The sequence below is a fragment of the Halomonas alkalisoli genome (assembly GCF_021412585.1).
GTDB lineage: Bacteria > Pseudomonadota > Gammaproteobacteria > Pseudomonadales > Halomonadaceae > Halomonas > Halomonas alkalisoli.
Genome location: NZ_JAKCMI010000012.1, coordinates 228,502 through 343,372, shown reverse-complemented (window position 1 = coordinate 343,372; position 114,871 = coordinate 228,502). Strand labels below are relative to the sequence as shown.

103 protein-coding genes, 1 tRNA gene and 1 pseudogene (2 of these 105 running past the window's edge) are annotated in these 114,871 nt (G+C 63.3%); 73 read left to right on the top strand and 32 right to left on the bottom strand.

The features are described from left to right. The 9 genes from LY622_RS03630 to LY622_RS03590 form a co-directional block, all read right to left on the bottom strand. A protein-coding gene (locus LY622_RS03630; RefSeq protein ID WP_234289629.1) for a type II toxin-antitoxin system HipA family toxin crosses the window boundary here: on the bottom strand, positions 1-1,004 show its 5' portion. Its footprint begins 343 nt before the window's first position; the window shows 1,004 of its 1,347 coding nt (coding positions 1-1,004); the start codon lies at positions 1,002-1,004; its stop codon lies beyond the left edge, outside the window. A gap of 429 nt (positions 1,005-1,433) precedes the next feature. Continuing rightward, positions 1,434-2,096: a HipA domain-containing protein gene (locus LY622_RS03625; protein ID WP_255761993.1), complete on the bottom strand. Its 663-nt coding sequence runs from the start codon at positions 2,094-2,096 to the stop codon at positions 1,434-1,436. A 724-nt stretch (positions 2,097-2,820) separates the two neighbouring features. Next, positions 2,821-3,321, bottom strand: a complete 501-nt coding sequence (locus LY622_RS03620) for a CAP domain-containing protein (protein WP_234289628.1) — start codon at positions 3,319-3,321, stop codon at positions 2,821-2,823. 71 nt (positions 3,322-3,392) lie between these two features. Beyond that, positions 3,393-3,962 carry a YqhA family protein gene (locus LY622_RS03615; RefSeq protein ID WP_234289627.1) on the bottom strand — a complete coding sequence of 190 codons (570 nt, stop codon included), beginning with the start codon at positions 3,960-3,962 and terminating at the stop codon, positions 3,393-3,395. Between the two features lie 338 nt (positions 3,963-4,300). Then, positions 4,301-4,444, bottom strand: coding sequence for a hypothetical protein (locus tag LY622_RS03610; RefSeq protein ID WP_234279744.1), 144 nt, complete (start codon positions 4,442-4,444; stop codon positions 4,301-4,303). 360 nt (positions 4,445-4,804) lie between these two features. Then, the gene (locus LY622_RS03605; protein WP_234289626.1) at positions 4,805-5,101 is read right to left on the bottom strand and encodes a hypothetical protein; all 297 of its coding nucleotides are present in this window, start codon (positions 5,099-5,101) and stop codon (positions 4,805-4,807) included. A 126-nt stretch (positions 5,102-5,227) separates the two neighbouring features. Next, on the bottom strand, positions 5,228-5,869 hold the full coding sequence (locus tag LY622_RS03600; RefSeq protein ID WP_234289625.1) for a TIGR04282 family arsenosugar biosynthesis glycosyltransferase: 642 nt from the start codon (positions 5,867-5,869) through the stop codon (positions 5,228-5,230). After that, entirely contained in the window at positions 5,859-6,545 is a 687-nt protein-coding gene (locus LY622_RS03595) for a TIGR04283 family arsenosugar biosynthesis glycosyltransferase (protein WP_234289624.1), read from the bottom strand. The genes LY622_RS03600 and LY622_RS03595 overlap by 11 nt, the downstream gene beginning before the upstream one ends. 7 nt (positions 6,546-6,552) lie before the next feature. Further along, entirely contained in the window at positions 6,553-7,647 is a 1,095-nt protein-coding gene (locus LY622_RS03590; protein ID WP_234289623.1) for an aminoglycoside phosphotransferase family protein, read from the bottom strand. 330 nt (positions 7,648-7,977) lie between these two features. Between LY622_RS03590 and LY622_RS03585 the strand changes: the two genes are divergently transcribed. The 3 genes from LY622_RS03585 (at position 7,978) to LY622_RS03575 (ending at position 9,378) form a co-directional block, all read left to right on the top strand. Continuing rightward, positions 7,978-8,220 carry a hypothetical protein gene (locus tag LY622_RS03585; protein ID WP_234289622.1) on the top strand — a complete coding sequence of 81 codons (243 nt, stop codon included), beginning with the start codon at positions 7,978-7,980 and terminating at the stop codon, positions 8,218-8,220. Beyond that, positions 8,172-8,420: a hypothetical protein gene (locus LY622_RS03580; protein ID WP_234289621.1), complete on the top strand. Its 249-nt coding sequence runs from the start codon at positions 8,172-8,174 to the stop codon at positions 8,418-8,420. The genes LY622_RS03585 and LY622_RS03580 overlap by 49 nt, the downstream gene beginning before the upstream one ends. A 136-nt stretch (positions 8,421-8,556) precedes the next feature. Continuing rightward, positions 8,557-9,378, top strand: a complete 822-nt coding sequence (locus tag LY622_RS03575) for an FkbM family methyltransferase (protein ID WP_234289620.1) — start codon at positions 8,557-8,559, stop codon at positions 9,376-9,378. A gap of 454 nt (positions 9,379-9,832) precedes the next feature. Here LY622_RS03575 and LY622_RS03570 read toward each other — a convergent pair. Further along, a tRNA-Pro gene (locus tag LY622_RS03570) sits at positions 9,833-9,909 on the bottom strand. A gap of 246 nt (positions 9,910-10,155) precedes the next feature. On the opposite strand from LY622_RS03570, the gene LY622_RS03565 reads away from it, so the two are divergent. Beyond that, on the top strand, positions 10,156-11,784 hold the full coding sequence (locus tag LY622_RS03565) for a BCCT family transporter (RefSeq protein ID WP_234289619.1): 1,629 nt from the start codon (positions 10,156-10,158) through the stop codon (positions 11,782-11,784). Positions 11,785-11,830: 46 nt separating this feature from the next. Here LY622_RS03565 and LY622_RS03560 read toward each other — a convergent pair whose 3' ends face one another. Continuing rightward, a complete protein-coding gene (locus tag LY622_RS03560) occupies positions 11,831-12,187 on the bottom strand; it encodes a hypothetical protein (RefSeq protein WP_234289618.1) in 357 nt (118 codons plus the stop codon). Positions 12,188-12,381: 194 nt separating this feature from the next. On the opposite strand from LY622_RS03560, the gene LY622_RS03555 reads away from it, so the two are divergent. The 5 genes from LY622_RS03555 to LY622_RS03535 all read left to right on the top strand — a co-directional run bounded on the left by LY622_RS03555 (position 12,382) and on the right by LY622_RS03535 (position 17,063). Further along, positions 12,382-12,555: a DUF2970 domain-containing protein gene (locus LY622_RS03555; RefSeq protein ID WP_234289617.1), complete on the top strand. Its 174-nt coding sequence runs from the start codon at positions 12,382-12,384 to the stop codon at positions 12,553-12,555. 195 nt (positions 12,556-12,750) lie between these two features. After that, on the top strand, positions 12,751-13,869 hold the full coding sequence (coxB, locus tag LY622_RS03550; protein WP_234289616.1) for a cytochrome c oxidase subunit II: 1,119 nt from the start codon (positions 12,751-12,753) through the stop codon (positions 13,867-13,869). A 73-nt stretch (positions 13,870-13,942) separates the two neighbouring features. Further along, positions 13,943-15,580 carry a cytochrome c oxidase subunit I gene (gene ctaD, locus LY622_RS03545; RefSeq protein ID WP_234289615.1) on the top strand — a complete coding sequence of 546 codons (1,638 nt, stop codon included), beginning with the start codon at positions 13,943-13,945 and terminating at the stop codon, positions 15,578-15,580. Between the two features lie 35 nt (positions 15,581-15,615). Next, the gene (locus LY622_RS03540) at positions 15,616-16,209 is read left to right on the top strand and encodes a cytochrome c oxidase assembly protein (protein ID WP_234289614.1); all 594 of its coding nucleotides are present in this window, start codon (positions 15,616-15,618) and stop codon (positions 16,207-16,209) included. Further along, positions 16,206-17,063, top strand: a complete 858-nt coding sequence (locus LY622_RS03535) for a cytochrome c oxidase subunit 3 (RefSeq protein ID WP_234279755.1) — start codon at positions 16,206-16,208, stop codon at positions 17,061-17,063. The genes LY622_RS03540 and LY622_RS03535 overlap by 4 nt, the downstream gene beginning before the upstream one ends. Positions 17,064-17,161: 98 nt before the next feature. On the opposite strand, the gene LY622_RS03530 is transcribed toward LY622_RS03535, so the two are convergent. After that, positions 17,162-17,359, bottom strand: a complete 198-nt coding sequence (locus LY622_RS03530) for a DUF2909 family protein (RefSeq protein WP_234289613.1) — start codon at positions 17,357-17,359, stop codon at positions 17,162-17,164. Here LY622_RS03530 and LY622_RS03525 point away from each other — a divergent pair. From LY622_RS03525 to ihfA, 14 genes are all read left to right on the top strand, one after another. Beyond that, positions 17,358-18,101, top strand: coding sequence for an SURF1 family protein (locus tag LY622_RS03525; RefSeq protein WP_234289612.1), 744 nt, complete (start codon positions 17,358-17,360; stop codon positions 18,099-18,101). The two genes, LY622_RS03530 and LY622_RS03525, sit on opposite strands and share 2 nt — an antisense overlap. Before the next feature lie 101 nt (positions 18,102-18,202). Continuing rightward, positions 18,203-18,784: a redox-active disulfide-containing membrane protein gene (locus LY622_RS03520; protein WP_234289611.1), complete on the top strand. Its 582-nt coding sequence runs from the start codon at positions 18,203-18,205 to the stop codon at positions 18,782-18,784. 88 nt (positions 18,785-18,872) lie between these two features. After that, positions 18,873-19,937, top strand: a complete 1,065-nt coding sequence (locus LY622_RS03515; protein ID WP_234289610.1) for a COX15/CtaA family protein — start codon at positions 18,873-18,875, stop codon at positions 19,935-19,937. A 22-nt stretch (positions 19,938-19,959) separates the two neighbouring features. After that, positions 19,960-20,880: a heme o synthase gene (cyoE, locus tag LY622_RS03510; protein ID WP_234289676.1), complete on the top strand. Its 921-nt coding sequence runs from the start codon at positions 19,960-19,962 to the stop codon at positions 20,878-20,880. 99 nt (positions 20,881-20,979) lie between these two features. Further along, positions 20,980-21,780, top strand: coding sequence for a 3'(2'),5'-bisphosphate nucleotidase CysQ (gene cysQ / locus LY622_RS03505; protein WP_234289609.1), 801 nt, complete (start codon positions 20,980-20,982; stop codon positions 21,778-21,780). Positions 21,781-21,846: 66 nt separating this feature from the next. Then, on the top strand, positions 21,847-22,314 hold the full coding sequence (locus LY622_RS03500; protein ID WP_234289608.1) for a DUF2489 domain-containing protein: 468 nt from the start codon (positions 21,847-21,849) through the stop codon (positions 22,312-22,314). Between the two features lie 268 nt (positions 22,315-22,582). Then, positions 22,583-23,248 carry an OmpA family protein gene (locus tag LY622_RS03495; RefSeq protein WP_234289607.1) on the top strand — a complete coding sequence of 222 codons (666 nt, stop codon included), beginning with the start codon at positions 22,583-22,585 and terminating at the stop codon, positions 23,246-23,248. Between the two features lie 254 nt (positions 23,249-23,502). After that, complete coding sequence (thrS, locus tag LY622_RS03490; RefSeq protein ID WP_234289606.1) at positions 23,503-25,404, top strand: threonine--tRNA ligase; 1,902 nt, start codon at positions 23,503-23,505, stop codon at positions 25,402-25,404. After that, positions 25,367-25,978 (top strand): translation initiation factor IF-3, encoded by a 612-nt coding sequence (gene infC / locus LY622_RS03485; RefSeq protein WP_255761936.1) that lies wholly within the window; start codon positions 25,367-25,369, stop codon positions 25,976-25,978. Before thrS ends, infC begins: the two co-directional genes overlap by 38 nt. Before the next feature lie 85 nt (positions 25,979-26,063). Beyond that, positions 26,064-26,258 carry a 50S ribosomal protein L35 gene (gene rpmI, locus LY622_RS03480; protein WP_043517630.1) on the top strand — a complete coding sequence of 65 codons (195 nt, stop codon included), beginning with the start codon at positions 26,064-26,066 and terminating at the stop codon, positions 26,256-26,258. Positions 26,259-26,295: 37 nt separating this feature from the next. Further along, positions 26,296-26,649 (top strand): 50S ribosomal protein L20, encoded by a 354-nt coding sequence (gene rplT, locus LY622_RS03475; protein WP_043517631.1) that lies wholly within the window; start codon positions 26,296-26,298, stop codon positions 26,647-26,649. A gap of 152 nt (positions 26,650-26,801) precedes the next feature. Then, positions 26,802-27,821 carry a phenylalanine--tRNA ligase subunit alpha gene (pheS, locus tag LY622_RS03470; RefSeq protein ID WP_234280448.1) on the top strand — a complete coding sequence of 340 codons (1,020 nt, stop codon included), beginning with the start codon at positions 26,802-26,804 and terminating at the stop codon, positions 27,819-27,821. 42 nt (positions 27,822-27,863) lie between these two features. Then, positions 27,864-30,245 carry a phenylalanine--tRNA ligase subunit beta gene (pheT, locus tag LY622_RS03465; protein ID WP_234289605.1) on the top strand — a complete coding sequence of 794 codons (2,382 nt, stop codon included), beginning with the start codon at positions 27,864-27,866 and terminating at the stop codon, positions 30,243-30,245. A gap of 94 nt (positions 30,246-30,339) precedes the next feature. Further along, positions 30,340-30,645 carry an integration host factor subunit alpha gene (gene ihfA, locus LY622_RS03460; protein ID WP_234280446.1) on the top strand — a complete coding sequence of 102 codons (306 nt, stop codon included), beginning with the start codon at positions 30,340-30,342 and terminating at the stop codon, positions 30,643-30,645. Between the two features lie 54 nt (positions 30,646-30,699). On the opposite strand, the gene LY622_RS03455 is transcribed toward ihfA, so the two are convergent. Beyond that, complete coding sequence (locus LY622_RS03455; protein ID WP_234280445.1) at positions 30,700-30,909, bottom strand: DUF2788 domain-containing protein; 210 nt, start codon at positions 30,907-30,909, stop codon at positions 30,700-30,702. A gap of 109 nt (positions 30,910-31,018) precedes the next feature. Here LY622_RS03455 and LY622_RS03450 point away from each other — a divergent pair, with 109 nt between their 5' ends. After that, on the top strand, positions 31,019-31,483 hold the full coding sequence (locus LY622_RS03450; RefSeq protein ID WP_234280444.1) for a flavodoxin domain-containing protein: 465 nt from the start codon (positions 31,019-31,021) through the stop codon (positions 31,481-31,483). Then, positions 31,483-31,854 carry a hypothetical protein gene (locus tag LY622_RS03445; protein ID WP_234289604.1) on the top strand — a complete coding sequence of 124 codons (372 nt, stop codon included), beginning with the start codon at positions 31,483-31,485 and terminating at the stop codon, positions 31,852-31,854. The genes LY622_RS03450 and LY622_RS03445 overlap by 1 nt, the downstream gene beginning before the upstream one ends. Before the next feature lie 348 nt (positions 31,855-32,202). On the opposite strand, the gene ppnN is transcribed toward LY622_RS03445, so the two are convergent. Then, a complete protein-coding gene (gene ppnN, locus LY622_RS03440; protein WP_255761929.1) occupies positions 32,203-33,567 on the bottom strand; it encodes a nucleotide 5'-monophosphate nucleosidase PpnN in 1,365 nt (454 codons plus the stop codon). A 211-nt stretch (positions 33,568-33,778) separates the two neighbouring features. Here ppnN and LY622_RS03435 point away from each other — a divergent pair, with 211 nt between their 5' ends. Beyond that, complete coding sequence (locus LY622_RS03435; RefSeq protein ID WP_234289603.1) at positions 33,779-34,693, top strand: LysR family transcriptional regulator; 915 nt, start codon at positions 33,779-33,781, stop codon at positions 34,691-34,693. Between the two features lie 104 nt (positions 34,694-34,797). Here the strand turns inward: LY622_RS03435 and gcvP are convergent, their stop codons facing one another. Continuing rightward, positions 34,798-37,692 (bottom strand): aminomethyl-transferring glycine dehydrogenase, encoded by a 2,895-nt coding sequence (gene gcvP / locus LY622_RS03430; protein WP_234289602.1) that lies wholly within the window; start codon positions 37,690-37,692, stop codon positions 34,798-34,800. Between the two features lie 65 nt (positions 37,693-37,757). Further along, positions 37,758-38,147, bottom strand: a complete 390-nt coding sequence (gene gcvH, locus LY622_RS03425) for a glycine cleavage system protein GcvH (protein WP_234289601.1) — start codon at positions 38,145-38,147, stop codon at positions 37,758-37,760. A 580-nt stretch (positions 38,148-38,727) separates the two neighbouring features. Here gcvH and LY622_RS03420 point away from each other — a divergent pair. Both LY622_RS03420 and gcvT read left to right on the top strand, forming a co-directional pair. After that, positions 38,728-40,125, top strand: a complete 1,398-nt coding sequence (locus LY622_RS03420) for an alanine/glycine:cation symporter family protein (RefSeq protein ID WP_255761990.1) — start codon at positions 38,728-38,730, stop codon at positions 40,123-40,125. Positions 40,126-40,169: 44 nt separating this feature from the next. Next, positions 40,170-41,282, top strand: a complete 1,113-nt coding sequence (gene gcvT / locus LY622_RS03415) for a glycine cleavage system aminomethyltransferase GcvT (RefSeq protein WP_234289599.1) — start codon at positions 40,170-40,172, stop codon at positions 41,280-41,282. Positions 41,283-41,350: 68 nt separating this feature from the next. Here the strand turns inward: gcvT and LY622_RS03410 are convergent, their stop codons facing one another. From LY622_RS03410 to LY622_RS03395, 4 genes are all read right to left on the bottom strand, one after another. Beyond that, positions 41,351-43,471: a YjbH domain-containing protein gene (locus tag LY622_RS03410; protein ID WP_234289598.1), complete on the bottom strand. Its 2,121-nt coding sequence runs from the start codon at positions 43,469-43,471 to the stop codon at positions 41,351-41,353. Next, entirely contained in the window at positions 43,468-44,265 is a 798-nt protein-coding gene (locus LY622_RS03405) for a hypothetical protein (protein WP_234289597.1), read from the bottom strand. Before LY622_RS03405 ends, LY622_RS03410 begins: the two co-directional genes overlap by 4 nt. Positions 44,266-44,282: 17 nt before the next feature. After that, positions 44,283-44,861, bottom strand: coding sequence for a YjbF family lipoprotein (locus LY622_RS03400; protein ID WP_234289596.1), 579 nt, complete (start codon positions 44,859-44,861; stop codon positions 44,283-44,285). Positions 44,862-45,001: 140 nt separating this feature from the next. After that, positions 45,002-45,397: a hypothetical protein gene (locus tag LY622_RS03395; protein ID WP_234289595.1), complete on the bottom strand. Its 396-nt coding sequence runs from the start codon at positions 45,395-45,397 to the stop codon at positions 45,002-45,004. Between the two features lie 764 nt (positions 45,398-46,161). Here LY622_RS03395 and LY622_RS03390 point away from each other — a divergent pair. The 21 genes and pseudogenes from LY622_RS03390 to LY622_RS03290 all read left to right on the top strand — a co-directional run bounded on the left by LY622_RS03390 (position 46,162) and on the right by LY622_RS03290 (position 72,019). Further along, the gene (locus LY622_RS03390) at positions 46,162-47,298 is read left to right on the top strand and encodes a polysaccharide export protein (RefSeq protein ID WP_255761926.1); all 1,137 of its coding nucleotides are present in this window, start codon (positions 46,162-46,164) and stop codon (positions 47,296-47,298) included. Between the two features lie 11 nt (positions 47,299-47,309). Further along, positions 47,310-47,765, top strand: a complete 456-nt coding sequence (locus tag LY622_RS03385; RefSeq protein ID WP_234289593.1) for a low molecular weight protein-tyrosine-phosphatase — start codon at positions 47,310-47,312, stop codon at positions 47,763-47,765. 38 nt (positions 47,766-47,803) lie between these two features. Then, positions 47,804-50,002 carry a polysaccharide biosynthesis tyrosine autokinase gene (locus LY622_RS03380; protein ID WP_234289592.1) on the top strand — a complete coding sequence of 733 codons (2,199 nt, stop codon included), beginning with the start codon at positions 47,804-47,806 and terminating at the stop codon, positions 50,000-50,002. Between the two features lie 122 nt (positions 50,003-50,124). Next, positions 50,125-51,441: a nucleotide sugar dehydrogenase gene (locus LY622_RS03375; protein WP_234289591.1), complete on the top strand. Its 1,317-nt coding sequence runs from the start codon at positions 50,125-50,127 to the stop codon at positions 51,439-51,441. A gap of 63 nt (positions 51,442-51,504) precedes the next feature. Beyond that, entirely contained in the window at positions 51,505-52,455 is a 951-nt protein-coding gene (locus LY622_RS03370) for a Gfo/Idh/MocA family protein (protein WP_234289590.1), read from the top strand. 8 nt (positions 52,456-52,463) lie between these two features. Then, a pseudogene (locus LY622_RS03365) lies at positions 52,464-53,060 on the top strand (acyltransferase); the annotation flags it as partial. Next, the gene (locus tag LY622_RS03360) at positions 53,040-54,197 is read left to right on the top strand and encodes a DegT/DnrJ/EryC1/StrS family aminotransferase (RefSeq protein ID WP_305038559.1); all 1,158 of its coding nucleotides are present in this window, start codon (positions 53,040-53,042) and stop codon (positions 54,195-54,197) included. The pseudogene LY622_RS03365 and the gene LY622_RS03360, both read left to right, overlap by 21 nt. 28 nt (positions 54,198-54,225) lie before the next feature. Next, positions 54,226-55,668 (top strand): lipopolysaccharide biosynthesis protein, encoded by a 1,443-nt coding sequence (locus LY622_RS03355; protein WP_234289589.1) that lies wholly within the window; start codon positions 54,226-54,228, stop codon positions 55,666-55,668. Beyond that, a complete protein-coding gene (locus LY622_RS03350) occupies positions 55,668-57,293 on the top strand; it encodes an asparagine synthase-related protein (protein ID WP_234289588.1) in 1,626 nt (541 codons plus the stop codon). Before LY622_RS03355 ends, LY622_RS03350 begins: the two co-directional genes overlap by 1 nt. 3 nt (positions 57,294-57,296) lie before the next feature. After that, positions 57,297-57,941 (top strand): GNAT family N-acetyltransferase, encoded by a 645-nt coding sequence (locus LY622_RS03345; RefSeq protein WP_234289587.1) that lies wholly within the window; start codon positions 57,297-57,299, stop codon positions 57,939-57,941. Next, positions 57,941-58,882 (top strand): GNAT family N-acetyltransferase, encoded by a 942-nt coding sequence (locus LY622_RS03340; protein WP_234289586.1) that lies wholly within the window; start codon positions 57,941-57,943, stop codon positions 58,880-58,882. The genes LY622_RS03345 and LY622_RS03340 overlap by 1 nt, the downstream gene beginning before the upstream one ends. Positions 58,883-58,887: 5 nt before the next feature. Continuing rightward, positions 58,888-60,333, top strand: a complete 1,446-nt coding sequence (locus tag LY622_RS03335; protein ID WP_234289673.1) for a polysaccharide deacetylase family protein — start codon at positions 58,888-58,890, stop codon at positions 60,331-60,333. A 30-nt stretch (positions 60,334-60,363) separates the two neighbouring features. Continuing rightward, positions 60,364-61,695 (top strand): O-antigen ligase family protein, encoded by a 1,332-nt coding sequence (locus LY622_RS03330; RefSeq protein ID WP_234289585.1) that lies wholly within the window; start codon positions 60,364-60,366, stop codon positions 61,693-61,695. After that, a complete protein-coding gene (locus LY622_RS03325) occupies positions 61,655-62,788 on the top strand; it encodes a glycosyltransferase family 4 protein (protein ID WP_234289584.1) in 1,134 nt (377 codons plus the stop codon). The genes LY622_RS03330 and LY622_RS03325 overlap by 41 nt, the downstream gene beginning before the upstream one ends. Beyond that, on the top strand, positions 62,785-64,035 hold the full coding sequence (locus tag LY622_RS03320) for a glycosyltransferase family 4 protein (RefSeq protein ID WP_234289583.1): 1,251 nt from the start codon (positions 62,785-62,787) through the stop codon (positions 64,033-64,035). Before LY622_RS03325 ends, LY622_RS03320 begins: the two co-directional genes overlap by 4 nt. After that, the gene (locus LY622_RS03315; RefSeq protein ID WP_234289582.1) at positions 64,032-64,634 is read left to right on the top strand and encodes a sugar transferase; all 603 of its coding nucleotides are present in this window, start codon (positions 64,032-64,034) and stop codon (positions 64,632-64,634) included. Before LY622_RS03320 ends, LY622_RS03315 begins: the two co-directional genes overlap by 4 nt. Continuing rightward, complete coding sequence (locus LY622_RS03310) at positions 64,621-65,340, top strand: acetyltransferase (RefSeq protein WP_234289581.1); 720 nt, start codon at positions 64,621-64,623, stop codon at positions 65,338-65,340. Before LY622_RS03315 ends, LY622_RS03310 begins: the two co-directional genes overlap by 14 nt. Further along, on the top strand, positions 65,340-66,530 hold the full coding sequence (locus LY622_RS03305; protein ID WP_234289580.1) for a DegT/DnrJ/EryC1/StrS family aminotransferase: 1,191 nt from the start codon (positions 65,340-65,342) through the stop codon (positions 66,528-66,530). The genes LY622_RS03310 and LY622_RS03305 overlap by 1 nt, the downstream gene beginning before the upstream one ends. 52 nt (positions 66,531-66,582) lie before the next feature. Further along, entirely contained in the window at positions 66,583-68,547 is a 1,965-nt protein-coding gene (locus LY622_RS03300) for a polysaccharide biosynthesis protein (protein ID WP_234289579.1), read from the top strand. A 132-nt stretch (positions 68,548-68,679) separates the two neighbouring features. Continuing rightward, on the top strand, positions 68,680-70,533 hold the full coding sequence (glmS, locus tag LY622_RS03295) for a glutamine--fructose-6-phosphate transaminase (isomerizing) (protein WP_234289578.1): 1,854 nt from the start codon (positions 68,680-68,682) through the stop codon (positions 70,531-70,533). Positions 70,534-70,720: 187 nt separating this feature from the next. Next, positions 70,721-72,019 carry an O-antigen ligase family protein gene (locus LY622_RS03290; protein ID WP_234289577.1) on the top strand — a complete coding sequence of 433 codons (1,299 nt, stop codon included), beginning with the start codon at positions 70,721-70,723 and terminating at the stop codon, positions 72,017-72,019. Here LY622_RS03290 and LY622_RS03285 read toward each other — a convergent pair. The 4 genes from LY622_RS03285 to LY622_RS03270 form a co-directional block, all read right to left on the bottom strand. After that, positions 71,961-72,608: an alpha-ketoglutarate-dependent dioxygenase AlkB family protein gene (locus tag LY622_RS03285; protein WP_234289576.1), complete on the bottom strand. Its 648-nt coding sequence runs from the start codon at positions 72,606-72,608 to the stop codon at positions 71,961-71,963. The two genes, LY622_RS03290 and LY622_RS03285, sit on opposite strands and share 59 nt — an antisense overlap. Before the next feature lie 4 nt (positions 72,609-72,612). Then, positions 72,613-73,518, bottom strand: coding sequence for a LysM peptidoglycan-binding domain-containing protein (locus LY622_RS03280; RefSeq protein ID WP_234289575.1), 906 nt, complete (start codon positions 73,516-73,518; stop codon positions 72,613-72,615). A gap of 2 nt (positions 73,519-73,520) precedes the next feature. After that, positions 73,521-74,390 (bottom strand): 1-acylglycerol-3-phosphate O-acyltransferase, YihG family, encoded by an 870-nt coding sequence (gene yihG / locus LY622_RS03275; protein WP_234289574.1) that lies wholly within the window; start codon positions 74,388-74,390, stop codon positions 73,521-73,523. A gap of 78 nt (positions 74,391-74,468) precedes the next feature. Beyond that, the gene (locus LY622_RS03270) at positions 74,469-75,362 is read right to left on the bottom strand and encodes a LysR family transcriptional regulator (protein WP_234289672.1); all 894 of its coding nucleotides are present in this window, start codon (positions 75,360-75,362) and stop codon (positions 74,469-74,471) included. Between the two features lie 127 nt (positions 75,363-75,489). Here LY622_RS03270 and LY622_RS03265 point away from each other — a divergent pair, with 127 nt between their 5' ends. After that, a complete protein-coding gene (locus LY622_RS03265; protein WP_234289573.1) occupies positions 75,490-76,188 on the top strand; it encodes a CoA transferase subunit A in 699 nt (232 codons plus the stop codon). A 75-nt stretch (positions 76,189-76,263) separates the two neighbouring features. Continuing rightward, positions 76,264-76,926 (top strand): CoA transferase subunit B, encoded by a 663-nt coding sequence (locus LY622_RS03260; protein WP_234289572.1) that lies wholly within the window; start codon positions 76,264-76,266, stop codon positions 76,924-76,926. Positions 76,927-77,125: 199 nt separating this feature from the next. Here LY622_RS03260 and LY622_RS03255 read toward each other — a convergent pair whose 3' ends face one another. The 3 genes from LY622_RS03255 to LY622_RS03245 form a co-directional block, all read right to left on the bottom strand. Beyond that, on the bottom strand, positions 77,126-77,893 hold the full coding sequence (locus LY622_RS03255) for a VOC family protein (RefSeq protein ID WP_234289571.1): 768 nt from the start codon (positions 77,891-77,893) through the stop codon (positions 77,126-77,128). 146 nt (positions 77,894-78,039) lie between these two features. Further along, positions 78,040-78,315, bottom strand: coding sequence for a GrxA family glutaredoxin (locus LY622_RS03250; protein WP_234289570.1), 276 nt, complete (start codon positions 78,313-78,315; stop codon positions 78,040-78,042). Between the two features lie 166 nt (positions 78,316-78,481). Then, the gene (locus LY622_RS03245) at positions 78,482-79,303 is read right to left on the bottom strand and encodes an inositol monophosphatase family protein (protein ID WP_234289569.1); all 822 of its coding nucleotides are present in this window, start codon (positions 79,301-79,303) and stop codon (positions 78,482-78,484) included. A gap of 97 nt (positions 79,304-79,400) precedes the next feature. Between LY622_RS03245 and hybE the strand changes: the two genes are divergently transcribed. Both hybE and LY622_RS03235 read left to right on the top strand, forming a co-directional pair. After that, positions 79,401-79,844 (top strand): [NiFe]-hydrogenase assembly chaperone HybE, encoded by a 444-nt coding sequence (gene hybE, locus LY622_RS03240; RefSeq protein WP_234289568.1) that lies wholly within the window; start codon positions 79,401-79,403, stop codon positions 79,842-79,844. A 120-nt stretch (positions 79,845-79,964) separates the two neighbouring features. Continuing rightward, positions 79,965-80,738, top strand: coding sequence for a 3-hydroxybutyrate dehydrogenase (locus LY622_RS03235; protein ID WP_234289567.1), 774 nt, complete (start codon positions 79,965-79,967; stop codon positions 80,736-80,738). A 179-nt stretch (positions 80,739-80,917) separates the two neighbouring features. Here the strand turns inward: LY622_RS03235 and LY622_RS03230 are convergent, their stop codons facing one another. Together LY622_RS03230 and LY622_RS03225 are read right to left on the bottom strand one after the other, a co-directional pair. Then, a complete protein-coding gene (locus LY622_RS03230; protein WP_234279115.1) occupies positions 80,918-81,457 on the bottom strand; it encodes a response regulator transcription factor in 540 nt (179 codons plus the stop codon). A gap of 40 nt (positions 81,458-81,497) precedes the next feature. Then, positions 81,498-82,763: an ATP-binding protein gene (locus LY622_RS03225; protein ID WP_234289566.1), complete on the bottom strand. Its 1,266-nt coding sequence runs from the start codon at positions 82,761-82,763 to the stop codon at positions 81,498-81,500. Positions 82,764-83,052: 289 nt separating this feature from the next. On the opposite strand from LY622_RS03225, the gene gbdR reads away from it, so the two are divergent. The 11 genes from gbdR (at position 83,053) to LY622_RS03170 (ending at position 98,970) form a co-directional block, all read left to right on the top strand. Continuing rightward, a complete protein-coding gene (gbdR, locus tag LY622_RS03220) occupies positions 83,053-84,216 on the top strand; it encodes a choline metabolism transcriptional regulator GbdR (protein WP_234289565.1) in 1,164 nt (387 codons plus the stop codon). A gap of 127 nt (positions 84,217-84,343) precedes the next feature. After that, positions 84,344-85,321, top strand: coding sequence for a dipeptidase (locus LY622_RS03215; RefSeq protein WP_234289564.1), 978 nt, complete (start codon positions 84,344-84,346; stop codon positions 85,319-85,321). Between the two features lie 197 nt (positions 85,322-85,518). Beyond that, a complete protein-coding gene (locus LY622_RS03210; RefSeq protein WP_234289563.1) occupies positions 85,519-86,064 on the top strand; it encodes a DUF5943 domain-containing protein in 546 nt (181 codons plus the stop codon). Positions 86,065-86,088: 24 nt separating this feature from the next. Next, positions 86,089-88,161: a dimethylglycine demethylation protein DgcA gene (gene dgcA / locus LY622_RS03205; RefSeq protein ID WP_234289562.1), complete on the top strand. Its 2,073-nt coding sequence runs from the start codon at positions 86,089-86,091 to the stop codon at positions 88,159-88,161. A gap of 171 nt (positions 88,162-88,332) precedes the next feature. Further along, complete coding sequence (locus LY622_RS03200) at positions 88,333-90,297, top strand: (Fe-S)-binding protein (RefSeq protein WP_234289561.1); 1,965 nt, start codon at positions 88,333-88,335, stop codon at positions 90,295-90,297. Next, positions 90,297-91,568, top strand: coding sequence for an electron transfer flavoprotein subunit alpha (etfA, locus tag LY622_RS03195; RefSeq protein ID WP_234289560.1), 1,272 nt, complete (start codon positions 90,297-90,299; stop codon positions 91,566-91,568). Before LY622_RS03200 ends, etfA begins: the two co-directional genes overlap by 1 nt. Further along, positions 91,558-92,382: an electron transfer flavoprotein subunit beta gene (etfB, locus tag LY622_RS03190; protein WP_234289559.1), complete on the top strand. Its 825-nt coding sequence runs from the start codon at positions 91,558-91,560 to the stop codon at positions 92,380-92,382. The genes etfA and etfB overlap by 11 nt, the downstream gene beginning before the upstream one ends. Before the next feature lie 153 nt (positions 92,383-92,535). Next, on the top strand, positions 92,536-93,729 hold the full coding sequence (gene fdhA, locus LY622_RS03185; protein ID WP_234289558.1) for a formaldehyde dehydrogenase, glutathione-independent: 1,194 nt from the start codon (positions 92,536-92,538) through the stop codon (positions 93,727-93,729). Positions 93,730-94,090: 361 nt separating this feature from the next. Then, the gene (locus LY622_RS03180) at positions 94,091-95,809 is read left to right on the top strand and encodes an NAD(P)H-dependent oxidoreductase subunit E (protein WP_234289557.1); all 1,719 of its coding nucleotides are present in this window, start codon (positions 94,091-94,093) and stop codon (positions 95,807-95,809) included. Between the two features lie 4 nt (positions 95,810-95,813). Beyond that, positions 95,814-98,654 carry a formate dehydrogenase subunit alpha gene (gene fdhF, locus LY622_RS03175; protein WP_234289556.1) on the top strand — a complete coding sequence of 947 codons (2,841 nt, stop codon included), beginning with the start codon at positions 95,814-95,816 and terminating at the stop codon, positions 98,652-98,654. A gap of 76 nt (positions 98,655-98,730) precedes the next feature. Beyond that, entirely contained in the window at positions 98,731-98,970 is a 240-nt protein-coding gene (locus LY622_RS03170) for a hypothetical protein (RefSeq protein ID WP_234289555.1), read from the top strand. 243 nt (positions 98,971-99,213) lie between these two features. Here the strand turns inward: LY622_RS03170 and gbca are convergent, their stop codons facing one another. Then, positions 99,214-100,500 carry a glycine betaine monooxygenase oxygenase subunit gene (gene gbca, locus LY622_RS03165; protein ID WP_234289554.1) on the bottom strand — a complete coding sequence of 429 codons (1,287 nt, stop codon included), beginning with the start codon at positions 100,498-100,500 and terminating at the stop codon, positions 99,214-99,216. 304 nt (positions 100,501-100,804) lie between these two features. Here gbca and gbcB point away from each other — a divergent pair, with 304 nt between their 5' ends. Continuing rightward, the gene (gene gbcB, locus LY622_RS03160; protein WP_234289553.1) at positions 100,805-101,911 is read left to right on the top strand and encodes a glycine betaine monooxygenase reductase subunit; all 1,107 of its coding nucleotides are present in this window, start codon (positions 100,805-100,807) and stop codon (positions 101,909-101,911) included. Positions 101,912-102,262: 351 nt separating this feature from the next. On the opposite strand, the gene LY622_RS03155 is transcribed toward gbcB, so the two are convergent. Further along, positions 102,263-103,960, bottom strand: a complete 1,698-nt coding sequence (locus tag LY622_RS03155) for a BCCT family transporter (protein WP_234289552.1) — start codon at positions 103,958-103,960, stop codon at positions 102,263-102,265. 414 nt (positions 103,961-104,374) lie between these two features. Between LY622_RS03155 and LY622_RS03150 the strand changes: the two genes are divergently transcribed. After that, positions 104,375-105,964, top strand: a complete 1,590-nt coding sequence (locus tag LY622_RS03150; RefSeq protein WP_234289551.1) for a peptide chain release factor 3 — start codon at positions 104,375-104,377, stop codon at positions 105,962-105,964. A 36-nt stretch (positions 105,965-106,000) separates the two neighbouring features. Continuing rightward, entirely contained in the window at positions 106,001-106,762 is a 762-nt protein-coding gene (locus LY622_RS03145; protein ID WP_234289550.1) for a TatD family hydrolase, read from the top strand. Here the strand turns inward: LY622_RS03145 and ygfZ are convergent. Beyond that, positions 106,759-107,796 carry a CAF17-like 4Fe-4S cluster assembly/insertion protein YgfZ gene (gene ygfZ, locus LY622_RS03140; protein WP_234289549.1) on the bottom strand — a complete coding sequence of 346 codons (1,038 nt, stop codon included), beginning with the start codon at positions 107,794-107,796 and terminating at the stop codon, positions 106,759-106,761. The two genes, LY622_RS03145 and ygfZ, sit on opposite strands and share 4 nt — an antisense overlap. A 162-nt stretch (positions 107,797-107,958) precedes the next feature. On the opposite strand from ygfZ, the gene LY622_RS03135 reads away from it, so the two are divergent. The 6 genes from LY622_RS03135 to cls all read left to right on the top strand — a co-directional run. Then, positions 107,959-108,156: a hypothetical protein gene (locus LY622_RS03135; protein ID WP_234279132.1), complete on the top strand. Its 198-nt coding sequence runs from the start codon at positions 107,959-107,961 to the stop codon at positions 108,154-108,156. 18 nt (positions 108,157-108,174) lie between these two features. Next, positions 108,175-108,597 carry an OsmC family protein gene (locus LY622_RS03130; RefSeq protein ID WP_234289548.1) on the top strand — a complete coding sequence of 141 codons (423 nt, stop codon included), beginning with the start codon at positions 108,175-108,177 and terminating at the stop codon, positions 108,595-108,597. Positions 108,598-108,664: 67 nt separating this feature from the next. After that, complete coding sequence (uvrB, locus tag LY622_RS03125; RefSeq protein ID WP_234289547.1) at positions 108,665-110,686, top strand: excinuclease ABC subunit UvrB; 2,022 nt, start codon at positions 108,665-108,667, stop codon at positions 110,684-110,686. A 178-nt stretch (positions 110,687-110,864) separates the two neighbouring features. Next, positions 110,865-111,692, top strand: coding sequence for an endonuclease VIII (gene nei, locus LY622_RS03120; RefSeq protein WP_234289546.1), 828 nt, complete (start codon positions 110,865-110,867; stop codon positions 111,690-111,692). Between the two features lie 176 nt (positions 111,693-111,868). Continuing rightward, positions 111,869-113,374 (top strand): fumarate hydratase, encoded by a 1,506-nt coding sequence (locus tag LY622_RS03115; protein WP_234289545.1) that lies wholly within the window; start codon positions 111,869-111,871, stop codon positions 113,372-113,374. Positions 113,375-113,467: 93 nt separating this feature from the next. Continuing rightward, on the top strand, positions 113,468-114,871 hold the 5' portion of the coding sequence (gene cls / locus LY622_RS03110; protein WP_234289544.1) for a cardiolipin synthase. The gene runs 15 nt beyond the window's last position; only the first 1,404 of its 1,419 coding nucleotides appear in the window; the start codon lies at positions 113,468-113,470; its stop codon lies off the right edge, out of view.

The window sequence follows — 114,871 nt, the reverse complement described above, 5'->3', positions numbered from 1 at the left end:
TGATTGTCGGAGTTGCCGAACGCCACATTGAGCAGGTCCCGCCTGAGCCACTCTATGACGAAGCTCGTCCGGTCGAAGGGCTCATTGAGTTCCAGAACTCGGTACTGGTTTTCCAGCAGTGCCACCAGATGGCGAATGACGTTGAAGTGATTGAGGTGGCTGCCGAGAGGCGCGTCGAAAAGGGAGTAGATGGATTCCAGCCCGAAGCGGGTCAGGCCGTCGGCTTCTTGTGTGACGTCGAAGCGGGGTAGCCACAGCGATGGGTAGCGCTCGCCTTCGATCAGCTGCATGGCGTCCGTGTCGATCGCCTCGATACCCAGGTTGGCCAGCTCATGGTAATAGGCGAATTCCGCGCGAAGAATATCGCAATCATCCTGGCTGCGCTTTCCGCGGGGGAACTTGACGAGATCGTGTCTATCGAGATTGTGAGGGTCGTCCTGCCAGGTATCTATCCATATCTCGTTATCCTGGCTGCACCGGAGCAGGAGCTTGGGTGCTTCACCACCAGCGCCTGTGGCACCTCCGCTGGAAGCGCCCATCTGTTGCGCGTATTCCAGGAAATCCCCATGCCGGTCGATGACGTCATCTCGTGTGAAGCGCCTGACATGAAGTTGTGAGCCGCTCGCTCGTTCGGGCACGGCTTCCTTGATTCTCAGGTTGCCAACCGGTGCGATGGTGGCGTGCCTCAACAGCTCGCTGTCCTGCTGGCCCGTCGGCAGCCCTTGTAGCCCAAGGGCTGAAACCCAGTAACGACGGCTGGCGCCGGCCGGCATGATATCTTCCAGGAAGCCGAACCAACGCTTGCCGTGGTGCTTCATCATTAGCTCAACGGGAAGTGTCAAGCTACAGGCATGCTCATCGTCCCGTAGCATCCACTCCAGGGCATACTCTTGTAGATAGCCCAGCCGGGCAGGGCCATGGGTACCCTTGTCGGGATGAGGTACCTCAAGCTGGGCGGCATCATGCCAGTGGTGATCGAGATAGATTTGAAGCGTAAGGCGCATGAAGTTTCCTGGTGAGCATTATTATGCTCAATAGTAGCTCTTTCTCAAAAATATGAGAAATATAGTGCTCCTTAGCTGGAGAGATACACAAAAATGGGCAATATATTGCTCGTAAGCATCCGGCCGTAGTACCCCAGCGTCGGGGTTAATCAGTGACGTTGGTAGTGGTCGCCAGCATCGGCAACACCGCCGGGAGGCTTGCAGCCTCCAGTCGTGATCTGAAGATGCTCCCACAGCGGCGTGGTTTGCCTTGATGGAAAGAACAGCTGTTGGAGCGCTGGTTTCCATCGCGACTGGCGCCGTCAGGCGCCCTGGCAAAGGCCGCCGACGTTGGCGGCCTTTGCCACATCGGCAACACCGCCGGGAGTCCTTCGGCCTCCAGTCGCGATCTGAAGATGCTCCAACAGCGAAGTTTTCTAACGCCGGCAGCTACCAACGCTGGGCCTTGTGGCATTGGGTATGGATGTGCTGGCGCTGCTGCTGAAGCCTGACCCAGCCATGTTCGCCCAGCCCGGCATTGTTCACTGCTTCGCGCAGTTCATCGGCATTCAGCAGCTCCTCAAGCCTGGCGGCGAGAGTGCGTATCTCGCGGCGCACGAAGGGATAGCTTAAGCGGCTTTCCTTGGCGAACGCTTGCCAGTCGCGGGGCAGCAGCTGCTGAGAGTTGAACTGGTCGCCAACCGAGAAGGCCAGGTCGCGGTGGTAGCCCAGCACCAGGGTGCCTACCAGATCGTAGGCGGGCGCGACCTGCCATTGGCCGCGCTCGTCCTGCAGCAGCGATAGGTTCTTGGCGTGCCCATCGGTGTTGCCAACCAGCACGTTGAAGATCTGCCAGCGCAGCAGGTGCTGTACTGAAGCGGCATTGGGTCGGCAGGCGTTGCGGGCCGTTGCAATGCACTGCGCGAAACGCGGCCCACTCGGCTCTTGATACTTTTCGATGCGCGAGAGCCCCATGGCCTGGCAGAAGTCCTCCTGATGTATGCGGTGCAGCTCAGGATTGCCGATACCGGCTCTATCGTAGCGTTCCACCAGCAAGTAGGCATGCCCTTCGGCCCGGCCCAGCGTGGTGGTGGGGCAGGCCAGTCCTGCCAGGCGTGCCAGCGTATTCCGGTTGCGTCAATTGAATTGTCCCGATTGGGATAATTTGACGCAGTGGAAGGCTTGCAAGCGGAAGTTTTCCCTTCTGGGATAATTTGAAGGTCATGGCTCTGCCGATTGAGCGGCATGGCAACGCATAGAGAAGTTGCCTCGGCAACACCGCCGGGAGGCCTGCGGCCTCCAGACGCCGATGCGTCGGGCCAGATCCAACGAACGTTTGATCGAATCTAGCTCTGCTTGGCACTCCGATGGGTAAATTCATGCACCGTTTTGTAACATTGTTCCGCTGTGGTGCCAGAATGGGTAAGGCTGCGCCATCTTGGGGCAAAGTGTCGTAATCGTGATGAAATATCGACATTGATGGGGCATGATGTTTTTCATCACCCAACAGGAGATGCGTCATGCCAACTAAACAACACATCGTCGACCTGAGCAGTGAGGTGCTGGAGCACTGGGAATCCTATGCCTTGGCCCAGCAGGCAGCCCAGGACGCTCTGGTGGCTTATATTCGTTGATCGCAACCGGACCAGGGAGGGTCCTGAATGACTTTCCGCTCCCGCACTGCCTGACGTTTTTCGTTTCGATTGTTCTCACTCTTCCGTTTCCTTGCCTGTTCATCCCCGCACTTTGCTTATCGCGTGCTTACGTGATGCCTGGCGTGAGTCGGTTTTCATTCATGTGGGCACCGCCGGAAGGCGCCTTGGCGGGGCCGCAGCATTCAGCGTGGCCGGGCGAAGACCTGGGTCCAGTACGGTGAGTAGTCCGATCCCTCCGCTTCGACCACAGCCGCGCCGAACTCGGTGAATTCATCGCTCATGATATTGGCGCAGTGCCCCGGGCTGGCGAGCCAACCCTCGATGACCGTGGCAACATCGGCTTGGCCCGCGGCGATATTCTCGCCGACCGCCATCCAGTCATAGCCGGTATCGCTCACTCGATCGTTCGCGCCCACATCGTCGGCATCGGTATGGCTGAAGAACTCGTTCTCCGCCATGTCTCGCGAATGCGCCTCGGCGGCCTCTTCCAGGCGACAGCTCCATACCAGGGGCTCCGCCGCCTCAAATTTTTCGTCGCCGCATTGCCGTGGTTCGCTTCGTGCCTCGTTCACCCTATCCAGCATCGCCTGCTGCCTGTCATCTGGTTCGCAGTCTCCAGCGTGAAGAGGGGCAATGGTGGCAAAGCCGAGCAGCAGGGCGATCGCTAGCTTGGGGTTATGCATGGTGCCTTCCTCGATCAGGTGGGAGTCCAAGCCACGCTGTGCAAAGGGCCTTCGGCACTCCTCGTCCCAGTTTACTCCTTGCGATGTGCCAGGCTCATCAAGTACAGCGCGGCGGCAAGGGCGAGTACCGAGAGTGCCAGGTAGATGGCGTCCAGCGGGGTCTGGAAACGGATATCCACCACGGCGCGGAAGAATTCGATGATGACTGCCAGGATTACCACCCGCGCGATCTTGTCCTTGAGCTGATCGAACGACTGCACATTGAAGGGGTGGTGGGGTGCGTGGTCCTCTGCCTGCTCGATCGGGGAGACGAACAGCCGGTACACCCCGAGCCCGAAGATCAACAACACGATGGCGATCAGATAGATATCGATGGCCATGATGATATTGGGCACCACGCTGTCGTGAATGTTCTCCACACTGCCGAGGAAATAGTAGGCCACGGTATCGACAAGCACCTTGGCGATGTCGATGGTGCCGATGATAAAGAGCACCACCGCGCCGATCAGGCTGGGCACGACGGCCATCATCACCAGGAACCGTGAATTCCACAGATAACGCTCCAGCCGCTGCTCGCTGCGTCGCTGGGCAGGCTTGGAAGACGGCTCGGAGTCGTCTGGCGGTGGTGTCTCGCTATGCATGCTTGCGGTGCCTCACGGAGATGTATGCGGCCAGTGTCGCCGTCGCGTGAGCGCCCCGCAACTGCCTCTTTCACTGAGAGCCTCGGCAACCCCGCCGGGAGGCCTTCGGCCTCCAGTCGCGATCTGAAGATGCTCCAACAGGGAGGTCGTTGCGGACCTTGTTGGAGCGCTCGGTTCGGCGCTCCGACTCCGCGTCGCGACTGGCGCCGCAGGCGCCTTGGCGGAGGGTGAAACACCGGTGATGGCCGTGAACGTTGGCAACCCCGCCGGGAGGCCTTTGGCCTCCAGTCGCGAGATGAAGATGCTCCAACAGCGTTGGAAGCGTCCGGTATCACCGCTCAGTGGCGTCGATTGTCGCCCGGCGGATGGTTACGGCCTGCTCGATAGCAGCACCAGGCGTGCTGTTCCTGAGGCTTCTGGGGGTCGTGGCTCTCCATGACACGTAATAGCCAGGCTGCGGCATGCTCGAGAATTCGTTTCATGCTGACCTCCGTGTATTCGGCTAGTGTGCTTCCCACCTTACCTTTTACGTATCGACCTTCTTAACCGACTTCCTTTTCGGCTTTCTCTTCTCTCTTGCTGTAGGGAAAGTAGTGGCATCGGGCATCAAGCGCATGATGCAGGGGCGTCGTTCTCGACGGCTGCCTATCGGTAAGGGTAGCCAAGTTTCCGCCGGAGGGGCGGTGCCATCAAAAAAGATACGGGACAAGGGGGAGCACGACAGCGTGAGGTTGTCGAAAGGAGGCATGCCGATGGGGCCCGACAGTTATGGTCGGGCTCATTTGTCAACCAGGCAGTTGGCGGTTAGGTAGTAGCCTGCGCGTTGGTCTTGCAGACCGTCATCAGCGCATTGCATAGCCTGTATGGGTGCTTGTCGAGGTTGTGGCGGCGAGGCCAGCCGTGCTCTGCCAATCCTGCATGACAAGCCGGTTCGCCCATTCCTTCGCCGCATTCCAGGCCTCCGCTTCCGACGCCGTGGCTCTGAGCGGAGGCATGGTGTGTAGCGAGGCGATGGCGCCGGGGCTTGCCTCCCATCGTGCTACGGCAAGCCAATCACAGTTGAACGGATCCCTTGTGAGAACCAGTTCAACCTCGATGCCCTGCTGGTGGTAGCTTATCCGTTTCATGGTGATCGCCATTCGTGGAAAACAGCTCAAGGTAAACAACTTCCGTTCAGGCTAGCGGGGTTTGAGGATATCGGCTGTGAGCCAGGGAGGGATTTGTTGTAGGAGATTACCGCCAACGGGGCGCAGGGGAGGCCGCGATCACCGGCCGTGTGTCGTGGGGTCGTCCAGGTCGACGAGCAGTTCAGGGCTATGGGTCGCCAGCCGTGCCAGGTCTTCTGGCCGATCGACATCCCAGACCGTGTCCAGGCAGCGCAGCCGTAAACCCAGTTTAGCGGCGGCATGGGCGGTCTGGGACATCACTCGCTCCGTGCTCCAGTCGATGCCCGAGAATAGCCGGGCTTCGGTGCGGTGCATGGCGATCAGACCATAGCCGCCATCTTCCGCCGGCAGGCAGACCACGTCGGCGTCGTTCAGCGCTGCGTGGCAGCGGCGCAGTAGCGTTGGCGTCAGGACGGGGCAGTCGGTGCCGATCACCAGCCCGGGGCCGGGCATGGCGGCCAGGGCGTGCAGCATGCGTTGACCCAGGTCGCCATGCGGCTGGGGGCGCAGCTCGATCCGATATGTGTCGGCCAGCTCCAGAAACAGCGGATGATGGTGCGCGAGTGCGGTCCACAGGGTGACTCGCGGCATGGTTGCACGGGCGATCTCCAGGGTGCGGCGCAGCAGCCGCTCATGCAGTCGTGCGGCGCCCTCGGCACCCAATGTCGGTATCAAGCGGGTTTTCGCCTGGCCGGGCAGTGGTGCCTTGGCCAGCACCGCGAGCATGACGTCAGCGCACATCGCGATAGGCCCTGGCCAACTGCTCGGGCGACTCTCCGCGCCAATAGCGATAGCGAAGCCGCCACATCAGCAGGATGGTCGGCCAGGCGCCGTTGTGCTCCCAGCGCCGCCCCGAGCTGCTTACGCGCTGGCGCAGGCAGGCGGGGGGCGAAAGACGCCTGAGACGCTTTGAAAGCGCGATGTCCTCCATCAAGGGCTGGTCGGGAAAGCCGCCGACCTCGTCGAAGGCGCTGCGGGTCATGAATAGCGCCTGGTCGCCGGTGGCGATGCCGGTGAAGCGCGAGCGCCAGTTCATGGCGGTGGCGATCACCGGCAGCATGGGGTGGCGCCCCTCGAGCCGGATATCGAAGCGCCCCCAGCGGCGCCCGGCCAGGGCCTCGTCGATCAGGCGGTCGGCCCGCCGCGGCAGCTGGGTGTCGGCATGCAGGAACAGCAGCTGGCCGGCAGTGGCGGCGTGGGCTCCCGCATTCATCTGTACGGCGCGCCCCGGCGGGCTTTCGATGACACGATCGGCCACGCGGCTGGCCTTGGCCACTGTCTCGTCCTGGCTGCCCCCATCCACAATGATGATTTCGACACCACAGGCCCATAGCGCGAGCAGGTGCTCGAGCCGTGCCTCAAGGGTCTCGGCTTCGTTGAGGGTCGGTATGATCACGCTCAGGCCGGGCTGGCGCATGGCGTCTCTACTCCAGGTCGTCGGTGCGCTGGATCGCCGTGTCGAGGCCATCGGCAAAGGCTGTGGCAAGTGACTGGAATTCCTCGCCCATGCGCCTGATCACCGGGGGTGAGAGGTAGTGTGCCACACGCTCCTGAACATGAGCGTTGAGTGCTTCGCTGTTGTGCTGGCGCGACCAGTCCTGCCCGCGAGCATTTCTTGACGGTGGCGCCCCGGAGGTCACCTGCCACTTGGCACACCAGGTGACCGACCACAGCCACATGGCGCGGCGCAGGGGCAGGTGCCAGGGGCGCTGGGCGCGGCCCGTTTCACCCATCTTCCGCTCCCAGGTGGCGTAGGCGGCAAGTATGGCATCGCTATCGAGCACGGCGTGGCTGTTGATGTCCCAGGTGGTCGAGGTATAGAGAGTGGCATGCGCCAGGTCGAAGCCGGGATAGCTGTAGCGGGCTTTCTCCAGGTCGACCATCCAGGCCTGGCCATCGACATCGATCAGGAAATTGCCGGGGTGGGCATCGAAGGTGATCAGCCGCCGTTCGGGGCGCTGAGGCGTGTTGAGGGAGGCGGAAAACTGTGCCAGTTCGCGGCGAATTCCCTGTTCGGCCTCGGGGGCCAGGCCGGCGTCGGCCAGGTAACGGGCCTGGTCCAGAACCTCGTGATACATCGCCGCCAGTGGGTCGCGGGGTGCCAGCAGTGGGGCGCGCTCGGCTGTGGCGGGTAGCGGCAGGCGATGGATGGCCGCCAGGCTGCACATCAGTGCCGGCAGGTCGTCGGGGAGCGTTGCGCTGCGCCCGTCGATGGCCCTGACCACCAGTGCGCCACGGGGCAGGGCGGAGCTTGGTGGCAGGTTCTCGGCCAGTGCGGGTGTCACTCCGCTGGGCGCGGCGCGGGCAAAGCAGGCGGACTCATAGGTCAGGTGATCCGTGGGCTCTAGGCCCATCTGGCTCTGCTTGGGAATGCGCAGCAGCCAGCCGCTTTCGCCCAGGCGAAGATGAACGTGGGCAAGGCCGCTGTCCTCCATGGGCACCAACGGCTCGTCGGCCCAGGACGTGGCGGCGAGGCTCGCCTGGATGGCGGTGAGGGCGTCGGGCTGGGTCAGGGGCATGCGGAGTCCTTGTCGTAACGTTCGCCGAGGCTCTGTCGTGCCAGAAGGCTGGGCCTTACATTGTCTGACAGCGCCGGCTCGATACGTTTCGGTCTCGACGCTGCCCCAACGGCCCGGTACTGCGCCCAAGAGGGAAAAACGAAAAACCGCCACTCGGTATGATCCGTAGTGGCGGCTTTTCTTGAATCTAATGGTCGGAGCGACAGGATTCGAACCTGCACCTCTGCAACCCCATATAAGCTTTGACTCCACAAACAGCCCGGATGCACGAACTGGTGACCGCACCGACGTAAAACACCAGCAGCTCACCTATTACATGAGGATCGCGTGATGCCCTACGCAGCCAACGGACAAATCAGCCAGTCGCCCATTGAGGGTGGAATTCCGATCAATGACGAGCAGTATCAGCAGGCGCTTGAGGGCATCATGCGTGGCGAGGTTGTGAGCATTGATGATGGATTTAGTGTTGCCCCAAAGCCTGAACCGGAGCCCGAGCCGCTGACGCCAGAAGAAGAGCTGGATCGGTGGCGCCAGTCAGCGTCCGTCACCAGCCCCAGGGCGAACACCAGCTAATTCTCACAGGACTAGATGAGCAGGTCGAAGCCGCCATCGACAGCATCGAGGATGTGGTAGAGCGCAAGCTGACGCGGGCGTGGTATCAGCGGGCGACAGTATGGGAGCGCATGAATGAGCAGCTTGTCGGCCTGGGCTATGCCCTAGGGTTGAGTGGCGAGCAGATCGATGACCTTTTCATCCAAGCGGTTAAACTCTGACATTTCGCAAGCTCCGGGCGACTAAGAACCATCTTCCTTCATGCTAACCCCAAGGATTGACGGGCCTACCCAGGATTGCCCTGATGAGGTACAGTGCCCGAAGCCCCTCTAGCAGCGAGACCCTCGGCGGAAGAATATGATTAAGCGTATATTGAAGAAGCTAAATGCACCTGGCCGAGCAAGAGCGGCGCAGAATGTTGCGAGCAAGCCAACAACAACCAATAGCCCTCCTAAGGTCGTAGAAAAACTTTCCAGGGGAAAAGTAGAGATAGGCCCCGTAACATTAAACCGGACCTCCCTCCACACAAGCGCAACCTGGGATGTAAGTGGATGGAAATTTGACGAAATGTCAGGGAGTAGTCAGCCTCGAACGATAATCGATGTTGGTGTTGCAACAGGGACACCTTCGCTATATGCCGCCTTTCCTGATGCATATCTTATGCTTATCGAGCCAGTAGAGGGTTTTGGTGATAGCATCAAGAAAATTTTAAGCGAAAGACCAGGGCAATGGGAAAGAGCTGTCGCGACAGACTTTACAGGCGATTGTGTTTTTTATGAGAGGGGTGATCAAAAGGCTATCTCATCGAGAGCCTCACATAGCGAGTTCCCCAATCATGACAAGAACAAAAAGGAAAGCACTTGTCGGTCAGTCCGAATCGATGAGCTGGTAGAAGAAAGCAAGCTTTCTCCTCCATTCATTCTTAAGACAGATACCGAAGGATTCGATTTTGATGTGATAAAGGGGGCGGAGGCAGTGCTAAGCAAGATTGACTATATAGTGGCTGAATGTCGCATTGAGGGGAAAGCTTCAGGTGATGCCACGGCTATAGTTGAGTGGCTGTCGTCAAGAGGATTCCGAATTTATACAATTAATGGGATTAAATGGGAAAATGACGGAAGACTACGCTTTGCAGACATCGTATTCCAAAACAGGAACATTCAAACTTCTAACTCATAGCCCTCATTAGCCAATCCGAACAATGCCCCCTTGCGCGATTAGGTATGGCCAGCCCCAGGGGGCAACCTCTAAACACTCCCTTGACCACCCGGCCCTGCACCGGCGCCTCCGGCGGAGGCTGATCCAGCCCTTCCGTTCGAGGCGCTTGCGCCATTGGGTGATCCGGAGTCGTGTCTGTTCGTCCATGGTCAGAGCATGGCTTAGCGCCATGGATCGCTCAACGGCGGCCACGAAAATCGTTAGACAATCGCTAATTTGTTAGACAGGGAGTCATGCAGGGTATTGATAGAGAAGGGAAAACGGCGATGGTGCAGCTCTACCATTGAGTAGCGCCCGCGCCGCTCCAGGCGCCTGGTAATGGGTCCAAGAGGGGAGGAGTTTTACCAGTTTTTTACCACCAACGAAAAACCGCCAGTCGGGGTGACCCGTAAGTGGCGGCTTTTCTTGAATCTAATGGTCGGAGCGACAGGATTCGAACCTGCGACCTCTGCAACCCCATTGCAGCGCGCTACCAAGCTGCGCCACGCTCCGACTGTCGTTCTACAAACGTGGGTTCCCCCAGGTTTTCCGGTTGGTTGGCCGTAACCAGCTCCCCGAGAACGAGGCGTATACTAGCGCGTTCCGTTCTAAATGAAAAGCCTCTTTTGTACTTTCCTTTCAGAAGCTTGCCTTTACAAGGGGTTGATCGGGGTAGGGGCGGGGGCAGCCGTGAAGGAGGGCGTGCGTTGCTTTATGATGAGCATCGGCAATTGCTCGTCATCGGGAAAGGACATCGCCATGTACCAACAGGCTCGGTGCGGTCCCCTCAAGGGCATGAACCCGAGGGTCACCCTGGTTACGTTCCTGGTCGTAGCGGTATCCCTGATCTATGGCGCCTTCTATACCGAGCGCCTGGGGTATGGGTTGGCGCTGATGCGCACCGTGCTCGATCCCTTTCTCGAATGGTATTACGTGCTGCTGGTGGCGTTTCTACTCCTGTTCATGGTGTGGCTCGGCACGGGGCGCTACAAGAACGTTCGCCTGGGCAGCGACTTCGAGCAGCCGGAATTCACCTTCTTTTCCTGGGTGGCGATGCTGTTCGCGGCAGGCACCGGGGTCGGCATCCTGTTCTGGTCGGTCGCCCAGCCGATACTGCAGTTCCAGGCGAACCCCTTCATTGTTGATGGCATGAGCCCCGACGCCGCGCGGGTCGCCATGCGCTTGACCTATTTCCACTGGGGGTTGAACGGCTGGGCGATCTTCTCCTTCGTGGCGCTGGTGCTGGCCTATTTCTCCTATCGCTGGAAGATGCCGCTCACCATTCGTTCCGGGCTCAAGCCGCTGTTCGGCAAGCGTACCGATGGCCTGTTGGGCGATGCCGTCGATGTGCTGGCGGTGTTTGGTACGGTATTCGGTATCGCCACCACCCTGGGCCTGGGCGTACAGCAGATGAACGCGGGGCTCGACGCGGTTTTCGGCCTGCCGTCTTCGCTGGCCCTTCAACTGATCGTTACCGCCGTGATCATGAGCGTGGCGACCGTCTCCGTGGTCTCCGGTGTGAAGCGTGGCGTGCGCCTGCTGTCGGAAGCCAATTTCTGGCTGAGTATCGCGGTGGTGGTGTTCATGCTGCTGTTCGGGCCGACCCAGTATCTGATCGCGATTACCATCGAGTCGACGGGCGATTACATCCAGAACCTGATGGGCATGACGTTCCACACCAATGCGACCCGGGACGATGGCTGGCAGGCGGAGTGGACGGTGTTCTTCTGGGGCTGGTGGCTGGCCTGGTCGCCGTTCGTGGGCATGTTCATCGCCCGGGTCTCCCGGGGGCGAACCTTCCGTGAATTCGTCATGGGCGTGCTGCTGGTACCCACGGTCATCACCATCGTCTGGATTGGGCTGTTCGGTGGCACCGCCCTCTACCATGAGCTGTTCGGGGCGGGTGGCATCGTGGCCGCCGTGGAGGCCGACGTGGCCACGGCGCTGTTTGCCACCATCGACGCCATGGGGCTCGGGCTGCTGGGGCAGGGCGTGTCTGCCGTGCTGGTGCTGCTGATCGCCACTTACCTGATCACTTCGGCCAATGCCGGCACCCTGGTGATCAATACCATCCTGGCCGGCGGCGACCCGGAGCCACCCACGGCTCACCGCATACTATGGGGAGGCCTGCTGGGGCTGCTGACGGCGGTGCTGCTGATGGCTGGAGGGCTCGAGACGCTGCAGGCGGCGGTGATCATGGCGGCACTGCCGTTCTCGGTGGTGATCATGCTGATGGTCGTCGGCTTGCTCAAGGCGCTGCATCGCGAGCGCTATGCGGCACGTACCGGCGAGCGTGCCGAGGCGCCACGGGAGCCATGGGCCGATCTCGACGATGCGGGCTCCCGCCCGGTGCCGGTTTCCGATGACGAGGCACACAAGCCACACTGAGCCGAAGGCGGGCTTCGTCGGCCTTCGGCTCCAGGCGTGTAGCCTTCTAGAGCTCTTCCCAGATCCGGGTGCGGAAGTCGTGCGACAGGCTGGCGACGTTCTTCATTCGCTCCATGTGCTGTTCCGCCACTTCCTTGGCCAGCTCCTGGTAGCACTCGTTCATCTTCGCCGGGTCGCCCTGATGGGTGTCATAGCACTTGGCGATGCGCTGGCTCGACTCGGCGAGGGCCGAAAGAAAGCGGGCTTCCTGCTGCATGATTTCCGACAGGTTTTCCATCCAGGCCAGTTGCATGCGGGTCATGGGCGTTGCACCCTGCATCCACTGCTGGGTCCACCATTCCATGATGGGCCGGGTAGCATCGAGCGGGTTGTTGGCGCTGGGTTCTGTCTTCTTGCTGGGCATGGCGAACTCCTGAAGGTGGAAGGATAACCAAGGGCTGTCTCCTGCCTCGAAGTGTAGTCCAGTGAGGGGCCGGCAGCGCCAATGTTGCTGCGTCGCAGTATAATACTTTGTGATGTGATCAGATGAAGTGGTTTTCCGAAGCCGTGCCAGCTGTGGCATGCTATGAGCGTCCAATCTGGCCGTGGGGATACGCCATGTGGGGAGTGATCAAGTCAGTGCTGGCGGCTTTTTTGGGAGTGCAGAAGGAACAGCAGCGGCGTGAGGACTTCGAGAAGGGAAACCCGATGGCCTTTATCCTCGTCGGGATCATCATGGCGCTGCTGTTTGTGGGCTTGATTGCCCTGGTGGCGACCTGGGCGGCTGGTTGAGCCGAACGTGGTCGTGGCGCGCTGCGTTGACTGGCGCGTTAGACAGAGCAGGGGATCAGGAGCAGTGACTTTCCGGTCCCGTCTCCATATAATCCTCGCAGAAGCGGCTAATGTTCTTGCGCTTGCGTGAGGACCCCCGTCCCTGACATTCGGGGTTGCCATTGCTACGACAACTACAAACATCGGGAGGCGTCGATGCGCACTCTGCTCGTATGGTTGGCAGGGGGCCTGTCCCTTGTCGGCTCGAGCCAGGCAGCTCTGGCCAGTGGCTGGAACATGCCGGTGGGGGTAACAGACCTCAGTAGAGAAATCTACAATCTGCACATGGTCATATTCTGGATCTGCGTCGTCATCGGCGTGGCCGTGTTCGGGGTTATGTTCTACTCCCTGATACGCCATCGCCACTCCAAGGGCGCCAAGGCGGCCAACTTCCACGAGAACACCACCGTGGAGGTGATCTGGACGGCGGTGCCGCTGCTGATCCTGGTTGGCATGGCGATTCCCGCCACGGCGACGCTGCAGAAGATCTACGACCCCTCTGATGCCGAACTGGATGTCATGGTCACCGGTCAGCAATGGCGTTGGCGCTATGAATATCTCGGTGAAGATGTCGCCTTCAACTCGAACATGTCGACACCGCGCGCTCAGATACGCGGTGACGAGGAGCGTGGCGAGAACTACCTGCTGGAGGTCGACGAGCCTCTGGTCCTGCCGATCAATCGCAAGGTTCGCTTCCTTTTTACCTCCGATGATGTCATCCACGCCTGGTGGGTGCCCGACTTCGCCGTGAAGCAGGACACCATTCCCGGCTTCATCAGCGAGAACTGGGTCAGGATCAACGAGCCGGGCATCTATCGCGGCCAGTGTGCCGAGCTGTGTGGCGTGGATCACGCCTACATGCCCATCGTGGTTCACGCCATGGAAGAGGACGACTTCGAGACATGGTTGGTCGAGCGCCAGGAAATGGCCGCCGAGGAAGCGCTTGGGGTCGATCGCGAGTGGGAGATGGACGAGCTCATGGAGCGTGGCGAGGGCGTCTACGGCAGCATCTGCGCCTCCTGTCACCAGGTGGAAGGTCAGGGTTCTCCGCCGGCGTTCCCGGCTCTGGCCGGCAATGAGCAGATGCTCGCCGATATCGACTGGCACAAGGACACCATCATCAATGGCGTCTCCGGTACTGCCATGCCGTCGTTCCGTACCACGCTCAACCCTGTCGAACTCGCCGCGGTGATCACCTATACCCGCAACGCCTGGGGCAACGACACCGGCGATGCGGTGCAGCCTGCAGAAATTGCCGAGCGGCTGGAACGCTGATCACGGCCACGGCGCTTTTGCCGTGGCCCCCCTATGCGCCGACATAACAAGACAATGAATCTGGAGATTTCCGATGGCCCCTAAGGTACCTCCTCAGCCTACCCTCGAGCAGAGCAGCACCGCCGCGGAAGCTGGGCATGGACACGCCCATGAAGCGCCCCCCAAGGGCCTCATGCGCTGGCTGCTGACCACCAACCACAAGGAGATCGGTTCTCTCTACCTGATCTTCTCGCTGGTCATGTTCTTCATCGGGGGTATCTTTGCCCTGGTGGTGCGCCTGGAGCTCTTCCAGCCCGGCATGCAGTTCGTCAATCCGGAGTTCTTCAACCAGATGACGACCATGCATGGGCTGATCATGGTCTTCGCTGCCGTCATGCCGGCCTTTACCGGCCTGGCCAACTGGATGATTCCCCTGCAGATCGGGGCGCCCGACATGGCGTTGCCGCGCCTCAACAATTTCAGCTTCTGGCTGCTGCCGGTGGCGTTCGGGCTGCTGCTGTCGACGCTGTTCATGCCGGGTGGCGGGCCCAATTTCGGCTGGACCTTCTACGCGCCGCTCTCCACCACCTATGCGCCGCCGTCGACCACGTTCTTCATCCTGGCGCTGCACATTGCCGGTATCAGTTCTATCCTGGGTGCCATCAACATCGTTGCCACCATCCTCAACATGCGCGCGCCGGGCATGCGCATGATGGACATGCCGCTGTTCGTCTGGACCTGGCTGATCACCGGCTTCCTGCTGATCGCGGTCATGCCGGTACTCGCCGGCGTGATCACCATGATGCTGATGGACATCAACTTCGGCACCAGCTTCTTCAATGCCGCGGGCGGGGGCGACCCGGTTCTGTTCCAGCACCTGTTCTGGTTCTTCGGCCATCCCGAGGTGTACATCATGATCCTGCCGGCCTTCGGGATCGTGTCGGCGATCATTCCCGCCTTTGCCCGCAAGCGCCTCTTCGGCTATGCCTCGATGGTCTACGCCACTGCTGCCATCGCCTTGCTGTCGTTCATGGTCTGGGGCCACCACATGTTCGTGGTGGGGATGCCGCTGGTGGGGCAGCTGTTCTTCATGTACGCCACCATGCTGATCGCGGTGCCCACCGGGGTGAAGGTGTTCAACTGGATCGCCACGCTGTTCCAGGGGTCGATCAGCTTCGAGCCGCCGATGCTGTTTGCCCTGGCCTTCGTGGTGTTGTTCACCATCGGTGGTTTCTCGGGGTTGATGCTTGCCATCGCGCCGGCCGATTTCCAGTATCACGATACCTACTTCGTCGTGGCGCATTTCCACTATGTGCTGGTGCCGGGGGCAATCTTCGCCATCATGGCGGGGGTCTACTTCTGGTTGCCCAAGTGGACGGGCCACTACCCCCACGAGCGCCTGTCCCAGTGGCACTTCTGGCTGTCGGTGATCGGCGTCAACCTGACCTTCTTCCCGATGCATTTCTCGGGTCTTGCCGGCATGCCGCGCCGGATCCCCGACTATGCGCTCCAGTTCGCCGATTTCAACATGGTGTCGAGCATCGGTGCCTTCCTGTTCGGTTTCTCCCAGCTACTGTTCGTGGCCGTGGTGATCATGTGCGTGCGGGGCGGCAAGAAGGCGCCGGCCGCGGCCTGGGGCGACTACGCCGACGACCTCGAGTGGAGCGTGCCTAGCCCGGCTCCGCTGCATACCTTCGAGACACCGCCGAACTACCAGCGCCCGGCTCACTGAGCCGGCGTGCCGGCATGTGACAGGAGGAGCGAAGCATGAGTCGGAACGAAACGGATACTCAGGAAGTGAGGGTGAGGCGCACGGTATGGCGCAGCGTGGCAGCGCTGGTGGGTATGTTCGCCTTCGCCTTTGCCCTGGTGCCCCTGTACGACGTGTTCTGCCGCGTCACCGGTATCAACGGCAAGGTGGACACCAACGCCCAGGCATTGGTCCATGACAATGTTGACGATTCGCGCATGGTGACCGTGCAGTTCATCACCCGCAATGGCTCCGGGTTGCCCTGGCGCATGGAGGTCGAAACCCGGCAGGTGCGACTCCATCCGGGCCAGACATCCGAGGTGAATTTCACCTTCAACAATCAAAGCAGTGGCGAGAGCTGGGGGCGTGCGGTGCCCAGCGTCTCGCCCTCGACCGCCACGCGCCACGTGCGCAAGGCCAGCTGCTTCTGTTTCGAGGAGCAGCGACTGGAGGCTGGCGAGAAGCTCGAGCTGCCGCTGGTCTTCCAGCTGGATCGCGATCTACCCCCCGAGATCAATACCGTCACCCTGGTCTATACGCTCTATCCCGTTGAAGGCAAACAAGCGCCGCTTCAGGCCGCTGCAAAGACCATTGAAGGAGATGAGGCATGAGTGGCAGCTATTACGTACCTGCAACCAGCAAGTGGCCGGCGCTTGGGTCCCTGGCGCTGGGCATGATGATGATCGGTACCGGCATGGTGCTGGTCCATGGGCGCGGCACCATTATCATGCTGCTGGGGCTGGCGGGGGTGGTGGCCGTGATGGCGCTCTGGTTCCGCGATGTCGTGGTGGAATCCCGCAGCGGACTCTATGATGCCCAGATGGATCGCTCCTTCCGCTGGGGAATGGGCTGGTTCATCTTCTCCGAAGTGATGTTCTTCGCGGCCTTCTTCGGCGCACTGTTCTACGTGCGCATGTTTGCCATCCCATGGCTGGGAGGCGAGGGCACGAAGGGCCCCACGGCGCTGTTGTGGCCGGAATTCACGGCCCATTGGCCATTGCTTAGCCCGCCAGATCCCTCCATTGCCGGGCCGGCACAGGTCTTCAGCCCCTGGCACCTGCCGTTGGTCAACACGCTGATACTTATCTCTTCCAGCATTACCCTGACCGTGGCGCACGAGGCGCTCAAGGAAGGGCATCGCAAGATCTGCCGCAACTGGCTGGCAGGTACGGTGCTGCTGGGCCTGTGCTTCATCGTGATCCAGGGCGTCGAATATTACGAAGCCTACGCGCATTATGGCATTACCCTGGAGGCGGGCATCTATGGCGCAACCTTCTTCATCCTGACCGGCTTCCATGGGGTGCACGTCATCGTCGGCACCTTGATCCTCATCGTCATGCTGGCGAGGATAATTCGGCGTCACTTTACGCCCGAGGAGCACTTCGGCTTCGAGGCGTCCTGCTGGTACTGGCACTTCGTGGATGTGGTCTGGGTGGGGTTGTTCCTGTTTGTCTACGTCTTCTAAGTCTCAAGCGGATCGCAGCGGCGACGGTCTCGATGGTTCGATATCTCCCGCTCAGCCCTGGGTGGCTGGGCGGGAGTTCAAATTGACGGGCCTGGTGATCAGGCGGCGGCCAGGTTGCCGAAATAGAAGCCGTAGAACAGCAGCGCGATCAACAGCGCCGCCAGGGCGACACGGATCTTCAGTGAAATCAGCAGGCGGCGTGAGCGGCTGTCGTCGCGAAGCAGAAAGCCGACGCCGGCTGCCAGGCTGGTCACCATGGCCAGGAATACGACGGCAATCAGGGTCTTCAGCAGCATGAGTTACTCCATCAAGGGTCAGGGGGCAGAGGGGGGAGGGGTGCCGACGGCGCGTCTTCCTGGCTGGCGACTGGGCTTATGGTGTGTGCTCTGGTCGCTGCTGGTGGCACTCGGTCTGGCCCTTGGACTATGGCAGTGGGAACGGGCCGACGACAAGCGCGACTATCTCGCCCGGCTCGACGCGGCGCCAACGCTTGAGGCGCCCATGAGGGCTCCCCCCGGGGGAACGCATCTGACACTTCGCGGCGAGTATCTGGCGGAAGACACCCTGTTTCTCGACAATCGTACACTCAACGGGCAACTGGGTGTGGCGGCCTTGACACCCCTGCGCACCGAGGATGGTCGGCTATGGCTGGTCCAGCGTGGTTTCTTGGCCACCGGCCCGGTTCGCGAGACACCGGAAGTGGAAACGCCCCGCGGTGAAGTGACGCTAAAAGGCCGCTGGCAACAGGCCGGTGATTCGGGGCCGCTCTATGGCCCCAACCGCGAAGAGCAGCGGCTGCAGCAGATCGACCTCGCCGCCTGGAGCCTGTCGCCTGGGTTTGCCCATGATGGCTGGCTGCATCTGGAGGAGGGGGACGGTCTTCTCGAGCCATGGTGGGAGCCCAGCGTGATGCCGCCCGAGCGTCATATGGGGTACGCGGTACAGTGGTGGGGGCTGGCCCTTGCGGCCCTGGTGATGATGATCGTCGGCGGGCGGCGGCTGGCCAGGGACCGCCGTACATCAAGGCCTCCCCGTTAGCGCCACGAGCAGGGCCGTGAAGAAGGCTAGCCCAAGTCCCTTGGGTTCGAGCAAGTCGGTACACTTGGGTTCGTAGACAGCTGTCAGCAAAAGGTAGAGACGTGCAAGAGAAGCCGGCCGATCAACACAGTAGTGAACAGGACTCCGTGAGGGCGCGTCGCCAGCGCTTCAAGCTGCTGGCGCTGATCGCTATCTTTGCCATACCGGTGATTACCGCCTGGGTCATGGTGGAGTGGCGTATTGGTATTCCCGATCAGCGTACCGCGCATGGCGAATTGGCGCCTGATGTTCCGGCCCTTGCCCATTGGCCGCTTGTGGAGCCCCGCGAGGCGCTGGAGCCGGGGGACTGGGTGCTGGCTTTCGATTGCTCCAGCGATTGTGACGAGCTGGCCGATCAGTGGTGGCGCCTGCATCGTGCCCTGGGTCGCGAAGCCCCACGGGTAAGTCGCCTACGTATCGGCGGCGATGAGCCGGCTCTGCCGGGCGAGTCCCTGGCTCAGTGGAGCGAGGCGCCCGAATGGCAGACGCCGGGTCGCGTCTGGCTGCTCGATCCACGTGGCGAAACCGTGCTGACCTACACCCGCGAAGTGGAACTGCGCGATGTGCTGGATGATATCAACCATCTGCTACGCATGAATCCTGACAAGCGAGCGGCACCGGAGCTAGAGGTCGGCAATCGCTGAGCTGGCAATTGTTGAGTTGACAGTGGCCGGCTCTCACTCTCGCCGTCGCATGATCCAGTGGCAAGCAAGATCGATGAGGTAAGAATCAATGCAGGGCATATCGATGCGGGGCCAGGTGTTGTCGTCCCGGCTGGGTCTCCTCCTCACGCTGAGCCTGGTAGGCATTGTCTTCACCAGCGTCGTGATTCTGGTGGGTGTCTGGACCCGTTTGGTGGATGCTGGACTGGGCTGCCCGGACTGGCCTGGCTGCTACGGTCGCCTGGTAGTGCCCGATGCGGAGCGGGCCATGGCCCACTCGCCGGATGCGCCGCTTGAAAGTTTCAAGGCCTGGGTCGAGATGATTCATCGCTATATTGCCTCGGCGCTGGGTTTGCTGGTGATAGCATTGCTGGTAGCGGGAGCCGGCTTGCGTAAGCGCCGGGGATATCCGTGGGGAGTCAGCCTGACGCTGCTGGTGGTGATTCTGCTGCAGGGGGCTTTTGGTGCCTTTACCGTCACGCTCAAGCTCTGGCCCCAGGTCGTGACGATGCATCTCCTCGGAGGGCTGGCTGTACTGCTGCTGTTTCTCTGGCTCCACCTGCGCTTGCGGCGATTTGCGGCCGGGGATACGGGAGAGCAACCACGGCGTCGACTCACGCCGCTCTGGGGGTTGGCTATGTTGCTGTTACTGCTGCAGCTCGCGCTGGGCGGTTGGGTTTCCAGCAACTACGCCGGTATTGCGTGCCAGGGATTCCCGACATGCAACGGTCAATGGTGGCCGGAGATGGACTGGAGCGAGGGCTTTCATCTGACGCAAACGGTGGGGCCGAACTACCTTCATGGTCAGCTGCACGCCGATGCGAGAGTCGCCATTCATCAGGGGCATCGCATCGGTGCGCTGCTGCTCGGCCTCGCCCTGGTGGCTCTGGCGATACGCCATTGGCACGAGGCACGCCTGCGCCCCTGGCTAGGTGGCCTGGTCGGCATTTACGGCATTCAGCTGGGGCTGGGGATTGCCAATGTACTGATGTGGCTGCCGTTGTGGCTGGCACTGCTGCATACTGCCGGTGCCGTGGCGTTGGTGCTGTGCCTGGCGCTGGCGGTATGGCACTGGCGAGAGCCTGCGCTGGAAAACAATACAATACGACGGGACAAGGAGTGGGCGCATGTCTAATGCGGTAATGAAGCGAGCGGGAATGAAGCGCGCTTTGACGGCGCCCTTCAATGCCGAGGGCGCGACGGGCGACTGGACCTGGCAGGACCTGCTCACACTATGCAAGCCGCGTGTGGTCGTTGTCATGCTGGCCTGCGCCCTGGTGGGCATGGCGCTGGCGACGCCGGTATTGCCCCCGCTGGCTACGGTGGTTTTCGGGCTGAGCGGAATCGGGCTGGCGGCGGGTGGGGCTGCCGCATTCAACCATGTGGTCGATCGGCGGCTGGATGCCATGATGCTGCGGACGTCGCGTCGCCCGCTGGCCAGCCAGCGTATGCCCACGGCTCTGGCGCTGGGCTGGGCCTCGTTGCTCTCCGTGGCAGGCATCCTGTTGCTGCTGTGGCAGGTCAATGCATTGACGGCTTGGTTGACCCTCGGCTCGCTGATCGGTTACGCGCTGATCTATACCGCCTTTCTCAAGCGGGCCACGCCGCAGAACATCGTCATCGGTGGCGTTGCCGGAGCGGCGCCGCCACTGCTGGGCTGGACTGCGGTCACCGGGCAGCTGGGACCGGAGCCGCTGCTGCTGATGCTTATCGTTTTTGCCTGGACGCCGCCCCATTTCTGGGCACTGGCGATTCACAAGCGCGATGAGTATGCGCGGGCCGGGGTTCCCATGTTGCCGGTTACCCATGGGGAGGCATTCACCCGGCTGCAGGTATGGCTTTACGGCTGGCTGACCGTGGCCGTGACGATGATGCCGTTCGTCATCGGCATGAGTGGGGCGGTCTATCTGCTCGCTGTCACGGCGCTCAATATGCGCTTCATGTACTGGAACTGGAAAGTGTGGCGGGGCCACGATCCTCAGGCACCACTGGCCGCTTTCTGGTTCTCGATTCGCTATATCCTCGGTGTCTTCGGGGCGCTGCTGCTTGATCACTACGCCGCCCTCTGGGTAATGTAGCTCTCGCCAAGCCCTATCATACGTTGGTCGATATCTGGCCGCGGCATGGGTGAGGCTGCTCGAGCCTAGTGTTCTCCGTGTGTGAGTGGGGGGGTGCCCATGTCTATCGACAAGACACCGGTGCCATTGCCGAGCCTGGAAGCGCTGCGCGGACTTTGCGAAGCGGCGGGGCGCGATATTCTTGCGGTACGCAAGGTGGGGTGTGATCCGCAGTACAAGGTCGATGGGAGCCCTGTCACCGAGGCGGATCACGCCGCTCACCGGCGCCTTGAGGTAGGCCTGCCTCAACTGATCGACCTGCCCATGCTTTCCGAGGAGCAGGCGGCAGCCCCCTGGTCGCATCGGAGGCAGTGGCAGTGCTACTGGCTGGTCGATCCTCTCGACGGGACACGTGAATATATCGATGGCTATGATGATTTCACCGTCAACGTGGCGCTTGTCCGGGATGGCGAGGTGTTACTGGGCATGGTGCACATGCCTGCCACCGGCCAGACCTGGGCGGGGGGAGCGGGCCTCGGAGCCTGGCGTTGGCGGGAGGATTTTCGCGAACCCGTGAGTGTGCGAGCCGGGAAGCCGCTGCGGATCGTGGCGAGCCGCGCTCATCTCGACGATGAAACCCAACGCCTGGTGGCTACCTTTCCCGATGCCCGTTTGCAGCGATGCGGCAGTTCGGTGAAGTTCTGCCGGATTGCCGAAGGTAATGCCGATATCTACCCGCGGGTCGGGCCGACCTGTGAATGGGATACCGCTGCGGGGCAAGGGGTTCTGGAGGGGGCCGGCGGGGTGGTATTGAGTCTCCAGAGCGGGCTGCCACTGCGCTATAACCGCGGTGAAAGCCTGATCAACGGTTCTTTCGTGGCCTGTAGCGATGTCTCCCTGGTCGCCCATCTTCTGCGCTGAGTGTATTGCCGGGTCCTGCCTGCGGTACAATCCGACCCCATTCTCAACCACAGGCTGGACGAATCCATGACGACAACGACTGCCCTGGTCCTGCTCGCGCTGGGCGTGGCCATCATTGCCGGTATGGGAGCATATGCCTTCACTCTCTGGCGTGAGGTCAAGCGTCGGCAGGCGATGCAGAGGGATGAGCTTCAGCGCGCCCATAACAACTGTCTCGAAAACCTCGAGATCGTTGCCTCGTCGCTGCTGCAGGAGCAGGTGGATGTCACCGAAGGTGCCTGGCGCTGCAAGGTGCTGCTGGAGATACTCGACCCCCAGTTGATGGAGCGTCCGGCCTTTCGTCCCTTTGGCGAGGTCTATGCTCGGACCCAGCATCTGCATACCCACTCGGCACGCAAGGCCCTTGCCCCGCGTGACAGGATGCGGGAGGACCGCGAGCGCTTGCAGGTGGAAGCGGAGTTGCGCGAGCCGGTGCTGAAGGCGGCGGCCGAGGTGCTGGAGTTCCGCCGGACCTGGCCCGGAAGCCTGCAGTGACGTTGGACACTGCATGCGTCAGGGTTAAACTATACATGGGTGTTACAAAAAAATTCTACTGCACCGCTTTGCTTGTTTCTGTAGGTTGTATAGGCTTTTTGCGCGTTATGACGCCAAGGCAACCTAATTCTTGGACAGTTGAATTAGGTTATGCTTTGAGAGAGGCTGAATAAAGCCTACACTATGAACAACCGGGTCCCAGAATTCCCGGATATTTCGGGTGCTCAACAATGGATTGCCCGAAGATGAATCAAGAAGGAGTCTTGTAATGAAAAAATCTACGACTGGCTTGCTGTTAGGTTCTGCTCTCGTCGTCGGCCTTTCAGGCTGTGCCACGCCCAACACCAACCCCTCTTCAGACCGTGCCTGGTACCAGCAGCCTGTGGTCTGCGGTATCGCCGGCGGCCTGATTGGCGGCAGCATCGGCTATGCCACCAGCGGCAGTTCCGATGAAGAGGAAGGTGCCGCCACTGGTACTGCCGCCGGTGCCGCCATCGGTGCGCTGCTGTGTGCGGACCGTACGCCGGCGCCCGCGCCGGTTGTTGAGCGCGAGCCGATGCCGGAGCCCGCGCCGGCGCCTGCGCCCGTGTTCGAACCGGTAGTGCTGGATAGCGAAGTCACCTTCGCCTTCGACTCTGCCGAAATTCGTCCGGCCGCGCACCGCGAACTTGACCAGGTGGCCAACACCCTGCGTGAGAATCCCGAGATGCGTGTCCGTATCGAAGGCCACACCGACCACATCGGTTCTGCCGCGTACAACGAGGGTCTGTCCCAGCGTCGCGCCGATTCCGTCAGGGACTTCCTCGTCTCTCGCGGTATCGCTGCTAACCGCATGACCACCGTTGGCTATGGCGAATCGCGTCCGGTCGCCACCAACGAGACTGACGAAGGTCGCGCGCGGAACCGTCGCGTGGAAATCGTCAACTGGGACTGATCTCTCGATCGGACCCGGGGCCTGAATCAAGGCCGCGCGCAGCGCACAGGGGCACCTTCGGGTGCCCCTGTTTCGTTCTGTGCCCCCGTCCCGCTATGGCCGGGATTCAGGGCGTGGCGTGAGAAGGGGGGCATCTGGTAGTCTTGTCGGCTGTCGTGACCCGTCATGGACTGTTTTGAACTGTTTTGAACTACGCCACTAACTGCGGCACGTGATCCCTGGTATGGATCACCACTGCGCACAAGGACGCTTCAATGCCCATCGTGACCCTGCCGGATGGCAGCCAGAGAACCTTCGACGAACCCCTTTCCGTAATGCAGTTGGCCGAATCGATCGGGCCGGGCCTGGCCAAGGCCTGCGTCGCCGGCAAGATCGACGGCGCGCTGGTGGATGCTGCCGATGTCATCGATCATGACGCCGAAGTGGCTATTATCACCGCCCGCGACCCGGAAGGTCTCGAGGTCATTCGCCACTCTTGCGCCCACCTGATCGGCCATGCGGTCAAGCAGCTCTATCCCGAGGCGAAGATGGCCATCGGTCCGGTGATTGACGATGGCTTCTACTACGATATCGACTTCGGTGTTTCCATCACCCCGGACGATCTGGCCGCGATCGAGACGCGCATGAAGGCGCTGATCGACGAGGAGTATGACGTGGTTCGCGAGTATGTGGACCGCGACCAGGCGATGCTGACCTTCCTGCATCGCGAAGAGCCCTACAAGCAGGAGATCGTCCGCGAGATTCCCGAAGGTGAGACGATTCGGCTCTACCAGCACAAGGAATATGTCGACATGTGCCGCGGGCCCCATGTGCCCAATACCCGGCACCTGAAGGCGTTCAAGCTGACCAAGCTGGCCGGCGCCTACTGGCGTGGCGATGCCAGCAATCCGATGCTGACCCGGGTATACGGTACGGCCTGGGGCGACAAGAAACAGCTCAAGGCGTATCTCAAGCGCCTCGAGGAGGCCGAGAAGCGTGATCACCGCAAGCTGGCCAAGCGCATGAACCTCTTCCATCTCCAGGAGGAGGCGCCGGGAATGGTGTTCTGGCATCCCAATGGCTGGACCCTGTACCAGGCCCTGGAGCAGTACATGCGGCGGGTGCAGGTCGAGAACGGCTATCAGGAGATCAAGACCCCCCAGATCGTCGACCTGTCGCTGTGGAAGAAGTCTGGCCACTGGGGCCACTACAGCGACATGATGTTCACCACCGAGTCGGAGAAGCGTGACTACGCGGTCAAGCCGATGAACTGTCCCTGCCATGTGCAGGTGTTCAACCAGGGGCTCAAGAGCTACCGCGACCTGCCGCTGCGCCTGGCCGAGTTCGGTAGCTGTCATCGCAACGAGCCGTCGGGTGCCCTGCATGGCCTGATGCGGGTGCGGGGCTTTACCCAGGACGACGCCCATATCTTCTGCACCGAGGGGCAGATCCAGGCCGAGGCCGAGGCCTTCATCGCCCTGACCATGAAGGTCTACCGGGAGCTCGGCTTCGAGGACGTGGAGCTCAAGCTCTCCACCCGGCCCGACGGGGAGCTCATGGGGGAGCCGGCGATGTGGGATCGCGCCGAGGCGGGGCTCGAGGCGGCATTGAACGCCACCGGGCTCGACTGGGAGCTGCAGCCGGGTGAGGGCGCCTTCTATGGGCCCAAGATCGAGTTCGCACTGCGTGATTGCCTGAATCGTGTCTGGCAATGCGGTACACTGCAGCTGGATTTCAATCTGCCCGGTCGACTGAACGCCCAATTCGTCGACGAAGACGGCGAGCGCAAGACGCCGGTCATGCTGCATCGGGCCATTCTCGGCTCCTTCGAGCGCTTCATTGGCATCCTGATCGAGCACTACGCCGGGGCCATGCCGCTCTGGTTGGCGCCGGAACAGGTGGTCGTGATGACAATTACCGATGCGCAGCGCGACTATGCGGTACAATTGGAGCGTCGCTTGCAGAAAATCGGTCTTCGCGTCAAGGCGGACTTGAGGAACGAGAAGATCGGCTTTAAAATCCGCGAGCATACGTTGCAGAAAGTTCCCTATCTCCTTGTGGTAGGGGATAAGGAAGTCGAAGCCGACTCGGTTGCCGTGCGCACCCGCACCGGCGAAAACCTCGGTGTCCAGACCGTCGATGAATTCATCGAGCGCGTTCGGGCCGAAGGTTGGTAACGACACTGTCAATTACCGGAACGGAGACGGAACGATCAAGCGAAGCAGCCAGCGCGGACGTCCTCAGGACAAGCGCCCCCCAATGAACGACCGTATTACCGAGGATCAGGTACGCCTGATCGACAGCGACGGCGAGCAGCTGGGCGTAGTGCCCACCAGTGAAGCACTGGAGCGAGCCGAAGCGGCCGGTTTGGACCTCGTCCAGATTTCCAATGCCGACCCCATCGTCTGCAAGATCATGGATTACGGCAAATTCGTCTTTGAGCAGAAGAAGCAGAAGGCGGCTCAGAAGAAGAAGACGAAACAGATTCAGGTCAAGGAAGTCAAATTCCGGCCTGGCACCGACGAGGGTGACTATCAGGTCAAGCTGAAAAACCTGATTCGTTTCCTCGAAGGTGGCGACAAGGGCAAGGTCACGCTGCGTTTTCGCGGCCGTGAAATGGCGCACCAGGATATCGGCCGCAAGCTGATGGAGCGGATCGCCGCGGATCTCGACGAGATCGGGACCGTGGAGGCCTTCCCCAAGATGGAAGGGCGCCAGATGATCATGATCATTGCCCCCAAGAAGAAGTGATCCGACGGCCAGTCAAACGGATGGCCGGCGTCAGTGCCGGCCATAGGCCCCGGATTTTCTAAAAACTCGAGCGGAGAATTGACTCATGCCGAAGATCAAGACCAACAGTGGCGCTGCCAAGCGCTTCAAGAAGACTGCCAATGGCTTCAAGCACAAGCAGTCTTACCGTAGCCACATCCTGACCAAGAAGTCGACCAAGCGTAAGCGTCATCTGCGTGGTACGAAGCTTATCCACGACGCCGACAAGGCCCTCGTTCAGCGCATGCTGCCGAACCTGTAAGCCTCTGCTTGTTCTTTTTTAACGTCAGGAGAAAGCTATGACTCGTGTCAAGCGTGGTGTCGTCGCTCGTCGTCGTCACAAGAAAGTACTGAAGCTGGCCAAGGGCTACTATGGCGCCCGTTCGCGGGTTTTCCGCGTGGCCAAGCAGGCCGTCATCAAGGCAGGCCAGTATGCCTATCGTGACCGTCGCAACCGCAAGCGTCAGTTCCGTGCCCTGTGGATCCAGCGTATCAACGCGGGTGCTCGTCAGCACGGCATGTCCTATAGCCGTTTCGTCGGTGGTCTGAAGAAGGCCGGTATCGAGATCGACCGCAAGGTGCTGGCCGATCTGGCTGTTCACGAGAAGGCCGCCTTTGCTGCCATCGTCGAGAAGGCCAAGGCTGCCCAGTAAGCGATTCCGACCGATGGCGTCGGGCCGGCGTTGGCCGGTCTCCTTCAACGCCAGATCGTCGCAGGGGAAGAGCAGCCGCTCTTCCCCTGTTTTTTTGTCGATCGAAACTCGACGTTTTTTCAGCCAAGATCAACGATTTCGGAGCTCAACGGATGGACCACCTACCCACACTGGTCACCGAGGCCCGTCAAGCCATCCAGGCCGCCGAGAGCATCGCGGCGCTCGATGAGCTGCGGGTGCGCTATCTCGGCAAGAAGGGCGAGATTACCGCCCAGCTGAAGGGATTGGGCAAGCTGCCGGCCGATGAGCGCCCCGCGGCCGGCGAGCGTATCAACCAGGCCAAGCAGACACTGGCCCAGGAGCTCGACGAGCGGCGGAAAGCCTTGTCCAAGGCCGCGCTGGAGGCACAGTTGGCCGCAGAGCGCATCGACGTGACGCTGCCCGGCCGTGGCCAGCCCAGCGGTGGCCTGCATCCCGTGACGCTCACCCTGGAGCGCATCGAAGGGCTCTTCACCCGGATCGGCTATGACGTTGCCGTCGGGCCGGAAATCGAGGATGACTACCACAACTTCGAAGCGCTCAACATACCCGCCCACCACCCCGCGCGGGGCATGGCCGACACCTTCTATTTCGATGCCACCCGACTGCTGCGTACGCATACGTCGCCGGTCCAGGTGCGCACCATGAAGGAGCAGTCGCCACCCATTCGCATCGTCTGCCCGGGGCGGGTCTACCGCAGCGATTCCGACCTGACGCATACGCCGATGTTCCATCAGGTGGAGGGGCTGCTGGTCGACGAGGATGTCAGCTTTGCCGATCTCAAGGGCACCATCGAGGACTTCCTGCACGCCTTCTTCGAGCGGGAGGATCTCTCGGTGCGCTTCCGTCCTTCCTATTTTCCCTTCACCGAGCCTTCGGCCGAAGTCGATATCCAGTGCGTGATGTGCAGCGGCGAAGGCTGCCGCGTCTGTTCCCACAGCGGCTGGCTGGAGGTGATGGGTTGCGGCATGGTGCATCCGGAAGTGTTCCGCCATTCCGGCATCGATTCTGAGCGATACAAGGGCTTCGCCTTCGGCATGGGGGCCGAGCGCCTGGCCATGCTGCGCTATGGCGTCAATGACCTGCGGTTGTTTTTCGAGAACGATCTGCGCTTCCTGCGCCAGTTCGCTTGACCGGCGGCGTTACATGAATTTCGGCAGAACACAGGATTAGTCATGAAATTTTCCGAACAGTGGCTGCGTGAGTGGGTCTCGCCGCAGATGGGCGTCCAGGCGCTGGCCGACCAGATCACCATGGCCGGGCTTGAGGTGGATGCCATCGAGCCGGTGGCGGCGCTCTTCAGTGGCGTGGTCATCGCCGAGGTGGTGGGCAAGGCGCCGCATCCGGATGCCGACAAGCTCAATGTCTGCCAGGTCGTCGAGGGCAGTGGGGAGCCGGTTCAGGTGGTCTGCGGGGCAGCGAACGTGGCAGTTGGCCAGAAGGTGCCCTTTGCCCGCGTCGGCGCCGTGCTGCCCGGCGACTTCAAGATCCGGAAGGCCAAGCTTCGCGGCGTCGAGTCCCGCGGCATGATCTGCTCCGCCTCGGAGCTGGGCCTGGAGGAGGAAACCTCGCACGGGATTCTCGAGCTGCCGCTGGAGGCGCCGGCGGGGGAGGATTTCCGCGCCTGGATGGGGCTCAACGACAATACCATCGAGGTGGACCTGACGCCCAATCGCGGTGACTGCCTGAGCCTCAAGGGGCTGGCCCGGGAAGTGGGCGTACTCAACCGGCTGCCGGTGGTTTCACCAGACGTCACGCCCGTTCCGGCGACGCATGACGAGACGTTCCCGGTTCGTGTGGAAGACGTGGAGCGTTGCCCGCGCTACATCGGGCGCCTGGTCAAGGGGGTCGACGTGACGGCCGCCACGCCCCTTTGGATGGTCGAGCGGCTGCGCCGCAGTGGCGTGCGTTCCATCGATCCGGTGGTCGATATCACCAACTACGTGATGCTCGAGCTGGGCCAGCCCCTGCATGCCTTCGACCGTGCCAACCTGCATGACGGCGTGGTCGTGCGCCTGGCCCGTGAGGGTGAGCGGCTGGTGCTGCTCGATGGGCAGGAGATCGCCCTGAGTGCGTCGACGCTGGTGATCGCCGATGAGCGTGGCCCGCTGGCCATTGCCGGGGTGATGGGGGGCGAGGACTCGGGCGTCAGTGCCACGACCCAGGATATCTTTCTCGAAGCGGCCTACTTCTCGCCGCTGGCCGTGGCCGGGCAGGCGCGCGCCTATGGCCTGCACACCGATGCGTCGCATCGCTTCGAGCGGGGCGTCGACCCGCAATTGACGGTGGACGCCATCGAGCGGGCCACGGCCCTGCTGCTGCAGATCACCGGGGGAGAGCCGGGACCGCTGGTCGACGCGACAAGCCAGGCGCAGCTGCCCGGCGAGCGTGAAGTGACGCTGCGTTCTGCACGCCTCGAGCAGGCGCTGGTCAAGCAGTTGCCGAGGGAGGAGGTGACCGACATTCTCGTGCGGCTGGGGATGACGGTCGAAACCACCGAGTCTGGCTGGCAGGCCAGGGTGCCGAGCTGGCGTTTCGATATTTCCATCGAAGAGGACCTGATCGAGGAAATCGCGCGGATTCACGGCTACAACCAGCTTCCGGTACGTCGTCCTTCCGCGCGGCTGGCGCTGCGCCCGGACCATGAGGCGCAAACGCCGCTGGGTCGCCTGCGTCGGCAGATGGTGGCGCGGGGCTATCAGGAGGCGGTGACCTACAGCTTTGTCGCACCTGACCTTCAGCGAGCGATGTTGCCCGACGCGGTATCGCCCCGGTTGGCCAATCCGATCTCCAGCGATCTCTCGGTGATGCGGGCGAGCCTCTTCCCCGGGCTGGTCCGGGCACTGGAGCATAACCTGAATCGCCAGCAGAACCGGGTTCGGCTGTTCGAGGCAGGGCTGGTCTTCCGTGGGGACCTGGACGACCTGCAGCAGACACCGATGCTTGGGGCGCTGGCCTGTGGCTCCCGCGAGCCGGAAGGCTGGGCCGGTGGTCGGGAAGGCGTGGATTTCTTCGACCTCAAGGGCGACCTGGAAAGCCTGATCGCCATGGGCGGGGAGGCGGATGCCTGGCGCTTCGAGCCCGGTGAGCACCCGTCGCTGCATCCCGGGCAGAGCGCTCGTATTCTCTATCGCGGCGAGCCAGTCGGCTGGATCGGTGCGTTGCATCCGGGGGTCAAGGCCGAATTGGGCATCAAGACCGATGCGCTGCTCTTCGAGGTCAGGCAGGATGCCCTGACGCATGGCGTACTGCCGGCCTTCGTGCCGCTTTCCCGCTATCCGGAAGTGCGGCGTGACCTGGCTTTCCTGGTCGAGGCGGACCAGCCGGTCCAGGCGCTGCTCGACTGCGTGCGGAAAAAGGCCGGTCAGTGGCTCGAGGAACTGCGCCTTTTCGATGTCTACCAGGGCAAGGGTGTAACAGAAGGGTACAAGAGCGTCGCCTTGGGCTTGACCTGGCAGCATCCTTCGCGCACGCTGAATGATGAGGAAATCAATCAGTTGGTCGATGCCATTGTCGCCGAATCGCATCAGCACCTGGGAGCCGAGCTACGCGGCTGAGCTTTCCGGTCGTTATCGGAAAGGAAAATGCCAAGGGTTTCGGGACGCAGGTGATGCTGGCGGCGGGCTGGACCGCCACTCTGAAGGAGTAGACATGGGAGCGTTGACCAAGGCGGAACTGGCCGAACACCTTCATGCCGAGTTGGGGCTGACCAAGCGGGAAGCCAAGTCGATGGTGGAGGCCTTCTTCGAGGAAATCCGGGCCTGTCTGCGGGAGAACGAACAGGTCAAGCTGTCCGGTTTCGGCAACTTCGACCTGCGTGACAAGCGCGAACGGCCGGGGCGAAACCCCAAGACCGGCGAGGAGATTCCTATCTCGGCTCGACGTGTGGTGACCTTTCGCCCGGGCCAGAAATTGAAGAGCCAGGTTGAGCGTTTCGAGGGGCCGCTGTCCAGTTGATCCGCCATGACACGATGCCGCCAGCGGGTGGCATCGTGTCTTCGCATTCGTCTTTCAGACGCCGCCGCCGCGCTCGATCAGCCAGGTGATGACCACCTTCAATAGATAGCCGAGAATGCCGGCACCCAGCACCAGGAAAAGCATGACAGTGCCGAATCGTCCGGCCTGGGATTGCTTGGCCAGATCCCAGATGATGAAGCCCATGAACAGGACCAGACCAGCGATCATGATTGGTGTGATCCAGGCTTCGAAGGTCTGCAGCATGTCGCCTCCTTGATATAAAATCCGAGCATTATACTCGGACATTCCCCGGGCTGCATGTCGTCCATCGCCATGTTAATATCCGACCAAAATACTCAGGTATAACCTTGACATGCCAATGTTGAAGATCCTTGTTGGAACCATGTATGGTGGCGCGCTCGATGTCGCCGAACAGGTCAAGCCGCTCTTCGAGTCGGCCGGCTACGAGGTGGACATCCTCGAACAGCCGACTGTCTCGGACTTGACCGATTCCCCCACCGATCTTGCGCTTTTCTGCGTCTCCACCACCGGGAGCGGTGACTTCCCCGGCAACTTCGTGCCCTTCGCCCGTGGCCTCGATGAGCAGAGCCCCGCGCTTTCTGATCTGCGTTACGGCGTGATTGCGCTGGGCGACAGCTCCTACGGCGACACCTTCTGCGGCGCCGGCCGCCAACTGGACGAAATGCTGCAGGGGCTGGGAGCCACTCGCCTGGGGGACCGGCTGGAGGTTGATGCCATGGAAACCTTCATGGCCGATGATGCGGCGATCCCCTGGGTGGAAGAGTGGATCGATGCCCAGCAGCTGAAGGTGGCCTGATGAACGCCACGCCGACAGCGGAGCGGCTGAGCGTCATGCTGGGCCTGCTGGTCCTGATGCTCTCCACGGTACCGCGCTACCTCGCGGGCGGGCACGACAATCGCCTGACCATGATCATGCTCGCACTGGTCGCCGTGGCGGCCGTCACGGTGGTGCACTGGCGCATGCTGGAGGCGGGCGAGCGCCATCGCCTGCCGATGTTGCTCAAGCGCTTTGGTGCCTCGCTGCTCGCAGGCCTGGGGCTGATGGGCGCCTGGCACGCCCTGATGACCGACTGGATCAGCTGGCAGCTGTTCATCGCCCATGCCACCACCGCCGGGCTGCTGCTGCATGTCCTGTGGCTCTGGTGGCGCCCGGCGGAGTCCAGGTAGGCGTCGTTGACAGCAATGACTCCGCCGGGGCGCCTGCCGGCGCCAGTCGCATCCAACAAGGTCGGCGACTACCGCACTGTAGGAGCATCTTTAGATCGCGACTGGAGGCCGAAGGACTCCCGGCGGTGTTGCCAACGCTGGCAATTACCGCCCACGTCGGCAGCCTCCGCCGAGGCGCCTGACGGCGCCAGTCGCGATGGGAACCAGCGCTCCAACAGCTGTTTTTTCCTGCCGTGGTGTTGACCGCTGGGGCGCCTATCGGCGCCAGTCGCGATGCGGAGCAGCGCTCCAACAGCTGTTTTTTCCTGCCGTGGTGTTGACCGCCGGGGCACCTCCCGGCGTCATTCGCTACACCAGCCGATAGCAGGGTACGTACTCCTGCCCCGGTAGCTTCATGCGGCCCTGGGCAACAAAGGAGCCCAGCAGCTCGTCAAGCCGCCGCATCAGTTCCGGTTCTGCGTGCAGGGAGAAGGGGCCTTTTGCCTCGATGGCGCGAATGCCGTTCTCCTTGACGTTGCCGGCGACGATCCCCGAAAAGGCGCGCCGAAGGTTGGCGGCGAGTTCGTGGACCGGCTGGTTCCTGTGCAGTGCCAGGTTGCTCATGGCTTCGTGCGAGGGTTCGAAGGTCTCCTGGAAGTCCCGGGCAATGGTCAGGCGCCAGTTGTAGTGGAAGGCGTCCTGGTGTTCGCGGCGGAAACCGGTGACCGCGTCGATGCCCTGGCGCATGGCGCGGGCCACTTCGATGGGGTCGTCGACGATGATGCGGTACTTGTCACGCACCTGTTCCCCCAGGGTGTAGACCAGGAATTCATCGATGCGCTTGAAATAATCCTCGGCGCTGGCCGGCCCGGTGAAGATGACCGGCATCTTCATGTCGGCATTGTCGGGATGGAGCAGGATGCCAAGCAGATAGAGGATCTCCTCGGCGGTGCCCACGCCACCGGGGAAGACGATGATGCCGTGGCCAAGGCGAATGAAGGCTTCCAGGCGCTTCTCGATGTCGGGCATCACCACCAGTTCGTTGACCAGCGGATTGGGCGCCTCGGCGGCGATGATGCCGGGCTCGGAGATGCCGAGATACCGGCCGTCGTGGATACGCTGCTTGGCGTGGGCCAGGTTGGCACCCTTCATCGGCCCCTTCATGGCGCCGGGGCCGCAGCCGGTGCAGATATCGAGTTCCCGCAGCCCCAGGTGGTAGCCCACGTCCTTGGTGTACTCGTACTCCTCACGGGCGATGGAGTGCCCGCCCCAGCATACAACGATGCCCGGATCCCGCCCCGGCTTCATGGTGCCGGCCTTGCGCAGGATATGGAACACGGCGTTGGTGGTGCCCTCGCCCGTGGTGAGGTCGAAGCGAGAGTGGTGCTGGATTTCGTTGTAGACGTAAACGATATCGCGCAGGACCGAGGAGAGGTGCTCGCGGATGCCGCGGATCATCTTGCCGTCGACGAAGGCCTGGGCCGGTGCATTGGTGACCTTGAGGCGGATGCCACGGTCCTGCTGGATCACTTCGATATCGAAGTCGTGGTAGGTCTCCATCAGCACCAGGCTGTCGTCCGTCATGCTGCCGGAACTGAGCACCGCCAGGGCGCAGCGGCGCAGCAGGTCATGCAGGCCGGCCTTGGAGGTGTCGCGCAGCCGGTTGACTTCATGCTGGGAGAGCACTTCCAGGCTGCCAAGGGGGGAAACGATGCTGGAAATGGTGTCGGGCATGGAACGGTCCTTGTCAGGTCGGGTTGGCTCACTGCCCCGGGGAGCAGGGTGCAGGGGGCTGGTCTGGTCAGGGCGAATGCGTGTCTTGGTGGCTCGCCGGATCATGACAGGAATGCTACCACGGGCTTGCCCGGGGCGCAGCGCTGCGCGGGTTCGTCGGTACTGTTAGAATGGCAACATCAGGTTACGGCCGAACAGCAAGCGATATGCCATGTTCAATGCTCAGTACTTTCGCACCTTCATCACGCTGGTCGAGACCGGTAGTTTCACTCGCACCGCCCAGCGCCTGGAGATGACCCAGCCCGGCGTCAGCCAGCACGTGCGCAAGCTGGAGCGCTACCTCGACAAGCCGTTGCTGGAGCGTCACGGTCGTCGCTTCGCACTGACCGAGGCCGGTCGGCGCGCCTATGACTATGGCCTTCGCCTGTTCACCGAGCATGAGCAGTTCCGCCATTCCCTGGACGATGAGGCCCTGGACACGGGCGAGTGCCGGATAGGCTCGCCGGGCAGCGTGGGGCTGATGCTGTATCCCTATATCCTGGGCCAGCAGCAGATGTATCCGGGCCTGACGGTCAGCTACAGCTTCGCCTTCAGTCACGAGATCGTTGCCGATGTGCTGGCCGGTCGGCACGACCTGGGCATCATCACCGAGCCGGTTCGTCATCCGGACCTGGACTGTTCGCTGTGGCATCAGGAGCCGCTATGCCTGGCGGTGCCCGCCGACTTCGCCGGGACCACGCTCACCGAGCTGATGGGCATCGGCTTCATCAACTATTCCGATGGGGTGAATCATGCCGGCGCGCTGTTGCGCAGCAACTTTCCCGACGAGTTCCGCTCCATGAGCCAGTTCCGGCGGCAGGGCTTCACCAATGAGGTGGCCATGGTGCTGGATGCGGTGGCGCGCGGGCTCGGCTTCACGGTGGTCTCGCGCCTGGTGCTCGAGACGTCTCCCTGGCAGCGGCAGGTCAAGGAACTCGACCTGCCGGTGGTGGAGTACGAATCGCTACACCTGGTCACTCGCACCAGTAGCCGGGTGCCGCGTCGCTATGAGCGTCTGCTGGAGGGGTTTCGTGAGCAGCGACTGCGCGAGCGTTTTGGGTTCAGTGATGCTCCGCCGGCCATTTGACAACGCTTTGTCCGCAAGCCAGCCGACGAGCCTGTAACACCTGCTCTTGAATGCAAACGACCCGCCATTGGCGGGTCGTTTGCGTGTGGTTGCGACCAAGCCGTTCAGTCGCGGTACTCGTCGATGCTCGGGCAGGAGCAGATCAGCTGCCGGTCGCCGAAGACATTGTCGACGCGGTTGACCGCCGGCCATACCTTGGCGGCCTTGACCGCGTCGGAGGGGAAGGCGCCGAGCTCCCTGGCATAGGGGCGGTCCCAGGCGTCGTCCATCAGGTCGGCCATGGTATGGGGCGCATGGACCAATGGGTTGTCATCCGCCGGCCAGTCACCGGCTTCCACCGCCGCGATCTCCTTGCGAATACTGATCATGGCATCGCAGAAGCGATCGATCTCGTAGCGCGACTCCGACTCGGTGGGTTCGACCATCAGGGTGCCGGGTACCGGAAAGGACATGGTCGGGGCGTGGAAGCCGTAGTCCATGAGGCGCTTGGCGATATCCTCTTCGCTGATGCCGGAGGAGGCCTTGATCGTGCGGATATCGATGATGCACTCATGGGCCACGGTGCCGTTGGCACCACGGTAAAGCACCGGATAGTGTGCCGCGAGCCGCCGGGCCACATAGTTGGCGTTGAGAATGGCGAGTTCGGTGGCCTCGCGCAGGCCGCGGGCGCCCATCATCTTGATATAGGCCCATGAGATCGGCAGGATCGATGCGCTGCCGAATGCCGCCGCCGAGACGGCGCCGCAGTCGGCATTGACGCCAGCGATCGGGGTGACCACATGGTTGGAGACGTAGGGCGCCAGGTGCGCCTTGACCCCGATGGGGCCCATGCCAGGCCCGCCGCCGCCGTGGGGAATGCAGAAGGTCTTGTGCAGGTTCAGGTGCGAGACGTCGCCACCGAAGTCGCCGGGCCGGCACAGGCCGACCTGGGCGTTCATGTTGGCGCCGTCGATATACACCTGGCCGCCGTGGCGGTGGACGATGGAGCAGGCTTCCCGCACGCCTTCCTCGAACACGCCATGCGTGGAGGGGTAGGTGAGCATGATGGCCGAGAGTTGATCGCTATATTGTTCTGCCTTGGCGCGCAGGTCTTCGAGATCGATGTTGCCGTCGATGTCGCACTCGACTACCACCACTTTCATGTGGGCCATGGCCGCGGAGGCGGGGTTGGTGCCGTGGGCGGAGCTGGGTATCAGGCAGATGTCGCGATGCCCCTGGCCCTCGGCCTGCTGGTAGCGACGAATGGCCACCAGGCCGGCGTATTCGCCCTGGGCGCCGGAGTTGGGCTGCATCGAGATATGTTCGTAGCCGGTTATCTCGACGAGGAAGGCGGCCAGCTCATCGATCATCTGCTGGTAGCCGGCCACCTGGTTGCGCGGGGCGAACGGGTGGATCTGTCCGAATTCCGGCCAGGTGATGGGGATCATCTCGCTGGTGGCATTCAGTTTCATGGTGCAGGAGCCCAGCGGGATCATCGCATGGGTGAGCGACAGGTCCTTGTTCTCCAGTCGCTTGAGGTAGCGAAGCATCTCGGTTTCGCTGCGGTAGCGCTGGAAGGTCGGGTGATCGAGAAAACCCGACGCGCGGCGACAGGCGGCCGGAATGCCGCTCCTGCCTGCGTTGACCACGCCTTCATCCAGCGCGGTAACCGAGAGCCCGTGCTCCTCATCGAGGAGCACGTCGAAGAGGGTGTCGAGATCGTGTGCGGTCGTGGTCTCGTCGAGACTGACGCCGATGTCGCCATTGTCGAAATAGCGCAGGTTGATCTCGTGGGTCATGGCTCGGCCGTGAATCTTGCCGGCATCGACGCCGGTCAGGCGCAGGGTGTCGAACCAGCTGTCATGGGCAAGCTTCACGCCCTTGCTGGCCACGCCCTCGGCGAGAATGGTGGTCAGGCGATGAATGCGTGTGGCGATGGTGGTGAGCCCCTCGGCGCCATGGTAGACGGCGTAGAAGCCTGCCATGTTGGCCAGCAGGGCCTGGGCGGTACAGATGTTGGAGGTGGCCTTCTCGCGACGGATGTGCTGCTCGCGGGTCTGCATCGCCATGCGCAGGGCGGTGTTGCCACGGGAGTCCCTGGAGACGCCGATGATGCGCCCCGGGATCGAGCGCTTGAGCTTGTCCGTGGTGGCAAAGAAGGCGGCATGGGGGCCGCCGAAGCCCATGGGTACGCCGAAGCGCTGGCTGCTGCCCACCACGATATCGGCGCCCAGGGCGCCCGGCTCCTTGAGCAGCACCAGGCTCATGATGTCGGCGGCCACGCAGGTCATCACGCCTTTCTCCCGCGCCGTGGCGAGCAGTGGCGCCAGGTCGCGGACCTCGCCGCTCTGCCCCGGGTACTGGAGCAGGGCGCCGAAGACGTCGTGTTCGGCAAGACTGTCGGCGGCGTCGACGATCAGCTCGAAGCCGAAGTAGTGGGCGCGGGTGCGTACCACGTCCAGGGTCTGCGGCAGCACGTCGTCGGCGACGAAGAAGGCGTTGCTCTTCGACTTCTTGTTGGCGCGCTGGCACAGCGCCATGGCTTCGGCCGCCGCAGTGGCTTCATCCAGCAGGGAGGCATTGGCCAGCTCCATGCCGGTGAGGTCCATCACCATCTGCTGGAAATTCAGCAACCCTTCGAGCCGGCCCTGGGCAATCTCCGGCTGATAGGGGGTGTAGGCGGTGTACCAGCCTGGATTTTCCAGCACGTTACGCTGGATCACGGCGGGTACATGGGTGTTGTAGTAGCCTTGGCCGATGTAAGTCTTGAAGACCTTGTTCTGGCGCGCGAGTCGCTTCAGGTAGTCCAGCGCCTCGGCTTCGCTGCGTGGCGGGTCGAGATCCAGCTCCCGGCCCAGGCGAATGTCCGCTGGTACCGTGCGTTCGATCAGGGCGTCGAGGCTTTCCATTTCCAGCGACGCCAGCATGGCGGCGACGTCATCGGTACCGGGCCCGTTGTGGCGTCGGATGAAGGCGTCATGATCGGCCAGTTCGGCCAGGCGGCGATTGTCGAAAGCCATGGAGCACCCTGTCGATAGAAGAGAATGAGCCCGACCGCCGGGGGCCGGGTGAGAACGGACGGAGATCAATCCTCGGCGGTAACGGCCTGGTAGGCGTCGGCGTCGAGCAGGTCTTCGAGGCTGGCAGTGTCCTCGACGCGCACCTTCATGATCCAGCCGCCGTCGTAGGGCGCCTCGTTGACCGTTTCAGGAGCATCTTCGAGCGCCTCGTTGACTTCGATGACCTCGCCGGCCACCGGGGCATAGAGGTCGGAGGCTGCCTTCACTGACTCGATCACCCCGAACTCATCGCCCTTCGCCAGGGTGCGTCCGACGTCGGGGAGTTCCACGAAGACCACGTCGCCCAGGGCTTCCTGGGCATGATCGGTGATGCCGATGGTGACGGTGCCGTCGCCATTGTCCAGCACCCACTCATGGCTATCGTTGTAGCGCAGATTGGCGGGAATCGTGCTCATGATGGTTTTCCTATACGAAAAAGGTTTCTGAACAAGTGAATGCTAACGCCATTGACGCCGTTTGGCGAGTCCCTGTGGATGACCGAATGGTCGCAAACCCATGGGTGTCCATGCAGGTTGGCCAAGCCTGTGGCCGGCGTCAAAGTGGCCTGCGCGCTCCCTTGCGCTTCATTGACGATCGATCCACGGCCTGCCGCAGGTCGTGACATTCGACAGCCCCGCCAGCGCTCACTAGTCTGTAGCCAGGCCTGTATGGCTTGCGTCCATGACAGGTCTCCACCGTGCTGGCCACGCTACTCTCTGCCACCCGCCGGGGCGGTAGAGGGAGCAGGTCTGTTGTTTCCGATACGAAACACACGTTACCCTTGCTCGCTAATGACATCCGCGGACCGGTTCTTTCAGAGAACCTTTCGAGTGGGTGGCGCAATTGTGGTGGATTCCGCTATGGTTCACCCGTTTGTGCTGGCGATCGTTCAAGTGGCTCGTGCATGGCGAGATTAACGTTGGTGCCGCGTCCCGGCTAGCGTATCGGCAGCCCGACAACAAATCCATATAACAGAGGGATAGGTGCGTGGAAACCATGACAGCGATATTCACGGCCATCAACAGTGTGGTCTGGGGCCCGTTGATGCTCATTCTCCTGCTGGGCGTCGGCCTCTATCTGCAGCTCGGCCTGAAGTTCATGCCGATTCGCAAGTTGGGCACCGGTTTCAAGCTGATGTGGCAGGGGCGTGACGCCAGGCCGGCGCCCGGCGAGAAGAAGCGAGTGGAAGAGGAGGGTGAGATTTCGCCCTTCAACGCCTTGATGACGGCACTCTCCGCCACGATCGGCACGGGTAACATTGCCGGGGTGGCCACCGCCATCGCCCTGGGTGGGCCGGGGGCGATATTCTGGATGTGGATTACCGCCCTGGTGGGCATGGCGACCAAGTTCGCTGAAGCGGTGCTGGCCGTGCGCTTTCGCGAGACTGACAGTACCGGCTACCACGTCGGCGGCCCGATGTTCTATATCAAGAACGGCCTGGGCAAGAAGTGGCTGTGGCTGGGTGGCGCCTTCGCCTTCTTCGGCGCCGTTGCGGCCTTCGGGATCGGCAATACCGTTCAGTCCAATTCCGTTGCCGACGCGCTGAGTTCCACCTTCAATATCCCGCACTGGCTGACAGGCGTGGTGATCATGGTGCTGGCCGGGGCGGTCATCCTGGGCGGTATCAAGCGCATCGCCAAGGTGGCGGGGAAGCTGGTGCCGATCATGGGCATCCTCTATATCATCGCGGGATTGCTGGTCCTGATCGTCAATGCCGGTCAGATCGGCGAGGCCTTCAGCCTGATCTTCTATTACGCCTTCAACCCCCATGCCGCGGCGGGCGGCTTCGCCGGTGCCGCCGTGATGGCGGCCATCCGCTTCGGCGTGGCGCGTGGCATCTTTTCCAACGAGGCGGGCCTGGGCAGTGCCCCCATCGCCCATGCCGCCGCCAAGACCAGGAATCCGGTGCGCCAGGGGTTGATCGCCATGCTGGGCACCTTCATCGATACGATCATCGTCTGCACCATCACGGCGCTGGTGATCCTGACCTCCACGGTATGGATCGAGGGCGAGCAGGGCGCTTCGCTGACGGCACTCTCCTTCGATGCCGCCCTGCCCGGATTTGGCAACCAGATCGTCTCGGTGGCACTGGCGATCTTTGCCTTCACCACCATCCTGGGATGGTCCTTCTACGGCGAGAAGTGCTTCCAGTTCCTGTTCGGCACACGGTCGATCATGCTCTACCGCACGCTGTTCGTGCTGGCCATTCCCCTGGGGGCGATGGCGCAGCTGGGCTTCATCTGGCTGATGGCAGATACCTTCAATGCCATGATGGCGATTCCCAACCTGATTGCCCTGGCGCTGCTATCGCCGGTGGTGTTCAAGGTGACTCGGGATTATTTCGACGGCAAGGAGGTCCTGCCGGGTGAGGATCTCGATCATAGCCAGAGCTGATCTGACATGGCTCCATACCACTATCACTACCCGAGGAATTCCGCATGAGCGAACTCAAGCATACGCCGCTGCATGGCCTGCACCTGGAGCTGGGGGGCAAGATGGTTCCTTTCGCCGGCTATGACATGCCGGTGCAGTACCCGCTTGGCGTCAAGAAGGAGCATGAGCATACCCGGACGGCCTGTGGCCTGTTTGACGTTTCGCACATGGGGCAGGTGTTGCTGCGTGGGCCTCGGCCGGCCGAGGCGCTGGAGACTCTCGTTTGTGCGGATATCGTCGGGCTGCCCGAGGGGATGCAGCGCTATGCGATGTTCACCGGGCAGGAGGGCGGCATCCTCGACGACCTGATGGTGGCCAACGTTGGCGATCACCTCTATCTCGTGGTCAATGCGGCCTGCAAGGACCAGGATGTCGCCCTGCTCCAGACCGGGCTGGATGCCGAGCATGAGGTCGAAGTGCTCGACCGCGGTCTGCTGGCGCTTCAAGGGCCCCAGGCGGCAAGTGTGATGCAACGCCTTTGTCCGCCAGCCTGCGAGATGGTCTTCATGCAGCATGGCCGTTTCGAGATCGACGACATTCCCGTCTGGATCAGTCGCAGCGGCTATACCGGAGAAGACGGCTTCGAGATATCGGTGCCGGCGGACCGGGCCGAGGCGCTGGCCCGTCGCCTGCTCGCCGAAGCGGAGGTGGAAGCGATAGGCCTCGGCGCGCGGGATTCCCTGCGCCTCGAGGCGGGACTCTGTCTTTACGGCCATGACATCGATACCGAGACCACTCCGGTGGAAGCGGGGCTTGTCTGGGCGATCGGCAAGCCGCGCCGGCGTGGCGGCGAGCGCCAGGGCGGCTTCCCAGGCGCGGACCTGATCCTGCACCAGGTCGAAAAGAAGGATCACCGCCGCAAGCGGGTGGGCTTGCTGGGCGAGGGGCGTGCTCCGGTGCGCGAGGGTGCGGAGCTGTTCAGTGGCGACGACGAGGCGATCGGCGTGGTCACCTCCGGGGGGTTCGGCCCCAGCGTCGGCCGGCCCGTGGCCATGGGGTACGTCACCATCGAGCACGCAGAGATCGGCACGACCGTATACGCCGAGGTGCGTGGCAAGCGGCTGCCGATGACGGTAAGCAAGATGCCGTTCGTGGCGCCGGGGTACTTCCGCGGGTAAGCGTCTTTACCGCTCTTTGCCGCAAGGCCCCCTCCAGGGCAGGGATGCTGCCCTGGAGGGGACAGTGCCTAGCGCATCACGTCATCGTAATCCTGCCAGTAGCGTCCCATCTGACGCTCTTCGGTCAAGTCGTAGAGTGAGGCTCCCCGGGCCAGCTGTGCGCCGCCATCGCGGGTCAGCGGGCGCCAGGTTAGCTGGGCGCGCTGTCGAGTGGAACGCACGAAGAAGGCGTCGAGCGGCAGCGACACATAGACCCCCTTGTCGAAGCTGCCCTCTCCGAAGTCACTGCCGGCATCGGTGAGCGTGGCCCAGCCCCCCAGGCGTACGCCAGAATCGAATTCGCGAGAGACGTCGAAGGTCATGCCGATGTCACCGGCCAGGTAGCGGCCTATGCTGACCTTGGCCAGCATGTCTTCGAAATCGGTCTGCCAGTAACCGGTCAGGTGTCCTGTCCAGGTGCTGTAGTCCCTCATCTCGAAGCGCTGGTCGAAGTCGCGCTGCTTGACCCAGTTCACGTCGAGGCCGAGCGCCAGGTCGCCGTTGAAAGGGCGATAGAGCACCTCGCCGCCGGCACCGGCATACATGGTCTCGAGCAGGCCACCGTAGCCGATGGCATACCAGTTCTCCCCGAGGCGCGCCGTATGGCTATATTGCAGCTGGCTGATGCCGATGTCGGTCTCGGCCAGATAGTCGCCGATATGGGTGCGTACCCGGGGCAACTCCGAGGGGCCGACATAGCGGTACTTCTCCAGATTGTCATCCACCGTGTAGGTCAGGGCGGCCGATAGCCAGCTGTTGGCATTCAGGCGGTACTCGCTGTCGAGGCTGGCGGATAGCCGATATAGGTAGCCGTCCGGTCCGCCGAAGTTCTGCTCCAGCACCGGTTCCAGGCCGTAGCTGAAGCGGCGGGGATCGTTCTCGTGGAGGATCTCGCCCTGGGCGTCGTCGAAGGCTCCATGGGCATGGATACTGTGGCGATGAAGCGTGACGTCGTCCGCGGAGTGGGTGGCTGCAATCAAGGCGTCGCGATCATGGACGCTTTCCCGCATGTCCAGGCCGCGCTCCTGCCAGCGAAAGCGGAAGGTATCGACGTCGCTGTGCAGGTGGTTATGCAGCAGGCGACCGGCGCGTTGCTCGCTGTCGGCCAAGGATCGAAAGCGGGTGGGTTCGCCCTCGACCGTGACGGTGTTGCCCTGCTGGCGTAGTCGGTGCACGCCGATACCGGCGTTTTCATCGAGCGCCTGGCTGAGTGCCTGCCAGTCTTGGCTGTGCTCGGCCGGTGCAGGGCCGGCCGGCATCGGCTGCGGATCCCGTTTGGCCTGGGACAGCGTGGCCAGGTTGGTGGAAAGGGATATCCCCACCATGGCGGTATTGCCGCGTTGCCAACCCGCCTTTAATTCGATGCCATCGGTGAGTCGATAGCGGGCGCCAAGATTGAAGCGGGAATCCTGCTCCTGGTGGTTGCGCTGTGGTTCACGCTGATAGTCATTGCCTTCCAGCTCCACCTGCAAGACCAGTGGATCCCAGGGTGTCTGGTATTCGATACCGCCGAACAGGGCGGTGCGGCCACTGAACAGGCTGCCTACATTCAGGCTGCCGCCGTCATCACCGGAGCTGAAGCCGGTGCGTCGTTCGAAGCGATCGTCGAGCTCGGCGAGTGGGTTGGTGAAGCCCTCCTGATTGCCGAGATAGCCCCAGCCGATGCCCAGAGTGACATCGATGTCATTCCAGCGCTTGCTGGCGACCAGGTACTCGGCACCGAACAGGCCGGTGCCGCCGATGTCGCGAGCACCCACGGCCAGCTGTGGCCAGTATCGACTCTCCTGACGCAGCCGCAGCTTGACGTCGACGCCCTTGTCCAGGTTGTTGCGATCCCCGGTTGCCGCCAGATACTGGCGATTCTCGACCTCGATGTAGCGAAAGCCCGCTTCCAGCCACTCGGTGGGCTGGAAGAACAGGTTGTAGCGACGATAGGGCGCCGTGCGTGACAGGGAGAAGGCAAAGCCTCCCAGCGGAGCCATCCGTGCCGTTGGGGTCTGCATCAATCCCTTGCCACCGAAATCGCTCTCGCCCTGGCCAAGATGGGTTTCGTTGCCGTAGGCCTGGGCTATCGTGCACGCGGCTAGCCCGATCGAGAAAGCCAGTGGCGTAAGTCGGCATTGCCTTGTTGAAGAACGCTGTCGGGTCATGACGAAGCCGCCGCCTGGCTGTGGTCGTCCGGCAGTGGCAGGGTGGTGCAGGCTTCTCCGGGCAGGCGCGTGGACAGGTAGGCGGGCAGGGCCTGGTTGATCCAGTCGGCCGCCCTGTCGTCAATGGGGACTTCCAGGGTGATTCGGCTGCCGGGAACCAGGGGGGTGTCGCCGGCATTCCATGCGCTTGTGCCGATGCGCCGGGGGGGTGACTGGGGCGAGACGACCCAGGCTGCCTCGGCTGGATGCCGGTGGTCGCGGGGTTGGTCACGCAGCAGGCGTTGCAGGCCCATGTCGGGCGTCCAGCTGTGGCGCGTCACCCCATCGAAACTCCATAGCTCCACCCAGTCCGGCATCTCGCAATGGCCGACCTCTGCCAGCGATGAGAGTGGCGGATCGTGTCGCGGCGAAGCCAGCAGGGCGGCAAGATCGGCACGAGCCGGTGTGCGGCCATCCGTCGCTTGATGTGCTTCGAGGGTTTCGCGCCAGGCACTCACGCCGCTGGCGGCGTGGCCTTGACCAGCCATGGCCAGCCGGTCGGCTACGGTACGGAGCTCTTCTTCCAGGCGCATGGCTTGAAACGGCAGGGTGTCACGATGCTGCTGGCGAAGGTAGTAGGCGTAGCCCGGTTCGGCGGGTAGGGCAGGCTGGTCAAGCCACAGGTCGGAAAGGCGCGCCGGAGCCGGTGTCTCCGGGGCCTGTGCCCATGCGCCGGGAGCCATGGTCAGGCACAGCAGCATCAGTAAGGTGGCAGTGGTAGGACCGGTAGCGTACCGGTGTTCAATAAACGGCATTCTCTTCGAATCTCTCGTCAGTCCGACGTTTTCGGTGCGGGCGGTTCTACGGACCACCAGGGTCGCGCCACTTGCCATGTCACACGCTGGCCGTCTGGCCAGAGCGCCATGTCTCCTCCCCAGATGCGCAAGCTCACAGGCTCGCGCCAGAGTTCTCCTCTGCTGCGTGTGCCACCCTGCCATTCCAGTCGCTCGACACAGCGCTCCAGCGCCAGCACCGTGAGTGGCAAGTCCATGCTTTGAGCCGTCTCGCAGGTCAGGGAGGCCGTGGCGACATCCTGATACTCCTGCCCGGCGGCATCCTGCCAGTGGGCGTGTACAAGGTAGTGATCGCTACCTGGCTCACCGTCAATCCACCGGCCGAGAAGGGTTCGCTCGAAACCCATGGTGCTCATGGGGATGCCGTCCCGCAGGTGCAGCGTGGCGTAATCACCCGCTTGCCAGAACGTGTCACGACCCCGCTCCCCAGCGCTGTGCGCCATTACCATCAAGGCTTCGTTTCCCTCGCTCTTGACGGCCAGCGAGGCATAGGGAAGGGCGGCTGCCTGTGATGAGAGGTCGGGAGACTGCCAGAAGCCCAGCACGGTTTCGCCCATGGGTGACAGCCCTCCACCCTGGCTGCACCCGGTCATGCCAAGCGGTGCCAAAGCGCCAATGGCCAAGGCATACCTGAACAGGACCGCCTTGCGGCGGCCCTGAGTCGTTGCATGTTGCATGCATCGTGGGTACTGATGCATTACCGGGTGCCTGTCCCGGTACCCGTGCCTGTTCCAGTACCCGTGCCGGTTGCGCCCACGACCACACCGATACCGGCCGCGCCGCGATTGATGGCATTGGCGATGCCCTGTCCGGAGTTGCCCGGGGCATCACCGGCTGCGCCACCGCCGGATGTCACGCCACCGCTGGCCACTGCACCGGGGGCTGGCGTATTGCCGGAGTTGCCAGGGGCGCCCGGCGTCTGGACATTGGCGCTGCCTGGGCTGGCACTTGGCGATACGCTGACTCCGGCTCCGGCTCCGGCTCCGGCTCCGGCTCCGGCCTGCTGAGCCATGGCCAGGGGTGACAGCGTGAGCATTACCACGCCGGTAATGGCCGCCGCTCGTCGCAGAGGACTATGAATAAACGAAATCATCGATTGTACTCCTGTGTTGTGCCGGGAGGCCCGGCGAATATGGCCGGACAGTTCTTGCATGCGAAGATTACAGGCAGTACTGCCAGGCCGACCTGCTGGATTGCAGGTTAATCGACATTCATGTGAAAGAAGACTCGGGGTCTCTCGAAGTATAACTTGGGAAGTTGTCCTATAGGATATCAGTTTGATACACGAGATGCCTGAACTATAAAAGAAACGGTTTATGTGAGAGTATTAATTTTTGTATCTACGTGTAAAAAAGAGAAAAAATACACCTGGTGGGGGGTGACAAGCAAAAAAAAAAGATTATTCTGCCCCACATTAAAGCAGTGCTTTCCATGGACAGGAAATGTGCTCCTCATCGATCTTTTTCCTGAGTTCTCAATCGTGCATTGAATGCGGGGTTGTGTGTGCTCTGTATTTTTTATTGTTCATAATCAATGCTTTGGGTGGATTCACCCGCGGCGGTAGCGTGTCCGGGCTTGGGGCTCCGGTTGTAGTATCTGGTTCAGTCGCTGGCGAGAGTTAAGAGAATGAATAAATAGAGTGTTAATTGATTTGTAGGTGTTTGGAGACATTCCCACGACGGATTGTCGCAACTTGGCAACATTAGTGTCTTCAAATAAAGTCGGCTTAGGTGGCTCTGTCGAATGTACTTATCTGGTTATTGATGCGTCCGTTTATGGCGACATCGATGAAACGTTGTAAGTTGGCTAGCTGTCGGTGCCGCGAAAGGCATTGACATCCAATTGAGTGAGAAGTGTATGACGCATTATCGGCTGCGAAGCAGGCTGCTGGGTATGATGGCCGCATTAGGCATGTCACTGCTCCAGGGATGTGCCTTTGCGCCCGGTGGGCATATGAATTACCGGACGGATTCCGCACCCGTTGACGAGCTGGTGGATATCGAGCCCATCACCTTTGGCCTGGTGCGTGCCCAGCAGCGTGAGCGAGTCGCTCCGGATGACATCGGCCGGATCAGTGAGACATTGCGCGGCGATATCGGCAGCTACGACTACCGGATCGGCAAGGGGGATGTGCTGAGCATCATCGTCTATGGCCACCCGGAGCTGACCATACCCGCCGGAAGCGAGCGCAGCGCTGCGGAATCAGGCAACACCGTGCATAGCGACGGCACCATCTTCTATCCCTATGTCGGCCGCATCCAGGTGCAGGGGCGAACCGTCACCGAGATACGCGACATCGTTGCCAGTGGCCTCGAGCCCTATGTGGCCATGCCCCAGGTAGAGGTGCGTGTGGCCCAGTTCAACTCCCAGAAGGTCGATGTGACCGGCGAGGTCAATGAGCCTGGGCCGATGCCGATTCGCAACCTGCCATTGACCGTGCTGGATGCCATCAGCCAGGCCGGTGGCCTGACCGACACTGCCAACTGGCACGACATCATCCTTACCCGTGAGGGTGAGGAAACTCGCCTTTCCCTCCACGACATGCTCAACAACGGGCAACTGGCCCAGAACCAGCTGCTGCGCGATGGCGACCTGTTGCATATCCCCGACAACAGCGATCAGAAGGTTTACGTCATGGGCGAGGTTCGTGACCCGACCAGCCTGGCCATGGGGGGGAGCCGGTTGACGCTGACCGATGCCTTGTCGGAGGCCGGCGGCATCAATGAAGGCAGTGCCAATGCATCAGGAATCTTCGTCATTCGGCGCGCACCTGTCGAAAGCGACAAGCTGGCCACCGTCTATCAGCTGGATGCCCGCAACGCCGCCGCTCTGATGTTGGGTACGGAATTCCAGCTACAGCCGACCGACGTGATCTATGTCACCACGACCCCGCTGGGTCGCTGGAACCGGGTGATCAGCCAGATCCTGCCCACCGTCAGCGGTATCTATCAGACCACGCGGACCGGTCGTGAACTCGATCGATTCAGGGAATGACGGGGGCCTACATGTTCAGCCGAATCCTGGTGGTATGTACCGGCAATATCTGCCGCAGCCCGGTGGGTGAAGCCCTGCTCAGGCAAGGCCTCCCGCATGTCCGAGTCGCCTCCGCGGGCCTGGGTGCCCTGGTTGGCCACGAAGTCGAGCCCACGGCGAGGCGGCTCGCCGAGGCCGACGGTCTCGATGTCTCCGAGCATCGGGCGCGGCAGATATCCGAGGCGATGGTGAAGGAGGCCGACCTGTTGCTGGTGATGAGCGAGGGACAGCGCATGGCCGTCGCCCGGCAGTTTCCTTCGGCCACGGGAAAGACCATGCGCTTCGGGCGTTGGCTATCGGGCGGGGAGAGCAACGGTGCCGACATTCCCGACCCGTATCGCGGGGGGGAAGAGGTTTTCGTTCGTGTCCACGAACGGCTCACGGAGGCGGCTATGGCCTGGCTGCCGCATCTCAGTAATGGCCGGTAAAGCATGACGTCATCGACCCATTTGCCCAGGAAACTTACATGGTGAAAGAGAACAAGACAGGTTCCCGCCCCGGCCAGGATGACATCGATCTGGGGCGCCTGTTCGGTGTCCTGCTGGACAACAAGTGGCTGATTCTTCTGGTCACGATGCTGTTCGCCGCGGCGGCTGTCGTGCATGTGCAGTTGGCGACACCCATCTATCGTGCCGATGCCCTGGTTCAGGTGGAGGGCAAGGTGGGGAGCAGTAATCCGCTGTCGGACGTGCGCTCCATCCTGGGCGATGAGCCGAAGGCGGAGGCGGAGCTGGAAATCCTGCGCTCGCGGATGGTGCTGGGCCAGGCCGTCGACCAGGCACAGCTCGACATCTCGGTGACGCCGGCACGACTGGCGGTGGTCGGCGATTTCCTGGTGCGGCGCGGCATGGAGCGCCCCGGGTTTGCCAAGGCCAGTGTCTGGGCCGGGGAGCACCTCAATATCGGCAATCTTCATGTCGACCCCTCTTGGCTGGGTCGGTCGATGCGCCTGGTTGCGGGAGAGGCGGGGCGCTACCGGCTGTTTTACGGCGACGAACTGCTGGGAGAGGGGCGTGTCGGTGACAACGAGACCTTTGCCAACGGGATGGTCGAGCTGCGCGTGGCAGAGCTAGAAGCCGGCGAAGGGGCGGAGTTCACCATTGTTCGGCGGACTCGCCTGGCAGCGATCAATCAGTTGCGCTCACGGTTCAATGTCGGCATGCGGGGCCGGGAAAGCGGCGTCTTCAACATGACCCTGACCGACGAGGACCCGCTGCGGGCCGAGCGCACGCTGAGCATCATCGGGCAGATCTACCTGACCCAGAATGTGGAGCGACAGAGCGCCGAGGCGGAGCAGAGCCTCGAGTTTCTCGAGGCGCAAATACCCGAAGTGCGCAATGAGCTGGCCGCGGCCGAGGACTCCCTCAACGCCTATCGGATGGACCATGAGAGCGTGGATCTTTCGCTCGAGACCCGCTCGGTGCTCGATCGAGTGGTGGATATCGAGGCGTCACTCAGCGAGCTGGAGATGGAGCAGTCGGAGCTGAGTCGGCGCTACAACGCCTCCCATCCCCTCTATGCGGCCATGGTGGAGAAGCGCCAGAACCTCGAGCGTGATCGTGACCGGCTCAATGATCGGATCCAGGCGCTGCCGGAGACCCAGCAGCAGATACTGCGCATGTCCCGCGACGTGGAGGTCACGCAGCAGGTCTACGTCCAACTGCTCAACAAGATCCAGGAGATGAGCATCACCAAGGCGAGCACCGTGGGCAATGTCCGGGTTCTCGACGACGCCGTGGTGCAGCCAGGTCCGGTCGAACCCCGCAAGCCGGTTACCGTTGCGCTGTGGACGCTGATCGGTGGTTTCCTCTCGGTGGCCTTCGTCATCGTGCGCGGCATCGTCAACCGCGGTATCGAGAGCGCCGACCAGATCGAGGATCTGGGCCTGCCGGTCTATGCCACCGTGCCGCTCTCCGAAGACCAGAAGAAGATGGTGCGTCGCTTCAAGCGGCGTCACCAGAAGCACGGCCGCGAGGTGGGCTGTGGCGTCCTCGCCCAGACCGCTCCCGACGACACGGCGATCGAGGCGCTGCGCGGCCTGCGTACCAGCCTGCATTTCGCGATGCTCGAGGCAACCAACAACCGGCTGATGATCACCGGGCCCAGCCCCAATATCGGCAAGAGCTTCATCAGCGTCAATCTCGGTGCGGTGATTGCCCAGGGTGGCAAGCGAGTCCTGGTGGTGGATGCGGATATGCGCAAGGGGCACGTGCACACCGCTTTCGATGCCGAGAGCCAGGGTGGCCTGTCCGAGGTGCTGGCGGCGAAATGCGGCATCGAGGAGGCGATACGCCAGTCACCGGTCAATGGGTTGAGCTACATCGCCCGCGGCAAGGCCCCACCCAACCCTTCCGAACTCCTGATGAGCGATCGCTTCAGCCAGTTGCTGGACTCGCTGAGCCAACGGTTTGACCTGGTGATCATCGATACCCCACCGGTGCTGGCGGTGACCGACGCCGCGGTGATCGGCCATCAGTGCGGGACGACGCTGATGGTGGCCCGCTTTGGCCTCAACCCGGTCCGCGAGGTCGACGTGGCGATCCGGCGCCTGGAGAGCGGTGGGGTCGAGGTCAAGGGCGGAATCCTGAATGCCATCGAGCGCAAGGCCGCTACCAGCTTCGGCTATGGCTATTACCACTACGCATACAAGACCAAGGATGCATGAAGCATCCGGTACCGGGCCTGGCCGTGAGGTCCGAACAAGGGCGTGAAGCCGCTGCCGAGCCCCCGCAGGGGTGGTTGGGCTTCACTCCGACCTCAATACATCGGAAACCATGGATGAACGTCATGACTACCATCAAAGAGCGTTTGATTGACCGGCTGGAGAGCAGGGAAGCCGTTATCGGGATCGTCGGGCTCGGCTACGTGGGCCTGCCGTTGCTGCTGCGCTATAGCGATATCGGCTTTCGCGTGCTGGGCATCGATATCGATGTTTCGAAGGTGAGCAAGCTCAATGCCGGAAAGAGCTACATCGAGCATATCGACGGTGAGAAGGTGGCGCGTGCCTGTGACGCCGGGTTCGAGGCGACCACCGATTTCTCACGCGTGGCCGAAGCCGATGCCGTGATTCTCTGTGTGCCGACGCCGCTCAACAAGTACCGCGAGCCCGACATGACCTTCGTCACCAATACGGTGGATGCGCTAAAGGGGCATCTGCGGGAAGGTCAGGTCGTTTCCCTGGAAAGCACCACCTATCCGGGTACCACGGAAGAGGAGTTGCTGCCACGGATCGAGGAGGGCGGGCTGGTCGTCGGTACCGACCTGTTTCTGATCTACTCGCCGGAGCGCGAAGATCCGGGCAATCCGGATTTCGAGACCCGCACCATTCCCAAGATCGTGGGCGGTCACACGCCTAATTGCCGCGATGTGGGCGTGGCGCTCTATCGACCGGCCATCGATCAGGTGGTGCCGATGAGCTCCACCCGTGCCGCGGAAATGACCAAGCTGCTCGAGAACATTCACCGCGCGGTGAATATCGGCCTCGTGAACGAGATGAAGGTCGTGGCCGACCGCATGGGCATCGATATCTTCGAGGTGGTGGATGCCGCAGCCACCAAGCCCTTCGGCTTCACCCCCTATTACCCGGGGCCGGGGCTGGGGGGGCACTGCATTCCCATCGATCCCTTCTACCTCACCTGGAAGGCGCGGGAGTACGGTCTTCACACACGTTTCATCGAGCTGTCAGGCGAAATCAACCAGGGCATGCCCGACTACGTGGTCGGAAAACTGGTGGACGGCCTGAACCAGCGTGGCTGCGCACTCAAGGGTAGCCGGGTCCTGGTGCTCGGCATTGCCTACAAGAAGAACGTCGACGACATGCGTGAATCTCCCTCGGTCCACATCATGGAGCGTATCCGCGCCCGCGGTGGCGAGGTGGCCTACAGCGACCCGCATGTGCCGCTCTTCCCCACCATGCGCGAGCATCACTTCGACCTGGAGAGCGTGCCGCTCTCACCCTCGACGCTTGCCGAATATGACGCGGTGGTCCTGGCGACGGATCACGATCGCTTCGACTACGACATGATCCGCAGTCACGCCAAGCTGATTGTCGACACTCGGGGCATCTACCGCGGCGCCAGCAGCGACCGGCTCATCAAGGCCTGAATGCGGCCGGGTTCCGTCGCAGGGCCAATGCGACGGTTCCAAGAACAGGAACAGGAGTTCGCCATGAAATATTTCGCTCTGATCGGCGCCGCTGGCTACATCGCCCCGCGCCACATGAAAGCCATCAAGGAGACCGGGAACCACCTGGCGATGGCCTATGACACCAATGACTCGGTCGGGATCATCGACTCCATATCGCCGGAAAGCGAGTTCTTCACCGAGTTCGAGCGCTTCCAGGAGTGCGCCTGGCAGCGCAAGCGGGATCCCTATACCGCCCTGGACTATGTCTCGGTCTGCTCGCCCAATCATCTGCACCATGCCCATATCGCGGCTGGGCTGCGGTTGGGCTGCAACGTGATCTGCGAAAAGCCGCTGGTACCGACGCCGGCGGTCCTCGACGAGCTCGAGCGTGTCGAGCAGGAGACCGGCCGCCGGGTTTTCAACATTCTTCAACTGCGGCACCACCCGGTGATCAATGCGCTCAAGACACGTGTCGCCAGCATGCCCCGTGACGACAAGTACGACGTCGAACTGACCTACATCACGTCACGCGGAAGGTGGTACCAGGAGAGCTGGAAGGGCGACCCGCGCAAATCCTTCGGCGTGGCCACCAATATCGGGGTTCACTTCTTCGACATGCTGCATTTCGTCTTCGGCGACCTGGAGCGCAACGTCGTGCATTACATCGACGACTACCGTGCGGCGGGCTTTCTGGAATACGAGAAGGCTCGGGTCCGCTGGTTCCTCTCCATCGACAGCGACGATCTGCCAACCAGCGTCCAGGGCAAGCAGCCCACCTACCGGTCGATTCTCTGTGAAGGGCGTGAGATCGAGTTCTCCGGCGGCTTTACCGATCTGCACACCGTCAGCTACCAGGAAATTCTCGCTGGGCGAGGCTACGGCATCGACAGCGCGCGTCACTGCATCCAGACCGTCGACACGATTCGCAGCGCCACCCCGGAAACCCCCGTCCGTGGCGAGGCTCACCCTTGCCTCAAGCGACACACCATGTGAGGTCGGCCATGAATATTCAACTGCATGACTCGATCCACTCCACTGTCCAGGTGCATCCCAGTGCCATCGTCGATGCCGGTGCCCGGATCGGTGAAGACACCCATGTCTGGCATTTCGTCCACGTCTGCGGCGGCGCTCGTATCGGTCGGGGCGTATCCCTGGGGCAAAATGTCTTCGTCGGCAACCGGGTGGTGATCGGCGATCATTGCCGGATACAGAACAACGTCTCGGTCTATGACAACGTCTCCCTGGAAAACGGCGTGTTCTGCGGGCCGAGCATGGTCTTCACCAATGTGCACAATCCGCGCTCCCTGGTCGACCGCAAGAGTGAGTATCGCGACACGCTGGTGCGTGAAGGCGCCTCCCTGGGGGCCAACTGCACCATCGTCTGCGGCGTGACCATCGGGCGCTTCGCTTTCGTCGGCGCGGGTGCCGTGGTCAATCGTGACGTGCCCGACTTTGCCGTGGTGGTGGGCGTGCCGGCCAGACAGGTTGGCTGGATGAGCCGCCATGGGGAGCGTCTCGATCTACCGCTGGAGGGCGAGGGTGAAACGACCTGTCCCCATACCGGTGATCGCTATCGGTTGGCCGGAAAGATCCTGACCTGTCTCCCGCCGGCGGCGGAGGGGAAGCGGCCGACAGCCGAGGTCAAGCGGATCGAATTCATCGACCTCAAGGCGCAGCAACTGAAGATCCGGGACCGGATCAACAGCGGTATCCGTCAGGTCCTCGAACACGGCAAGTATATCCTCGGCCCCGAAGTGGAAGAGCTGGAAAGGCGCCTGGCCGACTATGTCGGCGTGCGCCATTGCATCAGCTGCGCCAACGGCACCGATGCGCTGCAGATCGCTCAGATGGCGCTGGGCATCGCCCCGGGCGACGAAGTCATCACCCCCGGCTTTACCTACATCGCCACGGCAGAGACCGTGGCGCTGCTCGGTGCTCGGCCCGTCTATGTCGACATCGATCCCCAGACCTATCTGCTCGATCCCGAGAAGCTGGAAGCTGCCATTACGCCACGCACCCGAGCCATCGTCCCCGTGTCGCTCTACGGGCAGTGCGCCGACATGGATGCCATCAATGAGATCGCCGCGCGCCATGGCATCGCGGTGATCGAGGATGCGGCGCAGAGCTTCGGCGCCACCTATCGTGGCCGTCGTTCCGGCAGCCTCTCCACCATTGCCACGACCTCCTTCTTCCCGAGCAAGCCCCTGGGCTGCTATGGCGATGGCGGTGCATTGTTCACCGACGACGACGAGATGGCCGTGGTGCTTCGTCAGATCGCCCGGCATGGCCAGGGGCGTCGATACCATCATGTGCGTATCGGCACCAACAGCCGGTTGGACACTCTCCAGGCGGCAATCCTCTTGCCCAAGCTGGACATTCTCGATGAGGAGCTGCGGCTGCGCGAGACGGTGGCCAAGCGCTATGGCCGGCTGTTGCAGGCCCATGGCTTCAAGACACCCCAGGTGGCGGCGTACAACACCAGCGCCTACGCCCAGTACACGGTGGAGGTGGAGGATCGCGAGGTCGTGATCGCCAGGCTGGCGGAAGCAGGCATTCCCACGGCGGTGCACTATCCGATTCCGCTGAACAAGCAGCCTGCCGTTGCCGATCCCTGTGTCGACTTGCCGGTTGGCAATGCGGCATCGCGTCGGGTGATCAGTCTGCCGATGCACCCCTACCTGAGCGAGGAAGACCAGGACCGGATCGTGGCCACGCTTCAGGAGGCGCTGGCTTGAGCGAGATCGTCGTAAAGAGGGCGCCGCCGTGTTGAACCGGCTCGTCGCTCCCGCCCGTCGCCTGCTGCCGACGCATGCCTTCGCCCGAGGCGTCAGCGTGCTGGTGGGCGGCACGGCGGGTGCCCAACTGCTCACCGTGCTGGCCGCACCGCTGCTGACCCGGCTCTACTCGCCGGAGGCCTTCGGCCTACTGGCGGTATACGGGGGACTGCTGGCGCTGTTCACCGTCGTCGCCAGCGGCCGTTACCAGATGGCCATTCCCCTTCCCGAGGCCGATCGCGAGGCGGCGGAAGTGGTGGTGCTCAGCCTGGCAGTGGTCGTGGTGACCACCATCATCTCCGCGGTGATGGTGGGCCTGTGGGGTGAGCAGCTGGCCGATCTGCTGGGCGTGCCTGCACTGGCCAGGTGGCTCTGGCTGCTGCCGCTGGGCGTCGCCTTCAGTGGTGGCTATCAGGCGGTGAGCTACTGGGCGTTGCGTACCCGGGCCTATTCCACCATTGCCAGTACTCGCATCAAGCAGTCCATCTGCCTGTTGGCGATCCAGTTCATGGCCAACCCGTTGGGCGGCGGGGGGCTCATCCTGGGGCAGGCCGTAGGCCAGGGCATGGGAACCATTACCTTGGCGCGCTCTGCGTTGAGTGCCGTTGTCCGGCATCGGGTCAAGCCGGCCGGAGTCCTGGCGGTGGCGCGGCGCTACCGTAACTTTCCGCTTTTCTCCACCTGGTCGGGCCTGTTCAACACGGCAGGCAAGCAGTTGCCGCCGCTGCTCTTCGCCGCGCTTTTCAGTCCAGCGGCGGCGGGGCTCTATGCGCTGGCACACCGCGTGCTGGCAATGCCCCTGGCGCTGATCGGCGATGCCATCGGCAAGGTCTTCTTCTCGAGTGCGGCCGAGGCCCATCGGGAAGGGAGCCTGGGGCCCCTGGTGGCCCAGGTTCACGGAATCCTGGCCCAGATCGCCATGCCGCCCTGCGTGGTGCTGATGCTGGCGGGGCCGGAGCTCTTCGCCCTGGTCTTCGGGGAAACCTGGCGGCCGGCCGGGGAGTTCGCCCGCTGGATGGCGCCCTGGCTCTACATGGTCTTCATCACTGCTCCCTTGAGCCATCTGTTCTCGGTCATGGAGCGCCAGGCCCAGGGCATGGCCTTTCAGGCGTTGTTGCTGATCATTCGTATCGTCGCAATCTCCGTCGGGGCCATGCTGGATGACCTGCTGCTTACCGTAGCGCTCTTCTCGATGAGCAGTGCGGCCTGCTGGGTGGGGTTCCTGGTCTGGACCATGGTCGTCACGCGCAATCCCGTGTCGGCGCTCGTCACGCCGACCATCGTCGCTCTGGGCTGGAGCCTGCTGTTGCTGCTGCCGTTGATCGTTGCCGTAGCGCTGGGTTCCGCCTGGATGCCTTGGCTGGCGGCACTGATTGTCAGCGGTGCCCTGGTGGCGATGCGTTATTTCCTACTGTTCCGGAAGGTCTATTGATGAGCTCCATCCATTGTCATTTCAGCTCTCCTCGCTGGACATCCTGTGAACTCGCGGATGGCCAAGGTCATCTCTGTGGCACTGTCTGGCAGGACGGGCAGCGGCTCTCCGTGAGCGGTGCCGCCAAGCTGGCCGACCCATCGGACGGCATCGGCGCCTGGCGAGAGCGGCTCTCGACGCTCAATGGCTTTCATGCCCTGGTTCGGCGGGATGAAAAGGGTCTGGTTGCCATGGTGGACAGGATTCGTTCGATTCCGATCTTCTATGGCATGGCGTCCGGGGCGCTATACCTCAGTGACGACGCCGACTGGGTGCGCTCCCGGCTGGGCCAGGAGCGCATGAGCCAAGAGGCCCGTGCCGACTTCCAGTTGGCCGGCTACGTGACGGGGCGCGACACCTTGTTCCAGGGTGTCAAGCAACTGCGTGCCGGCGAGGCACTGGTCGTGCACGACAGCGATACGGGCCTGGTCCTCGACCTGGAGCGCTATTACCTCTTTCAGTATCGCGGTGCGTCGGAAGGTGACGAGGCGCGTCGCCAGGCCCATCTCGAAGCGTTGGTCGAGCAGGCCTTTCGGCGTCTGATTGACGTGGCGAACGGGCGCCAGATCGTGGTTCCCCTAAGCGGCGGCTATGACTCCAGGCTGGTGGCGACCATGCTGGCCCGTCTCGGCTATCCCAGGGTGCTGACCTATGCCTACGGCCATCGTGGCAATCCCGAGGCCGCAATGAGCCGCCAGGTGGCAGAGAGTCTCGAGCTGCCCTGGACCTTCGTCGAGTACTCCCAGGCTGCCTGGCGAGAAGCCGCTGCGGGTGACGACTACTGGCATTACCAGCAGTGGGCGTCGGGCTGGAGCAGCATCACGAACATGCAGGATTGGCTGGCGGTCAAGCTGTTGACCGAGCGGGGTGACGTCGAGCCCGGGGCCGTCTTCGTGCCGGGTCACTGCTGCGTGACCGGTTTCCTGCCGCCACCGGTATTCGAGGCCCGGCGAGAGGGGCGGACGCTAGCGGCCGGTGACCTGGGCATGGCGCTGCGCAAGCGTCACTTCGCACTCCATGAAGGGGCCGACGGGGAAGCACGTTTCCAGGCCCATGTCCTGCCGCGACTGGCCGAGACCTATCCCGTGGACGAGGCGCTGGATCCCGATGAATTCATCCGTCAGTTCATCCTGTTTGGTTGGCAGGAGCGACAGGCGAAATTCATCGTCAATACCGTGCGCTCCTTCGAATTCTTCGGCCATGACTGGTGGATGCCCCTCTACGATGGCGATTTCATGGCGTTCTGGCAGCAGGCCCCCGGACATTGGCTGGAAGACCGCAGCGGCTACGTGACCTTCGTCGAGCGCCTGTTCGCCGAGGTGTCGGGCCGCCACGCGCCGCTGGGCAATGCCGCTGAGAAGTCCCGCCAGAGCCTGCGGGCGCGGCTGCTGCGTATGACGGCGTTCAGGCAGGGGCCGGGCGCCACGTTGAAGCGCGTCGCCAAGCGGCTGGCACCGGGCCTGTCGAAGGGTAATACCGCTGCCTCCACGGGGCGTTTCCCACCCGAGACATTCGAGCGGCTCAAGGCGCGTGGCTACACCCACAACGGCATCGCCGCCCAGCTCTTCCTCGAGAGGTTTTCCTGATCCATGAATGCTCGCGGATTGATGCGCTATCCCCGCCTGGCCGTCGGCGCCGCTGCGTTGATGTGGCGCAACCTCAATCGGGCGCGGCGGTTGAATCCCGTCGTATCGCGAGGCGTGGGTGACTACCGCCTTTGCGGCATGGACCGCTCCCGGCTCGCTGGTGCGCTGTCGCTCTATCAGTCACTGCATGACGGCCGCTCGCTGGATCTTCCACGGCGCTGGCTCTACCGCTTGGTCGGTAGCCGCCTGGGCATCGTGGCGCTGGACGCCAGGGGCCAGGTAGTGGGCGCCGCCTTCTACAGCTTCAACCCGCGTGACCTGAGAGAGGGGCGCGTCCATTCGAGCTTCAGTGGCGTATTGCCTGCCCACCGGGGGCGTGGTGTGGCCACGGAGCTGAGACGTACCGCGATCCTGCATTTTCGGGACAACGGCCTGGTGGGCTATTCGGCCCGGATATCGTCGGACAATCTGGCCTCCCTGAAGGCCAGCTATCGGCTCGGATTTCGCGTGGTGGAGCGCTATCGCGACCCGGCCAGCCAAGAGGAGCGGTGCTTCCTGGTCTGCGACTTCGACAGCGACTATCGCGACGAGACCGATCTGGAAAGCGACAAGGACGGGCGATGGAACCCGGCAAAGGATTCTGCGTAATGAAGATCGATTCCCTGAAGACCGACCCCCTGTTTCATCCGGGGTGGATACGTTTCAACGAACGGCAGTGGTCGCTGGAGGCCGAATCGGTGGTGTTGAGCCCCGAGAAAGGGGACGGCTGGCGCCTCGAGACGGTGCTCTACCGCAATCGCAAGGGGCACTTGGTGACCCCGCCCCGCAATCCACACCTGCCGATCGATTTCCGCTGCTCAAGCGACAGGCCGGCTTCATTCAATCGGCGCAAGCGCCTGGCCCTGACCCGGCTCGCCGAGCGGCTGCGGCAGATCGGGTTCGGCGGCAGCCTGAGCCTGTCGACGGTTGCCGATGATATTCGCCCCTTCGAGTGGGCACAGATGGCGGCAAGGCCCCGTTACACCTACCACCTGGACATCGCCGGACACGAGGAACGCATCGATCCCAGTGCCCGCAAGAAGGCGCGCAAGTGTCATCGACTGGGCTATCGCTGCGAGATCACCGAGGACTATGCCGCGGTGGCCGGCTGCCTTGCCGGCCCGGAGGCACGCAAGGGCTTCGACTACCGACTCGAGGCAACCGAACTGGAGCGCCTTGCCGAGCTGATGGGGCCGGAGCATTTCGTCTGTTTTCTGGCCCGCAACGCTGCCGGTGAGCCGATGGGGACCCGGGTCTGCCTCTATGTGCCTGGTGGCCATGCGCTGGCGTGGTCGGCGGGAATGAAGACCGAGGCCATGAAGGATGGCGTCAATAATCTGGTGGCCGAGGCGGCGCTGGCCCACTTCGCGGAGAAGGGCTGCACGGTCTTCGATTTCATTGGTGCCAATATCCCGCCGGTGGCGGAGATGAAGGAGGCGTGGGGCGGACGGCTGGTCTGCCACTACGCCATCAGCCAGCGCGGCTTCCGCCAGTTGGCCCGGGAGGCCTATATCACGGCCCGCACCCTTATGAGGAGGGAATCCAAGTGAATGACATGACTGTACTCCATGATCGTTATTCTCCCGGGCGGGATGACTCGCCATTGATCGGTGCCCCCCTGGGTGTCGCCCGCAGGGCAGACGAGCCCGTGGCCGACAGCGAGCCGGTACTCGCCTGGCTCGAGCAGGTGCTTCACGAGCGCTACGGCCTGGCCCTCCAACTGAGACGTGACGGGCCCGAGCGGCTGATCATGACCCTGGAGGGCGCCCCGGGGCAGTTGGCCTTCGACAGCCTGCAGCCCGGTTTCTACCTGACCGGTGTCGACCTGCCCCATGACCTCTGGGATGCTGCCGCGGAAGGGTTCACGGCCCCGCTGGAACTGCCGCTGCCGGCCCCCGGTGCGGCCAGGCTGCCGCGCCCCCTGGTGACGCCGGCGCCGGGCGGCCTGGCCATCCATTACGACATCCTGGGGTTGACCTACTGGATGCTCACCCGCCAGGAAGAGGTCGATGCCCAGGCACTGGATCGGCATTGTCGCTTCCCGGCGAGCGCTTCACATGCCGGCCGGCATGGCTACCTGGATCGGCCCGTGGTCGATGAATGGTTGATGGTGCTGGGGCAGATCATCCAGTGCCAGTGGCCTCATGTCACGCTGCGCCAGCATCGCTTTCTCATGCGCCCCTCCCATGATGTCGATCGCCCCAGCCGCTATGGCTTTGCCCGTGACGTCAAGCTGGCGCGGGTGATGCTGGGCGATGCGTTGCGCCATGGCCGCCCACAGGCGCTGCTGCTCGGTCCCTGGGTGCGCATGACCACGCGTCGACGCCTGCACCCGCTGGATCCGCTCAATACGTTCGACTGGTTGATGAATGCCTCCGAGCGGCATGGGCTGACGAGCGCGTTCTACTTCATCTGCGGACGTACCGATCCCCGCAAGGACGCCGACTATGAGCCCGAGCATCCGGCCATCCGCGAGCTATTGCGGCGGATCCACGCGCGCGACCATGAAATCGGCCTGCATCCCAGCTACCACACCTTCCGCAACCCCAAGGAGCTGGCCAATGAAGCCGACCGGCTGCGCCGCGTCTGTGCCGAGGAGGGCATCGAGCAGGCAGAGTGGGGCGGTCGCATGCACTACCTGCGCTGGCAGATGCCGCTGACCCTGCAGGGCTGCTCCCAGGCCGGCATGGATTACGACTCCACGCTGGGCTATGCCGAGGCTCCCGGGTTCCGCTGCGGCACCTGCTTCGACTATCCGGCCTTCGATCCAGTCAAGGGGGAACCCCTACCCCTGCGGATCAGGCCGCTGATCGCCATGGAGGCTTCGGTCATCTCGCCGCTCTATCTGGGTCTGGGGCTCGGCGACGAGGCATTCGAGCGCTTCGCCCTGCTCAAGCAGCGCTGCCGCGCCGTCAGCGGCACGTTCTCACTGCTTTGGCACAACTCCGAACTCACCACACCGGCTCAGCGTGCGCTCTATGAGCGAGTGCTGGAGCAGTGAACGGGCAGAAGGCCGTCAAGGAGTGCGCCCATGATCCTCTCCGGTGACAAGCTTGCCGCACGCGTCTCGAGCGTCGGCTTCTTCGTGCTCTTTCCGGGGTTTCTGATCTACCACACCCTGGTTGCCATGGGCGTGATCCCGGCGCTGCTTGGCGGTCTGTTCGGGGTGGTCTCGGTGATGATGTTCCTCCTCTACGTGGCCGTGTTGCCGTCCCAGCTCAGCCTCATGCTGGCCGGCACGCGGGGCTTCGCCCTGCTGGTGTTGGGGTTTCTCGCCTATGTGCTGGCCTGGGCATTGGCGAACTATGGCCTTCAGGGGGGCGGCCTGCAGCGACTGGCGATGATCCAGACGCTGGAAACCGTCGTGCTGTGGGCGGTGCTGTTCGTGATGGGGTACCGCGTGCCGCTGGACTCGCCGCGGCTGGCCCGGGCTTTCTGGATCGCTTTCGCACTGACGGTGGGCTACCTGCTGTTCATTGTCGCCACCACCGGACAATGGATGTTCTTTGCCCGGCAGATGATCGAGGACGATGGCAACGCCAACGTCTCCACCTACCAGGGCTATGCGCGCAGCGCACTGGTGATGCTGGTGTTCCTGATCTCGGTCAGCCAAAGGGCGCTGATGCGTGCCCTGTTGATCGCGCTGGGGGCCTTCGTGATGTTCGTGCTGGGCGCCCGGTCGGAGCTGTATGCCTTCCTGGCCCTGTCGATGGTGCTGTTGCTGGTATGGGCCGGAATGAGTGCCAAGTACCTGTTGACGCTGCTGGCCGTGGTGGCCGTGCTGGTCATGGTGGTCGCCACCCAGTTCGAGGCGATGTCGGGCAGCCGCCAGTTCCAGGTGCTGGACCTGACGGGCAACAGTTCCTGGACCGCCCGCCAGTACCTCGAGCAGCGCGCCATCGAGCAGATCGCGGCCAGTCCGGTGCTGGGGCAGTTCGGCGGTCATGTCACCGCTGCCGGGACGACGGGAAGCTATGCCCACAACGTGCTCTCTGCCTGGGTCAATTATGGCCTGCTGGGCTTCGCCCTCTATCTGGGCATGACGGTCGTGGCCTTCCTGGGGGCTGCGTATCGCATGATCTATTGCGGCGACACCGCGGCCTGGTGGGTTTTCGCCTTCTCCCTCTCGTTTGTCTGTCTGTTGCTGATGCTCTTGGCCAAGCCGGTGTTCTGGCCCTTGCCGGCGCTGGGGTGGGGAGCCTTTGCCAACGCCCTGGTCTGCGGGCAGCTGGCGCGCTACCGCGACGACGACATGACGGACACGGGCCATGACACCGACGGGCAGCGACAGGCTGCCCAGGATTCACAAGGACGAGACGCTAATGAAAGTGGCACATCTGACTTCCGCCCATCCCCGCTATGACACACGGATATTCTTCAAGCAGTGCCGTTCGCTGGCAGCCGCCGGGCACGTGGTGACCCTGGTGGTGGCCGATGGTCGCGGTGACGGTCGCCGCGATGGTGTCGACATCGCCGATGTCGGTGCGTCTTCGGGGCGCTTCGAGCGCATCGTCAAGAGTACCCGTCGCGTCTACGAACGGGCACTGCAGATCGATGCCGATCTCTACCATCTGCACGACCCCGAGCTGATGCCGATTGGCAGCAAGCTCCGGCGCAGGGGCAAGACGGTGGTGTACGACGCCCATGAGGACCTGCCGCGCCAGATACTGGCCAAGCACTACCTCGGTGGCATCACGCGCCGTGTGCTGTCCCATGGCGTCGATTTCTATCAACGCCGGGCCTGCAAGCGGTTCGATGCCGTCGTGACGGCGACCCCCTATATTCGCGACCGTTTCGCCCGGTTCCATCCCCAGGTGGTCGACGTCAACAACTTCCCCATGGAGGGGGAACTGAGCGGGGCGCCCGACCCGAGGCTCGCGGCTTCGCCGAACGAGCCACCCTCCGTCTGCTATGTGGGCGGCATTGCCTCGATCCGTGGCATACGGGAAATCGTTCGCGCCATGGAGTCGGTCAAGCAGGAGTGCCGGTTGCAGCTGGCCGGTGACTTCAAGCAGGTGTCCCTGGAGCAGGAGGTGATGACCTATACCGGCTGGGGGCGTGTCGAGGCCCATGGCTACCTGGATCGTGACGGCGTGCGCCGGGTGCTGGGCAGCTCGATCGCGGGAATCGTCACCCTCCATCCGGTGATCAACTATCTCGATGCCCTGCCGGTGAAGATGTTCGAGTACATGAGTGCCGGTCTGCCGGTCATCGCCTCGGACTTCCCGCTATGGCGGGAGATCGTTGAGGGCAGCGACTGCGGGCTGTGCGTCGACCCGCTGAATCCTGGGGCCATAGCCGAGGCGATCGATTTTCTGGTGGCCAATCCGGATCGGGCCCGTGAGATGGGGGCCAACGGCCAGCGAGCCGTGGCCGAGCGTTACAACTGGCAGCAGGAGGAGCGCAAGCTGCTGGAAACCTATCACCTGCTGGCTGCGGCCCCGAGGCTGGCATGAAGCACGTCTGGATCCTGAATCACTATGCCAAGCATCCCGAAACGGCAGGCGGTGCGCGCCATTTCCAGCTGGCCCGACACCTGCCGGCCCACGGCTGGCGCGCCACGCTGATCGCCTCCAGCGTCGATCACCCCAGTGGCTTTCAGCGGCTGGCCGAAAATGAGCCGATGCGACTGGAAACCAGCGGCGGCGTGCCCTTCCTGTGGCTGCGCACGGCGGCTTACCGTGGCAATGGCGGGGGGCGCATACAGAACATGCTGCAGTATGCCTGGCAGGCGATTCGCCCTTCGCGGTTGAAGGCCCTGGATCGCCCGGACCTGATCATCGGGTCGAGCGTGCATCCCTTCGCCGCGCTGAGCGGCTGGTGGCTGGCGCGCCGCCATGGCGTCCCCTTCATCTTCGAAGTGCGCGATCTTTGGCCCCAGACCCTGATCGACATGGGGCGACTGCGGGAGGGTAGCCTGACGACTCGTTGCCTGCGCGCCCTCGAGGATTTCCTCTACCGCCGTGCACGTCGCGTGCTGACGCTGCTGCCCCGCGCCGAGGAGTACATCGTGCCCCGGGGAGTGCCGGCGGAGCATGTGGTATGGCTCTCCAACGGGGTCGATCTCGGCGATTATCCCGATGTCTCGCCCCCCCAGCCACGCCCCCCCGAAATGCCACTGACCCTGATGTACTTCGGCAGCCATGGCGAGGCCAACGGTCTCGATGTGCTGCTGGAGGCCATGGGCCAGGTGAAGGCGGCCCATGGCGTTGGCAATGTCCCCGTCCGACTGCGCCTGATCGGAGATGGCCCTTCCAAGGACGCGCTACAGCGTCAGGCCAGCGGGCTCGGCCTCGACGGGCGCTGGGTCAGCTTCGAGCCGGCGGTACCCAAGCGTGAAATTCCGCTCCTGGCCAGGGAGGCCGATGCCTTCGTGATCACGGTGCGAGACCTGCCGCAGCTGTATCGCTTCGGCATCAGCATGAACAAGCTGTTCGATTACATGGCGGCGGCACGTCCGGTGATCATCGCCTCGGCCGCGGTGAACGACCCGGTGGCCGAGGCACAGGCCGGCATCACCGTGAAACCCGAAGACCCGGCGGCGCTGGCAGAGGCCATCACCAGGCTGGTGGCACTGTCACCCGAAGCGCGTGCGCGCATGGGCTGGGCGGGCCGTGAGCATATGGAAGCCGCCTACGATTACCGGATCCTCGCCGGCCGCCTGGCCGGAGTCATGAACGATGTCATGGATGAAACGCGATGAAACGCCTTCTCGACTGTGTCGTGGCCGTAGTGGCCCTGATGCTTCTTTCTCCGTTGCTGGCAGTGGTTGCCCTGCTGGTGCGATACAAGCTCGGCTCGCCGGTTCTCTTTCGACAGACGCGTCCCGGTCGGCATGGCCGACCCTTCGAGATGATCAAGTTCCGGACCATGCTCGACGCCTATGATGCCGACGGTGATCCCTTGCCCAACGAGGCGCGCATGACGCCTTTCGGCAAGTGGCTTCGCGCCAGCAGCCTCGACGAACTGCCGGAGCTCTGGAACGTGCTGGTAGGCAACATGAGCCTGGTCGGGCCGCGCCCGCTGCTGATGGAGTATCTGCCACTCTACAGCCCCTACCAGGCGCGGCGTCATGAGGTGCGTCCGGGCGTGACCGGGTGGGCCCAGGTCAATGGTCGCAACGCGTTGAGCTGGGAGGAGAAGTTCGAACTCGACGTGTGGTACGTGGATAACCGTACGCTATGGCTCGACCTGAAGATCCTGGTGCTGACGATAAAGAAGGTGGTGGTTCGCGATGGCATTGCCCATGAGGGCAATGTCGCCATGCCCCGATTTCGCGGAGGCCATCATGACCGGTCGTAAGCGTCTCGCCATCCTGGGAGCCAGCGGCCACGGCAAGGTGGTGGCGGATATCGCCATACAGGCCGGCTGGCAGGAGATCGTCTTCTATGACGATGCCTGGCCCGACAGGGCAAGCCTGGAGCACTGGCGGGTAGAGGGCTCCCTGGCCATGTTGCTGCGCGACCTGTCGAGCTTCGATGGCGTGGCGGTGGCCATTGGCCACAACGTCATTCGCGAAGCCAAGCTCGAAGCCCTGGCAGAGCATGACGCCAGGCTGGTAACGCTCGTCCACCCCCGTGCCACGGTCAGCCCCATGGCACGACTGGGTGTGGGCTGTGTGGTGGTGGCGGGGGCGATCGTCAACGCCTTTGCCGATCTCGGCATGGGCACCATCGTCAACACCGGTGCCACCGTGGGTCACGACTGCCGCCTGGGTGCCTGCGTGCATGTTGCGCCCGGCGCCAATGTGGCCGGCGACGTGGAGGTTGGCCGAGGCAGCTGGATCGGGGTGGGGGCCGCCGTGCGCCATGGCGTCGTCATCGGCGAGCGGGTCATGGTCGGCGCCGGTGCCGCGGTGGTCTCCGACCTCGACGATGACCTTGTCGTGGCCGGTGTGCCTGCACGTCCTCTCCATGGTGCGGGGCCGCGGGGGCCGGTCGTGCCGATCTCCCACGACGCCCAGCTGCTGAAACGACTCGGTCTGGTGTTACACAAAGGAGGCAATTGATGCTGAATGGACCCTTTTCACCCTGGCCTTCCTACACTCGCGAGGAGGCCGATGCGGTCAGCCGTGTGCTGCTGTCCAACAAGGTGAACTACTGGACCGGGCAGGAGTGCCGCGAGTTCGAGCCGGAGTTCGCCCGTTTCGCCGAGGCCGAGTACGCCGTTGCCGTGGCCAATGGCACGGCTGCCCTGGAGCTGGCAATGCGGGGGCTCGACATCGGCCAGGGCGATGAAGTGATCGTGACGTCCCGCACCTTCCTGGCCTCGGCATCGAGCATCGTGAGTGTCGGGGCGGTGCCGGTCTTCGCCGATGTGGATCCCGACTCCCAGAATATTACCGCCGCCAGCGTGGCTGAGAAGCTCACCCCGCGCACCCGGGCAATCCTGGCGGTGCATCTGGCCGGCTGGCCCTGCGAGATGGACGACCTGATGGCGCTGGCCGAGCGACACGGTCTCACGGTGATCGAGGATTGTGCCCAGGCCCATGGTGCCCGTTACCGCGGGCGCAGCGTCGGAAGCATTGGCCATGTGGGGTGCTGGTCGTTCTGTCAGGACAAGATCATGACCACCGGCGGCGAGGGCGGCATGGTCACGACCAACGATCCCCATCTCTGGCAGCGCATGTGGGCATACAAGGATCACGGCAAGAGCTGGGAGGCGGTTTACAAGCGGGCCCATCCCCCGGGTTTTCGCTGGCTACACGAGAGCTTCGGCACCAACTGGCGGCTGACCGACATGCAGGCCGCCATTGGCCGTATCCAGCTGCGCCGCATGCCCGAATGGCGTGCCGCTCGTCGCGCCAACGCGTTGCGTATCTGGCAGGCCGCGGTCGACTGTCCGGGGCTCCGGGTGCCTGTGGTGCCTTCACACTGCGAGCACGCCGCCTACAAGTGCTATGTGTTCGTCGAGCCCGAACGACTGGAGCCGGACTGGAATCGTGACCGGATCATGGCGGAGATGGTCGCGCGGGGTGTGCCCTGTTTCTCCGGTTCCTGCTCGGAGATCTATCTGGAGAAAGCCTTCGACAGCCACTCGGGCAAGCCGGGCTGGCGTCCCGAGCGGCGGCTGCCGGTTGCCAGGGCGCTGGGTGAGACCAGCCTGATGTTGCTTTGTCACCCGACACTGACCGAGGCCGAGCTCGACAAGACCTGTGCGGTGCTCGGCGACGTGATGAAAGAGGCTTCCGGTTCGTAGCAAGGCATGGAGCGGCACGGCATTGGGCCGGGCCAGTCATGGAGAGACCCTCATGCGAGATCTTTTGCAACCGTTGTTTCGCCTGCCGCGGCGGAAGAAGCGCATCATCCAGCTGGTAGTGGACTGCTTGTTGATTACCTTGAGCTTTCTGCTTGCCATGCTGCTGCGCCTGGAGAATTGGGCGCCGCTGGGCGAACCGCGTACCTGGGCCGCGCTGCTGATAATGATTCCGCTCAGCCTGGCGATCTATGTTCGTCTCGGCTTCTACCGAGCGGTGATTCGCTATCTGGGCCCGAAGGCGATTCGTGCCGTCTTCATTGGCGTCACGGTATCGGCGCTTTCGTTGCCGCTCGCCAGTTACCTGTTCGCCCTGGGGATTCCCCGTTCGGTGCCGTTCATCTACGCCATGCTGGCGCTGCTCACCATCGGCGGCATACGCTTCGGCTTGCGCGCCGCCTATCTGCGCAGCCAGATCCGCCACAAGCCAAGGGTGGTGATCTACGGGGCCGGTTCCGCAGGGCGCCAGCTCTCGGTGTCGCTGAGCCACGGCCAGGAGTATCTGCCGATCGCCTTCGTCGATGACGCTGTGGCGTTGCAGAACACCTATATCGAAGGGCTCAAGGTCTATCCCCCTCGTCAGCTCGGCTACCTGGCCGACACCTATGGTGCCGAACGCGTGCTGCTGGCCATGCCCAGCACCGGCCGTGGGCGCCGTCGTGAGATCCTCGCCGAGCTGGAGCCCCAGGGTTTTCCGGTGCAGACCATACCCGGTGTCGCCGACATGGTCACTGGCCGTGCCCGGATCAGCGAGGTTCGCGATGTGGCGCTGGAGGACCTCCTGGGTCGCGATCCGGTGCCGGCGAATCCGACGCTGATGGACGCCAATATTCGCGGCAAGGTGGTCATGGTCACCGGCGCCGGCGGTTCCATCGGTTCGGAGCTGTGCCGGCAGATCCTGCGCCATGGCCCGAAGCAGCTGCTGCTGTTCGAACTGTCTGAGTTCGGCCTCTACAGCATCGAGCAGGAGCTGCAGCGCATTGCCGAGGCGGAAGGGCTCGATGTCTGCATCAAGGCGCTGATGGGCTCGGTGCAGCACCGGCAGCGGCTGGCGACAGTGATGCGGACCTTCGGTGTCAATACGCTGTATCACGCCGCCGCCTACAAGCATGTGCCCATGGTCGAGCACAATGTGGTGGAGGGCATACGTAACAACGTCTTCGGTACCCTGGCAACGGCGCAGGCCGCCATCGCGGCCAAGGTCGACACCTTCGTCTTGATTTCTACCGACAAGGCGGTGCGCCCCACCAATGTCATGGGCACGAGCAAGCGACTGGCAGAGCTGGTGTGCCAGGCATTGGCCAGTCACCAGTCCGACACCCGGTTCTGTATGGTGCGCTTCGGTAACGTGCTGGGGTCGAGCGGTTCCGTGGTGCCGCTGTTCCGGACCCAGATCCAGGCCGGGGGGCCGATCACCGTTACCCACCCCGAGATAACCCGCTATTTCATGACCATTCCCGAGGCGGCACAGCTGGTGATTCAGGCCGGTGCCATGGCCCGCGGTGGCGATGTCTTCGTGCTCGACATGGGGGAGCCGGTGAAGATCGCCGAGCTGGCCCGACAGATGGTGCGCCTGTCGGGGCTAAAGGTCTGTGATGAGCGTCACCCCGATGGCGATATCGCCATCGCCTACAGCGGCCTGCGTCCAGGCGAGAAGCTCTATGAGGAGCTGCTGATCGGCGATGAGGTCTCGCCGACCTCCCACCCGAGGATCATGACGGCACGGGAGGTCTACTGGGAGTGGGCAAGGCTGGAGGCCTATCTCGATCGATTGTTCGACGCCTGCCGTGGTTTCGAGCACAGCGCGATTCGCGATCTCCTGGGCGAGGCGCCTACCGCCTACCGTCCCCAGGGAGAGATCGTCGACCTGGTATGGAGCGAGATGCGCCGCGGTTCGCCCGGCGAGCGCCTATCGACCTCGCCGGTGACCCCGCTGCGCCCGAAGCTGGCCCGCCAGTAGTGATAGGTCACATCGCAACCATGACACATCGCAACCACGACATCTCTCAACGACAAGCTTTCGCCACGGCGTTGCCGACATTGGCATTGAGGTCCGGCATCGTCATGAGGCGCCATTAATGGAGAAATCAATATGTGTGGCATCGTAGCTGCTGTGGGCACGGATAACGTGCTCCCCATCCTGATGGAAGGCCTCAAGCGTCTCGAGTACCGAGGCTATGACTCCGCCGGCGTTGCGCTGGTACAAGCCCCCGGGCGGCTCGGCCGGGCCCGTGAGGTCGGCAAGGTGGCGGCGCTGGAGCAGGCGCTGGTTGCCGCCCCGCTGACGGGGATGACCGGCATTGCCCACACCCGTTGGGCGACCCATGGCAAGCCCAGCCAGGACAACGCTCACCCCCATATGTCGGGGCGTGTCGCCGTGGTTCACAACGGCATCATCGAGAACCACCTGGCGCTCAGGGCGGAACTCATGGCCGATGGCTTCGTCTTCACCTCCGAAACCGACACCGAGGTGATGGCGCATCTTGTGGAGCGTGAGCTGCAGCGGAGCGATTCGCTGCTGCAGGCGGTTGAGCGGGCAGTCGCGCGCCTCGAGGGGGCCTATGCCCTGGGCGTGATCGATGCCGAGGCGCCGGATCGTGTGATCGGGGCGCGGCAGGGCAGTCCGCTGGTGGTCGGTGTCGGCGACCATGGCTGCTACCTCGGCTCCGACCCGCTGGCGCTGCTGTCGGTCACCGACCGCTTCATCTACCTCGAGGACGGCGACCTGGTGGTTGTCAACCAAGGTGGCTGCACCGTGCACGGCTTGGCGCCGGACGGCACACGCCAGGAGGTGGTTCGCGAGGTGATGCGCTTCGAACACGACGACCTGGCGGTGGGCAAGGGGGAGTTCGCCCACTACATGCTCAAGGAGATTCATGAGCAGCCGGTGGCCGTGGCCAATGCACTGGAAGGGCGCCTGGGCGCCGACCGGGTACTGATCGAGGCGCTCGGTCCCCAGGCCCGTGAACTGCTCGCCGATACGCGCCAGGTGCACATCGTTGCCTGCGGCACGAGCTATCATGCCGGCCTGGTGGCGCGCTACTGGATCGAGGAGCTCGCCGGCGTGCCCTGCCAGGTGGAAATCGCCTCCGAATATCGCTATCGCCAGGTGGTGGCCCCGCCGGGAACGCTGTTCCTGGCCCTGTCGCAGTCCGGTGAAACCGCCGACACCCTGGCGGCACTGCGTCATGCACGTCGCCGCCAGGGCGACGACGCCTACATTGGTAGCCTGGCAGTCTGCAATGTGCCGGGCAGTTCGCTGGTGCGCGAGTCCGACCTGTCACTGATGACCCATGCCGGCCCTGAGATCGGCGTGGCCTCGACCAAGGCCTTTACCACGCAGCTCACGGCGCTGATGCTGGTGACGCTGGCATTGCGCCAGGTACGTGGAGGCGATCCCGAATTGACCGCGAGGCTGGTGCATCGGCTGCGCTATCTGCCGACCCTGCTGGGCGACGCCGTGGCACTCGACGAGGAGATCAGGGGGATTGCCGACGGCCTGGCCAGCCACCGCCACGCCCTTTTCCTCGGTCGCGGCTCACAGATGCCGATCGCGATGGAGGGCGCGCTCAAGCTCAAGGAAATCTCCTATATTCATGCTGAGGCCTATGCGGCAGGAGAGCTCAAGCATGGGCCCTTGGCGCTTATCGACGAGACCATGCCGGTGGTTGCGCTGGCGCCGATGGATGATGTGCGGGAGAAGCTCAACTCCAACCTGCAGGAGGTGCGTGCCAGGGGCGGCGAGCTCCTGGTGTTTGCCGACCCGGAGAGCGGCGTGGTGGCCGGGGAGGGCGTGACCGTCGTGAACGTCCCGGCGTGCTGTCATTACCTGGCCCCGATCGTCTATACCGTACCGCTGCAACTTCTGGCCTATTATGTGGCAGTCGCCCGCGATACCGATGTGGACCAGCCACGTAACCTGGCCAAGTCCGTCACGGTGGAGTAGGGCGTCGACAGGGAGGTGAACCGCTTGTCGTGAAGGTCGCCTGTCAGTGCTTCCCGGGTAACCCATGGGGCACTGGCAGGCGTGTGACGATGGAGTGAACGGCCCGGGGGAGCCTCGTGTCCGGCCAGCATGGCGGTATGCGGCGGCTGCCTCGACAGGCGAAGGATTCAGCGGATGAGCAGACGATATGATCGAGAATGAACAGTACCGACCGATGCCCCTGATGCTATCGCGACGTCTAAGAGACCAATGCCATGGTCCCCTTGCGGCCATGGCATTGCTGTTTTCGGCCTTTGCATACCTTGTCCTGCCCTGGCCTCTACTGGTAGCGGTGCCGCTACTGCTGATCCTGGCCGCCCTGGCCGCAGGCAAGGATCAGCTGGATGGCTTTCCCCAGCGCCAGGACAAGGTGCTGATGATGGTGCTGCTGCTCTATGGCGTGTGCTGGGTGGTGGTGGAATTGGCACATGGCATGCGATTCAAGGGGGTGCGCGATGCCTGGCCGATCTGGCTTGCCATGGTGACACTGGTCGCCATGGTCAGGCTCAAGCCTTCCGCCGTCTGGTTCTGGACCGGGCTTGCCCTGGGCAGTATCTCCGCCGGGGCCTGGGCGTTCTGGCAACGCATTATCCAAGGCACATCCCGTGCCGATGGGCAGGATCCCCTGCATGCCATCCTGTTCGGCAACCTGGGGCTGATGACCGGGCTCTTGTGTCTCGCCGGCCTCAGTTGGGCAATGACCCGTAACGAACGCTGGCGATGGATCCTGTTGATGGCCCTGGGAGGGCTGGCAGGGCTAATGGCCTCGGCAATGTCCGGCTCGCGGGGCGGCTGGATCGGCTTGCCGCTGGCCATCTGGGTGCTCTATCGCGGCCATGGCAAGCGCCTGTCGCTACGCTGGCGGCTGATGGTGGGGGCCTGCCTGCTGGCACTGCTGGGCAGTCTCTACATGATCCCCCAGACCGGCGTGGCAAAGCGCGTGCACAACGCAGTGAGCGGTGTGCAGCAGTACGTCGCCGGTGACGACGAGATGACCTCGGTCAGCGCACGACTCGAAATGTGGAAGGGCGCCAGCCAACTGATTGCCGAGCGGCCGATCGTCGGCTGGGGGACCCGTGAATACCGTGCCGCCATGCGTGAGCGTGGCGCCGAAGGCGCACAGGATCCCTCGCTCGGACGCTTCTGGCACGCGCACAATGATGTGCTCGACGCCTGGGTGAAGCGAGGATTGCCGGGCTTGCTGACCCTCCTGGCGTTGTATATGACGCCGCTGTGGCTCTTCGCCAGGGGTATCGGTAGCGCCTCCGGGGAAAGGCGTGCCCTGGCCGTGGCCGGCACCTTGCTGCCGGTGGCCTTCATCGACTTCGGCTTGACCTACAGCTTCCTCGCCTACCCCATGGGCGGGATGGTCTACGCATTATTGCTGGTTATCCTGTGGGGGCTGTACCGACGCTCGCCGCCCGAGCCGCAACATGGCGAAAGGTAAGGCTGACCCTGAGCCCGGGTATCTTGCGGGGTAACAGCGCATGCTGGAGCTGCTGCTGTACCCCGGGCCCCATCAGCAGGAGGCTGTCATGGGGCAGCCAGACGTTGAACGCCGCGCCTGAACCCTGGCGCCAGCGCATGCGCAACGGGCGCTCGGCTCCCAGGCTGACGGCCGCTATCAGCGGCTCAGGGCCGAGTTCGGGTTCATCGTCGCTGTGCCAGCCCATGCGCTCCTCGCCATTGGCGTAGCGGTTGAGCAATACGCTGTTGAAGGTGGCGGCTACCCCGGCAGTGGCCAGGCGCGCGACGACGGCATCTCGGATCCTGGCAACATCGGGATGCCATGGCTCGGGATGGAAAACGTGCCCCGAGTAACGGTAATGCGTCTCGTCATCCCCCATCCACACCTGCCGGCGGGGTATCGGATGCTCGCGGCCGTAGAGCCGCAGGCGTGGCTGCTGCCACGCCAGTTCGTGATCCAGTCGTGCCAGGGCGGCGCTCGCCGCCGGCTCCCCGAGCAGGGCGGGAAAACGCTGCAACAGGGGCCTGCGGAGCAGGGTGTCGCATGGCTGCGGGCTCGGTGTCTGCATGGCCTCAGCGTAGCACCCGCCGCGGATCGATCGGTTTGCCACCCAGGCGCAGGTCGAAGAGCAGGTCGAATCTCTCGGTGGTGTTGCTGTAACCCACCTCGCACAGCGGTGTCCCACGGCTGACCCGGGCGCCATCGTCGACCAGTATCGTATCGCACAGGGCGTAGACGCTCTGCAGGTTGTCGGCATGGTGCACGATGACCACCCGGCCCAACTGGCGCATGCTGCCGGCGAAACGTACATCGCCATCGGCGACGGCCTTGGCGTTGGCTCCACGGCCGGTGGCGAGCAGCATCGGCTGCAGCGTGCCGCGACTGTCGCTGCCGAAGGCGCGCACGATCCGGTAGTCGTCGAGGGGCCAGGGCCAGTTTCGCGCGGAGCCGGGCAGCGTGTTGGTGTCGGGCGCCGGCGGCGTGGCGCGTGGCGCGCTGCTGCTACCGCTGCCGCTCGAACCGGCGCTGCTTCGCGAGCCGCTCGCGTTGGCAGGCGCTGTACGGGCAGTCCCTCCCTGCAAGGGCACCTGGATCACCTGGCCTACCCGCAGACGCGTGGGTTCGATGCCCGGGTTGGCCGATTGAATGCGAGCCGGTGTGGTCGCGAAGCGTCGGGCGATGCCGGAATAGGTATCGCCGGGGCGCACCTGGTAGCGGTAGGGGCCGCCGGACGGGGCCCGCTCCTGTTGAGTCGGCACCAGCAGGCGCTGACCTACCGCCAGCCGATTGGGGTTGGCATCCGGATTGAAGCGCTGCAACCGCGCCAATGGCACGTCCGCCCGGGCCGCGATGCTTCCCAGGGTGTCGCCACGCTGCACGGTGATCCAGCTTCCGGCGATGCCGGGATCGCCGCTGCGCTGTACGTTGCCGCTCCCGCCACCGCTGGCACAGCCGGCCAGCAGGAGCAGAATGGCCATCGTCAGCGCGAGTCTAGCGCCTCGTCCTTTTCCTGCCACAGGGCATTGAGCCATGAGTGGAAGCGCTCCTTGTAGTGCGGGTCGTCGTAATAGCTGCCTTCCTGCATCCAGGCGGGCACGTCGATAAGGCGTGCCTCGACCGAAATGGGCCCTTCACGGCCGCACAGGAATCCCCAGAAGGTTGGATTGGGATTCTGGTAGCGCAGGGTGAAATCGAGAATGCCGCTGAGTCGGTCGCCGAGCAGGTTGAGGACCTGGGCAATGCCGCCGGCCTTGGGTTTGAGCAGATGCCGAAAGGGGCTATTCTGCAGGTCTCGCTTGGCCGGCGTAAATCGCGTGCCTTCAACGAAGTTGAAGATGGCGATCGGCATTTCGCGGGCGCGCTCGCACATACGCTCCGTTGCCTCGCGGTCGATGCGGGCGAGCTGGGGTTTGCGCGCCAGCTGCTGCTTGGTATAGCGGCGCATGAACGGGTACTCCAGGGCCCACCAGGCGAGTCCCACGATGGGCACCCAGATCAGCTGCTGCTTGAGGAAGAAGCGGGGCATGGGAATACGCCGATGGAGCCCCATCAGCAGCATGAAGATGTCGGTCCAGCTGCGGTGATTCGACAGTACCAGCCACCATTGGTCGCGGGTGAGCCCCTCCGGTAGGCTCATGCTCACCTGGGGCTTCAGCCAGTGGCGCATCCACCACAGGTTGAAACCGATCCAGTTGAGTGCCACGCCATTGAGCCCACCCAGGATGAGTCGACGTAGCCGGCGCCCGGGCGTGATCAGCTTGAGGGCGGTCAGCAGCACGAGGGGAACTCCCCAGAACAGGGTGCTGAGAATCAGCAGCAGCACGCTGACGATCCCCTTCAGGGTCGACATGCTTCACTCCTTGCGTCTGTTTCATGACAGCCGCTCATGCTAATGGATCAAGGATGGGCTGCCCAGCGCTACCTGCTGTTACGTGTCGGTTCGCTGAAGGGTGGTCCGAAGCACCTCATAGAGGGCGCGAGCGGCGGTAGAGAGTTCCTGGCCGGCACCAATGACCACGCCGACCGTGCGCCGTATCTGAGGGTCGTGCAGGGTCACGCAGCGCGCACCCAGCTCATGCATCTGTTCCCGGCAGAGGGCCGGCACGGCGCTGACCCCCAGGCCGCTGGCAACCATTCGACCTACGGTTGCCAACTGATGGCTTTCGAAGGCGACGGGAAGTTCGGTACCGCGCAGTGCCAGGGCCTGCTCCATCAGGATGCGTACCATGGAGGGGCGCTGAAGGGTGATGAAGTCGTGGTCGAGCAGGACGTTCCAGTCGATGGCCTCGGCATCGGCTAGCGGGGAGTCTGGAGGCACAACGGCGACGAAGGTATCGTCGAAGAGGGGCAAGAAATCGATCCCTTCGCTGGTTTCGGGTTCGAAGGCAATGCCAAGTTCGACCTGTTGTCGGCGAACCATGTCGATGACCTGCTCGTTGATCACGTCGTGTACCGTCACGTTGACCCGCGGGAACTGCTCGCGGAAGACGCGCAGGGCACGAGGCAGGCGATTGCAGGCGATCGAGGGCATGGCGGCAAGGGCTACGCGGCCCAGCTGCAGCGTGAAACGCTGGCGCAGCAGGTCCTCGGCATTGTCCCAGTCGGCAAGCAGCCGCTTGGCCATGGGCAGCAGTGTCTCTCCTTCCGGCGTCAATCGAACGCTACGGGTGCTGCGGATCAGCAGGGCGCCGCCTAGGGTCTCCTCCAGCCCCTTGATGGCGAGGCTTAGAGCCGGCTGGGAGAGGTGGAGTCGCTCACAGGCCTGGGTGAAACTCAGGGTCTGGGCGACGGCCTGGAAGGCGCGGAGCTGCTTGATGGTCATGGCCATGAGTGATTTATTTATTATTCCGATTAATTGATAAAAAAAACAAACTTAACAAATATATTCGTCGGGTCAACACTGATCAGGTACTGTCATCTTTCATCTCACAACAAGACGAGGCTTCGCGATGGCCGGATTCGACAAGCGCGTATATTCCTACGAAGAGGCAATGCAAGGCATCGAAAGCGGTATGACCGTGATCGCCGGCGGTTTCGGCCTGTGCGGGATCCCGGAAAACCTGATTGCCGAGATCAAGCGTCGGGGCGTCAAGGACCTGACCGTGGTCTCGAACAATTGCGGCGTCGATGGATTCGGCCTCGGCCTGCTGCTGGAAGACCGTCAGATCAGCAAGATCTATGCCTCCTACGTTGGCGAGAACGCCCTGTTCGAGCAGCAGATGCTCAACGACGAGATCGAGGTCGTGCTGACGCCCCAGGGCACCCTGGCCGAGCGCATGCGGGCCGGGGGCGCGGGAATTCCGGCCTTCTATACCGCGACCGGCTACGGCACGCCGATCGGCGAAGGCAAGGAGGTTCGCGAGTTCAACGGACGCCACTATATCCTCGAGGAGGGCATCACGGGCGATTTTGCCATCGTCAAGGGGTGGAAGGCCGACCGCTACGGCAATGTGGTCTATCGCCACACGGCGCAGAACTTCAATCCCATGGCCGCCACCGCTGGCAAGATCACCGTGGTCGAAGTGGAGGAGATCGTCGAGCCGGGTGAGCTGGAGCCCAGTCAGATCCATACGCCCGGGATCTATGTCGACCGGATCATCCAGGGCTCTTTCGAGAAGCGCATCGAGAAGCGCACCGTTCGCGACTGAACCGCGACTTTCCATGGATTCGATTCGAGCCTTCCGGCCAGGCCGGCGTGGCTCACAACGACAAGAGGCAAGAAGATGGCACTGACTCGCGAACAGATGGCACAGCGCGTGGCACGCGAACTCCAGGATGGCTTTTACGTCAATTTGGGCATCGGCATCCCCACGCTGGTTGCCAATTACATCCCCGATGGTATCGATGTCATGCTGCAGTCCGAGAATGGACTGCTGGGAATGGGGCGTTTTCCCACAGAGGAAGAGGTCGACCCGGACATGATCAATGCCGGCAAGCAGACCGTGACGGCGCGCCCGGGGGCGGCGATCTTCTCCTCCGCGGAGTCCTTTGCGATGATCCGCGGCGGCCACGTGGACCTGACCGTTCTCGGTGCATTCGAGGTGGATCAGGAGGGCAATATCGCCTCCTGGATGGTTCCCGGCAAGCTGATCAAGGGCATGGGCGGCGCCATGGACCTGGTCGCCGGTGCCGATAACATCATCTGCACCATGACCCATGCGTCCAAGCACGGTGAATCGAAACTGCTCGAGAAGTGCACCCTGCCCTTGACCGGGGCGGGCTGCATCAATCGGGTGCTGACCGACCTTGCCTATATGGAGATCGAGAATGGGGCCTTCATCCTCAAGGAGCGGGCGCCGGGCGTCAGCGTGGAGGAGATCGTGGAAAAGACAGCGGGCAAGCTGGTGGTGCCCGAGCACGTGCCCGAGATGACGTTTGACGCCTGACCCTCGTTAGCCGATACCCCACCGAAGCCCGGACCTGCAGGTCCGGGCTTCTTTGTCATGGGCTGCTCATCGGGCAGCGTTGCAACGACCTGATGAATTAATGACCACCGCGTTGAAGCCCTCTGATTTCCAGCCGTTGTGGAGTTACACCGCGGCCTTTCACAGTGTTATCCACAGTTTCTGTGGATAAGCTCAGGCGTCAGGTGATCTCGCAGCGAGTATGGTGCGGCAGTAGCAGCTCCACGGCACGTTCATGATCGCTGGTCAGGCGCTTCTGCAGCAGGGCCAGGCCGCCCTGGGGGATGCGGTGTTCATCGCCATCGGCAAAGGCGATACGACGCGAGCAGGTGGGATAGAAGCGGTACTCCAGCAGGGGTGAGATCGGAAAGAGCCCATATTGGCGATCCTCGCTACCCTTGAGACCGGTCTGCTCCAGGGCCTCGTCGAGCCTATCGATGCCACGTCCGATGCGTTCGCAGTCGAAGCCGGCATGGTGCATGCCCGGCCCCATGGCCGACAGCCAGCCGGCCAGTGGATGGGCTTCACAGAGCATCCGATAGCTCGCCCAGTCGGGCATCGCCCAGGGACGACCTCGAGTCAACAGGTTCTGTCCGCGGGCATCCTGCGGATGCGTGTTGGCGACGAGTTCGGCGAGACGGGCCCTGGGCTCCCGCGAGAGGGTGCCCATCTGCAGCTCGGCCAGTATCAGCCAGGGGCCATCATCGGGCGGGGCCAGCAGAGTCACGAGCAGGCCGCGGTCGGCCATGGCATAGCGCTGGCTGGGACGAAAGCCGAGATGCCCAAGCGTGGGCAAGAGATCCGCTGCCGCGAAGGGCGACTCATTCAGCGTCAGTAGCGCCAGGTATTCGGCCGGGGTGTCGACCGGCCACAGGCGCAGGGCGCCCACTTCCGTGTGCTGATGAATGTAGTCGAGCCACAGCTGTTGCAAGAACTCTTCCCGCTGCATCGTTGCCGTTCCTTGTCTCCTGATGCGCCTGTGACCAGGACGCCTGGCGTCAGTATAGGTGCTGGCGGCAATTGGCTTTCAACGGGAGAAGGACGCTGGCGGGAATGGTGGGGGAGGACGGCAGGGCGCTCCCCCAGGGCTGGCGATCAGTCGGCGGTTACCCGGGACAGCAGGTCGTGATCACGCACGTACTGGTCGAATTCCGTGAAGCCACCCACGTGTGACTGGTCGACGAATATCTGCGGCACGGTCGTGACCGGCTTGCCGATGGTCTTTTCCATGTCGGCCTTGCTGATGCCTTCTACCAGGATATCGACGTAGCGGTGGCCCTCGATGGCACCGGACGCTTCCAGCCGCTCGGCAAGCGCCTGGGCACGAACGCAGAAGGGGCAGCCGGGACGGCCGAAAATCACGACGAACATAGGAGTACTCCTGAATAATGTTGGCGCTATTGTGACCGATGACCACTTTGGGCGCCAATAGCGACCCGCTAGCCAAGGCATTGCCCTTGGCTATCGCTGACTATCGATCTGCATGCAGTTGCAACCCATAGGCCCTGGCAAGTGGCATTGCCGGGAGCCGGTCAGCTCAGTAGAACATCGATTCATTTTCGTCGGCGGCGCGAAGCAGGTCGGCGAGTTCCGCGTGGATCTCCGGTGCGCTGACCAGCAGGTTTTCGCCGTAGAGGTCCTCGGGGATACCCTCCGGGCAAGGGTAGAGATGACCACCCCGGGCGCCGGCCTCGCGGGCGATCAGCAGACCGGCGGCGAAGTCCCAGGGCGAGACGCTTTCGTAGTAGGCGTCAAGCCGGCCGCAGGCGACGTCGCAGAGGTCCAGTGCCGCCGAGCCGTTGCGGCGCACGTCCTGGCAGTGCTGAAGTATTGCCATCAGGCGGCGCATCAGGGGAGGGCGACTATCGCGCCGGTAGGGGAAGCCGGTGCCGACCAGGCAATGCTCCAGGTTGGAGCGACGACTGGCATGGATAGGCTTGCCGTTGCACCAGGCGCCCTGGCCATACAGGGCGGTGTAGGTTTCTCCCAGGAAGGGGGCGTGGACCACGCCGAGCCGGGTCCTGCCCTCGCTGACCCAGGCGATGGAGACGCCGACATGATGAAGACCATGGGCGAAATTCACCGTTCCGTCGATGGGGTCCACGACCCAAAGGGCTTCTGCCGTGGCCATTTCCGTGTGATCCGGCGCCAGCTCTTCGCTGAGCCGTGACTCGCCCGGCAATGCGGCCTCCAGCCGCTCGCTGATCAGTGTGTCGACCTCAAGGTCTACATTCGTGACCAGCTCCTGTCCCTTCTTGTAGCGCTGGTTGAATGCCTGGCCCTGGCGAGCCGCGATGATGTGCTCACCGGCCTGGGTTGCGATCGACACGGCCAGCTCGAGGCGGTCCTGGGGAAGCATGGGCATTCCTCGTCGCAGATGGAACTGCCAGAATAGCAGTCGTTGCGGTTCCCTGCCGAGCCGAACGGCCCGATCAACTAGCCGAGAAGGAGTGCCAATGCAGGCCCTGACCCCCGAGCAGTACGAGCGTCTCCGCGACCTGGCTGCAGCCTGGCAGCAGCAGCAGGGTCGAAGCCTGAAGGCATCACCCCATTACAATCCGCGGTTGAGCGTGGATGCGTTGTGCTTTCAGGCGCTGCCGAAGGGCGAAGCGGATCACGAGGACGTGGCCTACCTGGTCGGCGCCTTGGTCACGCCGGTATCGCTTTCGCTGGTGCTGGTACCAGCCGAGAAAAGTGCGCCGCCGCCCGAGCCGGGAATCCACCGTCATTTTATCCTGCCATCGGGGCGCTATCCTTTCGTCGCAGAGCTGCTCGTGGATTCGCTCTGGCTGTGGCGCTGCGAGCTGATGGATGACCTCTCGGACCTCGACTCCCTGCAGGAGGCGAGTCGCCTGGCCCAGCAGATGATGAACAAGGTAATGGCTCCCGCAGGCAACTAGTGGGGCTGATTTCGGTAAGGGAGGAGGCTGGTTTCAGTAAGGGAGGAGGCCTATGCTGGAGCGTCGTAACCGCTACTTGTCACCCTTTGCGATTTCATCGCCGTCCATGAGGATTCGTTCATGACCAACGCAACGACCCCCAACCCACGAGTCGCTCTGGTGACAGGCACTGCCAGTGGTATCGGAGAGGCCGTGGTGCACCAGTTTCGCGAGCTGGGTTATCAGGTGCTGGCCGTTGACTTCAATGAGCAGGCAAAGGAGAAGGCCGATGCCGCGGGCGCCGCCTTCTTCAAGGCCGACCTCGCCGATGGTGAGGCTTGCAAGGCGGCCGTGGCCGAGGCGATCAAGCGCTTCGGTCGTGTGGACATCCTGGTCAATAACGCGGGTATACAGCATGTCTCGCCCATTGAGGATTTTCCGGAAGCCAAGTGGCGGCAGATCATCGACCTGATGCTGACAGCACCGTTTCTGCTGACCCAGGCCGTCTGGCCGTCGATGCGCCAGAACGGCTGGGGGCGCATCATCAATATCGCGTCGGTGCATGCCCAGGTGGCTTCGCCGGGCAAGGCGGCCTACATCAGCGCCAAGCACGGCATGATCGGCCTGACCAAGACCGCGGCGCTGGAGGGAGGCTCCCAGGGCATCACGGCCAATGCCATCTGCCCCGCCTACGTCAGGACGCCCCTGGTGGAGAATCAGATCGCCGACCAGGCGAAGCTGCACGGCATGGAGGAGCAGGCGGTGATCGAGCAGATCATGCTCAAGAATGCCGCCGTGAAGCGGCTGATCGATCCCTCGGAGGTCTCCGGTCTCGTCGCCTACCTGGCGTCGGATGCGGCGGGCGCCGTGACGGGATCGAGCTGGAATATCGACCTGGGCTGGACCGCTCAGTAGATGAGGCTCAGACCTTTTCACGCTATGTATTCGCCTCGCGGGCTAGCGGTTGCCGGGGGTAGTCCGTAGAGGATGTCCGGCGCCATGGATGGCGCCGGTAGCGTCCAGGGAGGGATTTACAGCGCGTCCTCGCAGGACTATTCCCGGCAAAAACCGCGGATCAAGGCATTAATTCCTTGCTACCGCCGCACCGGCCGTTTCTGCAGCTTGCGCTGCAAGGTGCGGCGATGCATGCCCAGGGCGCGGGCGGTGGCGGAGATATTGCCGTCATTCTCCTGCAGCACTTTCTGGATATGTTCCCAGGCGATGCGGTTGATCGACGGCGGGTTGTCGGCCACTTCGGCGTCCGGGTCGCCCTGCTCGCGGCCCAGCGCAATGAGGATCTCTTCGGCATCGGCCGGCTTGCAGAGGTAATTGACGGCGCCGAGCTTGATCGCCTCGACCGCGGTGGCGATGCTGGAGTAGCCGGTCAGCACCACGACACGACACGCGGGTACGACCTCGAGCAACTCCGGGAGCAGTTTCAGGCCGGAGCTGTGTTCCAGCTTGAGGTCGAGGGTGGCGAACTGGGGGCGATGTCGCCGGGCCAGGCTCATGGCCTGGTCGGCATCGTGCGCCACGTTGACCTCGAACCCGCGGCGGGTCATGGCACGCGACAGAACATGACAGAACATTTCGTCGTCGTCGATGATCAGCAGGCGTGTGTCGGCGTCTTGCATGGCAACCTCGTCGCGTCATTCGAAAGGGACGCCACCCGGCTCAGGACTCACCGGGCGGCAGGGTCACTTCGGTCAGCGTGCCCCCGTCGGGGTGATTATACAGGCTAACGCCACCGCCGAAGCGGTTGATGGTGGCATGGGTGAGAAAGAGCCCGATGCCCAGGCCCTTGCTCTTGGTCGACACGAAGGTCTCGCCGAGCTGGTCGGCGATCTCCAGGGCGACGCCGGGACCATGGTCGCGGATATCGATCACCACTTCTTCAGCGGTCCAGTCGAGCCGGATGCTGATGTCGTCCGGATTGGCATCCGCTGCATTGTTGAGCAGGTTGGTGATGGCCTGGTCGAGGGTGGCATCCACCTTGAGCCAGGGCGTACCACGCTGGCTGCCGATATCCAGGCGATGACTGACGTCGGGGCGCAATACCAGCCAGCGCTGTACCACGCTTGCCAGCCACTCCCGTGCATCGCGCACCTCGGGCTTTGCCATGCGGCCTCGGTCCGCACTCTGTACCAGGTGGCGCAGCCGTGCCTTGCAGACGTCCACCTGTTGACGCAGCAGCTCGACATCCTTTTCCAGCGCGCTGTTGCCCCGGGCATCCTCGCGCATCTCGCTCAATAGCACCGCCATGGTCGACAGGGGTGTTCCCAGCTCGTGAGCGGTTCCCGCGGCCTGGGTGGCCACCGCCACGACCTGCTCGTTGCGCAGGGCCGCCTCCCGCGTCCGCGATAGCGCCTGTTCTCGGCTGCGCAAGGCGTGGGCCATCTTGTAGATGAAGAAGGTGACGAGGCCTGCCGAGAGGGCAAAATTCAGCCACATGCCCAGCACGTGGAGGTCGATGGCTCCGTCATCGTAATGATGGGTCAGCTGTGGCACGGGGTGGTAATCGAACATCAACATCGTGTAGGAGGCCATGGCCGACGAGGCGATGATCCAGGCATAGCGCCAGGGTAGGGTGGCCGCGGCGATGGTCACCGGTATCAGGTAGTAGTTGATGAAGGGATTGGTGGAGCCGCCGGTGAGGTAGAACAGCAGGGTCAGGCCCAGTACATCGGCCAGCAGATGGAGCACGTACTCGGTATGGCTGACGGCCCATTGACGGCCGAGTCGCCACCAGGTGAAGAGGTTGATCATCCCCATGGCGACGATCACCCCGATGACCGCGACCACCTGCAGCTCGAAGTGAAGCAGCTCCACGCCGATGATCACCGCGGCCAGGAAGCCGGTCCAGGTGATGCCACGAACGATGGTCAGGCGGATCAGGTTGCGGCTCGGCGTTGAAAGCGGCAGGGGCGGTGCGGAGGGCATGAGAGCTCCGTTGCAGGACGTTGCATCCATCATAACCCGAGGTGCTGGCATGGGCCGAGCGGGCGTGGATTGCCTCGATTGCGTCACTCAATGAAGACGTTGCGTCGATAGAGAAAAATACGATAAGCGATGCGGCTATGGATCGGATAAAGTGGAGCAAGCATGTCGATATGCGACAGGATGTCGTGATCGGGCAAGCACTATCGAAGATCGGACAAGCACTACGAAGAAGAAACGGACATCGGTGTGGTTGGAGCCTGTCACACCTGATCCGCTCGGGAGAGAGACCATGACGAACACATCACGCAAGAACCCTGACGGATTCAGGAGCCCGCAGAACAAGGGCGACGGGATCAAGACCCAGACGATCGGGTTTCTGCTGCTGGACAATTTCACCCTGATCTCGCTGGCGTCGGCCATCGAGCCTTTGCGCATGGCCAACCAGCTGGCCGGTCATGAACTCTATCGCTGGTACACGTTGACTGCCGATGGCGAGCCCGTCAGCGCCAGCGATGGGCTCAAGGTGACGCCTGACGCCTCCCTGCGTACCCCGCTGGGGCTGGATATGGTGGTGGTATGTGGCGGCGTCGGTCCACATCGTAGCGTGCAGCGCGAGCATGTGACCTGGCTGCAGGGCCAGGCCCGACTCTCCCGTCGGCTGGGAGCGATCTGTACCGGAAGCTGGGCATTGGCCAAGGCCGGCCTGCTCGATGGCTACGACGTCAGTACCCACTGGGAATGCATGGCGGCGATGCGTGAGGCCTTTCCCCGGGTCGAGCTGACCACTCGCCTGTTCTGTATCGACCGTGACCGGGCCACCTCTTCCGGCGGCACCGCACCGCTGGACATGATGCTCAACCTGATCGCCAAGGATCATGGCCGCGAACTGTCTGCCGGCATTTCCGAGATGTTCATCTGCGAGCGCGTGCGCAACGAGCAGGACCAGCAGCGCATTCCCCTGCGACATGTGCTGGGCACCACGCAGCCCAAGCTGCTCGAGATCGTGGCACTGATGGAGGCCAACCTGGAAGAGCCCATCGGCCTCAACGAACTGGCTTCCTATGTCGGTATCTCCCGGCGCCAGCTCGAGCGGCTGTTCCAGAAGAACCTCTACTGCTCTCCCTCCCGCTATTACCTCAAGCTACGTCTGACTCGTGCGCGACAGTTGCTCAAGCAGACGTCGATGTCGATCATCGAGGTGGCTTCGGCCTGTGGCTTCGTCTCTACCCCGCACTTTTCGAAGTGCTACCGCGAGTTCTTCGGTTTCCCCCCCAGGGATGAACGCATCGGCAACCTCCAGCCGATGGTGCGTATCGAGGAGAAGCAGGTTGGCACGCTCTTCAGCGATGCCGCCTTCGAGGCGGTTCCCGGTGAGCCGGTTTCCAGCGCCCTGTTAGCCCTTGACCAGGCCCGTGGGGAGCCCACCTATGCCAGTGTGTTGGTCAATAAATAGCAGGGGAGATGTCGCCTTTACGACAGGCGTGACGCAATTGGAATTCTCCCCGTCGCTTCCAGCCTCCGTGTAGAGAGCTTGCCGGCGCTATGCTGCCGGCAGGCAACGACAACACGGAGATTCGGCCATGACCCCCCACGAGCTGCACCAGGACGCCATCGTCATCGATGGTCTCATCATCGCCAAATGGAACCGTGAGCTGTTCGAGGACATGCGCCGCGGTGGCCTGACGGCGGCCAACTGTACCGTCTCGGTGTGGGAGGGCTTCCAGGCCACCGTCGACAACATCGTCAAGTCCAACCAGCTGATGGCCGATTGCAGCGACCTGGTGCACCCGGTGCGCACCACCGCCGACATCACCCGGGCGAAGGAGGAGGGCAAGACCGGCATCATCTACGGTTTCCAGAACGCCCACGCCTTCGAGGATCAGATCGGCTACGTCGAGATCTTCAAGCAGCTCGGCGTGGGTATCGTGCAGATGTGCTACAACACCCAGAACCTGGTGGGCACCGGCTGCTACGAGCGCGACGGTGGGCTCTCGGGCTTTGGGCGCGAGATCGTCGCCGAGATGAATCGGGTCGGCATCATGTGCGACCTCTCCCACGTTGGCTCGAAGACCTCCGAGGAGGTGATCCTCGAGTCGCAGAAGCCGGTCTGCTACTCCCACTGCCTGCCCTCGGGCCTCAAGGAACACCCCCGCAATAAGTCCGACGAGGAGCTGCGCTTCATTGCCGATCATGGCGGCTTCGTTGGAGTGACCATGTTCACCCCCTTCCTGCGCGCCGGCGTCGACGCCACCGTCGACGACTATGTCGAGGCCATCGAGTACGTCATGAACATCGTCGGCGAGGATGCCATCGGCATTGGCACCGACTTCACCCAGGGCCACGGCCAGGACTTCTTCGAGTGGCTGACCCACGACAAGGGCTATGCCCGTCGCCTGACCCGCTTCGGCAAGATCGTCAACCCCGAAGGCATTCGGACCATCGGTGAATTCCCCAACCTCACCGAAGCGCTGCTGCGCCGCGGTTTCAGCGAGTCGCAGACGCGCAAGATCATGGGCGAAAACTGGGTGCGTGTGCTGAAGGATGTCTGGGGCGGCTGAGATAGCCCTGTAGCGAGGAGCGCCGGGGACAGGCCGAAGAGGAGGTCCGATTCCAGGGAAGGAATCGGTAGCGTACAGGGATGTATTCACAGCGCCTCCTCGCAGGGCTGTCGCCGGACCAGCTCCGAGCGCCGCCGCTCATGCGATGATCTTGCCCGCAACGCCATAACAATCATCAAGTTTCAAGGAATATGACCGTGACCAAGATGGCCCCCGAACTGCCCATCGAAGTGGATAGCGAGACCGGCGTCTGGACCAGCGATGCCCTGCCCATGCTTTATGTGCCGCGCCACTTCTTCATCAACAACCATGTCGCCGTCGAAGAGGCCCTGGGCGCCGAGAAGTACGCCGAGATCCTCTACCACGCCGGCTACAAGAGCGCCTGGCACTGGTGCGAGAAGGAGGCCGAATGCCATGGCCTCGAGGGCGAAGCGGTGTTCGAGCACTATATGACGCGGCTTTCCCAGCGCGGCTGGGGCAAGTTCATCACCGAGGCGATCGACCTCGAGGCGGGAACCTGCCGGGTGCGCCTGGAGCACAGCGCCTTCGTCTACCAGCTGGGCAAGGTGGGCCGCAAGGTGGAGTACATGTTCACGGGCTGGTTCGCTGGCGCCATGGACCAGATCCTGGCGGCACGCGGCAACAGCCTGCGCACCGTCGCCGAGCAGACCCAGAGCGCCGCCGAGGAAGGCTGCGACGTGGGCTATTTCGAGACCAAGCCGCTGACCGGCGCCTCCCACTAATCCCGGGGACGAGGAGAGATATCCATGGCATTCGAGGCACTCTTCGAGCCGATTCAGATCGGCAAGCTCACCATCCGTAACCGGGTGGTCAGTACCGCTCATGCTGAGGTGCACGCCACCGACGGCGGCATGACCACCGACCGCTACGTCAAGTACTACGAGGAGAAAGCCAAGGGGGGCTGCGGTCTCGCCATCTGTGGCGGCTCCTCGGTGGTCTCCATCGATAGCCCCCAGGGCTGGTGGAGCTCGGTGAATCTCTCCACCGACCGGATCATTCCTCACTTCCAGAATCTGGCGGACGCCGTGCACAAGCATGGCGGCAAGATCATGATCCAGATCACCCACATGGGTCGTCGCTCGCGCTGGGACGGCTACGACTGGTCGACCCTGGTGTCGCCCTCCGGTATCCGCGAGCCGGTGCACCGCTCCACCTGCAAGACCATCGAGGAGGAGGAGATCCGGCGAATCATCGGTGATTTCGCCCAGGCCGCGCGCCGGGCCAAGGAAGGGGGCCTCGACGGCGTCGAGCTCTCTGCCGTGCACCAGCACCTGATCGACCAGTTCTGGAGCCCGCGGGTCAACAAGCGCGAGGACCAGTGGGGCGGCAGCTTCGAGAACCGCATGCGCTTCGGCATGGAAGTGCTCAAGGCGGTGCGCGCCGAGGTGGGCGACGACTTCGTGGTGGGCATGCGCATCTGCGGTGACGAGTTCCACCCGGACGGCCTCTCCCACGAGGACATGAAGCAGATCGCCGCCTACTACGATGCTACCGGCATGGTGGACTTCTTCGGCGTGATCGGCTCCGGCTGCGACACCCACAACACCCTGGCCAACGTCATTCCCAACATGTCCTACCCGCCTGAGCCCTTCCTGCACCTGGCGGCGGGCATCAAGGAAGTGGTCAGCGTGCCGGTGATTCACGCCCAGAACATCAAGGACCCCAACCAGGCACAGCGCATCCTCGAGGGCGGCTATGTGGACCTGGTGGGCATGACCCGGGCGCATATCGCCGATCCGCACCTGATCGCCAAGATCAAGATGGGCCAGATCGACCAGATCAAGCAGTGCGTGGGCGCCAACTACTGCATCGACCGCCAGTACCAGGGCCTGGACGTGCTGTGCATCCAGAACGCCGCGACGTCCCGGGAGTATATGGGCCTGCCCCATATCATCGAGAAGAGCGAAGGCCCCAAGCGCCGCGTGGTGGTGGTGGGCGGCGGCCCCGGCGGCATGGAGGCGGCCAAGGTGGCGGCCGAGCGCGGCCACGACGTCACCCTGTTCGAGGCCGCCGAGGCCTTGGGCGGGCAGATCACCATCGCCGCCCAGGCCCCGCAGCGCGATCAGATTGCCGGCATTACCCGCTGGTACCAGCTGGAGCTCGCGCGGCTCAAGGTCGACCTGCGCCTGGGCACCCGTGCCGATGAGGCCACGATCCAGGATCTGCGCCCGGATATCGTGGTGCTGGCCACCGGCGGTCAACCGTTCATGGATCAGTATCCCGAGTGGGGCTACGCGGAAAATCCCGAGGAGAGCCTGGTGGTGAGTAGCTGGGACATCCTTTCGGGCAAGGTGGCCCCGGGCAAGAACGTGCTGGTGTATGACGCGATCTGTGAGTTCTCGGGCGTTTCGGTGGCGGATTTTCTTGCCGACAAGGGCGCCAAGGTGGAGATCGTCACCGACGATATCAAGCCGGGCGCGGCGGTGGGCGGCACCACCTTCCCGACCTACTACCGCAGCCTATACGAGAAGGAGGTGATCATGACCTCCGACCTGATGCTGCACAAGGTCTACCGTGAGGGCGACGGCCTGGTGGCGGTACTCGAGAACGAGTACACCGGGGCGCTGGAGGAGCGGGTGGTCGACCAGGTGGTGGTGGAGAACGGCGTGCGTCCCGACGAGGCGCTGTACTACGCCCTCAAGGACCAGTCCCGCAACAAGGGCCAGGTGGACCTGGAGGCGCTCTACGCCATCCAGCCCCAGCCCTGCCTGAGCGAGGCGGGGGACGGCTTCCTGCTGTTCCGCCTGGGCGACTGCACGGCGCCGCGTAATACCCATGCGGCCATCTACGACGCCCTGCGGATCTGCAAGGACTTTTAACTCGAGCGCGAAGCCGGAGACGCAGGCGCCGGGGGCAGGCCGTAGCGAGGGTCATTTGCCATGGATGGCAAATGTAGCGCCCAGGGAAGGGTTCACAGCGCCCTCGCAGAGGCCTGTCGCCGGAGCAGCCTCGTCGCTCAAGCTAGTCGTTCCAGACATGAGGTGAGTACCATGCTCGAGACGCTCCTGCCGATTCTGATCTTCGCCGCCCTGGCGCTGGCGGTGGTCGGCGCCTGGCGGCGTATCCGCCTGTGGCGTCAGGGGCGGCCCGCCGAGGTCGACCTGCTCCGCGGGCTTGCTGCCATGCCGCGCCGCTACCTGGTGGACCTCCACCATGTGGTCGGGCGCGATAAAGTGATGTCCAATACCCACGTGGCCACCGCCGGTGGCTTCGTGGCCGCCGCCGTGCTGATGATCCTGGTGCATGGCCTGGGGCTAGCCAACCCCGTGCTGGGCGGGCTGCTGCTGGCGGCCAGCGCGACCATGTTCGTGGGCAGCCTGTTCGTGGCCAAGCGGCGCCGCAATCCACCGGCGCGCCTGTCCAGGGGCCCCTGGATGCGGTTGCCGAAGAGCCTGATGGCTTTCTCGCTGAGCGTGTTCCTGATCACCCTGCCGACGGTGGGCGTGCTTCCGCAAGACGCTGGCAGCTGGGTGCTGGCGCTGATACTGAGCGCGGTGTTGGTCTGGGGCCTGGGTGAAATGGTCTTCGGCATGACCTGGGGCGGGCCCATGAAGCACGCCTTCGCCGGCGCCCTGCACCTGGCCTTCCATCGCCGCCCGGAGCGCTTCGGCGGCGGCCGTTCCACTGGCCTCATGGCGCTGAACCTGGATGATTCCGGCGCCAAGCTGGGGGTCGAGACGCCCAGCGACTTCACCTGGAACCAGCTGCTCGGCTTCGATGCCTGCGTGCAGTGCGGGCGCTGCGAGGCGGTCTGCCCGGCATTCGCCGCCGGCCAGCCGCTCAATCCCAAGAAGCTGATCCAGGACATGGTGGTGGGCCTGGCCGGGGGCAGCGACGCGGCCTATGCCGGTAGCCCCTATCCCGGGAAACCCGTCGGCGAGCACCACGGCAGCCCCCATGGGCCCATCGTGGCGCGCGAAGGCAAGGCCCTGGTTGATGCCGAGACCCTGTGGTCCTGCACCACCTGCCGCGCCTGCGTGGAGGAGTGCCCGATGATGATCGAGCACGTCGATGCCATCGTCGACATGCGCCGCTTCCTGACCCTGGAGCACGGCAATACGCCCAACAAGGGTGCCGAGGTGCTCGACAACCTGATCGCCACCGATAATCCGGGTGGCTTCGATCCCGGCTCGCGGCTGCACTGGGCGGCGGATCTCAACCTGCCGCTGATGGCGGACGTCAAGCAGGCCGATGTGCTGCTGTGGTTGGGCGATGGCGCCTTCGATATGCGTAACCAACGCACACTGCGAGCCCTGGTCAAGGTGCTGCGGGCCGCCGAGGTAGAGTTCGCGGTGCTCGGCGTTGAAGAGCGCGACAGCGGCGACGTGGCGCGGCGCCTGGGCGACGAGGCGACCTTCCAGTCCCTGGCCAGGCGCAATATCGCTACCCTCGCGAAATACCGCTTCCAGCGCATCGTCACCTGTGATCCCCACAGTTTCCATGTACTGGGTAACGAGTACGGCGAGCTGGGCGGCGTCTATGAGGTACGCCACCACAGCACCTATATCGCCGAGCTGTTCGAGGCGGGGCGCCTGCACTTCGCACCCTGGAAGGGAGGCAGCGTCACTTATCACGACCCCTGCTATCTGGGCCGCTACAACGGCGAGTACGAAGCGCCGCGCAACGTGCTCAAGGCACTGGGTATACAGGTTGCCGAGATGGAGCGCTCCGGCTTCCGTTCGCGCTGCTGCGGCGGTGGCGGTGGTGCCCCCATCACCGATATTCCCGGCGAGCGGCGGATTCCCGATATGCGCATGAACGACGTCAAGCAGACCGGTGCCGAGCTGGTGGCGGTGGGCTGCCCCCAGTGCACCGCCATGCTGGAGGGCGTGGTGGATGCCACGGCGGAAGTGCGTGATATCGCCGAGCTGGTGGCCGACGCCCTGGTGGCGCGCCCTGCCGCCGCAGCGGTCGATGCCGCCGCCAACAAGACGACCGCCGAGGAGGTGACCTGATGAGTGAGATTCGTCGCCGCGATCCACGTCGCGAGTGGATCGCCCGCAATCGTCTGCATCCCGAGCACGCCGCTGTACTGGCCGAGCTGGAGGGGGGCGCCATCAGCGAATGGCTGGGCCCCAATGGGGTGATACGCAAGAACCCACGTGCCATCGGCTTTATCGGTCCCAATGGCGTCAAGCGTATCGATCGCAGCGGCGCCCAGCAGGGCGGCCAGGCCACGGGTGCGGCTCGCCAGGAAGCCCAGGATAGCCGTCGTAATGTCATCATCGAGGATCCCGCCTTCCTGGTGACGGTGGTGCCGGAACTCTCCGGCGGGCGCCTCTCCGGCCATGACAAGGACCTGCTTGGCCTGGCCCGGCAATTGGCGGATGCCGACGCCGACCGCCCCGGCGCCGTGTTGGCCGTGGTATTCGGCGAGCACAAGGAGGAGGGGTTCGGCGAAGCGGGCATCGATCGACTGCTGCACATCAATGGTGACGCCTACGTCGGTTTCGCCCCGGAAGCGCGGCTGGCGGCGCTCTGCGCCGTGGAGCGGGAGCTGGCACCGCGTCACTGGCTGCTCCCCGACTCCCCCCTGGGCGGGGCCGACCTGGGGCGGCGCCTGGCGCTGCGCCTGAACGAGCGGCCCGCCACCGGCGTCTGGCAGATCGAGGCCGATGGCGCCGCACCGCTGGGCTGGCGCTGTACCGCCCGCGGCGCGGCGGAGAGCCTGGATATCCAGCGGCCCCTGCCGCGGGTCGCCCTGGCCTTGGCCGAATGCGCCGAGCCGGTGGACGAGACCCGTCACGCCGCCGAGCCCCTGAGCCTCTCGGAGGCGATTCCCAGCGCCCTGTCGCGGATAGAGGACCTGGGGCAGGTGGCGGTGGATCCCGCCGGGGTGGCCCTGGCCGAGGCGGAGTTCATCGTCTCCGGTGGCAACGGCGTCAAGGATTGGGACGGCTTCCACCGCGCTGCCAAGGTGCTGGGGGCCACCGAAGGGGCCTCCCGGGTCGCCGTGGACGATGGTTTCATGGCACGGGACCGCCAGGTGGGTGCCACCGGCACCTGGGTCACCGCCCGGGTCTACCTGGCAGTGGGCATCAGTGGTGCCATCCAGCACCTGCAGGGCATCCAGAGCTGCGACAAGGTGGTGACCATCAACCTCGACCCCGGATGCGACATGATCAAGCGCGCCGACCTGGCGGTGATTGGCGATAGCGCCGAGATCCTTGCCGCCCTGGTGGCCAAGGTGGAACAGCAGCGAGGAGGGCAGCGCGATGCGGCCTGAGCAGCAGGGAGTCGATGTGGCGGTACTGGTCTCGGTGGGCCGTCACCCCATCACCGGGCGTGCCCGTCGTGCCGATCAGGATGCCCGGGGGCTGGAGCTGGCCCTGGGCCTGGAACGCCAGTTGCCCGGCAGCCGGGTGAGACTGTTGCATGCCGGCCCGCGCGGCGAGGAGAGCGAATCGGCGCTGCGCGGCTACTTAGGTATGGCCGCGGGCGCTGGCACGGGGCTGGACACCCTGACCTTGCTGGAGCAAGCCGAGGGCAGCGATGCCATCCCGGCCCTGGCCCAGCATCTGGCCGCGGCACCGCCACAGCTGGTGATCACCGGGACCCGGGCGGAGCGGGGCGAGGGCTCGGGGCTCCTGCCCTATGCCCTGGCCGAGCGCCTGGGCTGGCCCCTGGTCAATGGGCTGGCCGCGGTGGAGAAGGTGGAGAATGGCGTGGCGACGGTGCTGCAGGCCCTCCCGCGGGGCCAGCGGCGTCGCCTCGAAGTGCGGCTGCCGGCCATCGTCAGTGTGGATGGAGCGGCGCCAGCGGCGCGCCAGAGCGCCTTCGGCCCGGCTCGTCGGGCCGAGCTCGAGGCCACCCCGGTGGCCGCCGAACCCGACCAGGAACTGGCACAGTGGCAGATGGCCCCGGCCCGCAAGCGGCCCAAACGCCTGAAGATCGTCAAGGCCGCATCGGCCCGGGATCGTTTCAAGGCCGCCGCGGCCAAGGCGGAGGGCGGCAGCGGCCAGGTGCTGGAGGGCGTATCGGCGGAGCAGGGCGCCGAGGCGATCCTCAAGTTGCTCGAGGCAGAAGGCGTGCTGCGATAGGCCCTGTCGGCCAGCCGCTTGTCTCGCACAGGCATGTCGATGCCTTTTTTAGGCAAGTGGCGAGCCCGGGAAGGCATAGTCTGGAGCAGCACGATCGAAAAGGTCGTCTTTCACCCCTCAGTCATACCCTGACAACAAGTACAGGAGTCAGCCATGAGCCAAGCCAACCGCGGCGTCGTCTACAAGGGCCCGGGTAAGGTCGACGTCGAGTCCATTCCCTATCCGGAGCTCGCCCTCGGCAATCGCAAATGCGACCACGGCGTGATCCTCAAGGTCGTTACCACCAACATCTGCGGCAGCGACCAGCATATGGTACGCGGACGTACCACCGCGCCCTCCGGCCTGGTCCTTGGCCACGAGATCACTGGCCTGGTGGTCGAGTGCGGACGCGACGTCGAATTCATCCAGCCAGGCGACCTGGTCTCGGTGCCCTTCAACATCGCCTGCGGACGCTGCCGAAACTGCAAGGAAGGTCGTACGGGGATCTGCCTCAACGTCAACCCGGCGCGCCCGGGCGCGGCCTACGGCTACGTCGACATGGGCGGCTGGGTCGGCGGCCAGACCGAGTACGTCATGGTGCCCTACGCCGACTTCAACCTGCTGAAGTTCCCGGACACCGACCAGGCCATGGAGAAGATCCGCGACCTGACCCTGCTCTCGGACATCTTCCCCACCGGCTTCCACGGCTGCGTCACCGCCGGTGTCGGGCCCGGCAGCACCGTCTATATTGCCGGAGCCGGCCCCGTGGGTCTGGCGGCGGCGGTTTCCGCCCAGTTGCTTGGCGCGGCCTGCGTGATCGTCGGTGACATGATCGAAGAGCGCCTGGCCCAGGCGAGGAGCTTCGGTTGCGAGACCATCGACCTGACCCAGGACGGCGACATGGCCGACAAGATCGAGGTGATCCTCGGCGAGCGTGAGGTCGACGCCTTCGTCGACTGCGTCGGCTTCGAGGCCCACGCCTGTGGTTGCAACCACGGCAAGGAAGCCCCGGCCACGGTACTGAACTCGGCAATGTCGCTGACCCGGGCCGGCGGCCAGATCGGCATCCCGGGCCTGTATGTGACCGAAGATCCGGGTGCCGTCGACGACGCTGCCAAGCAGGGCGCGCTGAGCATGCGCTTCGGCCTCGGCTGGGCCAAGTCTCACAGCTTCCACACGGGGCAGTGCCCGGTGATGAAGTACCACCGTCCGCTGATGCAGGCGATCCTGTTCGGCAAGGTCAAGATCGCCGACGCGGTCAACGTCAAGGTCATCAGCCTGGACGAAGCCCCGCAGGGCTACGCGGACTTCGATGGCGGTGCCGCCAAGAAATTCGTCATTGACCCCCACGGCAGCGTGGCTGCCTGAGGGGTGCCTGAACTGGCCGTTGTCTAGCGCCAAAAGGCGGCGCCGCCAGCCTTTCGGGGTATTGACCCCCACGGCAGCGTGGCCGCCTGAGGCGTGCCTGAACTGGCCGTTGTCTAGCGCCAAAAGGCGGCGCCGCCAGCCTTTCGGGGTATCGACCCCCACGGCAGCGTGGCCGCCTGATACTGGCGATGACGGCAGGTATACCGTAGCGATAGGCGATGAGCCTCGGTTCACATCGAGGCTCATCCCATCATGCCCCAGCAGGGACAATGTATTGTCTGGCGCGCCGGACATTGTCCTAGTATAGGGGGAGTGACACCATGAATCCGCCACTACCAACAAGACCGAATATCGAGCCCCCATGACCGTCCAGACCGTGAATCCCAAGCGCCGTTTTCGTGGCAAGCCCCGCGGCCGCGAACTCGACACCGATGAGCTTGCGGCACTGCGCCAGCTGATTGGCGATGAGCGTGAGCAACCCGAGATGCGCCGGCGCGACCTGTTGATCGAGCACCTCCATGCGATTCAGGATAGTCGCGGGCATCTCCCCCTGGCAGCGCTTCGCGCCCTGGCCAGCTACATGAATCTTCCCATGGCCGCGGTCTACGAGACGGCGACCTTTTATGCGCATTTCGACGTGACCCACGACGATCAGCAGGCGCCGCCTGCGATCACGCTGCGGGTCTGTGATTCACTCTCCTGCCAGTTGGCCGGTGCCGAGGCGCTCCGGGCCCGGCTGGAGGAGGGTGCCGACCCTGCCGAGGTGCGCGTGCTGCGGGCACCCTGCATGGGACGCTGCGAGACCGCGCCGGTGGTGGAGGTGGGCCATCGACACCTGGGGCATGCCACCCCCGAGAGCGTGACGTCGGCCCTGGAGACGGGGGAGCTGCATCCCGATCCCATCGACTGGCCCAGCCTGGCCGACTACCGGGCCGTTGGCGGCTACACGCTTCTGGCAGACTGCCGTGAAGGGCGCGTGTCGGTCGAAACCTTGATGCAGGAGATGGAAGAGGCGGGCCTGCGCGGCCTGGGCGGAGCCGGCTTTCCCACCTTCCGCAAGTGGCACTTCGTGCGTGCCGAACCCGGGCCGAGGTACTGCGTCATCAATGCCGACGAGGGCGAGCCCGGTACCTTCAAGGATCGCTACTACCTGGAGCGTGAACCGCACCGTTTTCTGGAAGGCGCCCTGGTGAGCGCCTGGGCCGTGGAGGCCGAGGCGCTCTATATCTACCTGCGCGATGAGTATCCGGGCCTTCATCGGGTACTGCGGGAGGCGACCGAAGAGCTGGAGCAGGCCGGTCTGGTCGACCCCGGCTACGTGGTCCTGCGTCGCGGTGCCGGGGCCTACATCTGCGGCGAGGAGTCGGCGTTGATCGAGTCGCTGGAGGGCAAGCCGGGCAAGCCGCGCCATCGTCCTCCCTTCGTGGCCCAGAAGGGGCTCTTCGACCGGCCGACCCTGGTCAACAACGTGGAAACGGTCTACTGGATCCCGGTCATCCACAAGCGTGGCGCCGAATGGTTCGCAAGCCAAGGGCGGCATGGCCGCAAGGGGCTGCGCAGCTTCTCGGTCTCCGGCCGGGTTCGTTATCCCGGCGTGCATCTGGCGCCGGCCGGCATCACCTTGCGCGAACTGGTCGATGAGTACTGCGGTGGCATGGCAGACGGGCACCGTCTGCTGGGGTATCTCCCGGGCGGTGCCTCCGGCGGTATCCTGCCGGCGAGCAAGGCTGACGTCCCTCTGGACTTCGACACCCTTCAGGAGCACGGCTGCTTCATCGGTTCCGCCGCTATCATCGTGCTCTCCGACCAGGATGACCTGCGCGGGGTGGCCACCAACCTGCTGGCCTTCTTCGCCGACGAATCCTGCGGCCAGTGCACGCCGTGCCGGGTCGGCAGTGAAAAGATGCTGACCCTGCTGGAGCGACCGGAGTGGGATGCAGCGGCGCTGGATCGCCTGTCGCAGGTGATGATGGACGCCTCGATCTGCGGGCTGGGCCAGGCGGCGCCGAATCCGGTGCTCGGTCTGCTCAAGGATTTTCGGACCGAATTGGCCGATCAGAACGTGATTGTCAGGGGATGAAACCATGAATCAGGAAACCTTTACCCTGACCCTGGATGGGCATGAAATCAGCGCCACGCCGGGAGAAACCCTGTGGCAGGTCGCCAAGCGCGCCGGCGAGACCATTCCCCATCTCTGCTTCAAGGATGCGCCGGGCTATCGCAGTGACGGCAACTGCCGTGCCTGCATGGTCGAGATCGAAGGCGAGCGCGTCCTGGCGGCGAGCTGCCTGCGCCAGGCCGCTCCCGGCATGGTGGTCAGAAGTGCTACCTCCGATCGTGCCCGGGTGGCGCGTGAGGGCGTCCTGGAGCTGCTTGCCGTCGACCAGCCTGCTCGCCATGCGAGCCCCGACCGCTCCAGCCACTTCTGGGCCATGGCCGACCAGCTCGCCGTCGATGCCGATGCGGTGCGCCAGTGGTTGCCTGAGCAGGGCGAGCGCAGCCAGCCGACGGTGCATCATGTGGCCGACCGCGAGTCCTCGTTGACGCAGGACCGCTCCCACTCGGCGATGGCCGTCGACCTCAATGCCTGTATCGAGTGCAATCTTTGCGTACGAGCCTGCCGTGAAGTCCAGGTCAATGACGTCATCGGCATGGCTCATCGGGGCGCGGCGTCGAAGATCGTCTTCGACTTCGACGACCCCATGGGGGATAGCACCTGTGTGGCCTGCGGCGAGTGCGTGCAGGCTTGTCCTACCGGAGCGCTGATGCCGGCGACCCTGGTCGATGCGGCCGGCCATGGCGACTCCCGTGCGGCCGATCGCCAGGTCGACTCGGTCTGCCCCTATTGCGGCGTAGGCTGCCAGCTGACCTATCACGTCAAGGATGACCGGATCCTGTTTGTCGAAGGACGCGACGGCCCCTCGAACCAGAATCGTCTCTGCGTAAAGGGCCGCTTCGGTTTCGATTACCCCAATCATCCCGCACGAATCACCCGGCCCTTGATCCGCAAGGCCGGGGTGCCCAAGGGGCTCGATCCTGCCTTTGACCCTGCCGCGCCGCTGACCCATTTTCGTGAGGCGAGCTGGGACGAGGCGCTGGATATGGCCGCCGATGGCCTGAAGCGGCTCAAGGCCGAACATGGCCCCGCTGCGCTGGCCGGCTTCGGTAGCGCCAAGTGCACCAACGAGGAAGCGTGGCTGTTCCAGAAGCTGGTACGTACCGGTTTCGGCACCAACAACGTCGATCACTGTACTCGGCTGTGCCATGCCAGTTCGGTGGCGGCGCTGATGGAGTGCATCGGCTCGGGGGCGGTCACGGCCTCGTTCATGCAGGCGGAAAAGGCCGACGTGGTCATCCTCACCGGCTGCAATCCGGCCATCAACCACCCGGTGGCAGCGACCTTCTTCAAGCAGGCGGCCAAGCGCGGCACCAAGTTCATCATCATCGATCCCCGTGGCCAGTCGCTGGATGCCTATGCACACCTCAGCGTGCGGTTCAAGCCAGGGTCCGACGTATCGCTGTTCAATGCCCTGCTCAATGTCATCGTCACCGAGGGCCTCTACGACGAGGCGTATATCGCCCAGCACACCGAGGGGTTCGAAGCGCTCAAGGCCCATGTGGCGCCCATGACCCCCGAAGCGATGTCCGGGGCTTGCGGCGTGGATCCGGCAACCATTCGTGAAGTGGCGCGTGTCTATGCCACCGCGGAGAGGGCGATGATCTTCTGGGGCATGGGTATTTCCCAGCACACCCACGGCACGGACAACGCCCGTTGCCTCATCTCGCTGGCGTTGGCCTGCGGCCAGATCGGGCGTCCGGGCACGGGCCTGCATCCGCTGCGTGGGCAGAACAACGTTCAGGGAGCCTCCGATGCGGGCCTGATTCCCATGGTGCTGCCCGACTACCAACCGGTCGCGGATGCCCAGGTTCGTGCCGCTTTCGAAGAGCTGTGGAATACGCCGCTGGACGACCAGCCGGGGCTGACCGTGGTGGAGATCATGCACGCCATTCATGACGGCACGATCAAGGGCATGTATATCCAGGGCGAGAATCCCGCCATGTCCGATCCGGACCTGGCGCATGCCCGCAGTGCCCTGGCGCAACTGGAACACCTGGTGGTGCAGGATCTGTTCGTGACCGAGACCGCCCAGTTCGCCGATGTGATACTGCCGGCTTCCGCCTGGCCGGAGAAGGATGGCACCGTTACCAATACCAACCGACAGGTACAGCTCGGCCGCGCCGCCGTGCCCATGCCCGGGGAAGCCCGGACGGACTGGTGGATCATCCAGGAGATCGCCCGGCGCTTCGACCTCGATTGGCACTACGATCACCCCCGCGACGTCTTCGCGGAAATGAAGCAGGGCATGCCTTCGCTGGATCACATCAGTTGGGAGCGCCTGGAGCGGGAGGCGTCGGTGACCTATCCCTGCCCGGCAGACGACGAGCCGGGAGCCGATGTGGTATTCAGCGATGCCTTCCACACGGAGAGCGGCCGCGCATCCTTCTCGCCGACCCTGCCGCTGCCACCGGACGAGCCGATCGATGCCGAGTACCCGGTCGTGCTCACGACCGGGCGCCAGTTGGAGCACTGGCATACCGGCTCCATGACCCGGCGCGCCCAGGTGCTCGACGACCTGGAGCCGGAAGCGGTGGCGACCCTGGCACCGGCTGAGATGCGCCGGCTGGGGGTGGAGCCCGGCTCCGCCATTACCATCACCACGCGCAGGGGGAGCATTACCCTGTCGGTACGTACCGACCCGGCCATGCCCGAGGGCATGGTGTTCGTGCCGTTCTGCTACGCCGAGGCCGCCGCCAACATCCTGACCAACCCGGCGCTGGATCCCTTCGGCAAGATCCCGGAGTTCAAGTATGCTGCCTGTCGCTTGAGCCGCGCCAATGCGTCGGCGCCGGTGGAGAGCGTATAGGCCAGGTCGCGCCATGTGATGTGGAGCGGTCTGTCATGCAGACAGCCATGGTAGAGCAGGAGAGGAGAGCAGACCGATGATGATCGTCGACCTGATCGATGACGATGATTTCCGTGATCGTTTGGTGGCGCTCGGTATTCGTATCCCCGAGGGAGCCAGCCCGGAAACCAGCGCCCGCCTGGCACTGCTGCAGCATGACGAGGAGGGCGTGGCTGGTCTTCAGGAACTGGTGCAAGCGCTCGGCGAGCGGACCGACATCATGCTGCCCTCGGTGAGGGCAGCACTGGATGAGGTCCTGTTGCCTGCCTTGCGATAGCAAGACCGTATTAGCGTGCTGAAGGCTTCCCCGACTCGAAAGAGCCGGGGCTTTTTCGTTGCTACAAGCCTATTCCACGCTATCCTGGTCATCGGCTTGGCCGCTACGGCTTTGCCATATTGTTTGCTGAAACGTTGGCTACTGAAACGATGGGCGCAGAAATGACGGGACCCGCGCAGAGGCGGGTCCCGTCAGGTATGGCGCACAGATAAGCGGCGCCCTATCTTCACCTGCGAGCTATCTTCAGCGGCGCACTACCTGAAGGCTCGGTGTGGCCTGCCCGATATGTTCCTGCAGTCGCTCGCAGTACCAGTCGATGAAGTCGATGACGCCGAACTCATAGGTGGGCGAGTAGGGCCCGGGTGAGTAGGCCTTCGAGTTGATGCCGCGCTGGTTCTCTTCGGCCAGGCGACGGTCCTGCTCGTTGGTGGCATCCCACACGCGACGCAGTGCCGTCGGGTCGTAGTCGACGCCTTCCACCGCGTCCTTGTGCACCAGCCACTTGGTCGTCACCACGGTCTGCTGTGGTCCCAGGGGCATGACGCGGAAGACTATCGCGTGATCGCCCATGACGTGGTTCCAGGAGTTGGGCAGGTGCAGGATGCGCAGCGAGCCCATGTCGGGATCGCTCAGCTCGCCCAGCAGCCGCTTGCAGCCCTGTGTGCCGTCCATGGTCATGGAAACGCGCCCTTCGAGCAGGGGGGTGCGGGTCAGGCGATTCCTGCGGCCGTGGCGCTGCAGCGCCCAGGGGATATCGAGCGCATCCCAGTCGCTCTGCTTTCTTGCGACCAGGGCCTTGTAGGCATCGGTGGCGCGGGGGTCGTCGGTATCGTCGAATTCCTGTAGCGAGTTGAGCAGCTCCGGGTGAGCGCCGTTACAGTGATAGCATTCGCGATTGTTCTCGATCACGAGCTTCCAGTTGGCCTGCTCGACGATGGTGGACTCCACGGCGACCTTGGCATTCTCCAGGTCATGGGGGGCCACATAGCGCGACAGGCTCGCCAGGAATTCGTCGATGGGAGGAGGCGTGTCGGACAGGCAGATGAAGATGAAGCCGCCGGCGCTCTCTACGGCGATGGGGCGCAATCCATACTCGGCGAGATCGAAGTCGCCGCCCATATCGCTGCCAGCGAACAGTAGCCGGCCGTCGAGCTCATAGGTCCACTGATGATAGGGGCAGACCAGTTTGGCCACTTTGCCGCGTGACTGGGTACAGAGCCGTGAGCCACGATGGCGGCAGACATTGTGGAACGCGTGAATGGCACCCTCGGCACCGCGGACGATGATGATGGGGTTGTCGCCCACGTCCAGGGTAAGATAGTTCCCCTTGGCCGGTATCTCGCAGCTCATGCCGGCAAACAACCACTCCTTCTCGAAGATCGTCTCCATGTCGAGGGCGAAGAATCCACCATCGTTGTAGAACGGCTGTGCCAGCGAGAAACCGGGCTGGCGGTTGTCGAGACGGGAGGCCACATCGAGACGAATGGCAGATAGCGGGTCATCGAGCGGCGAGGGTGTGGCAGTGGACATCAAGGGCATCCTTTTTGACGGGCTGGTAAATGGGGTTCGCGTCATCCGGGACCTTGCGGAACCATCGGAGGCAAGCAGAGTGTGGTCCAGCGTCGAGATGGGTCCATGCCTTGCAGCGACGCCGACAGGCGTGGTTACGACCTGGGTCTTGTCGATGGCTCATCCGGCTGGCCTCTTCAGGCAAGTCGATGTCGCTGGCAGAACAATGGGGGGAGTCTCCCACCCCTCAAAATGCCCCCAAACAGCGCTCTAGCCATTGAATGGCTGGTCCCAACCTCCTTGCTTACCCTTGGCGAGACGAGATATGACAATGAACTTCCTCAATCCTGTCACTACCCAGACATGGGCCAACGGCCGCCACATGGTGCGTTGCGTCAAGGTGATTCAGGAGACCTGGGATGTGCGTACCTTCTGCTTCATGGCAGAGCAGCCGGTGCTGTTCTTCTTCAAGCCGGGGCAGTTCGTGACACTGGAGCTGGAGATCGATGGTGAACCGATCATGCGCTCCTACACCATCTCCAGTTCGCCATCGGTACCCTACAGCTTCTCGATCACCGTGAAGCGGGTGCCGGGTGGCCGGGTCTCCAACTGGTTGCATGACAACCTTGCGGTCAACGATGAACTTGCCGTACACGGTCCGGTGGGTAACTTCAACTCGATCGACTTTCCCGCCGACAAGGTGCTGTTCCTCTCCGGTGGCGTGGGCATTACGCCGCTGATGTCGATGACCCGCTGGTTCTTCGACACCAACGCCAGCGTCGACGTCGAGTTCATCCATAGTGCGCGTGCCCCGCGCGACGTCATCTACCATCGCGAACTGGTGCACATGTTCTCGCGAATCCCCGAGTTCAAGCTGCATATCGTTTGTGAGAAAAAGGATGACATCGGCGAGGCCTGGGCCGGCTATCGCGGATATCTGACCCAGCCGATGCTGGAGCTGATGGCACCCGACTTTTTGGAGCGGGAGATCTTCTGCTGCGGCCCCACGCCCTACATGAACGCAATCAAGCACATCCTGCGCGATAACGGCTTCGACATGAGCCACTATCATGAGGAGTCCTTCGGCGCCACACCGCTGGATGTGCGTGAGGACGTGTTGGAACTGGCTGAACAGGCCGAGGCGGAGGCCGAAGAGGTCGATGTCGCCGATATGCTCAGTGTGGAGTTCAGCACCTCCGGCAAGAGCGTGCGCATTCAGCCGGGCGAGACCGTGCATTCCGCTGCCGCCAAGCTCGGGCTGCACATCCCCAAGGCCTGCGGCATGGGCATCTGTGGCACCTGTCGGGTGCCGTTGGCTTCCGGCGAGGTGGAAATGGAGCACAACGGTGGCATTACCGATGAGGATGTTGCCGAAGGCTATATTCTTTCATGTTGTAGTACGCCCAAGGGCAATGTGGTCGTCGATTTCTAATCCTCCTCAACGATACTCCTCGGCCAGTCACTTCCCTGGCCGTCAACGAGAAGAGCCCCGCATGCGCGGGGCTCTTCTCGTTGGCGCTATCTGTTTCAGGGAGGCCTGCGGGCCTCCCCGTGGCGACGGGATCGGTTGGCATGAGAGCCTACCGCCCACGGGCTCGCTCATCGGCTCCTGGGGCGGAGTAGCAGCCCTCCAGCCAGCCAGCAGCACCAGGGTGAAGGGCAGGCCGGTGGAGGCCGCCATGGCCTGCTGTGCCGCAAACAAGAAGAGCCCCGCATGTGCGGGGCTCTTCTCGTTGACGCTATCTGTTTCAGGGAGGCCGTAGGCCTCCCTGTGTCGACGGGATCAGCCGACGGTTGGCTTGAGAACTGACCTGCTACGGGGCTCGCTCATCAGCCCCTTGACGATCGAGTAGCAGCCCACCAGCAGCACCAGGGTGAAGGGCAGGCCGGTGGAGACCGCCATGGCCTGCAGTGCCGCGAGCCCACCACCTAGCAGCAGGGCGATGGCAATCAAACCCTCGACAGTTGCCCAGAAGACACGCTGGGGCTTGGGGGCGTTGACCTTGCCGCCGGCAGTGATGGTATCGATGACCAGTGAGCCGGAGTCCGACGAGGTGATGAAGAACACCACGACCAGCACGATGCCGATGAAGGAGGTGATGGCTGCCAGCGGCAGCTCGGCCAGCATTACGAACAGCTGCAGTTCGAGCGCGGCATTCTGGACGCCTTCGAACCCTGCCGATACCAGCTGGTGGATACCGGTACCACCGAAGGCGGACATCCACAGTACCGAGACCAGCGACGGCACCAGCAGCACGGCGATCAGGAACTCGCGTACCGTGCGGCCACGACTGATCCGGGCGATGAACATGCCGACGAACGGAGACCAGGAGATCCACCAGGCCCAGTAGAAGGCGGTCCAGCCCTGGCTGAAGTTGGCGTCCTCGCGGCCGAACGGATTGGAGAGCGCCGGCAGGTAGGTTGCATAGGCCAGCAGGCTGTCGAAGAATCCGGTCAGGATGGCCAGCGTGGGCCCGACCACGATGACGAAGGCGAGCAACAGGAAGGCCAGACCCATGTTTAGCTGGGAAAGCCGTTTCACGCCCTTGTCCACGCCGGCAACGATGGAGAGGATGGCGATCAGCGTGATGCCGACGATCAGCAGCATCATGGTCAAGTTGCCGTCCGGGATGCCGAACAGGAAACCGAGTCCGGCGGACGCCTGTGACGCGCCGAGGCCCAGCGAGGTTGCCAGGCCGAAAAGGGTGGCAAATACCGCCAGGATATCGATGACATGGCCGGGCCAGCCCCAGATGCGCTCACCCAGTATCGGGTAGAAGATCGAGCGCATGGTCAACGGCAATCCCTTGTTGTAGGCGAAGATGGCCAATGACAGCGCCACGATGGCGTAGATCGCCCAAGGGTGAAGGCCCCAGTGGAAGATGGTGGCCGCCATGCTCAGGCGAGCCGACTCCTGGGCGTTGCCGGCAGCCGCTCCTAGCGGAGCCCAGTCGGTGCGAACGCCATTCTCCATGGCGGTGCCGCCCATGGCGCTGGAGAAGTGCGACATGGGTTCCGAGACACCATAGAACATCAGGCCGATGCCCATGCCCGCAGCGAACAGCATGGAGAACCAGGAGAGATAGGAGAAGTCGGGCTTGGCATCGAGCCCGCCGATTCGCACCTTGCCCAGCGGCGAGACCACCAGCGCCAGGCAGAGCAGTACGAAGATGTTGGCCGAGAGCAGGAAGAACCAGGACAGGTTGCCGGTCAGCCAGTTGCGAAGTCCCGTGAAGAGGGGCTCCACTTCGCTCTGCAGGGCGAGAGTGAGGAGGACGAATAGCAGGGTGACCAGGGCAGAAATGCCGAACACCTTGCCGTGGATATCGAGATCGATCTTGAAATGACCGGTGAGATTAAGATTATCCTGACCGATCACGTAATCGGTTTCGATCAGGTCGCTAGGGCCTTCGGGGGGTGGCACCCCCTCGGCGCCGGCCGTTGGTTGGCCGGATGGGGAATGGCTTGTGGGTCTATTCATATCAGGGTTTCTCCCGCTTGTTATTGTTCTCGCCCAGGCAAAAGCAGACGTGGCGGGCTATCGCCAACGGGCCGCGCACAGGGCGAGGGGCAAGTGGATGAGAGTGGCGTGGATTGGGGGCCACCTCAGAGCGGAGCACGACGGTCCTGGCGCCATTGGGAAAGACCCGGCGTCCAGAGCGTCACGCTGCAATTTACTCCTGTGGGAGGCTCGCGCATGTCTGACGGCGACGTTTGCAAGGTGCCCATACGACCTCTCAGCTGGTGACGCCCTGATTACGGCCATCCCCTTTCCCTCGACGCCTTGCTACAACTTCCGACGCTGGCCTACAACTGCCGCCGCCAAAGCCGTAGAATGCGTGCCATTCCATTCACGCACCCTCAGCCGGTGCCATGACGGCGAAATCGAAAACAGATGTCAGAAGCCACTCTGGCCCGGGAAGTCGGGCTGCGCAGGACTTTCGCGATCATCTCGCACCCCGATGCGGGCAAGACCACCATCACCGAGAAGATGCTGCTGTTCGGCAACGCCATCCAGCTCGCGGGCTCGGTGAAGAGCAAGCGCAACGACCGCCATGCCACTTCCGACTGGATGAAGATGGAGCAGGAGCGGGGGATCTCGGTGACCACCTCGGTCATGCAGTTCCCCTACGGCGGACGTATCGTCAACCTGCTCGATACCCCGGGTCACGAGGATTTCTCCGAAGATACCTACCGCACCCTGACGGCTGTGGATTCGGCGCTGATGGTGATCGATGGGGCCAAGGGCGTCGAGGCCCGCACCATCAAGTTGATGGAGGTATGTCGTCTGCGCACCACGCCGATCCTCACCTTCGTCAACAAGATGGACCGTGAGACCCGCGATCCGGTCGAAGTCATGGACGAGGTCGAGGAGGTGCTCGATATCCAGTGCGCGCCCATGACCTGGCCGATCGGCATGGGGCGTAATTTCAAGGGCGTCTACCACCTCTATAACGATGTGATCCATCTCTACACCCAGGGCCAGGGGAGTCGGATTCCCGAGGACAGGCGCATCGAGGGGCTCGATAACCCCGAGGTCGACGCGGTGCTCGGCGAGGACCTGGCCGAGGAGCTGCGCATGGAAGTGGAGCTGGTGCGTGGGGCATCGCACGAGTTCGACCATGATGCCTATCTGCGCGGTGAGCTGACCCCGGTCTATTTCGGTACCGCCATGGGCAACTTTGGCGTACGGGAGATGATGGATGGCTTCGTCGAGTACGCACCGCCGCCCCAGCCGCGAGAGACCGATACCCGCAACGTGGAAGCCGCCGATCCGAGATTCACCGGCTTCGTGTTCAAGATCCAGGCCAACATGGATCCCAACCATCGTGACCGTATCGCCTTCCTGCGGGTCTGTTCCGGCAAGTACGACAAGAACATGAAGATGCGCCACGTGCGTATCAAGAAGGACGTCAAGATAGCCGATGCGCTGACCTTCATGGCCTCCGACCGTACCCATGTCGAAGAGGCCTGGCCCGGCGACATCATCGGCCTGCACAATCATGGCACCATCCAGATCGGCGATACCTTCACCGTGGGTGAGGACATGCGCTTCACCGGCATTCCCCACTTCGCCCCGGAGCTGTTCAAGCGCGTGCAGCTCAAGGATCCGCTCAAGCTCAAGGCCCTGCAGAAGGGGTTGCAGCAGCTGTCGGAGGAGGGCGCCACCCAGCTGTTCCAGCCGCTGGACAACAACGACCTCATCCTCGGCGCCGTGGGTACCCTGCAGTTCGACGTGGTAGCCCACCGGCTCAAGGAAGAGTACAAGGTCGACTGCGTCTATCAGCCGGTCAACGTGCAGACCGCCCGCTGGGTCTATTGCGAGGATGCCAAGATGCTCGAGGAGTTCAAGCGCAAGGCGAGTGCCAACCTGGCGATAGATGGCGGCGGCTATCTGACCTACATTGCCCCTACGCGGGTCAATCTGCAGATGACTCAGGAGCGCTGGCCGGATATTCGGTTCGCCGCCACACGCGAGCACTAGCAGAGCTGCCGAAAGGTTCGCCAAGGGAGGCTGGAATTGCTGATCGACGCCCACTGCCATCTCGATTTCCCCGAATTCGACGACGACCGTGATGCCATGTTCGAGCGGGCCAGGGCGGTCGGGGTCGGGCACTTCATGGTGCCCGGCACCACCCGCCAGCGCTGGCCGGCGGTGCTGGCGCTGGGTGAGCGCAGCGACGTTCACGTCAGCCTCGGCTTGCATCCCTATTTCATGCATGAACACGGCGAAGGGGACGTCGAGGCCTTGGCCCGTATGCTCGAAGAGCATCCCGAGGTGCGGGCGCTGGGCGAGTGCGGTATCGATGCCCGGTTCGAGGAGAGCCTGGACGCCCAGTGGACGCTGTTCAACGCCCAGCTTCGGCTGGCCAAGTCGCGCCAGCTACCGGTGGTGATTCACTGCGTGCACGCCAACGATCAGGTCTCCAAGCGGCTGCGCCAGCTCGATCTTCCAGCAGGTGGCCTGATCCACGCCTTCGCCGGTTCGCCGGACCAGGCCTGGAAATTCCTCGATCTCGGCTTCGTGGTCGGCCTGGGCGGTGCCGTGACGTATGAGCGAGCCCAGCGCCTGTGGCGGGCGGTGAAGAGCCTGCCCGAGGATGGCTTCGTGCTGGAGACCGACAGCCCCGACATGCCGCTATGCGGCCATCAGGGGCAGCGCAACGAGCCGGCGCGTATCGTCCAGGTATGCGAAATGGTGGCGAAGCTAAGGGGCGAAGCGCCGAAGACGATCGCCGCCCAGAGCACGGCGACCGCCCGGCGAGTCTTCGGGCTGTCCTAGGCCAAGGCCAGGCTTTCCGGATCCAGCCGTTCGATGGGGTAGGGCAGCTTCATCAGCTTGACCGGCTGACCGTCGACGCTCAGTGGCCCTATCTCCTCCCCCCTGGTGCTGGTCACGGCCAGTATCTCGGGCTGGCCGTAGGCGTCCATTTCGGCGGCCAGCACTTCGCCCTGGGACTTGCCGTTTTCGTCGAGCAGGGGGGTGCCGAGTGCCGGCACCCTGTCTCCCTCCAGCTGGGCCCTTGCCAGCCGCTTCTTGACCTGGCCGCGGAAGTGGGCTCGCGCGACCACTTCCTGCCCGGTGTAGCACCCCTTCTTGAAGCTGATGCCGCCGAGTGCCTCCCAGTTGATCATCTGTGGCAGCAGGGCGTCCTGATGCTGCGGGGTAAGCCAGGCGAGCCCGGCCTGGATGTCGTGGAGACACCAGACGGCGTTGCCGACCAGGCTCGCCTGCGGGGTCAGGCGAGCGACGAGCTCCTGAGCCGCAGGGATAGGCAGGCAAGCCAGCAGCCGGGGCTGGGTCCCGGGATGGGCCAGCAACTGCACGTTCTCGTCGCCGGCCTGGTGCCAGATGGCCGGCGGCACCAGGTCGAATCGCACCTCCGCCAGGGCCTTGGCTTCCTTGCCGATCAGGCCGATCAAGGCGAGGTCGTCCCGCACCTTGAGCTCCGACTTGTAGAAGGGGGCGAATTTCTTGAGGTGCGAGCCTAGCGTCTCGATCAGGCCACGATGCAGTATCAGGCGATAGTGATCGGGTGCCACTCGCAGCAGCTGGGCATTGGCCAGCATGCGTCCCTTGGCGGTACAGAAGCAGGTCAAGGGGGCGAAGTCGCCATTGGCAAGATCCACCTGGGCACTGGTCTGGCCCTGGAGGAACTTGCCGGCGCCCGAACCGATGACGTCGAGCACGCCCAGATGGATGAGCGGGGTGACGACGGTGGCGTCCAGTGCCTCACGGGCCGGGTCCGGGGTGTCGAAGTCGATCCGGTCCTCACTCTTGCGCCGCCCCTCCAGGGCGGTAATCCAGTCGCTCATTGCCTGTGGCTCCAGGTGCGTCATGTGGGGAAGAGATGGGTTGTCATTCATAGGGTATGCGGGCGAAGAGAAGGAATTGCAACCGGCTGTCGACCGGTAGGTAGCATGCTAAACTCGTCTATCCAATGTCTGCCATCTTATCCGCCGGTCCAGGAGTCATCTATGGCACAGCAGTCGCTGAGCTTTCGCGGCGTGGAGAACGCCGACCAGGTCAATCGTATTACCACGGTGCTGATGATGCTGGACGGCGTCGAGTCGGCCGAGGTCGGCCGCCATGGGGCCGATGTTCAGGGGCGTGTCTCCCGGGAGGCCCTGATCAAGGCGGTCCAGTCGCTCAAGCTCCCCATCGAAGTCCAGTAATCCCGTCGAGGTCGTTTCATGCAGAAGACCATTGAAATCGTCAGTGAGCGTAACAGCATTTTCCGCCAGCGGGTCGAGCTCGATGGCTTCGAAGATATCTTCGTCGACGTGCCCAGGGCCTTCGGTGGCGAGGGTAGCGCACCGGATCCCCATGACTATTTCGATCTGTCGCTCGGTGCCTGCAAGGCGATCACCGCCCAGATGTATGCCAAGCGCAAGCAGTGGCCGCTGGAGGGCGTCAGCGTGACGATCAATCGAGACGACAGCGAGGAACGCAAGGGCACCTATCGACTCGAAGTGGTGATGACCTTCCATGGCATCGACGATCCGGCGCAGCGCCAGCGGCTCGAGGAGATCAGCCACAAGTGTCCGATCCATCGCCTGATGACCAGCTCAACGGTGGAAGTTACCACTCGCACTGCCGATATCGCCGAGTCGTGAGCGATCGGCGGATCGAAATCGTCACACCCAGGCGCCAGCTCGGCGCCTGACGCACTCCGGAGCTGGCATGAGCAAGCCCTTTCGCCTTCAGTCGAATTTCCAGCCGGCCGGCGATCAGCCGGCTGCCATCGAGAGCCTGATCAGCGGGCTGGAGTCGGGCCTGACTCACCAGACCCTGCTGGGGGTGACAGGATCGGGGAAGACATTCACCATGGCCAACGTGGTGGAACGACTGCAGCGTCCGACCATCGTCATGGCCCCCAACAAGACCCTGGCGGCCCAGCTCTATGGCGAGTTCAAGTCGTTCTTTCCCGACAATGCCATCGAGTATTTCGTTTCCTATTACGACTACTATCAGCCCGAGGCCTACGTACCGTCGTCGGACACCTTCATCGAGAAGGACGCCTCGATCAACGAGCATATCGAGCAGATGCGGCTGTCCGCCACCAAGGCCTTGCTGGAGCGGCGCGATGCGCTGATCGTGGTCTCTGTCTCGGCGATCTACGGCTTGGGCGATCCGGACCAGTATCTCAAGATGCGCCTGCACTTCACCCGGGGCGAGCTGATCCATCAGCGCGATTTCCTGCGTCGGCTTGCCGAGCTGCAGTACACCCGCAACGACATGGACTTTCGCCGGGGTACCTATCGCGTGCGCGGCGATGTCATCGATATCTACCCGGCCGACTCCGACGAGGAGGCGGTACGCGTGGAGCTGTTCGACGACGAGATCGACACCATCAGCCTGTTCGACCCGCTGACCGGCGAGGTGCGCGGCAAGGTGCCGCGCATGACCATCTACCCCAAGAGCCATTATGTGACGCCGCGAGAGACTATCGTGGCGGCAGCGGATCGCATCAAGAGCGAACTGGTCGAGCGCCTGGAGTGGCTGCGCAAGCATGACAGGCTGGTGGAAGCGCAGCGCCTCGAGCAGCGCACCCTCTACGACCTCGAGATGATGAACGAACTTGGCTACTGCAACGGGATCGAGAACTACTCGCGCTACCTGTCGGGGCGTGCACCGGGCGAGCCGCCGCCCACCTTCTTCGACTACCTGCCGGCGGACGCGCTGCTGTTCATCGACGAATCCCACGTCAGCGTTCCCCAGGTTGGCGGCATGTACAAGGGCGACCGCTCTCGCAAGGAGACGCTGGTGGAGTACGGCTTCCGCTTGCCGTCGGCGCTGGACAATCGTCCCATGAAGTTCGAGGAGTGGGAGCGCATCTCTCCCCAGACCATCTTCGTTTCGGCCACCCCGGGGCCCTATGAGGCGGAACATGCCGGCCAGCTCGTGGAGCAGGTGGTGCGCCCCACCGGGCTGCTCGACCCGGAGCTCGAGGTTCGCCCGGCGACGACACAGGTGGATGACCTGCTCTCCGAGATACGCTTGCGCACCAATGTCGGTGAGCGGGTGCTGGTCACCACGCTGACCAAGCGGATGGCGGAAGACCTGACGGAGTATCTTGACGAGCATGACGTGCGCGTGCGCTACCTGCACTCCGATATCGACACCGTGGAGCGGGTCGAGATCATCCGCGATCTGCGTCTTGGCAAGTTCGATGTGCTGGTCGGCATCAACCTCTTGCGGGAGGGCCTCGACATCCCCGAAGTCTCGCTGGTGGCGATACTCGATGCCGACAAGGAGGGGTTCCTGCGCAACGAGCGCTCGCTGATCCAGACGATCGGGCGGGCGGCGCGCAACGCCCATGGCAAGGCGATTCTCTATGGCGATCGGGTCACCGATTCGATGCGCCGTGCCATCGAGGAAACCGAGCGGCGCAGGGCCAAGCAAATGGAACACAACGCGGCCCACGGCATTACCCCCACCACGATAACGCGATCGGTGGCCGACATCATGGAAACCTCCCGGACCCCGGGCAAGAAGGGCGGCCGCAAGCGCGGGGAACGCCAGGTGGCCGAAGGTGCGGCAATCTATGACCTTACCGAGCTCTCGCCGAAAGAGCTGGTCAAGGAGATCTCCCGTACGGAGGACGCCATGTTCGAGGCGGCCCAGAACCTGGAGTTCGAGGAGGCGGCACGACTGCGCGACCGGCTGCATAAGCTAAAGGAACGGCAGCTGGTGCTGGGTTAACGTTGTTCGCTCAAGGCTGTTTCGGCGACAGGTCTACGAGGGGGCGCTGTAAACCCTTCCCTGGGCGCTACTTTTGCCATCCATGGCAAAAGACCCCCTCTGCGACCTGTCCCCGACGCCTCTCGCTGCGTGGGTAATCCGCACTATCAACTTGAGCTGATTGTGGGAGTCAGGTGTCATGCCAGAAGGCCCCGAGGTTCGACGCGCCGCCGACCGCCTCCACGAGCAGCTCGCTGGCAGGCAACTGGAGTCGGTCTGGTTCGCTTTTCCCGACCTGGCCAGCGAGGCCGATTCACTGATAGGCCGCCGGGTCACGGCGGTGGACAGCTGGGGCAAGGCGCTGCTCACACGTTTCGATGATGACCGCGTGCTCTACTCCCACAATCAACTCTATGGCGTCTGGAAGCTGCATGACGCCGAGCGCGAGCCGGATACCGAACGCTCCCTGCGTGTGCGGCTGACGGCAGAAGGGCGCTCGGCGAGTCTCTACAGCGCATCCGATGTCTCGCTGTGGTCGGCCGAAAGACTCGATGAACACCCTTTCCTGGCCCGGCTGGGCCCTGACCTGCTGACACACAGCGTGACACTGGAGAAGGCCGTGGTGCGCCTGGGCGAGGCGCGATTCGCTCGGCGTTCCCTGGGCGGGCTGCTGCTGGACCAGACGCTGTTTGCCGGCATCGGCAACTACCTACGCTCCGAGATCCTGTTCTTTGCCGGGCTTCCACCCAGGGCAAGGTTCGTTGATCTTGGAGAGGCTAGACAGAGGCAGCTGGCGCGAACCATCCTCGAGGTGACCCGCCAAGCCTACGAGCAGGCCGGGGTGACCAATCGCCACGATTGGGCAAGTGCCGCCAGGCGCCGGGGAGAGAGCCCGCGGCTATGTCGCTTTGCTGTTTTCGAACGTAATGGGCTGCCGTGTCATGCCTGTGGCACGGTGGTAGAGCGTGAGATGGTTGCATCGCGGCGCCTGTACAGCTGCCCAGGTTGCCAGCCAGACGTGTTCTAGATCCGGCCTATTTATACCGTTATCTTCTTTCTTGCCGCTCGCATTAGACCTTGGCGTCACACCACTGTCAGGTAGGGCCCTATGAGGTATAATCCGACACCGCTTGAGACTGTCGTGGCCTGCGTCTATTTTTCGCCATGGCAGGCATCCCGATAATGCCCAGGAGCCCCTTGCTCATGACCGTGATCCGCCAGGATGACCTGATCCAGAGCGTCGCCGATGCCCTGCAATACATTTCCTATTACCATCCCAAGGATTTCATCGACGCCATGGCGGCAGCCTATGAACGGGAAGAGAACCCCGCAGCCAAGGATGCCATCGCCCAGATTCTGATCAACTCGCGCATGTGCGCCACCGGTCACCGGCCCATCTGCCAGGATACCGGGATCGTGACGGTCTTCGTCCATGTCGGCATGAACGTGCGCTGGGAAGCCGACATGAGCCTCGATGACATGATCAATGAGGGGGTGCGCCGCGCCTACAAGCTGCCCGACAACGTGCTGCGGGCCTCGGTACTGGCCGATCCGGACGGGGCCCGCAAGAATACCGGCGACAATACGCCGGCCATCATCCATCACAAGATCGTCCCGGGCGATAGCGTGGACGTGCATGTGGCCGCAAAGGGCGGTGGCAGCGAGGCCAAGTCCAAGTTCGCCATGCTCAATCCGTCTGACAGCGTGGTCGACTGGGTGATGGAGCAGCTGCCCAAGATGGGGGCCGGCTGGTGCCCGCCCGGCATGCTGGGCATCGGCATCGGCGGTACCGCCGAGAAGGCCATGGAGATTGCCAAGGAGGCGCTGCTGGACCCGATCGATATCCAGGACCTGCAGGCTCGTGGTGCTTCCAACCGTGCCGAAGAGCTGCGCCTCGAGTTGTTCGACAAGGTCAACAAGAGCGGTATTGGGGCGCAGGGTCTCGGTGGACTGACCACCGTGCTCGATATCAAGGTGAAGGATTACCCGACTCATGCCGCCAACAAGCCGGTCGCGATCATTCCCAACTGTGCCGCGACCCGGCATGCACATTTCACGCTCGACGGCTCTGGTCCCGCGGCACTGCCGGTGCCGAAGCTCGAGGACTGGCCGGAAATCACCCGCGAGGCTGGCGACAACGTCAAGCGCGTCGACCTCGACACCGTGACCCCGGAAGAGGTACTGACCTGGCAGCCCGGCGACACTCTGCTGCTCAATGGCAAGCTGCTTACCGGTCGTGACGCCGCTCATAAGCGCATGGTCGAGATGCTGGCGAAGGGCGAAAGCCTACCGGTCGACCTGAAAGGGCGCTTTATCTATTACGTGGGCCCGGTGGACCCGGTGCGTGACGAAGTCGTTGGGCCGGCCGGCCCAACCACGGCGACACGCATGGACAAGTTCACTCGCACCATGCTGGAAGAGACCGGCCTGTTGGGCATGGTCGGCAAGGCAGAGCGTGGCCCGGCGGCCATCGACGCCATCCGCGACAACAAGGCCGTCTACCTGATGGCCGTGGGAGGCTCGGCCTACCTGGTAGCGCAGGCCATCAAGAAATCCCGCGTCGTGGGCTTCCAGGATCTGGGCATGGAAGCGATCTACGAGTTCGAAGTGGAAGACATGCCGGTCACCGTGGCCGTCGACAGCCAGGGCACTTCGGTCCACCAGACCGGCCCCGCCAAGTGGAAGGAGATCATTGCCGAGCGTGCCTGATACCGCCCCGCGATAATGCAGCGGCCCCGCCAACTGGCGGGGCCGCTGTCGCCTGAGGTATGCTGTAGCACGCTGTTTTTACAGGGAGAGATCATGGCATCCTGGCTCTTCGGCCTGGCAATATTTCTGGTGCACCTGCTGGGCTTTGTATCAGCAGTCCTGGCTCTGCTTTCCAGCCGAACCTCCCAGGGGGCCGTTGCCTGGATCATCTCCCTGATCACGATTCCCTATCTCGCCGTTCCGGCCTACTGGATCTTCGGCCGCCCCCGTTTCTACGGCTATGTGTCCGCGCGAGGCGAGCGTGACACCGTGCTGCGCCGGATTCTCGCCCGCTATCGGCAGCAGCTCGAACCCTTCCTGGCGGATGCCCGTAACCCCGACGTTCGCGCCGTGGAACAGCTGGCGATGATGCCGCTTACAAGCGGCAATCAAGCCGAACTGCTGATCGATGGGGAGGCCACCTTCGCCAGTCTCTTTGCCGGCATCGATGCGGCGGAGGAGTACCTGCTGGTCCAGTTCTTCATCGTTCGTCACGACGCCCTGGGCATCAAGCTCAAGGACCACCTGGAGAAGGCGGCCGACCGCGGGGTGCGTGTCTATTTCCTGTTTGACGAGGTGGGCAGCCGAAATCTCTCCGAGGGCTATCTCCGCGACCTGAGCGATGCCGGCGTCGAGGTCAGCGCCTTTCGCTCCTCGCGTGGCTTCAAGCATCGCTTTCAGCTCAATTTCCGCAACCATCGCAAGGTTCTGGTGGTGGATGGGCGCGAGGGCTGGCTGGGAGGTTTCAATGTCGGCGTCGAATACCTCGGCGAGCACCCACGGCACGGTCCCTGGCGCGACACGCACCTCAAGCTCACCGGCCCCAGCGTGCTGGGGTTGCAGGAGGCCTTCTGGGAAGACTGGCACTGGGCCACTGGCACGGTCATCAATTTGAGCTGGGAGCCCCGGGTCACCTGCGAGGAGTGCCAGAACGTGGTGATCGTGCCGTCCGGTCCGGCCGACCGGCAGGAGACCGCCAGCTTGCTGGTGCAGCATGCTATCCATAGTGCTCACGAGCGCCTCTGGGTAACCAGCCCCTATTTCGTCCCCGACCAGGGGGTCCAGGATGCCCTGCGCCTGGCCGCCATGCGCGGTGTCGACGTCCGTATCATGATTCCCGAACGTCCGGATCACCTGCTGATCTACCTTTCGGCCTTCTCGTTTTTACCCGATATGGTCCGTGCCGGGGTGAAGGTCTATCGTTATCAGCCCGGTTTCCTGCACCAGAAGGTGATCCTGATTGACGACAATACGGCGTCCGTGGGTACCGTGAACCTGGATAACCGCTCGTTCCGGCTGAATTTCGAGATCACGGCCTTTATTCCCGATCGTCGATTTGCAGCCGAGGTTCGCCTGATGTTGGAAAGGGATTTTGCCAACTGCCGCCGGATCAGTTACGACGAACTGCACAATCGACCGCTCTGGCAAAAGCTCATCTCGCGAGCCGCCTACCTGACC

Bases quoted from the DNA above. Each gene is read 5' to 3' on its own strand.
- LY622_RS03620 (WP_234289628.1), bottom strand. From the start codon at position 3,321: ATGCATAACCCCAAGCTAGCGATCGCCCTGCTGCTCGGCTTTGCCACC.
- LY622_RS03615 (WP_234289627.1), bottom strand. From the start codon at position 3,962: ATGCATAGCGAGACACCACCGCCAGACGACTCCGAGCCGTCTTCCAAG.
- LY622_RS03610 (WP_234279744.1), bottom strand. From the start codon at position 4,444: ATGAAACGAATTCTCGAGCATGCCGCAGCCTGGCTATTACGTGTCATG.
- LY622_RS03605 (WP_234289626.1), bottom strand. From the start codon at position 5,101: ATGGCGATCACCATGAAACGGATAAGCTACCACCAGCAGGGCATCGAG.
- LY622_RS03600 (WP_234289625.1), bottom strand. From the start codon at position 5,869: ATGTGCGCTGACGTCATGCTCGCGGTGCTGGCCAAGGCACCACTGCCC.
- LY622_RS03595 (WP_234289624.1), bottom strand. From the start codon at position 6,545: ATGCGCCAGCCCGGCCTGAGCGTGATCATACCGACCCTCAACGAAGCC.
- LY622_RS03590 (WP_234289623.1), bottom strand. From the start codon at position 7,647: ATGCCCCTGACCCAGCCCGACGCCCTCACCGCCATCCAGGCGAGCCTC.
- LY622_RS03585 (WP_234289622.1), top strand. From the start codon at position 7,978: ATGCCCTACGCAGCCAACGGACAAATCAGCCAGTCGCCCATTGAGGGT.
- LY622_RS03575 (WP_234289620.1), top strand. From the start codon at position 8,557: ATGATTAAGCGTATATTGAAGAAGCTAAATGCACCTGGCCGAGCAAGA.
- LY622_RS03565 (WP_234289619.1), top strand. From the start codon at position 10,156: ATGTACCAACAGGCTCGGTGCGGTCCCCTCAAGGGCATGAACCCGAGG.
- LY622_RS03560 (WP_234289618.1), bottom strand. From the start codon at position 12,187: ATGCCCAGCAAGAAGACAGAACCCAGCGCCAACAACCCGCTCGATGCT.
- LY622_RS03555 (WP_234289617.1), top strand. From the start codon at position 12,382: ATGTGGGGAGTGATCAAGTCAGTGCTGGCGGCTTTTTTGGGAGTGCAG.
- coxB (WP_234289616.1), top strand. From the start codon at position 12,751: ATGCGCACTCTGCTCGTATGGTTGGCAGGGGGCCTGTCCCTTGTCGGC.
- ctaD (WP_234289615.1), top strand. From the start codon at position 13,943: ATGGCCCCTAAGGTACCTCCTCAGCCTACCCTCGAGCAGAGCAGCACC.
- LY622_RS03540 (WP_234289614.1), top strand. From the start codon at position 15,616: ATGAGTCGGAACGAAACGGATACTCAGGAAGTGAGGGTGAGGCGCACG.
- LY622_RS03535 (WP_234279755.1), top strand. From the start codon at position 16,206: ATGAGTGGCAGCTATTACGTACCTGCAACCAGCAAGTGGCCGGCGCTT.
- LY622_RS03525 (WP_234289612.1), top strand. From the start codon at position 17,358: ATGAGTTACTCCATCAAGGGTCAGGGGGCAGAGGGGGGAGGGGTGCCG.
- LY622_RS03530 (WP_234289613.1), bottom strand. From the start codon at position 17,359: ATGCTGCTGAAGACCCTGATTGCCGTCGTATTCCTGGCCATGGTGACC.
- LY622_RS03515 (WP_234289610.1), top strand. From the start codon at position 18,873: ATGCAGGGCATATCGATGCGGGGCCAGGTGTTGTCGTCCCGGCTGGGT.
- cyoE (WP_234289676.1), top strand. From the start codon at position 19,960: ATGAAGCGCGCTTTGACGGCGCCCTTCAATGCCGAGGGCGCGACGGGC.
- cysQ (WP_234289609.1), top strand. From the start codon at position 20,980: ATGTCTATCGACAAGACACCGGTGCCATTGCCGAGCCTGGAAGCGCTG.
- LY622_RS03500 (WP_234289608.1), top strand. From the start codon at position 21,847: ATGACGACAACGACTGCCCTGGTCCTGCTCGCGCTGGGCGTGGCCATC.
- LY622_RS03495 (WP_234289607.1), top strand. From the start codon at position 22,583: ATGAAAAAATCTACGACTGGCTTGCTGTTAGGTTCTGCTCTCGTCGTC.
- thrS (WP_234289606.1), top strand. From the start codon at position 23,503: ATGCCCATCGTGACCCTGCCGGATGGCAGCCAGAGAACCTTCGACGAA.
- infC (WP_255761936.1), top strand. From the start codon at position 25,367: ATGAATTCATCGAGCGCGTTCGGGCCGAAGGTTGGTAACGACACTGTC.
- rpmI (WP_043517630.1), top strand. From the start codon at position 26,064: ATGCCGAAGATCAAGACCAACAGTGGCGCTGCCAAGCGCTTCAAGAAG.
- rplT (WP_043517631.1), top strand. From the start codon at position 26,296: ATGACTCGTGTCAAGCGTGGTGTCGTCGCTCGTCGTCGTCACAAGAAA.
- pheS (WP_234280448.1), top strand. From the start codon at position 26,802: ATGGACCACCTACCCACACTGGTCACCGAGGCCCGTCAAGCCATCCAG.
- pheT (WP_234289605.1), top strand. From the start codon at position 27,864: ATGAAATTTTCCGAACAGTGGCTGCGTGAGTGGGTCTCGCCGCAGATG.
- ihfA (WP_234280446.1), top strand. From the start codon at position 30,340: ATGGGAGCGTTGACCAAGGCGGAACTGGCCGAACACCTTCATGCCGAG.
- LY622_RS03455 (WP_234280445.1), bottom strand. From the start codon at position 30,909: ATGCTGCAGACCTTCGAAGCCTGGATCACACCAATCATGATCGCTGGT.
- LY622_RS03450 (WP_234280444.1), top strand. From the start codon at position 31,019: ATGCCAATGTTGAAGATCCTTGTTGGAACCATGTATGGTGGCGCGCTC.
- LY622_RS03445 (WP_234289604.1), top strand. From the start codon at position 31,483: ATGAACGCCACGCCGACAGCGGAGCGGCTGAGCGTCATGCTGGGCCTG.
- ppnN (WP_255761929.1), bottom strand. From the start codon at position 33,567: ATGCCCGACACCATTTCCAGCATCGTTTCCCCCCTTGGCAGCCTGGAA.
- LY622_RS03435 (WP_234289603.1), top strand. From the start codon at position 33,779: ATGTTCAATGCTCAGTACTTTCGCACCTTCATCACGCTGGTCGAGACC.
- gcvP (WP_234289602.1), bottom strand. From the start codon at position 37,692: ATGGCTTTCGACAATCGCCGCCTGGCCGAACTGGCCGATCATGACGCC.
- gcvH (WP_234289601.1), bottom strand. From the start codon at position 38,147: ATGAGCACGATTCCCGCCAATCTGCGCTACAACGATAGCCATGAGTGG.
- LY622_RS03420 (WP_255761990.1), top strand. From the start codon at position 38,728: ATGACAGCGATATTCACGGCCATCAACAGTGTGGTCTGGGGCCCGTTG.
- gcvT (WP_234289599.1), top strand. From the start codon at position 40,170: ATGAGCGAACTCAAGCATACGCCGCTGCATGGCCTGCACCTGGAGCTG.
- LY622_RS03410 (WP_234289598.1), bottom strand. From the start codon at position 43,471: ATGACCCGACAGCGTTCTTCAACAAGGCAATGCCGACTTACGCCACTG.
- LY622_RS03405 (WP_234289597.1), bottom strand. From the start codon at position 44,265: ATGCCGTTTATTGAACACCGGTACGCTACCGGTCCTACCACTGCCACC.
- LY622_RS03400 (WP_234289596.1), bottom strand. From the start codon at position 44,861: ATGGGCGAAACCGTGCTGGGCTTCTGGCAGTCTCCCGACCTCTCATCA.
- LY622_RS03395 (WP_234289595.1), bottom strand. From the start codon at position 45,397: ATGATTTCGTTTATTCATAGTCCTCTGCGACGAGCGGCGGCCATTACC.
- LY622_RS03390 (WP_255761926.1), top strand. From the start codon at position 46,162: ATGACGCATTATCGGCTGCGAAGCAGGCTGCTGGGTATGATGGCCGCA.
- LY622_RS03385 (WP_234289593.1), top strand. From the start codon at position 47,310: ATGTTCAGCCGAATCCTGGTGGTATGTACCGGCAATATCTGCCGCAGC.
- LY622_RS03380 (WP_234289592.1), top strand. From the start codon at position 47,804: ATGGTGAAAGAGAACAAGACAGGTTCCCGCCCCGGCCAGGATGACATC.
- LY622_RS03375 (WP_234289591.1), top strand. From the start codon at position 50,125: ATGACTACCATCAAAGAGCGTTTGATTGACCGGCTGGAGAGCAGGGAA.
- LY622_RS03370 (WP_234289590.1), top strand. From the start codon at position 51,505: ATGAAATATTTCGCTCTGATCGGCGCCGCTGGCTACATCGCCCCGCGC.
- LY622_RS03350 (WP_234289588.1), top strand. From the start codon at position 55,668: ATGAGCTCCATCCATTGTCATTTCAGCTCTCCTCGCTGGACATCCTGT.
- LY622_RS03345 (WP_234289587.1), top strand. From the start codon at position 57,297: ATGAATGCTCGCGGATTGATGCGCTATCCCCGCCTGGCCGTCGGCGCC.
- LY622_RS03340 (WP_234289586.1), top strand. From the start codon at position 57,941: ATGAAGATCGATTCCCTGAAGACCGACCCCCTGTTTCATCCGGGGTGG.
- LY622_RS03335 (WP_234289673.1), top strand. From the start codon at position 58,888: ATGACTGTACTCCATGATCGTTATTCTCCCGGGCGGGATGACTCGCCA.
- LY622_RS03330 (WP_234289585.1), top strand. From the start codon at position 60,364: ATGATCCTCTCCGGTGACAAGCTTGCCGCACGCGTCTCGAGCGTCGGC.
- LY622_RS03325 (WP_234289584.1), top strand. From the start codon at position 61,655: ATGAAAGTGGCACATCTGACTTCCGCCCATCCCCGCTATGACACACGG.
- LY622_RS03320 (WP_234289583.1), top strand. From the start codon at position 62,785: ATGAAGCACGTCTGGATCCTGAATCACTATGCCAAGCATCCCGAAACG.
- LY622_RS03315 (WP_234289582.1), top strand. From the start codon at position 64,032: ATGAAACGCCTTCTCGACTGTGTCGTGGCCGTAGTGGCCCTGATGCTT.
- LY622_RS03310 (WP_234289581.1), top strand. From the start codon at position 64,621: ATGACCGGTCGTAAGCGTCTCGCCATCCTGGGAGCCAGCGGCCACGGC.
- LY622_RS03305 (WP_234289580.1), top strand. From the start codon at position 65,340: ATGCTGAATGGACCCTTTTCACCCTGGCCTTCCTACACTCGCGAGGAG.
- LY622_RS03300 (WP_234289579.1), top strand. From the start codon at position 66,583: ATGCGAGATCTTTTGCAACCGTTGTTTCGCCTGCCGCGGCGGAAGAAG.
- glmS (WP_234289578.1), top strand. From the start codon at position 68,680: ATGTGTGGCATCGTAGCTGCTGTGGGCACGGATAACGTGCTCCCCATC.
- LY622_RS03290 (WP_234289577.1), top strand. From the start codon at position 70,721: ATGATCGAGAATGAACAGTACCGACCGATGCCCCTGATGCTATCGCGA.
- LY622_RS03285 (WP_234289576.1), bottom strand. From the start codon at position 72,608: ATGCAGACACCGAGCCCGCAGCCATGCGACACCCTGCTCCGCAGGCCC.
- LY622_RS03280 (WP_234289575.1), bottom strand. From the start codon at position 73,518: ATGGCCATTCTGCTCCTGCTGGCCGGCTGTGCCAGCGGTGGCGGGAGC.
- yihG (WP_234289574.1), bottom strand. From the start codon at position 74,390: ATGTCGACCCTGAAGGGGATCGTCAGCGTGCTGCTGCTGATTCTCAGC.
- LY622_RS03270 (WP_234289672.1), bottom strand. From the start codon at position 75,362: ATGACCATCAAGCAGCTCCGCGCCTTCCAGGCCGTCGCCCAGACCCTG.
- LY622_RS03265 (WP_234289573.1), top strand. From the start codon at position 75,490: ATGGCCGGATTCGACAAGCGCGTATATTCCTACGAAGAGGCAATGCAA.
- LY622_RS03260 (WP_234289572.1), top strand. From the start codon at position 76,264: ATGGCACTGACTCGCGAACAGATGGCACAGCGCGTGGCACGCGAACTC.
- LY622_RS03255 (WP_234289571.1), bottom strand. From the start codon at position 77,893: ATGCAGCGGGAAGAGTTCTTGCAACAGCTGTGGCTCGACTACATTCAT.
- LY622_RS03250 (WP_234289570.1), bottom strand. From the start codon at position 78,315: ATGTTCGTCGTGATTTTCGGCCGTCCCGGCTGCCCCTTCTGCGTTCGT.
- LY622_RS03245 (WP_234289569.1), bottom strand. From the start codon at position 79,303: ATGCTTCCCCAGGACCGCCTCGAGCTGGCCGTGTCGATCGCAACCCAG.
- hybE (WP_234289568.1), top strand. From the start codon at position 79,401: ATGCAGGCCCTGACCCCCGAGCAGTACGAGCGTCTCCGCGACCTGGCT.
- LY622_RS03235 (WP_234289567.1), top strand. From the start codon at position 79,965: ATGACCAACGCAACGACCCCCAACCCACGAGTCGCTCTGGTGACAGGC.
- LY622_RS03230 (WP_234279115.1), bottom strand. From the start codon at position 81,457: ATGCAAGACGCCGACACACGCCTGCTGATCATCGACGACGACGAAATG.
- LY622_RS03225 (WP_234289566.1), bottom strand. From the start codon at position 82,763: ATGCCCTCCGCACCGCCCCTGCCGCTTTCAACGCCGAGCCGCAACCTG.
- gbdR (WP_234289565.1), top strand. From the start codon at position 83,053: ATGACGAACACATCACGCAAGAACCCTGACGGATTCAGGAGCCCGCAG.
- LY622_RS03215 (WP_234289564.1), top strand. From the start codon at position 84,344: ATGACCCCCCACGAGCTGCACCAGGACGCCATCGTCATCGATGGTCTC.
- dgcA (WP_234289562.1), top strand. From the start codon at position 86,089: ATGGCATTCGAGGCACTCTTCGAGCCGATTCAGATCGGCAAGCTCACC.
- LY622_RS03200 (WP_234289561.1), top strand. From the start codon at position 88,333: ATGCTCGAGACGCTCCTGCCGATTCTGATCTTCGCCGCCCTGGCGCTG.
- etfA (WP_234289560.1), top strand. From the start codon at position 90,297: ATGAGTGAGATTCGTCGCCGCGATCCACGTCGCGAGTGGATCGCCCGC.
- etfB (WP_234289559.1), top strand. From the start codon at position 91,558: ATGCGGCCTGAGCAGCAGGGAGTCGATGTGGCGGTACTGGTCTCGGTG.
- fdhA (WP_234289558.1), top strand. From the start codon at position 92,536: ATGAGCCAAGCCAACCGCGGCGTCGTCTACAAGGGCCCGGGTAAGGTC.
- LY622_RS03180 (WP_234289557.1), top strand. From the start codon at position 94,091: ATGACCGTCCAGACCGTGAATCCCAAGCGCCGTTTTCGTGGCAAGCCC.
- fdhF (WP_234289556.1), top strand. From the start codon at position 95,814: ATGAATCAGGAAACCTTTACCCTGACCCTGGATGGGCATGAAATCAGC.
- LY622_RS03170 (WP_234289555.1), top strand. From the start codon at position 98,731: ATGATGATCGTCGACCTGATCGATGACGATGATTTCCGTGATCGTTTG.
- gbca (WP_234289554.1), bottom strand. From the start codon at position 100,500: ATGTCCACTGCCACACCCTCGCCGCTCGATGACCCGCTATCTGCCATT.
- gbcB (WP_234289553.1), top strand. From the start codon at position 100,805: ATGACAATGAACTTCCTCAATCCTGTCACTACCCAGACATGGGCCAAC.
- LY622_RS03155 (WP_234289552.1), bottom strand. From the start codon at position 103,960: ATGAATAGACCCACAAGCCATTCCCCATCCGGCCAACCAACGGCCGGC.
- LY622_RS03150 (WP_234289551.1), top strand. From the start codon at position 104,375: ATGTCAGAAGCCACTCTGGCCCGGGAAGTCGGGCTGCGCAGGACTTTC.
- ygfZ (WP_234289549.1), bottom strand. From the start codon at position 107,796: ATGAGCGACTGGATTACCGCCCTGGAGGGGCGGCGCAAGAGTGAGGAC.
- LY622_RS03135 (WP_234279132.1), top strand. From the start codon at position 107,959: ATGGCACAGCAGTCGCTGAGCTTTCGCGGCGTGGAGAACGCCGACCAG.
- LY622_RS03130 (WP_234289548.1), top strand. From the start codon at position 108,175: ATGCAGAAGACCATTGAAATCGTCAGTGAGCGTAACAGCATTTTCCGC.
- uvrB (WP_234289547.1), top strand. From the start codon at position 108,665: ATGAGCAAGCCCTTTCGCCTTCAGTCGAATTTCCAGCCGGCCGGCGAT.
- nei (WP_234289546.1), top strand. From the start codon at position 110,865: ATGCCAGAAGGCCCCGAGGTTCGACGCGCCGCCGACCGCCTCCACGAG.
- LY622_RS03115 (WP_234289545.1), top strand. From the start codon at position 111,869: ATGACCGTGATCCGCCAGGATGACCTGATCCAGAGCGTCGCCGATGCC.